At 65.5% G+C, this 109,397-nt stretch carries 119 protein-coding genes (2 of these 119 only partly in view); 61 read left to right on the top strand and 58 right to left on the bottom strand.

From position 1 onward, the window contains the following. Positions 1–1,164, bottom strand: the 5' portion of a protein-coding gene (locus AB0T83_RS04590) for an arylsulfotransferase family protein (protein ID WP_366191868.1). It extends 93 nt beyond the left edge of the window; only the first 1,164 of its 1,257 coding nucleotides appear in the window; it begins with the start codon at positions 1,162–1,164; its stop codon lies off the left edge, out of view. Between the two features lie 201 nt (positions 1,165–1,365). Here AB0T83_RS04590 and AB0T83_RS04585 point away from each other — a divergent pair, with 201 nt between their 5' ends. The 5 genes from AB0T83_RS04585 to AB0T83_RS04565 all read left to right on the top strand — a co-directional run bounded on the left by AB0T83_RS04585 (position 1,366) and on the right by AB0T83_RS04565 (position 6,408). Continuing rightward, positions 1,366–2,535, top strand: coding sequence for an iron-containing alcohol dehydrogenase (locus AB0T83_RS04585; protein ID WP_366191867.1), 1,170 nt, complete (start codon positions 1,366–1,368; stop codon positions 2,533–2,535). Positions 2,536–2,633: 98 nt separating this feature from the next. Beyond that, on the top strand, positions 2,634–4,109 hold the full coding sequence (locus tag AB0T83_RS04580) for an NAD-dependent succinate-semialdehyde dehydrogenase (RefSeq protein ID WP_366191866.1): 1,476 nt from the start codon (positions 2,634–2,636) through the stop codon (positions 4,107–4,109). A gap of 106 nt (positions 4,110–4,215) precedes the next feature. Then, positions 4,216–5,217, top strand: a complete 1,002-nt coding sequence (locus AB0T83_RS04575; RefSeq protein ID WP_366191865.1) for a zinc-dependent alcohol dehydrogenase — start codon at positions 4,216–4,218, stop codon at positions 5,215–5,217. A 1-nt stretch (position 5,218) separates the two neighbouring features. Beyond that, entirely contained in the window at positions 5,219–5,623 is a 405-nt protein-coding gene (locus AB0T83_RS04570; protein ID WP_366191864.1) for a 6-pyruvoyl trahydropterin synthase family protein, read from the top strand. After that, positions 5,620–6,408 carry a class I SAM-dependent methyltransferase gene (locus AB0T83_RS04565; protein ID WP_366191863.1) on the top strand — a complete coding sequence of 263 codons (789 nt, stop codon included), beginning with the start codon at positions 5,620–5,622 and terminating at the stop codon, positions 6,406–6,408. The genes AB0T83_RS04570 and AB0T83_RS04565 overlap by 4 nt, the downstream gene beginning before the upstream one ends. On the opposite strand, the gene AB0T83_RS04560 is transcribed toward AB0T83_RS04565, so the two are convergent. Together AB0T83_RS04560 and AB0T83_RS04555 are read right to left on the bottom strand one after the other, a co-directional pair. Continuing rightward, complete coding sequence (locus AB0T83_RS04560) at positions 6,384–7,145, bottom strand: RibD family protein (RefSeq protein WP_366191862.1); 762 nt, start codon at positions 7,143–7,145, stop codon at positions 6,384–6,386. The two genes, AB0T83_RS04565 and AB0T83_RS04560, sit on opposite strands and share 25 nt — an antisense overlap. Positions 7,146–7,225: 80 nt before the next feature. Further along, positions 7,226–8,341: a THUMP domain-containing class I SAM-dependent RNA methyltransferase gene (locus AB0T83_RS04555; RefSeq protein WP_366191861.1), complete on the bottom strand. Its 1,116-nt coding sequence runs from the start codon at positions 8,339–8,341 to the stop codon at positions 7,226–7,228. A gap of 88 nt (positions 8,342–8,429) precedes the next feature. Between AB0T83_RS04555 and AB0T83_RS04550 the strand changes: the two genes are divergently transcribed. Continuing rightward, positions 8,430–9,254, top strand: coding sequence for a fructosamine kinase family protein (locus AB0T83_RS04550; protein ID WP_366191860.1), 825 nt, complete (start codon positions 8,430–8,432; stop codon positions 9,252–9,254). A gap of 2 nt (positions 9,255–9,256) precedes the next feature. Here the strand turns inward: AB0T83_RS04550 and AB0T83_RS04545 are convergent, their stop codons facing one another. From AB0T83_RS04545 to AB0T83_RS04510, 8 genes are all read right to left on the bottom strand, one after another. After that, positions 9,257–9,886, bottom strand: coding sequence for a helix-turn-helix domain-containing protein (locus AB0T83_RS04545; protein WP_366191859.1), 630 nt, complete (start codon positions 9,884–9,886; stop codon positions 9,257–9,259). Positions 9,887–10,301: 415 nt separating this feature from the next. Further along, entirely contained in the window at positions 10,302–11,072 is a 771-nt protein-coding gene (locus AB0T83_RS04540; protein ID WP_366191858.1) for a methyltransferase domain-containing protein, read from the bottom strand. Next, entirely contained in the window at positions 11,069–11,689 is a 621-nt protein-coding gene (locus AB0T83_RS04535) for a pimeloyl-ACP methyl esterase BioG family protein (protein ID WP_366191857.1), read from the bottom strand. Before AB0T83_RS04535 ends, AB0T83_RS04540 begins: the two co-directional genes overlap by 4 nt. Before the next feature lie 6 nt (positions 11,690–11,695). Next, positions 11,696–12,979: an adenosylmethionine--8-amino-7-oxononanoate transaminase gene (gene bioA / locus AB0T83_RS04530; RefSeq protein WP_366191856.1), complete on the bottom strand. Its 1,284-nt coding sequence runs from the start codon at positions 12,977–12,979 to the stop codon at positions 11,696–11,698. Next, positions 12,976–13,602 (bottom strand): dethiobiotin synthase, encoded by a 627-nt coding sequence (gene bioD / locus AB0T83_RS04525; protein ID WP_366191855.1) that lies wholly within the window; start codon positions 13,600–13,602, stop codon positions 12,976–12,978. The genes bioA and bioD overlap by 4 nt, the downstream gene beginning before the upstream one ends. Further along, positions 13,599–14,738 (bottom strand): 8-amino-7-oxononanoate synthase, encoded by a 1,140-nt coding sequence (locus AB0T83_RS04520; RefSeq protein ID WP_366191854.1) that lies wholly within the window; start codon positions 14,736–14,738, stop codon positions 13,599–13,601. The genes bioD and AB0T83_RS04520 overlap by 4 nt, the downstream gene beginning before the upstream one ends. Then, entirely contained in the window at positions 14,735–15,712 is a 978-nt protein-coding gene (gene bioB / locus AB0T83_RS04515) for a biotin synthase BioB (protein ID WP_366191853.1), read from the bottom strand. Before bioB ends, AB0T83_RS04520 begins: the two co-directional genes overlap by 4 nt. Positions 15,713–15,848: 136 nt before the next feature. Continuing rightward, on the bottom strand, positions 15,849–16,166 hold the full coding sequence (locus tag AB0T83_RS04510) for an antibiotic biosynthesis monooxygenase family protein (protein WP_366191852.1): 318 nt from the start codon (positions 16,164–16,166) through the stop codon (positions 15,849–15,851). Positions 16,167–16,296: 130 nt separating this feature from the next. Between AB0T83_RS04510 and AB0T83_RS04505 the strand changes: the two genes are divergently transcribed. After that, on the top strand, positions 16,297–17,106 hold the full coding sequence (locus tag AB0T83_RS04505) for a hypothetical protein (protein WP_366191851.1): 810 nt from the start codon (positions 16,297–16,299) through the stop codon (positions 17,104–17,106). 101 nt (positions 17,107–17,207) lie between these two features. Then, positions 17,208–17,696 (top strand): HugZ family pyridoxamine 5'-phosphate oxidase, encoded by a 489-nt coding sequence (locus AB0T83_RS04500; RefSeq protein ID WP_366191850.1) that lies wholly within the window; start codon positions 17,208–17,210, stop codon positions 17,694–17,696. On the opposite strand, the gene AB0T83_RS04495 is transcribed toward AB0T83_RS04500, so the two are convergent. Beyond that, positions 17,693–18,085 carry a DUF4864 domain-containing protein gene (locus tag AB0T83_RS04495; protein WP_366191849.1) on the bottom strand — a complete coding sequence of 131 codons (393 nt, stop codon included), beginning with the start codon at positions 18,083–18,085 and terminating at the stop codon, positions 17,693–17,695. The genes AB0T83_RS04500 and AB0T83_RS04495 overlap by 4 nt on opposite strands. Before the next feature lie 50 nt (positions 18,086–18,135). Next, positions 18,136–19,719: a lysine--tRNA ligase gene (locus AB0T83_RS04490; protein WP_366191848.1), complete on the bottom strand. Its 1,584-nt coding sequence runs from the start codon at positions 19,717–19,719 to the stop codon at positions 18,136–18,138. A gap of 173 nt (positions 19,720–19,892) precedes the next feature. Here AB0T83_RS04490 and AB0T83_RS04485 point away from each other — a divergent pair, with 173 nt between their 5' ends. Continuing rightward, complete coding sequence (locus tag AB0T83_RS04485) at positions 19,893–20,315, top strand: tellurite resistance TerB family protein (RefSeq protein ID WP_366191847.1); 423 nt, start codon at positions 19,893–19,895, stop codon at positions 20,313–20,315. A 24-nt stretch (positions 20,316–20,339) separates the two neighbouring features. Here AB0T83_RS04485 and dacB read toward each other — a convergent pair whose 3' ends face one another. Then, on the bottom strand, positions 20,340–21,836 hold the full coding sequence (dacB, locus tag AB0T83_RS04480; protein WP_366191846.1) for a D-alanyl-D-alanine carboxypeptidase/D-alanyl-D-alanine endopeptidase: 1,497 nt from the start codon (positions 21,834–21,836) through the stop codon (positions 20,340–20,342). Continuing rightward, the gene (locus tag AB0T83_RS04475; RefSeq protein ID WP_366191845.1) at positions 21,833–22,435 is read right to left on the bottom strand and encodes a nicotinate-nucleotide adenylyltransferase; all 603 of its coding nucleotides are present in this window, start codon (positions 22,433–22,435) and stop codon (positions 21,833–21,835) included. Before AB0T83_RS04475 ends, dacB begins: the two co-directional genes overlap by 4 nt. A 184-nt stretch (positions 22,436–22,619) precedes the next feature. Between AB0T83_RS04475 and ggt the strand changes: the two genes are divergently transcribed. Together ggt and AB0T83_RS04465 are read left to right on the top strand one after the other, a co-directional pair. Continuing rightward, entirely contained in the window at positions 22,620–24,434 is a 1,815-nt protein-coding gene (gene ggt, locus AB0T83_RS04470; protein WP_366191917.1) for a gamma-glutamyltransferase, read from the top strand. A 182-nt stretch (positions 24,435–24,616) separates the two neighbouring features. Beyond that, complete coding sequence (locus AB0T83_RS04465; protein ID WP_366191844.1) at positions 24,617–24,910, top strand: hypothetical protein; 294 nt, start codon at positions 24,617–24,619, stop codon at positions 24,908–24,910. Between the two features lie 239 nt (positions 24,911–25,149). Here the strand turns inward: AB0T83_RS04465 and mgrA are convergent, their stop codons facing one another. Together mgrA and AB0T83_RS04455 are read right to left on the bottom strand one after the other, a co-directional pair. Continuing rightward, positions 25,150–26,178, bottom strand: coding sequence for an L-glyceraldehyde 3-phosphate reductase (gene mgrA, locus AB0T83_RS04460; protein WP_366191843.1), 1,029 nt, complete (start codon positions 26,176–26,178; stop codon positions 25,150–25,152). A gap of 60 nt (positions 26,179–26,238) precedes the next feature. Beyond that, complete coding sequence (locus AB0T83_RS04455) at positions 26,239–26,880, bottom strand: Crp/Fnr family transcriptional regulator (protein ID WP_366191842.1); 642 nt, start codon at positions 26,878–26,880, stop codon at positions 26,239–26,241. A gap of 363 nt (positions 26,881–27,243) precedes the next feature. Between AB0T83_RS04455 and ettA the strand changes: the two genes are divergently transcribed. The 3 genes from ettA (at position 27,244) to AB0T83_RS04440 (ending at position 29,794) form a co-directional block, all read left to right on the top strand. Beyond that, the gene (gene ettA / locus AB0T83_RS04450) at positions 27,244–28,899 is read left to right on the top strand and encodes an energy-dependent translational throttle protein EttA (RefSeq protein ID WP_366191841.1); all 1,656 of its coding nucleotides are present in this window, start codon (positions 27,244–27,246) and stop codon (positions 28,897–28,899) included. A 108-nt stretch (positions 28,900–29,007) separates the two neighbouring features. Continuing rightward, positions 29,008–29,268, top strand: a complete 261-nt coding sequence (locus AB0T83_RS04445; protein ID WP_366191840.1) for a hypothetical protein — start codon at positions 29,008–29,010, stop codon at positions 29,266–29,268. A 319-nt stretch (positions 29,269–29,587) separates the two neighbouring features. Then, on the top strand, positions 29,588–29,794 hold the full coding sequence (locus AB0T83_RS04440; RefSeq protein ID WP_193140301.1) for a cold-shock protein: 207 nt from the start codon (positions 29,588–29,590) through the stop codon (positions 29,792–29,794). A 470-nt stretch (positions 29,795–30,264) separates the two neighbouring features. Here the strand turns inward: AB0T83_RS04440 and AB0T83_RS04435 are convergent, their stop codons facing one another. Next, on the bottom strand, positions 30,265–30,657 hold the full coding sequence (locus AB0T83_RS04435) for an acyl-CoA thioesterase (protein ID WP_366191839.1): 393 nt from the start codon (positions 30,655–30,657) through the stop codon (positions 30,265–30,267). 114 nt (positions 30,658–30,771) lie between these two features. Here AB0T83_RS04435 and AB0T83_RS04430 point away from each other — a divergent pair, with 114 nt between their 5' ends. After that, positions 30,772–31,896 carry a class I SAM-dependent methyltransferase gene (locus AB0T83_RS04430; protein WP_366191838.1) on the top strand — a complete coding sequence of 375 codons (1,125 nt, stop codon included), beginning with the start codon at positions 30,772–30,774 and terminating at the stop codon, positions 31,894–31,896. A 40-nt stretch (positions 31,897–31,936) separates the two neighbouring features. Here AB0T83_RS04430 and dgcA read toward each other — a convergent pair whose 3' ends face one another. After that, complete coding sequence (gene dgcA / locus AB0T83_RS04425; RefSeq protein ID WP_366191837.1) at positions 31,937–32,902, bottom strand: N-acetyl-D-Glu racemase DgcA; 966 nt, start codon at positions 32,900–32,902, stop codon at positions 31,937–31,939. Beyond that, on the bottom strand, positions 32,902–33,903 hold the full coding sequence (gene dgcN / locus AB0T83_RS04420) for an N-acetyltransferase DgcN (RefSeq protein WP_366191836.1): 1,002 nt from the start codon (positions 33,901–33,903) through the stop codon (positions 32,902–32,904). Before dgcN ends, dgcA begins: the two co-directional genes overlap by 1 nt. Positions 33,904–34,188: 285 nt before the next feature. Here dgcN and AB0T83_RS04415 point away from each other — a divergent pair, with 285 nt between their 5' ends. Further along, positions 34,189–35,148 carry an L-malyl-CoA/beta-methylmalyl-CoA lyase gene (locus AB0T83_RS04415; protein ID WP_366191835.1) on the top strand — a complete coding sequence of 320 codons (960 nt, stop codon included), beginning with the start codon at positions 34,189–34,191 and terminating at the stop codon, positions 35,146–35,148. Positions 35,149–35,185: 37 nt separating this feature from the next. On the opposite strand, the gene AB0T83_RS04410 is transcribed toward AB0T83_RS04415, so the two are convergent. Together AB0T83_RS04410 and AB0T83_RS04405 are read right to left on the bottom strand one after the other, a co-directional pair. After that, entirely contained in the window at positions 35,186–36,148 is a 963-nt protein-coding gene (locus AB0T83_RS04410) for an alpha/beta hydrolase (protein ID WP_366191834.1), read from the bottom strand. A 66-nt stretch (positions 36,149–36,214) separates the two neighbouring features. Further along, on the bottom strand, positions 36,215–37,234 hold the full coding sequence (locus tag AB0T83_RS04405; RefSeq protein WP_366191833.1) for a ribose-phosphate pyrophosphokinase: 1,020 nt from the start codon (positions 37,232–37,234) through the stop codon (positions 36,215–36,217). Between the two features lie 227 nt (positions 37,235–37,461). On the opposite strand from AB0T83_RS04405, the gene AB0T83_RS04400 reads away from it, so the two are divergent. The 12 genes from AB0T83_RS04400 to AB0T83_RS04345 all read left to right on the top strand — a co-directional run bounded on the left by AB0T83_RS04400 (position 37,462) and on the right by AB0T83_RS04345 (position 47,602). Beyond that, complete coding sequence (locus AB0T83_RS04400; RefSeq protein WP_366191832.1) at positions 37,462–38,382, top strand: manganese-dependent inorganic pyrophosphatase; 921 nt, start codon at positions 37,462–37,464, stop codon at positions 38,380–38,382. 145 nt (positions 38,383–38,527) lie between these two features. Continuing rightward, positions 38,528–39,397, top strand: a complete 870-nt coding sequence (locus AB0T83_RS04395; RefSeq protein WP_366191831.1) for a TIGR01459 family HAD-type hydrolase — start codon at positions 38,528–38,530, stop codon at positions 39,395–39,397. 66 nt (positions 39,398–39,463) lie between these two features. Beyond that, the gene (locus tag AB0T83_RS04390; RefSeq protein WP_366191830.1) at positions 39,464–39,898 is read left to right on the top strand and encodes a MaoC family dehydratase; all 435 of its coding nucleotides are present in this window, start codon (positions 39,464–39,466) and stop codon (positions 39,896–39,898) included. 15 nt (positions 39,899–39,913) lie between these two features. Beyond that, positions 39,914–40,861: a bifunctional riboflavin kinase/FAD synthetase gene (locus tag AB0T83_RS04385; protein WP_366191829.1), complete on the top strand. Its 948-nt coding sequence runs from the start codon at positions 39,914–39,916 to the stop codon at positions 40,859–40,861. A 38-nt stretch (positions 40,862–40,899) separates the two neighbouring features. Then, positions 40,900–41,370, top strand: a complete 471-nt coding sequence (locus tag AB0T83_RS04380) for a YcgN family cysteine cluster protein (protein ID WP_366191828.1) — start codon at positions 40,900–40,902, stop codon at positions 41,368–41,370. Continuing rightward, on the top strand, positions 41,370–42,419 hold the full coding sequence (locus AB0T83_RS04375; protein WP_366191827.1) for a threonine aldolase family protein: 1,050 nt from the start codon (positions 41,370–41,372) through the stop codon (positions 42,417–42,419). The genes AB0T83_RS04380 and AB0T83_RS04375 overlap by 1 nt, the downstream gene beginning before the upstream one ends. Before the next feature lie 129 nt (positions 42,420–42,548). Further along, positions 42,549–42,836 carry a co-chaperone GroES gene (locus AB0T83_RS04370; RefSeq protein WP_366191826.1) on the top strand — a complete coding sequence of 96 codons (288 nt, stop codon included), beginning with the start codon at positions 42,549–42,551 and terminating at the stop codon, positions 42,834–42,836. A gap of 63 nt (positions 42,837–42,899) precedes the next feature. Further along, positions 42,900–44,540 carry a chaperonin GroEL gene (gene groL / locus AB0T83_RS04365; protein ID WP_366191825.1) on the top strand — a complete coding sequence of 547 codons (1,641 nt, stop codon included), beginning with the start codon at positions 42,900–42,902 and terminating at the stop codon, positions 44,538–44,540. 118 nt (positions 44,541–44,658) lie between these two features. Beyond that, the gene (locus AB0T83_RS04360; protein WP_366191824.1) at positions 44,659–44,994 is read left to right on the top strand and encodes a hypothetical protein; all 336 of its coding nucleotides are present in this window, start codon (positions 44,659–44,661) and stop codon (positions 44,992–44,994) included. Between the two features lie 49 nt (positions 44,995–45,043). Next, positions 45,044–46,186 carry a DUF8173 domain-containing protein gene (locus tag AB0T83_RS04355; protein WP_366191823.1) on the top strand — a complete coding sequence of 381 codons (1,143 nt, stop codon included), beginning with the start codon at positions 45,044–45,046 and terminating at the stop codon, positions 46,184–46,186. Between the two features lie 79 nt (positions 46,187–46,265). After that, positions 46,266–46,751 (top strand): GNAT family N-acetyltransferase, encoded by a 486-nt coding sequence (locus AB0T83_RS04350; protein WP_366191822.1) that lies wholly within the window; start codon positions 46,266–46,268, stop codon positions 46,749–46,751. Then, entirely contained in the window at positions 46,751–47,602 is an 852-nt protein-coding gene (locus AB0T83_RS04345) for a DMT family transporter (protein ID WP_366191821.1), read from the top strand. Before AB0T83_RS04350 ends, AB0T83_RS04345 begins: the two co-directional genes overlap by 1 nt. Here the strand turns inward: AB0T83_RS04345 and AB0T83_RS04340 are convergent. After that, the gene (locus AB0T83_RS04340) at positions 47,568–48,017 is read right to left on the bottom strand and encodes an NUDIX domain-containing protein (RefSeq protein ID WP_366191820.1); all 450 of its coding nucleotides are present in this window, start codon (positions 48,015–48,017) and stop codon (positions 47,568–47,570) included. The two genes, AB0T83_RS04345 and AB0T83_RS04340, sit on opposite strands and share 35 nt — an antisense overlap. A gap of 74 nt (positions 48,018–48,091) precedes the next feature. On the opposite strand from AB0T83_RS04340, the gene AB0T83_RS04335 reads away from it, so the two are divergent. Further along, entirely contained in the window at positions 48,092–49,243 is a 1,152-nt protein-coding gene (locus AB0T83_RS04335; RefSeq protein ID WP_366191819.1) for an alpha-D-ribose 1-methylphosphonate 5-triphosphate diphosphatase, read from the top strand. Here AB0T83_RS04335 and AB0T83_RS04330 read toward each other — a convergent pair. The 5 genes from AB0T83_RS04330 to AB0T83_RS04310 form a co-directional block, all read right to left on the bottom strand. After that, positions 49,240–50,247, bottom strand: a complete 1,008-nt coding sequence (locus tag AB0T83_RS04330; protein ID WP_366191818.1) for a LuxR C-terminal-related transcriptional regulator — start codon at positions 50,245–50,247, stop codon at positions 49,240–49,242. The two genes, AB0T83_RS04335 and AB0T83_RS04330, sit on opposite strands and share 4 nt — an antisense overlap. A 1-nt stretch (position 50,248) precedes the next feature. Next, entirely contained in the window at positions 50,249–50,452 is a 204-nt protein-coding gene (locus tag AB0T83_RS04325; protein WP_366191817.1) for a hypothetical protein, read from the bottom strand. Between the two features lie 154 nt (positions 50,453–50,606). Next, complete coding sequence (locus AB0T83_RS04320) at positions 50,607–51,677, bottom strand: 5-(carboxyamino)imidazole ribonucleotide synthase (RefSeq protein ID WP_366191816.1); 1,071 nt, start codon at positions 51,675–51,677, stop codon at positions 50,607–50,609. Continuing rightward, a complete protein-coding gene (gene purE, locus AB0T83_RS04315) occupies positions 51,670–52,158 on the bottom strand; it encodes a 5-(carboxyamino)imidazole ribonucleotide mutase (protein ID WP_366191815.1) in 489 nt (162 codons plus the stop codon). The genes AB0T83_RS04320 and purE overlap by 8 nt, the downstream gene beginning before the upstream one ends. Positions 52,159–52,274: 116 nt before the next feature. Beyond that, positions 52,275–52,493 (bottom strand): YdcH family protein, encoded by a 219-nt coding sequence (locus AB0T83_RS04310; protein WP_366191814.1) that lies wholly within the window; start codon positions 52,491–52,493, stop codon positions 52,275–52,277. Between the two features lie 169 nt (positions 52,494–52,662). Here AB0T83_RS04310 and AB0T83_RS04305 point away from each other — a divergent pair, with 169 nt between their 5' ends. Together AB0T83_RS04305 and AB0T83_RS04300 are read left to right on the top strand one after the other, a co-directional pair. Then, complete coding sequence (locus AB0T83_RS04305) at positions 52,663–53,085, top strand: Hsp20 family protein (protein ID WP_366191813.1); 423 nt, start codon at positions 52,663–52,665, stop codon at positions 53,083–53,085. Further along, complete coding sequence (locus tag AB0T83_RS04300; RefSeq protein ID WP_366191812.1) at positions 53,082–53,306, top strand: DUF1150 family protein; 225 nt, start codon at positions 53,082–53,084, stop codon at positions 53,304–53,306. Before AB0T83_RS04305 ends, AB0T83_RS04300 begins: the two co-directional genes overlap by 4 nt. Before the next feature lie 24 nt (positions 53,307–53,330). Here the strand turns inward: AB0T83_RS04300 and AB0T83_RS04295 are convergent, their stop codons facing one another. Continuing rightward, positions 53,331–53,624 carry a hypothetical protein gene (locus tag AB0T83_RS04295; RefSeq protein ID WP_366191811.1) on the bottom strand — a complete coding sequence of 98 codons (294 nt, stop codon included), beginning with the start codon at positions 53,622–53,624 and terminating at the stop codon, positions 53,331–53,333. Between the two features lie 122 nt (positions 53,625–53,746). Beyond that, positions 53,747–54,691, bottom strand: a complete 945-nt coding sequence (gene trxB, locus AB0T83_RS04290) for a thioredoxin-disulfide reductase (RefSeq protein WP_366191810.1) — start codon at positions 54,689–54,691, stop codon at positions 53,747–53,749. A gap of 185 nt (positions 54,692–54,876) precedes the next feature. Between trxB and AB0T83_RS04285 the strand changes: the two genes are divergently transcribed. Further along, entirely contained in the window at positions 54,877–55,377 is a 501-nt protein-coding gene (locus AB0T83_RS04285) for an Lrp/AsnC family transcriptional regulator (RefSeq protein ID WP_366191809.1), read from the top strand. Positions 55,378–55,658: 281 nt separating this feature from the next. Here the strand turns inward: AB0T83_RS04285 and pgeF are convergent, their stop codons facing one another. The 3 genes from pgeF to lgt are packed head-to-tail and all read right to left on the bottom strand — an operon-like array spanning position 55,659 to position 58,380. Then, on the bottom strand, positions 55,659–56,417 hold the full coding sequence (pgeF, locus tag AB0T83_RS04280; protein ID WP_366191808.1) for a peptidoglycan editing factor PgeF: 759 nt from the start codon (positions 56,415–56,417) through the stop codon (positions 55,659–55,661). After that, positions 56,414–57,487 carry a class I SAM-dependent methyltransferase gene (locus tag AB0T83_RS04275; RefSeq protein ID WP_366191807.1) on the bottom strand — a complete coding sequence of 358 codons (1,074 nt, stop codon included), beginning with the start codon at positions 57,485–57,487 and terminating at the stop codon, positions 56,414–56,416. The genes pgeF and AB0T83_RS04275 overlap by 4 nt, the downstream gene beginning before the upstream one ends. Further along, positions 57,484–58,380, bottom strand: a complete 897-nt coding sequence (gene lgt, locus AB0T83_RS04270; RefSeq protein WP_366191806.1) for a prolipoprotein diacylglyceryl transferase — start codon at positions 58,378–58,380, stop codon at positions 57,484–57,486. The genes AB0T83_RS04275 and lgt overlap by 4 nt, the downstream gene beginning before the upstream one ends. Positions 58,381–58,473: 93 nt before the next feature. Between lgt and AB0T83_RS04265 the strand changes: the two genes are divergently transcribed. Further along, positions 58,474–58,719, top strand: coding sequence for an accessory factor UbiK family protein (locus AB0T83_RS04265; RefSeq protein ID WP_366191805.1), 246 nt, complete (start codon positions 58,474–58,476; stop codon positions 58,717–58,719). 62 nt (positions 58,720–58,781) lie between these two features. On the opposite strand, the gene rlmJ is transcribed toward AB0T83_RS04265, so the two are convergent. Next, positions 58,782–59,558, bottom strand: a complete 777-nt coding sequence (rlmJ, locus tag AB0T83_RS04260; RefSeq protein ID WP_366191804.1) for a 23S rRNA (adenine(2030)-N(6))-methyltransferase RlmJ — start codon at positions 59,556–59,558, stop codon at positions 58,782–58,784. Positions 59,559–59,634: 76 nt separating this feature from the next. Between rlmJ and rnhB the strand changes: the two genes are divergently transcribed. Both rnhB and AB0T83_RS04250 read left to right on the top strand, forming a co-directional pair. Then, entirely contained in the window at positions 59,635–60,273 is a 639-nt protein-coding gene (gene rnhB, locus AB0T83_RS04255; RefSeq protein WP_366191803.1) for a ribonuclease HII, read from the top strand. A 107-nt stretch (positions 60,274–60,380) separates the two neighbouring features. Continuing rightward, complete coding sequence (locus AB0T83_RS04250) at positions 60,381–61,484, top strand: site-specific DNA-methyltransferase (protein WP_366191802.1); 1,104 nt, start codon at positions 60,381–60,383, stop codon at positions 61,482–61,484. 24 nt (positions 61,485–61,508) lie between these two features. On the opposite strand, the gene AB0T83_RS04245 is transcribed toward AB0T83_RS04250, so the two are convergent. Then, positions 61,509–61,973 (bottom strand): Lrp/AsnC family transcriptional regulator, encoded by a 465-nt coding sequence (locus tag AB0T83_RS04245; RefSeq protein WP_366191801.1) that lies wholly within the window; start codon positions 61,971–61,973, stop codon positions 61,509–61,511. Positions 61,974–62,107: 134 nt separating this feature from the next. Between AB0T83_RS04245 and ald the strand changes: the two genes are divergently transcribed. Beyond that, positions 62,108–63,226, top strand: a complete 1,119-nt coding sequence (gene ald / locus AB0T83_RS04240) for an alanine dehydrogenase (RefSeq protein ID WP_366191800.1) — start codon at positions 62,108–62,110, stop codon at positions 63,224–63,226. A gap of 61 nt (positions 63,227–63,287) precedes the next feature. On the opposite strand, the gene cueR is transcribed toward ald, so the two are convergent. Beyond that, a complete protein-coding gene (cueR, locus tag AB0T83_RS04235; protein ID WP_366191799.1) occupies positions 63,288–63,686 on the bottom strand; it encodes a Cu(I)-responsive transcriptional regulator in 399 nt (132 codons plus the stop codon). Then, positions 63,683–66,145, bottom strand: a complete 2,463-nt coding sequence (locus AB0T83_RS04230; RefSeq protein WP_366191798.1) for a heavy metal translocating P-type ATPase — start codon at positions 66,143–66,145, stop codon at positions 63,683–63,685. The genes cueR and AB0T83_RS04230 overlap by 4 nt, the downstream gene beginning before the upstream one ends. Positions 66,146–66,294: 149 nt before the next feature. On the opposite strand from AB0T83_RS04230, the gene AB0T83_RS04225 reads away from it, so the two are divergent. The 3 genes from AB0T83_RS04225 (at position 66,295) to AB0T83_RS04215 (ending at position 71,293) form a co-directional block, all read left to right on the top strand. Beyond that, positions 66,295–66,924 (top strand): glutathione S-transferase family protein, encoded by a 630-nt coding sequence (locus AB0T83_RS04225; protein WP_366191797.1) that lies wholly within the window; start codon positions 66,295–66,297, stop codon positions 66,922–66,924. Positions 66,925–67,014: 90 nt separating this feature from the next. Further along, positions 67,015–68,808: an ABC transporter ATP-binding protein gene (locus AB0T83_RS04220; protein WP_366191796.1), complete on the top strand. Its 1,794-nt coding sequence runs from the start codon at positions 67,015–67,017 to the stop codon at positions 68,806–68,808. 262 nt (positions 68,809–69,070) lie between these two features. After that, positions 69,071–71,293, top strand: coding sequence for an NADP-dependent isocitrate dehydrogenase (locus AB0T83_RS04215; RefSeq protein ID WP_366191795.1), 2,223 nt, complete (start codon positions 69,071–69,073; stop codon positions 71,291–71,293). Positions 71,294–71,397: 104 nt separating this feature from the next. Here AB0T83_RS04215 and gyrB read toward each other — a convergent pair whose 3' ends face one another. The 8 genes from gyrB to mutM all read right to left on the bottom strand — a co-directional run bounded on the left by gyrB (position 71,398) and on the right by mutM (position 81,017). After that, a complete protein-coding gene (gene gyrB, locus AB0T83_RS04210; protein ID WP_366191794.1) occupies positions 71,398–73,815 on the bottom strand; it encodes a DNA topoisomerase (ATP-hydrolyzing) subunit B in 2,418 nt (805 codons plus the stop codon). A 79-nt stretch (positions 73,816–73,894) separates the two neighbouring features. Then, positions 73,895–74,515 (bottom strand): LysE family translocator, encoded by a 621-nt coding sequence (locus AB0T83_RS04205; protein ID WP_366191793.1) that lies wholly within the window; start codon positions 74,513–74,515, stop codon positions 73,895–73,897. Positions 74,516–74,561: 46 nt separating this feature from the next. Next, positions 74,562–75,674, bottom strand: coding sequence for a DNA replication/repair protein RecF (recF, locus tag AB0T83_RS04200; protein WP_366191792.1), 1,113 nt, complete (start codon positions 75,672–75,674; stop codon positions 74,562–74,564). A 43-nt stretch (positions 75,675–75,717) separates the two neighbouring features. Next, the gene (gene dnaN / locus AB0T83_RS04195) at positions 75,718–76,836 is read right to left on the bottom strand and encodes a DNA polymerase III subunit beta (protein ID WP_366191791.1); all 1,119 of its coding nucleotides are present in this window, start codon (positions 76,834–76,836) and stop codon (positions 75,718–75,720) included. A 103-nt stretch (positions 76,837–76,939) separates the two neighbouring features. Further along, the gene (dnaA, locus tag AB0T83_RS04190; protein ID WP_366191790.1) at positions 76,940–78,355 is read right to left on the bottom strand and encodes a chromosomal replication initiator protein DnaA; all 1,416 of its coding nucleotides are present in this window, start codon (positions 78,353–78,355) and stop codon (positions 76,940–76,942) included. 597 nt (positions 78,356–78,952) lie between these two features. Then, positions 78,953–79,216 (bottom strand): 30S ribosomal protein S20, encoded by a 264-nt coding sequence (rpsT, locus tag AB0T83_RS04185; protein ID WP_193140358.1) that lies wholly within the window; start codon positions 79,214–79,216, stop codon positions 78,953–78,955. 93 nt (positions 79,217–79,309) lie between these two features. Next, positions 79,310–80,086 (bottom strand): enoyl-CoA hydratase-related protein, encoded by a 777-nt coding sequence (locus tag AB0T83_RS04180; RefSeq protein WP_366191789.1) that lies wholly within the window; start codon positions 80,084–80,086, stop codon positions 79,310–79,312. Positions 80,087–80,150: 64 nt separating this feature from the next. Beyond that, complete coding sequence (gene mutM / locus AB0T83_RS04175; protein ID WP_366191788.1) at positions 80,151–81,017, bottom strand: bifunctional DNA-formamidopyrimidine glycosylase/DNA-(apurinic or apyrimidinic site) lyase; 867 nt, start codon at positions 81,015–81,017, stop codon at positions 80,151–80,153. Positions 81,018–81,111: 94 nt separating this feature from the next. Between mutM and ubiE the strand changes: the two genes are divergently transcribed. Both ubiE and ubiB read left to right on the top strand, forming a co-directional pair. After that, positions 81,112–81,864 carry a bifunctional demethylmenaquinone methyltransferase/2-methoxy-6-polyprenyl-1,4-benzoquinol methylase UbiE gene (gene ubiE, locus AB0T83_RS04170; protein WP_193140361.1) on the top strand — a complete coding sequence of 251 codons (753 nt, stop codon included), beginning with the start codon at positions 81,112–81,114 and terminating at the stop codon, positions 81,862–81,864. Then, entirely contained in the window at positions 81,865–83,397 is a 1,533-nt protein-coding gene (gene ubiB / locus AB0T83_RS04165) for a 2-polyprenylphenol 6-hydroxylase (RefSeq protein ID WP_366191787.1), read from the top strand. Positions 83,398–83,529: 132 nt separating this feature from the next. On the opposite strand, the gene AB0T83_RS04160 is transcribed toward ubiB, so the two are convergent. From AB0T83_RS04160 to AB0T83_RS04150, 3 genes are all read right to left on the bottom strand, one after another. Then, positions 83,530–84,204: a phosphotransferase gene (locus AB0T83_RS04160; protein ID WP_366191786.1), complete on the bottom strand. Its 675-nt coding sequence runs from the start codon at positions 84,202–84,204 to the stop codon at positions 83,530–83,532. Positions 84,205–84,513: 309 nt separating this feature from the next. Then, the gene (locus AB0T83_RS04155; RefSeq protein WP_366191785.1) at positions 84,514–85,170 is read right to left on the bottom strand and encodes a flagellar hook capping FlgD N-terminal domain-containing protein; all 657 of its coding nucleotides are present in this window, start codon (positions 85,168–85,170) and stop codon (positions 84,514–84,516) included. A 7-nt stretch (positions 85,171–85,177) separates the two neighbouring features. Next, positions 85,178–86,389, bottom strand: a complete 1,212-nt coding sequence (locus tag AB0T83_RS04150) for a flagellar hook-length control protein FliK (protein ID WP_366191784.1) — start codon at positions 86,387–86,389, stop codon at positions 85,178–85,180. Positions 86,390–86,490: 101 nt separating this feature from the next. Here AB0T83_RS04150 and AB0T83_RS04145 point away from each other — a divergent pair, with 101 nt between their 5' ends. From AB0T83_RS04145 to AB0T83_RS04120, 6 genes are all read left to right on the top strand, one after another. Then, positions 86,491–86,775, top strand: coding sequence for a rod-binding protein (locus AB0T83_RS04145; protein WP_366191783.1), 285 nt, complete (start codon positions 86,491–86,493; stop codon positions 86,773–86,775). Beyond that, entirely contained in the window at positions 86,772–87,107 is a 336-nt protein-coding gene (locus AB0T83_RS04140; protein ID WP_366191782.1) for a hypothetical protein, read from the top strand. Before AB0T83_RS04145 ends, AB0T83_RS04140 begins: the two co-directional genes overlap by 4 nt. A 208-nt stretch (positions 87,108–87,315) precedes the next feature. Next, on the top strand, positions 87,316–88,527 hold the full coding sequence (locus tag AB0T83_RS04135) for a flagellin N-terminal helical domain-containing protein (RefSeq protein ID WP_366191781.1): 1,212 nt from the start codon (positions 87,316–87,318) through the stop codon (positions 88,525–88,527). Between the two features lie 76 nt (positions 88,528–88,603). Further along, a complete protein-coding gene (flaF, locus tag AB0T83_RS04130; RefSeq protein WP_366191780.1) occupies positions 88,604–89,002 on the top strand; it encodes a flagellar biosynthesis regulator FlaF in 399 nt (132 codons plus the stop codon). After that, positions 88,999–89,406, top strand: a complete 408-nt coding sequence (gene flbT / locus AB0T83_RS04125) for a flagellar biosynthesis repressor FlbT (RefSeq protein ID WP_366191779.1) — start codon at positions 88,999–89,001, stop codon at positions 89,404–89,406. Before flaF ends, flbT begins: the two co-directional genes overlap by 4 nt. Then, entirely contained in the window at positions 89,403–90,236 is an 834-nt protein-coding gene (locus AB0T83_RS04120; RefSeq protein WP_366191778.1) for a DUF1217 domain-containing protein, read from the top strand. The genes flbT and AB0T83_RS04120 overlap by 4 nt, the downstream gene beginning before the upstream one ends. Positions 90,237–90,245: 9 nt before the next feature. Here the strand turns inward: AB0T83_RS04120 and AB0T83_RS04115 are convergent, their stop codons facing one another. After that, positions 90,246–91,565: a FliI/YscN family ATPase gene (locus tag AB0T83_RS04115; protein WP_366191777.1), complete on the bottom strand. Its 1,320-nt coding sequence runs from the start codon at positions 91,563–91,565 to the stop codon at positions 90,246–90,248. Positions 91,566–91,621: 56 nt separating this feature from the next. Here AB0T83_RS04115 and AB0T83_RS04110 point away from each other — a divergent pair, with 56 nt between their 5' ends. Genes AB0T83_RS04110 through AB0T83_RS04070 form a run of 9 tightly spaced genes read left to right on the top strand, consistent with a single transcriptional unit; the run spans position 91,622 to position 96,201 of the window. Continuing rightward, positions 91,622–92,044, top strand: coding sequence for a flagellar basal body protein (locus tag AB0T83_RS04110; protein WP_366191776.1), 423 nt, complete (start codon positions 91,622–91,624; stop codon positions 92,042–92,044). A 6-nt stretch (positions 92,045–92,050) separates the two neighbouring features. Then, the gene (gene flgC / locus AB0T83_RS04105) at positions 92,051–92,437 is read left to right on the top strand and encodes a flagellar basal body rod protein FlgC (RefSeq protein WP_366191775.1); all 387 of its coding nucleotides are present in this window, start codon (positions 92,051–92,053) and stop codon (positions 92,435–92,437) included. Between the two features lie 11 nt (positions 92,438–92,448). Continuing rightward, positions 92,449–92,739 (top strand): flagellar hook-basal body complex protein FliE, encoded by a 291-nt coding sequence (gene fliE, locus AB0T83_RS04100; protein WP_366191774.1) that lies wholly within the window; start codon positions 92,449–92,451, stop codon positions 92,737–92,739. Between the two features lies 1 nt (position 92,740). Then, on the top strand, positions 92,741–93,007 hold the full coding sequence (locus tag AB0T83_RS04095; protein WP_366191773.1) for a flagellar biosynthetic protein FliQ: 267 nt from the start codon (positions 92,741–92,743) through the stop codon (positions 93,005–93,007). A 1-nt stretch (position 93,008) separates the two neighbouring features. After that, entirely contained in the window at positions 93,009–93,725 is a 717-nt protein-coding gene (locus tag AB0T83_RS04090; protein WP_366191772.1) for a flagellar hook-basal body complex protein, read from the top strand. 13 nt (positions 93,726–93,738) lie between these two features. After that, positions 93,739–94,524 carry a flagellar basal-body rod protein FlgG gene (flgG, locus tag AB0T83_RS04085; protein WP_366191771.1) on the top strand — a complete coding sequence of 262 codons (786 nt, stop codon included), beginning with the start codon at positions 93,739–93,741 and terminating at the stop codon, positions 94,522–94,524. 5 nt (positions 94,525–94,529) lie between these two features. Continuing rightward, positions 94,530–94,955, top strand: a complete 426-nt coding sequence (flgA, locus tag AB0T83_RS04080; RefSeq protein ID WP_366191770.1) for a flagellar basal body P-ring formation chaperone FlgA — start codon at positions 94,530–94,532, stop codon at positions 94,953–94,955. A gap of 14 nt (positions 94,956–94,969) precedes the next feature. Beyond that, on the top strand, positions 94,970–95,695 hold the full coding sequence (gene flgH, locus AB0T83_RS04075; RefSeq protein WP_366191769.1) for a flagellar basal body L-ring protein FlgH: 726 nt from the start codon (positions 94,970–94,972) through the stop codon (positions 95,693–95,695). Positions 95,696–95,703: 8 nt separating this feature from the next. Further along, positions 95,704–96,201: a flagellar basal body-associated FliL family protein gene (locus AB0T83_RS04070; protein WP_366191768.1), complete on the top strand. Its 498-nt coding sequence runs from the start codon at positions 95,704–95,706 to the stop codon at positions 96,199–96,201. A gap of 2 nt (positions 96,202–96,203) precedes the next feature. Here AB0T83_RS04070 and AB0T83_RS04065 read toward each other — a convergent pair whose 3' ends face one another. Genes AB0T83_RS04065 through AB0T83_RS04045 form a run of 5 tightly spaced genes read right to left on the bottom strand, consistent with a single transcriptional unit; the run spans position 96,204 to position 101,206 of the window. Next, positions 96,204–96,536, bottom strand: coding sequence for a hypothetical protein (locus AB0T83_RS04065; RefSeq protein ID WP_366191767.1), 333 nt, complete (start codon positions 96,534–96,536; stop codon positions 96,204–96,206). After that, on the bottom strand, positions 96,533–97,618 hold the full coding sequence (gene flhB / locus AB0T83_RS04060) for a flagellar type III secretion system protein FlhB (protein WP_366191766.1): 1,086 nt from the start codon (positions 97,616–97,618) through the stop codon (positions 96,533–96,535). Before flhB ends, AB0T83_RS04065 begins: the two co-directional genes overlap by 4 nt. Next, a complete protein-coding gene (locus tag AB0T83_RS04055; RefSeq protein ID WP_366191765.1) occupies positions 97,615–98,394 on the bottom strand; it encodes a flagellar biosynthetic protein FliR in 780 nt (259 codons plus the stop codon). The genes flhB and AB0T83_RS04055 overlap by 4 nt, the downstream gene beginning before the upstream one ends. Next, the gene (flhA, locus tag AB0T83_RS04050; protein WP_366191764.1) at positions 98,391–100,484 is read right to left on the bottom strand and encodes a flagellar biosynthesis protein FlhA; all 2,094 of its coding nucleotides are present in this window, start codon (positions 100,482–100,484) and stop codon (positions 98,391–98,393) included. The genes AB0T83_RS04055 and flhA overlap by 4 nt, the downstream gene beginning before the upstream one ends. Continuing rightward, positions 100,484–101,206, bottom strand: a complete 723-nt coding sequence (locus AB0T83_RS04045; RefSeq protein ID WP_366191763.1) for a lysozyme family protein — start codon at positions 101,204–101,206, stop codon at positions 100,484–100,486. The genes flhA and AB0T83_RS04045 overlap by 1 nt, the downstream gene beginning before the upstream one ends. Positions 101,207–101,418: 212 nt before the next feature. Here AB0T83_RS04045 and AB0T83_RS04040 point away from each other — a divergent pair, with 212 nt between their 5' ends. From AB0T83_RS04040 to AB0T83_RS04020, 5 genes are read left to right on the top strand one after another with little or no spacing between them, the layout of a single operon-like run. Continuing rightward, positions 101,419–102,087: a hypothetical protein gene (locus AB0T83_RS04040; protein ID WP_366191762.1), complete on the top strand. Its 669-nt coding sequence runs from the start codon at positions 101,419–101,421 to the stop codon at positions 102,085–102,087. A gap of 11 nt (positions 102,088–102,098) precedes the next feature. Next, a complete protein-coding gene (locus AB0T83_RS04035; protein ID WP_366191761.1) occupies positions 102,099–103,142 on the top strand; it encodes a hypothetical protein in 1,044 nt (347 codons plus the stop codon). Between the two features lie 10 nt (positions 103,143–103,152). Then, a complete protein-coding gene (locus AB0T83_RS04030; RefSeq protein ID WP_366191760.1) occupies positions 103,153–104,802 on the top strand; it encodes a Dyp-type peroxidase in 1,650 nt (549 codons plus the stop codon). Between the two features lie 10 nt (positions 104,803–104,812). Beyond that, positions 104,813–106,177 carry a cytochrome P450 gene (locus AB0T83_RS04025; protein WP_366191759.1) on the top strand — a complete coding sequence of 455 codons (1,365 nt, stop codon included), beginning with the start codon at positions 104,813–104,815 and terminating at the stop codon, positions 106,175–106,177. A 10-nt stretch (positions 106,178–106,187) separates the two neighbouring features. Then, positions 106,188–106,961 carry a glutathione S-transferase C-terminal domain-containing protein gene (locus tag AB0T83_RS04020; protein ID WP_366191758.1) on the top strand — a complete coding sequence of 258 codons (774 nt, stop codon included), beginning with the start codon at positions 106,188–106,190 and terminating at the stop codon, positions 106,959–106,961. Here AB0T83_RS04020 and mnhG read toward each other — a convergent pair. The 4 genes in view from mnhG to AB0T83_RS04000 are tightly spaced (each overlapping or abutting the next) and all read right to left on the bottom strand, a layout consistent with a single transcriptional unit that may run on beyond the window. Next, positions 106,937–107,260 (bottom strand): monovalent cation/H(+) antiporter subunit G, encoded by a 324-nt coding sequence (gene mnhG / locus AB0T83_RS04015; protein WP_366191757.1) that lies wholly within the window; start codon positions 107,258–107,260, stop codon positions 106,937–106,939. The genes AB0T83_RS04020 and mnhG overlap by 25 nt on opposite strands. Next, positions 107,257–107,637: an MrpF/PhaF family protein gene (locus AB0T83_RS04010; RefSeq protein WP_366191756.1), complete on the bottom strand. Its 381-nt coding sequence runs from the start codon at positions 107,635–107,637 to the stop codon at positions 107,257–107,259. Before AB0T83_RS04010 ends, mnhG begins: the two co-directional genes overlap by 4 nt. Further along, a complete protein-coding gene (locus AB0T83_RS04005; protein ID WP_366191755.1) occupies positions 107,634–108,113 on the bottom strand; it encodes a Na+/H+ antiporter subunit E in 480 nt (159 codons plus the stop codon). The genes AB0T83_RS04010 and AB0T83_RS04005 overlap by 4 nt, the downstream gene beginning before the upstream one ends. Next, positions 108,110–109,397, bottom strand: partial view of a Na+/H+ antiporter subunit D gene (locus AB0T83_RS04000; protein WP_366191754.1) — the 3' portion only. The gene runs 212 nt beyond the window's last position; 1,288 of the gene's 1,500 nt are visible here — the last part of the coding sequence; its start codon lies beyond the right edge, outside the window; it ends in the stop codon at positions 108,110–108,112. The genes AB0T83_RS04005 and AB0T83_RS04000 overlap by 4 nt, the downstream gene beginning before the upstream one ends.

The following is a 109,397-nucleotide window of genomic DNA, read 5'->3' as shown; positions in this document are numbered from 1 at the left end:
GGAAATCTCGCGCACCAATTCGCCCTCGGCGGTCAGTTCGATCACCCGGCCCTCCATCGGAGCCGAAACCAGCCAGTTGCCGTTGGGCAGCCGTTCCTGCTGGCCCATGATGTAGCTGTCGAACTCAAACCCCGAACCGGCGAACTTGTCGCGCACCTTGCCGGTGGTCATGTCCATCTCGAGGATGGTCGAGCGCATGCGATGGGTGTTGTTCGAATAGACGGTGATGGTGCCGTCAGGGTGGAAATCCGCGTCGTGCTGATGCTCCCAAGGGCCGGCCTGGTGCCATTTCAGCTTGCCGGTCTGGCGATCAACGACGCCGACAAGGTCGATGGCGCGATGCGACATGATCAGATCGCCGGCCTCGAACTGTGGAAAGGCATCGGCCCAGGCGGCGGGCAGAACCTCCACATCGTTGGGGTGGATGATGTCGGGGATCTCGTCGGTCTTGGCCTCCATGTTCCAGCGGAAATGTTCGGGGATGCGGAAGGCCATCAGGGCGTCGGGATCCGGCAGCAGCACGTCCTGCACCAGGTCGATGGATTCCAGCGTCTCGCCGGTGTCGGCATCCACCCGCACCATCTGCTGGTCATGGCCGCCGTCCCAGTATTTCGACGTCCAGGTCCAGAAGCCGCCCAGATCGGGGTCTTCCGTCAGCGAATGGTGGTACACGACGTCGGTCCGCCGCCAGATCGGCGCGCCGCAGGCATCGAATCGCGCCATCCCGAAGGCATCGTCGAAATTCGCCACGACAGAGCCGTCGGGCAGGGGCCGCACCGCATGCACGAATTCCATCTCGCTGCCGTCGTCGATCACCTTGGAGTGGTCGATCTTCCACGAATGCAGCACCGTGCCGTTCTCGTCGATCAGGTCGGTGACATAGCCCGGCTCGGGGCTGGCGATGCGGTTGATCAGCAGATAGCCCGGCGCGATCTTGTCGGCCTGATGGACCACGTAACGGTCATCGGGCATCCGTGGCGGGCGGCGCAGATAGGTGCCATCAGGCACCACGTATCCGGTTGCGCGCCAGGATTTCACCGCCTGCTTGGTGTCGTTGAGCATTTTCCAGGGGGCCCAGTCCTTGTGGGTCGTCCACATGCCCCCGAGGAAGGCCAGCACGCCAACGAGAAACAGGGCAGAGAGAAGAGAAACAATTCGGGACATGAGACCAGCCGCACCATGGAAATTTCCCGCAGCGTGAAGGATTGGGGCGCGAAGTCAACCACGTGCGACAGGCCTCCCTGACGCAGGGTGCGGTCACCTTCCGGGAATCATCGGACAGAAGGCGGGCCGGTCCGGCGCGCCCGCCCTTGATCTGACACCGGATTTGCTCCCATCCTTGGCCCGCAACGAGGGGAGCGCGGCGTGGATTTTACATTCTGTACCACAGGCACCATCCGCCAGCAGCGGGGCGGGGCGGCACAACTGGGCCGCCTTCTGGCCGACACCCCGGCCACCGCCGGGGTGCGCCGCCTTCTGGTCGTTACCGATCCCGGCATCATGCGGCTGGATCTTGCCGGTCCGGCGCTGGCCGATCTTGCCGCGTGTGGCATTGCCGTCACCCTGTTCGACAGTGTCGAGCCAGATCCCAAGGCGCAGACGGTGCAGGCGGCGGCGGATCTGGCCCGCGACTGCGGCGCGCAGGGGGTGATCGGCTTTGGCGGCGGCTCGTCGATGGATGTGGCCAAGGTCGTGGCGCTGTTGGCCCGGTCGGATCAGCCGCTTGACGACATTTACGGCGTCGGCATGGCGCGCGGCCAGCGTTTGCCGCTGGTGCTGGTGCCGACCACCGCCGGCACCGGTTCTGAGGTCACGCCGATCTCGATCCTGACCACCGGCACGCAGGAAAAAAAGGGCGTGGTCTCGCCACTGCTGCTGCCCGATCTGGCGCTGCTGGATGCCACGCTGACCCTTGGCCTGCCGCCGGCAATCACCGCCGCCACCGGGGTTGATGCCATGGTGCACGCGATCGAGGCCTACACCTCGGCCAGCCCCAACAACAACCCGATCTCGCGCCAGTTGGCGGTGCAGGCGCTGACGCTGCTGGGGGCGAACATCCGCACGGCTGTGGCGCAGGGCGGGGACATCGACGCGCGGGAAAACATGGCGCTGGGGTCCCTGCTGGCCGGGCAGGCCTTTGCCAATGCGCCCGTGGCGGCGGTGCACGCGCTGGCCTATCCGGTGGGCAGCCTGTTCCATGTGCCGCACGGGCTGTCCAATGCGCTGGTGCTGCCGCATGTGATGCGTTTCAATGCGCCCGCCTGCGGTCCCGCCTATGCCGAATTGGCGCCGCACCTGTTTCCCGATATCGACATGGCCCGCGACAGCCAGGCCATTGCCGCCGATCTGATCGCGCGTCTGGCGGATCTGAACGCCGACCTGGGCCTGCAACCGGGCCTGCGCAGCGTCGGTATCGGCGCGGATGATATCGACCGGCTGGCCAGTGACGCCATGAACCAGACCCGCCTGCTGGTGAACAATCCGCGCCCGCTGACGTTGGAGGATGCGCGGGCAATTTATCGCGCCGCCCTGTAAACACGGGATTGCCGACCCCGGCAGTTTCGCTCAGACATGCACTGACGTTCGGGCCAAGACGGCAGATTGCCTGGCCCACAGACCTGAAGGACACCACGATGACTCGATCCGCTCTCTCTGACCGCCTGTCCAACCCCGCCCTTCTGATCGAAGCCGGTTTCATCGCTGGCGAATGGGTCGCCGAAAGCCTGCAGGACGATCGCTTCGATGTGAAAAACCCCTCGACCGGGGAAGTTCTGGCCTCGCTGCCCGATTTCGGTGTGACCGAAACCCGCGCCGCCATCGATGCGGCCTACACGGCACAAAAGGAATGGGCCGCGCGTACCGGCAAGGAACGCGCCGCCATACTGCGCAAATGGCACGATCTGATGGTGGCCAATGCCGACGATCTGGGCGCGATCCTGACCGCCGAGATGGGCAAGCCGCTGGCCGAGGCCAAGGGCGAGATTCTCTATGGTGCCAGCTTCATGGAATGGTTCGGCGAAGAGGCCAAGCGCATCTACGGCGACCTGATCCCCGGCCACCAGCGCGACAAGCGCATCATGGTGATGAAGCAGCCGGTCGGCGTGGTGGCCTCGATCACGCCGTGGAACTTTCCCAACGCCATGATCGCCCGCAAGGTGGCCCCGGCGCTGGCGGTGGGCTGTGCCATGGTGTCGAAGCCCGCAGGCGAAACCCCGCTGTCGGCGCTGGCCATGGCCAAGCTGGCCGAAGAGGCGGGCGTGCCGGCGGGCATTTTCAGCGTTGTGACCTCGAAAAGCTCCTCGGCCATCGGCAAGGAATTTTGCAGCAATCCCAAGGTGCGCAAGCTGACCTTCACCGGCTCGACCGAGGTGGGCCGGATCCTGATGGGCCAGTCGGCGGAACAGATCCAGAAAACCTCGATGGAACTGGGCGGCAATGCGCCCTTCATCGTCTTCGACGACGCCGATCTGGATGCGGCGGTGGAAGGGGCGATGATCTCGAAATACCGCAACAACGGCCAGACCTGCGTCTGCGCCAACCGGATCTACGTGCAATCGGGGGTCTATGACGCCTTTGCCGAGAAACTGGTGGCCGCGGTCCAGAAGATGAAAATCGGCGACGGATTCGAGGACGGCGTGACCACCGGCCCGCTGATCGACAAGGGCGCGGTCGAGAAGGTCGAAGACCATATCGCCGACGCGGTGGGCAAGGGCGCCAAGGTGGTCACCGGCGGCAAGCCGCACGCACTGGGCGGCACCTTCTTTCAGCCGACGGTTCTGACCGGCGTCACCGATCAGATGAAGGTCGCCAGCGAGGAAACCTTCGGCCCCGTCGCACCGCTGTTCCGCTTCGACACGGTGGATGACGTGATCGAAAAGGCCAATGACACGATCTTCGGCTTGGCCGCCTATTTCTACGCCCGCGATCTGGGCCGGGTCTACAAGGTGGTCGAGGCGCTGGAATATGGGATCGTCGGGGTGAACACCGGCATCATCTCGACCGAGGTGGCGCCTTTCGGCGGCGTCAAGCAGTCGGGGCAGGGGCGCGAAGGCTCGAAATACGGCTGCGAGGACTATCTGGAGATGAAATACGTCTGCCTCAGCCTCTGAGCTGCGCCTCGCGCAGATGTGACCCGGCGGGCGGCGAAAACCGCCCGCATCCGCCCGTGTCCCGTGTTCCCCTGCCCCAAGCACTGGCGTAGGCAGGCGGGACCCCGTGACGGAGATCGCCTTGGACACAGCCCGCAGCCTTTGGACGACCGCGCCCGGCCAGATGGCCCTGCGCACCGAGGATCTGCCGGTGCTCGCCGACGGGCAGTTGCGGCTGCGCGCCCTGTGCTCGGGGGTCAGCCGGGGGACCGAGGCGCTGGTGCTGGCCGGTGATGTGCCCGACAGCCTGCACGCCACCATGCGCTGCCCCGGTCAGGACGGGGAATTTCCCTTCCCGGTGAAATACGGCTACGCGCTGGTGGGCGAGGTCGTGGACGGCCCCTTCGACCGTCTGGGCCAGACAGTGTTCACCCTGCATCCGCATCAGGATCACGCGGTAGTACCGGCAACCATGGCCGTGCCGCTGCCCGAGGGGCTGCCGCCCCTGCGCGCGGTGCTGACGGCCAATATGGAAACCGCGCTGAACCTGTGCTGGGACAGCGGCGCCGCGCCCGGCGATCGGGTGCTGGTGGTGGGCGCCGGGGTGGTCGGCCTGCTGGTGGCGGGCCTGATCCGCGACATTCCAGGCACAAGGGTTGTGCTGTGCGACATCAACCCCGCCCGCCGCGCGGTGGCCGAGGCGCTGGGTCTGTCCTTTGTGTTGCCCGAGGGTGTTCCAAGGGACGTCGATATTGCCATCAACCTGTCGGCCAGCGGGGCCGGGCTGCAATGCGCGCTTGACGCCGCCGGTCAGGAAGCCACGGTGGTCGAGGGCAGCTGGTACGGCTGCCGCGCCACAAACCTGAACCTGGGCGGCGGCTTTCATCCCCGGCGCCTGACCCTGAAATCCAGCCAGGTCGGCCATCTGCCGCCCGGCCGCGCCCCGCGCTGGTCCTTCACCCGCCGTCTGCAAACCGCCATGGCGCTGCTGCGCGACCGTCCCGCGCTGGACCTTCTGGTGCGCCAGACCCTGCCGTTTGCGAAGGCGCCCGAGCGGCTGCCGCCCCTGCTGGCACCGGGCGCTGACGCCCTGTGCCCCGTCCTGATCTACCCCGAAACTGGAGCCTGACATGTTCGCGCTGGAAGTCCGAGACCACATCATGATCGCCCATTCCCTGCCCGGAGAGGCCTTTGGCCCGGCGCAGGGCGTGCATGGTGCCACCTTCGTCGTCGACGTGACCTTCTTCCGGGCGGAACTGACCGAGAATGACATCGTGGTCGATATCGGTCTGGCCGCCGAGGCGCTGAAACGCGTCCTCGCGCCGCTGAACTACAAGAACCTCGACGAGCTGGATGTCTTCAACGGCCGCCGCTCCACCACCGAGGTTCTGGCCCATCACATCTTCTCCGTCCTGAAAGGTGAAATCGCCGCTGGCGGGTTGGGCGAGGATGCCCGCGACATCACCCGGATGCGGGTCACGCTGAACGAAAGCCATGTCGCGCGCGCCTGGTACGAGGCGGATCTCGACCTGTGAGCGGTTTCGATCCGGTCTGGCTGGCATTGCGCGAACCCGCCGACCGGGCGGCGCGCGATGCCGGGTTGATCGAACGGGCGGCGGCGGGGCTGCGCGGTCATATGGCGGCGCAGATCTGCGATATCGGCGCGGGCGCCGGCGCGGCCTTGCGCGCCTTTTCCCCGGTGTTCCCGAAGAGCTGCCGCTGGACCTTCGTGGACAATGATGCCGAGGTGCTGGCCGCTGCCCGGCAAGCCTGTGGGCCGGAGGTTGCATTGCGGCAGGTGGACCTGAGCCTTGAGCCCGCCCCATGGCCCGAGGATTGCGCCCTCGTCACCGCCACGGCGTTCTTCGATCTGGCCGGGGCGGGTTGGGTGGACCGCTTTGCCGCCGCACTGGCGCGCGACCGGCTGCCACTGCTGGCCTGCCTGACCTACGATGGCGTGATGCGGTTTGCCCCGGCGCATCCGCTGGATGCGGCGATCACATCCGCCTTCAACCGCCACCAGCAGACCGACAAGGGGCTGGGTGGTGCAGCGCTGGGACCGAAGGCGACGCCCTATCTGGTAGCGGCGTTGCAAGGGCGCGGCTATCGCTGCCGGACCGCGCTGACCCCCTGGCGGCTGACCCCTGCGCATCATGGCAGGCTGATCGAGACGCTGGTGACGGGCATTGCCGGGGCCGCCGCCGAGATCGGCGATATCACTGCCGCGCAGGCCGAGGCCTGGGCGGAAGATCGCAACGCCCGGCTGTCAGAACTGCAGGTGGGCCATCTGGACCTTTACGCGGTGCCGCCCGCGTCCTGATCCGGCGGTGCCAGATCACAGGCGACAAGAATGTCGCCATCGGGAAAGACATGGGTCTTGCAGTCTGGCCGCAGGGCTTCGGACAGTTTGGCGATCGGCGGCAAGACCACGCCGGGCTGGCCCGAGCCGAGGATCAACTGCCCGTAAAGCAGATGCAGGCTGGTGATCTGACCATCGGCCAGAAAGCGGCCCAGCGTGTCGGCGCCGCCCTCGACCAGCAACCGGATCAACCCGCGCTGCGCCAGTTCCGCCACCAGATGCTGGGGTGGAATATCCCCACCGGGCACCGCGATCCGCTCTACATGCGCGGGCAGGTCTTGGGCGCCGCCAAAGACCAGCGACCGGGTGCCGTCGTCGGCCCAGACCCGCGCGCGGGGCGACACCCGCCCGTTGGGGTCGATCACCACCCGCGCGGGGTGGCGTCCGTGGCACAGGCGCACCGTCAGTTGCGGATCATCTGCAAGTGCCGTGCCCGAGCCCACGATTACCGCATCCACCAGCGCCCGCAGACGATGCAGATGCGCCAGCGCATCGCGCCCGTTGATGTATTTCGAATCGCCCGTCTGTGTGGCGATCCGCCCATCCAGCGACAGCCCAAGCTGCGCGACCACACAGGCGCGGTCCTGCCGCCGCGCCTCGATCAGGGTCGCGAAAGCGTTCCAGAATGCGGGGGTGTCCGCGCGAAGATCGGGGTATTCGGTGCCCTCGATCAGGTCATGCCAAGTCTTGTCTAACATGCGCCGACCCTAACAAGTGCGGGCAGGGAAGGTCATGAAAATCATTCGTGAACAGACTGTAAGAAACCCAGGCTGGCGCCTCAGGGCAGGGGGCCGGTCTTGTGCAGCGTCACCTTCAGGCCGCCGAAGGCCACAGAAGGGCCCGAGGGTAAAAACGGTAGTTCCGTGGCCCGCGCCAGCCCGCCGTCCGAGGTCACCAGCCCCACCCGCCAGCCGGAGAACCGTGTCGCCAGCGTCTTTCCAAGGCTGCCGTACAGGCCGAACAGCAACTTGCGGTTGCCGATGCGCGCGCCGTAGGGCGGGTTGACGATGACCAGACCGGGCGGACCGTCTGGCGGGGCGATGTTGCTGACCGGTTTCATGTCGAACTGCACCATATCCTCGACCCCGGCACGGGCGGCATTGGCGATGCTGAAGCGGATGGCGCCCGCGTCGCGGTCACTGCCGTAGAAGCGGGCGTCGGTGGCTTGCGGCATCTGGGCGTCGCGCAGCGCCTGCCAGCGCCCGGCGTCGAAACTGGCCAGATGCTCGAACGCGAAGCTGCGGCTGCGCCCCGGTGCCAGCCCGCAAGCGATTTCCGCCGCCTCGATCACGAAGGTGCCCGAGCCGCACATCGGGTCCACAACCGTTTCTTTCCCGTCATAGCCGCAATCGCGCAGGAACAGGGCCGCCATGGTTTCGCGCATGGGGGCCTTGCCCACGGCCTCCTTGTGGCCGCGTTTGTGCAGCGCCTCGCCCGAGGTGTCGACGCTGAGGGTGACCAGATCATCCTCGATCCGCGCCTTCACGGTGATCGCGGCCTCGGCAGAGATTTGGGCGCCCAGTTCCTCGGCGATGGCGCGTTCGATCCGCTGGGTGGCGGCCTTGGCGTGATAGATGCGCGAGCGTTTGCAGGTGGCCTCGACCCGCACGGGCAGATCGGGGCGCAGCACCTCGGCCCAGGGAAACTTGCGGGCGCGCTTGTCCAGTTGCGCCAGATGGAGGGCGCGGAAACTGCCGATCCGGGCCAGCACCCGGCCCGCACCGCGCAATTGCAGGTTGGCACGCCAGACCTCGGGCCAGCCGCCCTGTATGGTCACGCCACCGGGCACCGCATTGGGCTGGTCGAAGCCCTGTTCGCGGGCCTCGGCGCACAGCAATGCCTCAAGGCCCGGGGGTGCCATCAGGAAGATCTCGAAGTTGGGCTCTTGCGTCATGTGCTTCGCATACCCCGGAACACGGGCGGCTGCGAGGGGCTTGTCAGGCCAGGTCGAAACGCGCACCACGTAGACAGGAGGGCACCGCATGACACAGATGACGGCCCGCGACATCGCACATGCGGCGGGCATCGCGCTGAACACCCCGGTCACCGAGGCAGAGCGCCTGTCAGGGGGTGATCTGTGTGTGGTCCTGCGTCTGCATCTTGGGACCGGAGGTAGCGTGGTTGCCAAATCCGGCCCGGCACCTCGGGTCGAAGCAAAGATGCTGACGGCGATCCGGGCGACGGGGGTTCCGGCGCCGAAGGTTCTGGCGGTGTCGGACCGCGTGCTGGTGCTGGAAGACCTGCCCGATGATGGTGTGCTGAACGGCTCTGGCTGGCGCGCGCTGGGTGCGGCGCTGCGCAGACTGCATGGGACCACCGGCACGACTTACGGCTGGCCCGAGGACTATGCCTTTGGCGCCCTGCGAATCCCGAACGCGCCCGTCGCGGACTGGCCCGGCTTCTGGGCCGAACGGCGTCTGCTGCCCAAGGCCGCCGCCCTGCCGCCGCCGTTTGCACGGCGGTTGGAGGCGCTGGCGCGGGAACTGCCGAACCGCCTGCCGCGCACCCCCGCACCGGCCTTGCTGCATGGCGATCTGTGGTCCGGCAACCTGCTGGCGCAGCGCGGGACCTTCACCGGGTTGGTCGATCCGGCCAGCTATCACGGGCATGGCGAGGTCGACCTGGCGATGCTGCATCTGTTCGGCACCCCCGGCCCCGAATTTGCCGAGGCCTACGGCGCGACCGAACCGGGCTGCGCGACGCGCCGGCCGATCTATCAGCTGTGGCCCGCGATCGTGCATGTGCGCCTGTTCGGCGCGGGGTATCACGGGATGCTGGACGGGCTGTTGACGCGCTGCGGGGTCTGACCTCAGGACGCTTTCGGGGTCGAGATCACCGAGAGCACGCGCACCGGTACGCGGATCAACTCTTCCGGGCCATGCGGCGCATCGGCGTCGAAGAAGAAACTGTCGCCCGGTTGCAGATCATAGGTGTCGTCGCCGTGGCGATAGCGGATCTCGCCCTCCAGCACATAGATCAGCTCGACCCCGTCATGCTGAAACCCGGTGTGAATGTCGGCATTGTCGGTCAGGGTGATCAGGTAAGGCTCGACCGAGACACCGGTGTGGCTGGGGCCAAGATCGCCCAGCAGGTTGTAGCGATAGCTGTCGGGGGCACCGGTTCGGGTGATCTCGGCGGCATCGCTTGGCCGGACGTGCACCGCCTTGCGGCGCCGCTCATAGCGCTTGAAAAAGGTGGTGATCGGCACGTTCAGGGCCGTGGCCAGCGATTGCAGGGTCGTCAGCGACGGAGAAATATTACCGTTCTCGATCTTGGACAGCATCCCCATGGACAGGCCGGTCTTGCGCGACAGGTCGGCGACGGTCATGTCCTGCTGGTGGCGATGCGCGCGAACTTCGCGACCGATGGCCGATTCCAGATCCTTTTCGGGACGCGTGCGCGGGTCTTTCTTGTCCGGCTTGGAAACGGCTTGGGGCATTGGCTCTCCTGCAACTGGTCAACACACGGCTTTCACCACAGTGAAACCTAGCCGCGCCGGAAGCAGGGTACCAGAAGGTGGATACTCGCCCTATGGTAGAAGTGGCATAAACGGCACCCTCTGGGCGGATTTTCGCGCATTGGCCGGATCGTGGTGCGGATTTTCCGAAGATCCGAGGGGTTCAGTTGCGGCCTTCCCAAGGTGACGCGTGGGTAAGGCGCATCGCGCGGTGGCGGGACAAGCGGCGACTCGGCGCTTGCCTGCATCCTTACGTTCCGTGGCGCGGGTCTGCGCCGCCGACCGTGGCGGTTTCGGGGTGATAAATCCGACCCGGTCCGCCAGGAAGGGCCGGTTTCCTGCGGGGAATGAATGGCCGCAGGGAAGGGCGCCAGCATGGTGCAGGGGCCAGCCTGTCCTATGCCGTGCGGCGCGCCAGCACGAACACCGGGTGATAGGTCACCGGAAGCGCGCCCAAGCGGGCAAAGCGGTCGCGATAGCTGGTCTCGAACCGGGACAGGCGGCCCTTGCTCCAGATCTGGCCGGCCCCGGCGTTGACGCCGGTGCTGCGCAGGTGCCGCAGAACGGCCGGTGCATCGGGGAAGGCCAGCCGCATGTGCCGGTCTTCCACATGCAGAAGGGTCATTTCCTTCGGCAGAATCCCCGCCCATTCACCCGGCGCCACATAGCCCGGTGCGGCGGCGGTCGAGCCAAGCGCCTGCAATTCGTGAAACTGGTCGGGGCCGAACCCGCTGAGCGCCAACAGACCGCCGGGGGCCAGTTGCCGGCACAGCCGTGCCACTTCCCGCGCCGGATCGTCGAACCATTGCACGGTCGAGGCCGAGGCGATCAGGTCCAGCCGCGCGGGCAGGTCGATGGACTGGATCGGGCCGGGCAGAAAAAATGCCGCGCCGGGATGGGCGCGCAGGCGCGGGGCAAGAAGATCGGCGGTTTCCGGCAGCAGGTCGTTGACCCAGAACTGGCCGGGGTGCAGGTCGTCCAGCAGGTGCCGGGTCAGAAAGCCGGTGCCGCAGCCGAATTCCAGCACGCGGGCCGGGCGCGGTACGGCGTGGGCGCGGATCAGCGCGGCCAGATACGCCGCGATGCGGGCCTGGGCGCGGGCATCTCGGCCATAGGTCGGCAGGCCCCGGCGAAAGGCGCGGGCGACGCGGGTGATCTCGGCGCTCATGGCACGTCGTCCCAGCTTTGCCACTGGCCAAAGGGGGCATGCGGGGCGTCGATCTGTTGGAGGCGGTCGGCCTGCCCGGTCCAGACGCGCGCCATGTTGGCCGGGGGAAAGATGCGGTCGCGGGTGGGCAGCACTATGGCGTCGAATTGTGTGTCCGGCGCCGCACCGCGACTGGCAACGGCGGCAAGCTCCTCCTGCCGCGCCGCGATGTCGAGCGGTACGGGGGCCACCCGGTTTCCGAAGCAGCGCCGCTGGAAATTGGCGAAACTGGCCTCGGTCAGCGCCGCGCGGGTCTGGTCGACCACCGCGGGCGGGATGCCAAACCGGTCATCCACCGGCGACAATGTCCCGGCGATGGCGGTCTTGCGGGTGAATGGATCTGCGCGCCCGGCCTGCCAGTGGCCGTAAGCCGCCACGCCAAAGGACCAGGCCAGCAGCCGCCGCCGGGCATAGGCAGACAGGTCGGGCAGATCGAGGGTCAGGTCGCGGTAGTCGTCCACGAACAGCACATCCTGCGGCCCGGCCAGATGCGACAGGCAGTCGGCGCCGACGGCCCAGCCGCCGAAGACCACGATCACCTCGGAACCGCCGTCCCGTTTCAGCCAGCGCGCCTGCATGGGGCCTCACAGCACCTTGGCCAGATGCAGCATGGCGGCGGTGATCTGGCGCAGCTCATCGGGCGAGGTCACGAAGGGTGGCATGGTGTAGATCTTCTTGCCGAAGGGGCGCAGGAAGACGCCCATCTCCTTGCAATGCCCGTGCGCGATGTCGGCGCTGACCACATGGTCCATCTCGATCACGCCGATGGCGCCCAGCACCCGCACATCTGCCACGCCGGGCAAGGCGCGGGCGGGGGCAAGTTCGGCCCGCAACTGCGCCTCGATGGCCGCGACCTGCCCCTGCCAGTCGCCGCGCTGCAACAGCGACAGGCTGGCCCCGGCGGCGGCGCAGGCCAGCGGGTTGGCCATGAAGGTCGGCCCGTGCATGAACAGACCCGGATCGCCGCCGCCAATGCCTTCGGCGATCTTTTCGTTGGTCATGGTGGTGGCAAAGGACATGGTGCCGCCGGTGATTGCCTTGCCCAGACACAGGATATCGGGCTGGACGCTTGTGTGATCGGTGGCGAACATCTGGCCGGTGCGGCCAAAGCCGGTGGCGATTTCGTCGAAGATCAGCACGATGTCATGGGCATCGCACAGGGCGCGGGCGCGGTTCAGGTATTCGGGGTGATAGAAATACATCCCCCCCGTGCCCTGCACCACGGGTTCGAGGATAAGTGCGGCGATGCGGTCCTGATTTTCGGTCAGCAGCGCCTCAAGCGCGCCCAGACCATTGCGTGCCGGATCGTCGGACCAGTCGGCGTCAATGGCGATGGGCGGACGATCGACGAAATGCTGGATCGACAGGGCGCCGGTGAACAGGTGGTGCATCCCGGTGACCGGGTCGCAGACGCTCATCGCCTTCCAGGTGTCGCCGTGATAGCCCTGCCGGATCGTGGCGAATTCGCAGCGCGCGGGGCGACCCAGCGAGACTTGGTATTGCACCGCCATCTTCAGCGCCACTTCGACCGAGACCGAGCCGCTGTCGCAATAGAAGATCCGCTGCATCGTATCCGGGGCAAGGTCCAGCAGGCGCCGCCCCAGCTCGATCGCCGGATCATGGGTGAGCCCGCCGAACATCACATGTGGCAGCCGGTCCAACTGGTCGTGGACGTCCTTGGTGATGGTGGGGTGGCGGTGGCCGTGAATGGTGCTCCACCAGCTTGACATGGCGTCGATGATGCGGGTGCCATCGTCCAGGGTCAGCCAGACGCCCTCGGCCTCCTTCACCACAAACGTGGGGCCGGGCTTGGTGACATTGGTATAGGGGTGCCACAGGTGATGCTGGTCGAACTCTAGCGGAGTCATGCGGCCATGCTCTTGCGGATGCGGTCGATGTCGATGGCGATGAATTCTTCGCGCAGGGTTGTGGGCGTGAGCGAGTCCAGCAAGCCCAGCCGCCCCAGATGCGCCACCTGCCCGAAATCGCAGATCGTCTGTTCCACCTCGGGCTCTGCTGCGCCGATGAAGGCGATGCCGATCACCGGAACATCGCGCGCGCGCAGGGAGGCCAGCGACAGCAACGAATGGTTGATGGTGCCAAGGGCGGTGCGGGCGCACAGGATGACCGGCGCGCGCCAGCGGGCGATGACATCCAGATAGGTCGTGCGGCGGTTCAGCGGCACCAGCAGCCCGCCTGCGCCTTCGACCACCAGCGGGCCAGAGGTGTCGGGTAGGGTCAGGGCGATGTCGTCGATCTCGACCCCTTCGGCCTCGGCCGAGAGGTGCGGCGAGGCTGGAAGTTGCAGCCGCCACGCTTCGGGTAAGGTCGGGCGGCCGGACAGGCGGGCAACGATCTGGCTATCGGTGTCGTCCTCCAGCCCCGATTGCACGGGCTTCCAGTAGGTCGCGCCAAGGGCGGCGGTCAGCCCGGCCGAAAAGACGGTCTTGCCGATGCCGGTGTCGGTTCCCGTCACCACGACAGCGGTCATGCGGGCACCGTGTCGAGCACATGGGCAAGGTCGCGAAACAGGGCGTCCAGCACCCCGGCATCAACGTTCAGGGTGATCGAGATCCGCAGCCGGGCGGTGCCGCGCGGCACGGTGGGCGGGCGGATCGCGCGGATGTCATGGCCGCGCGCCTGCAACGCCTGTGCGGCGGCCAGCGCCCGTTTGTCGTCGCCCAGGATCACTGGCAGGATCTGGCTGTGCAGCCCGGTCAGCCCGCAATGGTCTTCGGCCAGCCGATGCGCCATGGCCACTTGTGCGCGCGCCCGGTCCGGCAGATCGGGGTTTCGGTCCAGTTCGGCCAGCGCCGCGCGCACCAGCGCGGCGTTCAGCGGCGAGGGTGCGGTGGCATAGATGAAGCTGCGCGCCTTGTTTACCAGCGTGTCGATCAGCACACCGTCGCCGCAGATCAGCGCGCCGGACACGCCCAGCCCCTTGCCACAGGTATGCAGGCTCAGCAGGTTGGAGCGGTTTGCAAAGTCGTGCGACAGCCCGCGCCCGCCGGGGCCCCAAAGGCCGGTGGCATGGGCCTCGTCCACCACCAGCACCGCGCCCTGCCGGTCGGCCAGCGCCATCAGCTCGGCCACCGGGGCAAAATCGCCATCCATCGAATAGACGCTTTCGACCGCGATCCAGACCTGCCCGTCGCCGCCCGCCGCGCGCCAGTCGGCAATCGCGGCCTCGGCGGCGGGGACATCATTGTGCGGGAAACTGCGGGTCTCGGCGCGGCCCAGACGCATCCCGTCATGGGCCGAGGCGTGGATCAACGCGTCATGCAGCACCAGATCGCCCTTCAGGGGCAGGGTCGAAAAGATCGCCGTGTTGGCCTGAAACCCGCCCCCCATGAAGAGCGCGCGTTCGGTCCCGAAAAAGGCCGCGGCCTCGGCTTCCAGCGCCTCATGCTCGGGCGTATTGCCACGCAGCAGGCGCGAGCCGCCCGCGCCCACCGGCACGCCCCGGTTCAGCGCCGCATGGGCCGCCGCCCGCATCAAGTCGGACTCGGCCAGCCCGAGATAGTCGTTGGAGGCAAAGTCATGCCCCGCACGCGGCGCCAGAACCCGGCGGCGTCCACGGGAGGTCAGGGACGCCAGCGCCTGCGCGTGGCGCGGAAATCCGGTCATCGCGATCCGTCGCAGCCCGGTGCCATGGCGTCGATCCCCAGACGGTCGAACAATTGCCCGTCCTTGTCCTCTTCCGGGTTGTCGGCGGTCAGCAGGGTGTCGCCCACGAAGATCGAATTGGCCCCGGCAAAGAAGCACATGGCCTGCATCTCGTCGCTCATCTCGGTGCGGCCTGCGGACAGGCGCACATGAGACTTCGGCATCAGGATGCGGGCCAGCGCGATGGTACGCACGAACTCGATGGGGTCGATCTTGGTCACATCGGCCAGCGGCGTGTCGGCGATCGGGATCAGCTGGTTGATCGGCACGCTGTCGGGATGTTCTTGCAGATTGGCCAGCGCCAGCAGCATGTCGACGCGGTCCATCTGCTGCTCGCCCATGCCGACGATGCCGCCGGCACAGACCTTGATGCCGGCTTCGCGCACGCGGTTCAGCGTGTCGATGCGGTCGGCGAAGGTGCGGGTGGTGATGATCTCGGAGTAATAGCGTTCCGAGGTGTCGATGTTGTGGTTGTAGTAGTCCAGCCCGGCATCCTTCAGGCGCAGCACCTGGTCGTCTTCCAGCATGCCCAGGGTCATGCAGGTTTCCATGCCCATCGCCTTGACGCCTTCGACCATGGCGGCCAGCGCCTCCATGTCGCGATCCTTGGGCGAGCGCCAGGCCGCGCCCATGCAATACCGTGTCGCGCCGCCGTCCTTGGCCTTCCTGGCCTCGGCCAGCACGCGCTCGACCTCGATCAGCTTGCTGGCGGACAGTTGCGCGCCGTTGCGCGCCGACTGGCTGCAATAGGCGCAATCCTCGGCGCAACCGCCGGTCTTGATGCTGAGCAGCTTGGAGCGCTGGACCTGATTGGGGTCGAAATTTGCGCGATGCACGCTGGCGGCCTGAAACAGCAGGTCGTTGAAAGGCTGATTGTACAGGGCCTCGGCTTCTTCCCGGGTCCAGTCGTGGCGCAGCGTCGTCGAATCCAGCATCGTGATTTCCCCTTAGAGCGACCGCAACCTAGTGGCTTTTGCCAGAAGTGCAACGGTTATGGCACCGCGCGGGGGGTCGCGGCGTTTGGCGGCTGTCTAGCAATGACCGATGCGCTGCGGGATTGGGCCGATTGTCTCAGCCTAGGGTGTGCGCGACCTCGTACATCACCGGCTCGAAGCTGCGGCACAGGGTGTTGATCTGGCGGTTGCGCTCGCGCATCTCGGGGGTGCGCAGCATGGCCTGGAAATCCTCGCGCCGTTGCCATTGGGAATAATTGGCGATCCGGGTCTGGGCGTCGTTCACATGCAGACCGGCGGCAACGAAGCCCGGCTGCTTCGAGATGAAATGGTCATAGGCGTCGCGCAGCGCGTCTATCAGGTCCTGGCAGGTGCCAGGGGTGACGTCAAAGGTTGTGATGACGGTCTGATGGCTGGCCGTTGTGGTGATCTGCATGTTGGCTCCTCCTCTTGGTCTCAGCCTAGCGCAGGGCGGCGCGGCGCGGACAGGGAAAATTGCTCCGGCCGGGAATTAAGTCCCTGTTAACCCTGTGCGCTTCAGCCTGAGCCCTCGGGAGAGGCTTGTCATGCGTATCATTACCCTTGCGGTCCTGCTGTGCGGGTTGCCCTGCGCCGCCGCGCTGGCCGGGGCCTGGCCGCGCGAGCCGGGAACGGGGTTTGTGTCGCTGGGCTACGAGATCACCACGCTGCAAGACGAACTCTCCGGCGCGGTGGCACCGCAATTCGACGGCTACGGCACGCTTTTTGCCGAATACGGGCTGACGCCGCGGATGACCATCGGGCTGGATCTGGGCGGCGATGAAACCGTTCTGACGCCCCAATTGCAGCGCCAGTACCTCCAGCAGACAGGCAGCGGACAGTTGTCGCCGCCCGAGCGGTCAGCGATCCCGCAGGTGCGTACATGGTCCGGCGTCGCCTTCCTGCGCTATGCGCTGTCGCCGCTGGACGCCACCCATCGCTTCGCCGCGCAACTGGGCGTCGGGCAGCGCCGCTATGCCACGCTGGGCCGCTATCTGGGCCAGATCGAGACCCGGACGGAAGCAATTCTGCGTCCTGCAATCGCCTATGGCCGGGGCTTCAGCTTTGGGGAGTATTCCGGCTGGCTGGCAGTCGATGCCTCGGTCGAGTTTCGGGAACAATCCTCGGGCACGGCGCAAAAGCTGGATGCCACCGTTGGCGTCAAGGGCGCGGGCAAGCTGACCTATATGCTGCAGCTTCAGGGCGGCGATTTTCCACAGGCCGAGCCCTATCTGAAGGTTCTGCCGGCGGTGGTTGTGGACCTGCCCGCCGGTCTGGCGCTGGAAACTGCGCTGATCTGGGGCGTGCGCGGCGACGACAGCGCGGGGGTGCGGATGGCCCTGTGGTGGAGCTTCTGACTGCCTGATTGGTGGCGCAAGGCGGGGTTGCGGCAAGGCACGGGGCCGCCCGCTGCCGAACGCTTCTTGCCAAACACACCCTACCGGCCATGATCGGTGGCATGCCCAAATCCTCTCCGATCCGACCCACCGACGATCAGGCCCGCACGCTGGCCCGGCGTCTGCTGGCCGAGATGCGCTTCGCCGCGCTGGCGGTGCTGCATCCCGGCACCGGCCTGCCCGAGGTCACGCGGGTGGCGCTGATCGCCGGGCCGGAGGGCGCGCCGCTGTCGCTGGTGTCCGACTTGTCGGCACATACCCGCGCCCTGCGGGTCAACCCGGCGGCCTCGCTGCTGGTGGGCGAACCGGGGGATCGCGGCGATCCGTTGACCCATCCGCGCATGACCCTGGCCTGCACGGCACACTTCATCGGTCATGGCGATCCAGAGCACGCCGATCTGCGCGCGCATTATCTGCGCGTTCTGCCCAAGGCAAAGCTGTATGTGGATTTCGCGGATTTCTCGTTCCTGCGGTTCAGCGTCACTGGCGCGGCCCTGAACGGCGGTTTCGGCAAGGCGTTTCACCTTGGCCCGCAGGATCTGGGTCTTTAAAGTCCCACGCCCTCGGTCAGGATCTGCACGCCGTTGATCCGCCATGCGCCCTGAAGCCGGATCATGCGATAGGCCAGAAAGTGCAATTGTCCGCCGCCGTCGCGGATCATCACGCGCTGGATGGCCTCGGGGCCGATCTCGGTCCGGTCCAGAAAGGTCACATCCGCCGGACGCCAGACCATCGGATAACCATCGCGCACCATCTGGCCAAAGCTTTCGGGGTTGCCGAACATGCGCTTGATCGCCGGGGCGGCATGGGTGAAGGCGCGGGCCATATCCTCGGCCTGAAAGGCGGCGATCTGGTCGCCGATCACGGTTTCGATGTCCTGCGCCGGCTGCGCCATCACCGGTGTCGCCGTCAGAAGTGCCAAAAGACTTGCCGTGCGCATGTTGGAACCCTCCGCGCCTTTTCCCAATGGTAAGGCGCGGAGGGGATCGGTCAATCGGTGGCGAGTTCCCCGGCCAGCGCGCGGTCAATCAGGGCCACGGTTTCCGGCACCCCGTATAGCGCGATGAAGCCGCCAAAGCGCGGGCCCTGGCTGGCGCCCAGAAGCACTTCGTAGATGGCCGAGAACCAGGCGCGCAGGGGATCGAACCCATGCGCCTTGCCGACGGCGAAGACCTCGGATTGCAGGGCTTCGGCCTCCACCTCGCCGTCCCAGCCGCGCAGGCGATCGGCCAGATCCTGCAGCGCCGCGCGTTCCTGATCGGTGGGCGCGCGATAGGTTTTTTCCGGCTGCACGAAGTTCTCGTAATAGCGCACGGCAAAGCCTGCGGCCGCATCCAGCCCCGGATGGGTCTCGGGCGAGGCATCGGGCGCGTATTTGCCGATGAAGCCCCACAGGGTGGCCTTGTCGTGGGCCGAGGCCGCCGAGGCAAGGTTCAGCAGCATCGAGAAGGTCACCACCATGTCCGACGCCGGCACGTCATGGCCATGGATGTGGAACACCGGGTTGTTCAGCTGTGCCTTCGGATCCTGCCCCGGATAGGCGCGCAACTGCTGGTGGTATTCGTCCACGGCCTTGGGAATCACGTCGAAGTACAACCGCTTGGCGGTCTTCGGCTTGAGGTACATGAAATACTGCAGGCTTTCGGGCGCGGCGTAGCTCAGCCAGTCTTCCATCGACAGGCCGTTGCCCTTTGACTTCGAGATCTTCTGCCCGTTCTCGTCGTTGAACAGCTCGTAAGACAGCGCCACCGGCGGGGCCTTGCCAAGCGCCCGGCAGATTTTCGTCGACTGGGTCACGGAATCGATCAGATCCTTGCCCGACATCTCGTAGTCGACGCCAAGCGCGGCCCACCGCAGCGCCCAATCGGGCTTCCACTGCATTTTCACATGGCCGCCGGTGACCGGGATCTCGACCTTCTCGCCGTCGGGTTCCTGATAGACGATAGTGCCCTTGGCAACATTGCGTTCCAGCGTCGGCACCTGCAGGACGTGGCCGGTCTTGGGGCTGATCGGCAGGAAGCAGGAATAGGTCGCGCGGCGGTCGGGGCCGAGGGTCGGCAACATGATCTCCTGGATCTTCTCGAAGCGGTCCAGCGCCACCAGCAGCATCTCGTCGAAGCGGCCCGAGGTGTAATACTCGGTCGCCGAGGCGAATTCATAGTCGAAGCCGAAGCTGTCGAGGAAGTCGCACAGGCGGGCGTTGTTGTGCTGGGCAAAACCCTCATGCGTGCCGAACGGGTCGCGCACGCGGGTCAGCGGCAGGTTCAGATCCTCGGCCAGCATGTCCTTGTTCGGGACGTTGCCGGGCACCTTGCGCAACCCGTCCATGTCGTCCGAGAAGCAGATCAGCCGGGTCGGGATATCGCTGATTTCCTGAAACGCCCGGCGCACCATGGTTGTGCGCGCCACCTCGCCGAAAGTGCCGATATGTGGCAGGCCCGAGGGGCCATAGCCGGTCTGGAACAGCACATAGCCCTTCTCGGGCGGCGCCTTCTCATAGCGCTTGAGAACACGGCGGGCTTCTTCGAACGGCCAGGCCTTCGAGGCCAGGGCTTCGTCTCGGACGGAGGTCATGTGCGGATATCCTGACAGATTTTGCGCCGGGCTTAGTGACAAGACCGCGTCAGGTCAACCGATCCCGCCCCGGTCGCGATGCGGTCTTGCCGGGGGCCGGTGTCGAAATACATGGCGTCACGGCGCCCGCCACGGTAACACAAGCGCCAGAACCACCTACAAGGACATTTGCCGTGTCGCAATCCGAACCGTCTCTCACACCGCAAGACAGCCTCGTCGCGCTGATGATCGCCGTATCTCTGTCGGATGCCAATATCCGCACCTCGGAACTGGTGAAGATTCAGTCGATGATCAATCACCTGCCTGTGTTCTCGGATTTCGGCGACGAACGCCTGCAAAGCCTCAGCCAGCTGGTGTTCGAACTGTTCGAGGCCGAAGAGGGGCTGGACGCGCTGTTCGGCCTGATCCGCGAAGCCCTGCCCGAACGTCTGAACGAAACCGCTTATGCGCTGGCCTGCGACGTGGCCGCCGCCGACGGGCATCTGAACGAGTCCGAGCTGCGGCTTCTGGAAGAAATCCGCTACGAGTTGAACATCGACCGCCTGCACGCCGCCGCCATCGAACGCGGTGCCCGCGCCCGCCACATGGTGGTCTGAGGCCCGGCGCGCCAAGCCCATCCGCTAGACCAGCGGCACCCCGGACCACAGGCGCACCAGATTGTACTGCATCCGGCGGGAGCGCCGGGTCCAGCTTCGGCTGCCGGCGGGATTTTCGCGATCCTCCGGTGCAATGGCCGAACGCCGCGCCATGTCGGCGGTCAGGATGGCAAAGACCATCCTCGGCCCGGTGCGGGGTGCGATATGGCCCGCAAGAGCGCTGACGAAATTCAGGGTGCCGGTCTTGGCCGACAGGGTGAGCGGCGTGTTGGTGCCATTGTCCTGCCGCAGGGCGATGTCCTTCAGGCTGGTTTTCAGCGCGCCTTCGCGGCCCTGCGCCAACAGGGCCGTACACAGATCGTTGGCCGTGGCGCGGGACTCGTCGCCCAACCCGGAATGATCCACGAACCGGCTTTGGGTCATCCCCAGGTGGGTCGCGGCCCAATGGGTCATGGCGGCGCCCGAACTGGGCAGATCGGGCAGTGGCGCGCCGTTCAGATGGGCGCTGGCTTCCAGACCCAGAACCTCGGCGGTCAGGTTGGTGGAATATTTCAACATGCCGCGCGCGATGTCGTACAGCGGCGCGCTGATCCGGCTGGCCAGCGTCTGGCCCATTGGCAGGATCGTGATGCGCTCGGCGGCGGGCAGGTCCAGACCTTCGGACCGCAGCAGGGTGCGAAACACATCCCCGGCATAAAGGCCGCTGTCACGGACAGGTAGCCAGCGTGCGCCGCCGGTGCCAAGAGCCGGGCGTGCCACCGACCAGTGCTCGTGCCCACTGTCGGCATCGGTGCGATGGGTGTAGACCGGCAGGCTGCGCGCGGCCAGATGCACGCGGGCATGACCGGTGCGCGGGCGCAGCGTGCCGACGCGGGCATCCATCGTCACCTCGTAATCCGCGCCTTGCTGGCGCCATTCGAAATGCACGCGGTTGTAGTTCAGGTTCAGCCCCGACACCGAGGGGTTGTAGCCCAGGTGATCGGGCTGATCCGGCGCGATCTCGGGGATCTGCGGCAGGGCAGCGGACCAGATCAGCAGGCGGCCCTTGACCTCGTGCAGCCCGATGGCCTTGAGATCGGCGGCCAGTTGCGCCAGCCCGACTGTGTCCAGTCCGGGATCGCCGCCGCCGGCCAGCACCAGATCGCCGTGCAGCACCCCGTCGCGCATCGGGCCGGTGCCCAGCACGCGGGTGGCAAAGCGATACCCCGGCCCCAGCGTGTCATAGGCATAGGCGGCGGTCACCGCCTTGGTGACGCTGGCCGGCGGCAGCAGCAGGTCGGGCTGGATCACAACCAGCGGCTGGCCTGTCTGGGCGTCGGCCATCACGCAGGCCACCTCGCCGCTCAACCCCACATCGGCGATCAGGGCGCGGGTCAGGGCCGCAAGGTCGCGCGGCGGTGGTGCAGCGGGGCGCGGTGTCGGGATCGGTGAGACCGGCACATTGGCCAGCGCCGGTTGCGCGGCCAGCCCGGCAAGGCCTGTCAGCACCGCGCGGCGGTTCAGAAGGATGTTGCGGCTCATCTTACCCAGTCTCCCCGCGCGCGAATGTCGGTTGAGGACAAGTTTACCTGCGGGCCGCGCAGATAGCACCATGCGGGGGGAATCGCCCCGCCCAGAAGCTGCGCCTCGGCCCGGCGCAGCCGGTCGTTCCGCATCAGCCGGGCCGCCCGCGCGGTGCGCGCCCACAGCGGATCCCCGGGCCGTGCGATCACGCCCACCGGCACCTGCGCGAAGATCGACGGCCAGCGTTCCCAGCGATGGATCTGGGCCAGGTTGTCCGCACCCATCAGCCATGTGAACCGTACGCCGGGATAAAGCCGGATCAGCGCCTCCAGCGTGGCGGCGGTGTGGCGTGTGCCCAGTCGCGCCTCGGCGTCGGTGACGGTGACGCGCGGGTGCTGCATCACCTCCCGCGCGGCCCTCAGGCGGCGGGCCAGCGGCGCGGGGCCTTCGGATTTCAACGGGTTGCCGGGCGAGACCAGCCACCAGACCCGGTCCAGCCCGAAGCTGCGCAGTGCGGCCCGGGTCAAATGCACGTGACCGTCGTGCGCCGGGTCGAAGGATCCGCCCAGAAGCCCGATCTTCTGTCCGGCCCGTGCCGCTGGAAAGCCTGCCTTCATGCCTGCGTCATGTTGCTGTCACCATATGGGGCCGCCCCGGCGAGCAGGGCCATGCCAAAGCTACATCATGAGCGCGGGCGAACTGCAAGCCGGGGCGGGCCGGTCCGGGGGCGGAGATTCCATTGGACAGCCGCGATGCGCAGCCGCCATGCTGACGGAATACGACCAACTGGGAGGATTGGACATGCGATACCTGAAATCCATTTCGGTACTGGCGCTGACGGTGGGACTGGCCACGCCGCTGGCGGCGCAACAGGCCGCCGACGCGATCACCACCGAAGGCACCAGCGAAGCCAAGGTCGCGGGCTGGGAAGCGGCGGGCCTGTCCCCGGCTGCCATGGACGCCCTGCACACCAAGGCCGAGGGCAAGCCGACGCAGGCCGCCGACTGGATGGTGGCCGCCGCCAACCCGCTGGCCGTGCAGGCCGGTGCTGCGGTGCTGGAAGAAGGCGGCACCGCCGCCGACGCCATGGTCGCGGTCCAGTCGGTTCTGGGGCTGGTCGAGCCGCAAAGCTCGGGTCTTGGCGGCGGCGCTTTCCTGGTCTGGTATGATGCCGACAGCGGCGAGGTAACCACGCTGGACGGCCGCGAAACCGCGCCGCTGGCCGCCACGCCGACCCTGTTCCAGACCATGGACGGCGAAACCATGGGGTTTTGGGATGCGGTCGTGGGCGGTCTGTCCGTCGGCACGCCGGGCACCCCCGCGCTGATGGCCGAGGCGCATCGCAAATGGGGCAGCGCCAACTGGGGCCGGCTGTTCGACGACGCCATCGCGCTGGCCGAAGGTGGCTTCCCGGTATCGCCGCGGCTGGCCACACTGATCGAAGGCGACGCCGAGAAACTGGGCCGGTTCCCGGCCACCTCCGCCTATTTCATGCCCGGCGGCACACCGCTGGCCGAAGGCACCATCCTGAAGAACCCGGCCTATGCCGAAACCCTGAGGGCCATCGCCGACAAGGGGGTCGGTGCCTTCTACACCGGCGAGATTGCCGAGGGTATCACTGCCGCCGTGCGCGGTGCCGAGGGCAATCCGGGGCTGTTGAGCATGGTCGACCTGGCGCTGTACCAGGTCAAGGAACGCCCGGCGGTCTGTGTCGACTATCGCGGCGCGGATGTCTGCGGCATGGGGCCGCCGTCGTCGGGGGCGCTGACCGTGGGCCAGATCCTGGGGATTCTGGCCAACTACGATCTGGCCAGCCTCGGCTTCGAGGATCCGCAGACCTGGCGGCTGATCGGCGATGCCTCGCGGCTCGCCTTCGCGGACCGGGGCCGCTACATGGCCGACAGCGACTATGTGCCGGTGCCGGTCGAGGGGCTGGTCGATCCGGCCTACCTGTCGCAGCGTGCCGCCCTTCTGGGCCGCAACACCGCGCTGGAAAGCGTCGAACCGGGCACGCCCGAGTTCGATCACGCGCTGATCTGGGCCGACAATCAGGACATCTCGCTGCCCTCGACCTCGCATATCTCGATCGTTGACAGCCATGGCAACGCCCTGTCCATGACCACCACCATCGAGAACGGCTTCGGGTCACGGGTGATGACGCCGGGCGGCTTCCTGCTGAACAACGAGTTGACGGATTTCAGCTTCTCCAGCCAGTCGGACGGGGTGGCCATCGCCAATGCCATCGCCCCGGGCAAGCGGCCGCGCAGCTCGATGGCGCCGACCATCGTCTTGCAGGACGGGGAACCGATCCTTGTGGTCGGATCGCCGGGCGGTTCGCGGATCATCGGCTATGTGGCGCAGACCATCATCGCCATGGCCGACTGGGGGCTGGACCCGCAGCAGGCGGTGACCATGCCGCATCTGGTCAACCGGTTCGGCACCTATGACCTTGAGGAAGGCACCGAGGTCGCCAACAGCGCCGAGGCGCTGCAGGAGCTCGGCTATGAGACCAATGTGCGCGACCTGACCTCGGGGCTGCACGCCATCGCGATCCGCGACGACGGGATCTGGGGCGGCGCCGACCCGCGCCGCGAAGGCATCGCTTTGGGCGAATAGCCCGCCGGTTCTCGGCAGCATCAGGCCCTCGCCGCAGTTGCGGCGGGGGCTTTCTTGCGAGGTCAGGATAACCGGAGGTCGAACCGGGGCGCGGTCGGGAATCGCCGACTGCTGCCGGCCTTCGCCCTGCGCCACAACATCTTCACTGAAGAAAACAACAGCTTTCCGACGGGAGATTTCACATGATCAGAACACCTGAAGCCGCCTTTGCCACCTTTGTTGCCGCCTGCTTCCTGACTGCCGGCCTGGCAATTTCCGGCACCGAACCGCGCGCCGCCGATGCGGCGATTGTCAGTGGTGAGGATCGGCGCGGGGCGCGGGTGACCCCAGTGGTAGATCTCGCGATGACAGTGCAACCGGCTACACAAGCCATGCGCCGGGGCGCGCGCGTGCTGGTAGCCTATGCATCGACCACCGCGCCACAGGCAGCGGATGCCCTGACCGGCACCCCTGTGCGCCACCGCCGGGGCGGCTGAACGGCGGGCGCTAACCATGGCGCCCGGCATTTCTTTGGCTGGCCCAAGGGGGCCGCTACGCTGGCGTTATGACCAGACGGAAAAAGCTGAAGGGGGCCAGGATGATCTCAGGAACGAGGCGATTTGCGGTGGCCATGTATTTCGGTGTCCTGTGCACGGCGGGCATGACCATCGCGGCGGTGCTGGCCCTTTAGCCAGACAGCGGGCGGTCTGCGCCAGCCGTCACTTTTCAAGCCCCTTCAGCTTTCCGACGACCGCGCCCAAAGGTTGATGTCTTCCTCGGACGACAGGCGGTCGATGGCCTCCAGCTCCTCCTTCGAGAATTCCAGGTTGCCGACGGCGCCGACGCAATCCACCACCTGTTCGGGGCGCGATGCGCCGATCAGTGCGGTGGTGATGCCGCCGTCGCGCAGCACCCAGGCCAGCGCCATTTGCGCCAGCGTCTGACCGCGCGCTTCCGCCAATTCGTTCAGCGCGCGGACCGAGGCCAGCGCGCTGTCGGTCAGCATCGTCGGCGCCAGCGACTTGCCCTGCGCCGCCCGGCTGCTTTCGGGCACCCCGTCGAGGTATTTCGACGTCAGGATGCCCTGCGCCAGCGGCGTGAAGGCGATGGAGCCGACCCCCAGGTCCGCCAGCGTGTCCTTCAGCCCGTCGCGTTCGACCCAGCGGTTCAGCATGTTGTAGGACGGCTGGTGGATCAGGCAGGGGGTGCCGAGGTCGTTCAGGATCGCCACGGCCTCGCGGGTGCGCTGCGCGTTGTAGGACGAGATCCCGACATAAAGCGCCCGGCCCGACCGCACGATGTGATCCAGCGCGCCCATGGTTTCCTCCAGCGGCGTGTCCGGGTCGAAGCGATGCGAGTAGAAGATGTCCACATAGTCCAGCCCGAGCCGTTTCAGCGACTGGTCGCAGGAGGAAATCAGGGTCTTGCGGCTGCCAAACTGACCGTAGGGACCGGGCCACATCGGATAGCCCGCCTTGGAACTGACGATCACCTCATCCCGGAACCCGGCGAAATCGGTGCGCAGGATCTCGCCAAAGGCTTCCTCGGCGCTGCCCGGCGGGGGGCCATAGTTGTTGGCCAGATCGAAATGGGTGATGCCGTGGTCAAAGGCGGTCCGGCAGATGTCGCGCTTTAACTGGTGCGGCCGGTCGTGGCCAAAGTTGTGCCACAGCCCCAGCGAAATCGCGGGCAGTTGCAGCCCGGAGCGGCCGCAATGGCGGTAGACCATGGTGTCGTAGCGATTGGCGGCGGGAATATATGTCATCGGGTCACCTTCTGTTGCCACGAACAAAAGCCGCCCCGACCGGCGAAGTCAAACCGGTTGCTAGAGGCCGGTCTCCAGCAGATGCACGTCAAGCACCTCGATCCGCTGGCGCCCGGTGGTCAGAACCCCGGCCCTGGCCAGCCGGGACAGCGCGCGGCTGATCGCTTCGCGGTTGGCGCCGATGCAATTGGCGATGGTCAGGTGACTGGGCGCGGGATCCAGCACCGCCCCGTTGTGCAGGCTTCCCTGCTGGATCAGACAGCGCACAAGAAAATGCCGTACCCGCGTTTCCACGTCGTGAAAGGCAAATTCGAACAGTCGGTCCGACATGTCGCGCATCCGCCCGGCCAGCGCGATCGTCACCTCGCGCATCGCCACCGGATGGGCGCGCAGCCAGCGGTCGAATTCTTCGGTCGGGATGCGGCCGAGGTCGCAATTGGTCTCACACCGCACCGACCGCACGCGCGAACCACCATCAAGCACCGAAAGCTCGCCGAACACGTCGCCGGGTTCCAGACGATCCAGAATGATCTCGCGGCCCTGCCGGGACGCGACAAAGGCCGTGAGTTTCCCCTTGAACACGAAGTACAGGTAATCTGGCCGCTCGCCCCGGTTTGTCATCACGGTGCCGGCCCTGGTGGACATCCGGGCCAGACGTGCGACGAAGGCACGTGCGTCCTGGGGCGCCAGATTCTTCAGCAATGAAAATTCGACAAACACTCTAAGGTCCTGAAACAATTAAGGGTTGTGACCTATGTCACATTGGTGAAATGGCCCCGTTGCATATCGCCTAGGGCAATCCGACCGGCCAAGCTACTCCCTATAAATAGTGAGGTGCCGCAGGGGCGACGCGCCGTACACCGGGCGCCGGGGATCTGTCATGTCAGGAAACCCTTGTGAAAAAGGGCATCCGGATATGTGCCGTTGCGGCAGGAGTCGCGGGTTTGTTGTTCCCGTCAGGAAAGGTGCAACGGGCAGGGACGGGCGATTTTTTCGGTTGGCCGTTGCATTGCCCAAGCGCTCGCCTCTAAAACGGCGCGATCTTCAGCAAGTCAGGGCAGGGCAATGGCAGCTTATCAGTACGTGTACCACATGGACGGCGTTTCCAAGACCTATCCGGGTGGCAAGAAGTGTTTCGAGAACATCCGCCTGAGCTTCCTGCCCGGCGTCAAGATCGGCGTGGTCGGGGTCAACGGCTCGGGCAAGTCGACGTTGATGCGGATCATGGCCGGGCTCGACAAGGATTTCTCGGGCGAGGCCTGGGCCGCCGAGGGCGCCAAGGTCGGCTACCTGCCGCAGGAGCCGGAACTGGATCCGGCCCTGAACGTGCGCGAAAACGTCATGCTGGGCGTCGCCGACAAGAAGGCGATCCTGGATCGCTACAACGACCTGGCGATGAACTACAGCGACGAAACCGCCGACGAAATGGCCAGGCTGCAGGATGAGATCGACGCCCAGAACCTGTGGGATCTGGACGCGCAGATCGACATCTCGATGGAAGCCTTGCGCTGCCCCCCGGACGAGGCCGATGTAACCACCCTGTCGGGCGGCGAAAACCGCCGGGTTGCCCTGTGCAAGCTGCTGCTGGAAGCCCCCGACATGCTGCTGCTGGACGAACCGACCAACCACCTGGATGCGGAAACCATCGCCTGGCTGCAACAACATCTGATCGACTACAAGGGCACCATCCTGATCGTCACCCACGACCGCTATTTCCTGGATGACATCACCGGCTGGATCCTGGAGCTGGATCGCGGCCGCGGCATTCCCTACGAGGGCAATTATTCCGCCTGGCTGGAACAGAAAGCCAAGCGCCTGAGCCAGGAAGCGCGCGAGGACAAGTCGCGCCAGAAGACGCTGGAGCGCGAGCTGGAATGGATGCGGCAGGGGACCAAGGCCCGGCAGGCCAAGCAGAAGGCGCGGATCAACGCCTACAACGATCTGGCCAACCAGTCCGAGCGCGAGAAGATCTCACGCGCCCAGATCGTCATTCCCAACGGCCCGCGTCTGGGCGGCAAGGTGATCGAAGTCGAGAATCTGACCAAGGCCTATGGCGACAAGTTGCTGATCGAGGATCTGTCCTTCGCACTGCCGCCGGGCGGCATCGTCGGCGTCATCGGTCCCAACGGCGCCGGCAAATCGACCCTGTTCAAGATGCTGACCGGGCAGGAACAGCCCGATGGCGGCACGATCAGCTTTGGCGACACGGTGGACCTGTCCTACGTCGACCAGTCGCGCGACGATCTGGACGACAAGGCGACGGTCTGGCACGCGATTTCCGACGGGCTGGACGTGGTCAAGCTGGGCGATGCCGAGATGAACTCCCGCGCCTATTGCTCGGCCTTCAACTTCAAGGGCGGTGACCAGCAAAAGACCCTGAACCTGCTGTCGGGCGGCGAGCGTAACCGCGTCCACATGGCCCGGCTGCTGAAAGCGGGTGGCAACGTGCTGCTGCTCGATGAGCCGACCAACGATCTGGACGTGGAAACCCTGCGGGCGCTGGAAGACGCGCTGGTGGATTTCGCCGGCTGCGCCGTGGTGATCTCGCACGACCGCTTCTTCCTTGACCGCATCTGCACCCACATCCTGGCCTTCGAGGGCGAGGCGCATGTGGAGTGGTTCGAGGGAAACTTCGAGGATTACGAGGAAGACAAGAAGCGCCGCCTGGGACCGGACGCGCTGGAGCCGAAGCGGGTGAAATACAAGAAGTTCACGCGGTAGAGGCGGGCGCGCCCGCAATGCGGGTAGTCAGTTCTTTACGTAGAGGAAGGTGTGGTAAACTTCCCGTGAGTCGCGAATGTTTCGCGGCTGTTTTGGAGGAGTAAACTGATGAAAAAACGTCTTGCCACCGCGGCATTGATTGCATTTGCCATGCCAGCCTTCGCCCAGGATTCGAGTATCGACACGCCGGGCATCGACAGCGGCACGACCCTTGGGGAGGTCACAAAAGATAGCATCCAGTCCAGTGGCGGCCGTGCCCATGGCGCCCATGCTGCCAACCCGCCGGACATCAACGGCGACGATCCCGGGCGGGAAGGTCTTGCCAATATCGGCGATGACCTTTCCGATACGATCAACGCCATTAAATAACATGCACGCGCCGTACCCCCTGTGCGGCGCGTCGCCGACCGGACGCTCGGACCCCGGTGACGACGCGGATTCAACGCGTAGCGGCCAGACCCTGTCGCGGCTGCCGGTGAGCACGCCCCCCGCAGGTTCGGTGCCGCGAGATGGACGTGGCTGACCCCGAATCCCTTGATTTTTGTGCGGCAAGCTGTCATACGGTTTGCGCTACGCTATCCAATCTCGACCCCTGTCTTCCTACACGGCTGATCAGTTCTTCGATTCGGACAGACCACGCCAAGCCATCGCCTACTGCGGATGGCATCTAAGTTAGGAGACCACGGAAATGGCCAATGGCACCGTGAAATGGTTCAACACCACCAAAGGTTACGGCTTCATCGCACCCGAGAGCGGCGGACGCGACGTGTTCGTTCACATCTCTGCTGTCGAGCGTTCGGGTCTGACCGGCCTCGCCGACAACCAGAAAGTGACCTTCGACCTGGAATCGGGTCGTGATGGCCGCGAAAGCGCCGTCAATCTCGCACTGGCCTGAGGCCTGCGCGGCCGGGGATTTCCCTGCCACCAGTTGAACAGACAAGGGGTCGGCGACGGAAACGTTGCCGATCTTTTTTTGGCCGCGACGAGGGCTTCGGACCTGCGGAATCGCCGCTGACACCGCCAGAAAATCCGTCCGATTGCCGTGCCAGCGATACACTGTGACGCCCCCGCAGCGATCACGTTTGGGTAACAGACTGTTAAAACACGTGAATCCGATTGTTAGGGAGTCTGTGTCAAGGTTATCCACAGGCACCGGCGCTTTCCGACCCGATGTGCAAACTGCCCCGGCACATGGTGTGCCTTTCTGACGGGTTCGGCCGGTGCTCTGTGAAAGGAGCAACCGATGACCAGTGCGACCCCCGATCCCAAGCCTCAGCCCGCCCCCGCGCATCCTCCGTCCGAGCGGCCTGAAAGTCCGGTGACCTTCAAGGACTGGGCTGACATCTGACGCGCGCGCCGTCCGGTTCAGTCTTCGGGCGGCACCTCGCGCGGGCGTTTCTCGTCGTTGATCGCGACGAAGGTAAAGGTGGCTTCCGTGACCTTCTCGCGCGCGCCGTGTCGGCCGCGCAGCACCCAGGCCTCCAGCCCGATGGCGAGCGAGGTCCGGCCAACCCGCGTGACCTCGGCGTAGATGCACAGCACGTCGCCGACGCCGACCGGGCGGATGAACTTCATCGCGTCGATGGCCACCGTGGCGACCCGCCCCTTGGCGCGTTGACCGGCAACGATGCCGGCCGCGATATCCATCTGGCTGAGAACCCAGCCACCGAAGATGTCACCATTCACGTTCACATCCGCCGGCATCGCCAGCGTCCGCAGGGTCAGGGCGCCGCTGGGGCCATCCTGTTCGGTGTTCATGTCATCTCCTCCGTTTCGGATCGCGCCCACGGTATGGGTTGCCAAGTGCCAGGCAATTTGCCGAGTATGACGCAGGTGTCATCGACACTGTGAAGCAGTTTCGAGGCAAGTTGAATGCGCAAACCACCTGCCGGACCGCAAGACAGCAAGACCCCCGTGCCGCATGCCACGACCACCGGCATGACCGGGCAGGGGTTTTACGATGCAAACTCGGCGCCGCAGTGGCGTGCGATCGAAGCGGTCCTGCCGTGGATCGATGAGGCCGTGGCCGACATGCCGGTGCCGTCCGGTGTGGCCTCGCTTGCCGATTTCGGCTGTTCCGAAGGGCGCAACTCCATCGCCGTGATGCAACGGGCGGTGTCGGCCTGTCGCGCCAGAACAGGCGGGCCGATTCAGACCCTGCATTGCGACCTGCCCACGAATGACTTCTCGAAGCTTTTCTTGGGATTGCGGCCCGAAGGCCGCTCGGTCTTCGGCGACGATGCGGTGTTTTCCGCCGCTGTCGGTGGGTCGATGTTCGATCAGCTTTTGCCGCCACGGTCCGTCAGTCTGGCGACCACCTTCAATGCCATCGGATTTCTGTCAACCAAACCTGTCCCGGCCCTGCCGGGATACCTGCTGCCCAACGGGCCGAGTCGGCGCGGGGGCAACGGACATGTCTCGGATGCGGATCGGGCGGTTTTCGCCCGGCAAGCAAAGGACGATGTCGCGGCGTTTCTGAAGGCCCGCGCGGCAGAGCTTGTGTCGGGCGGCAAGCTCTTGGTGCAGGTCTTTGGCTGTACCGACGAGGCCCGGACCTGCGACGGCATCTACGATGTCCTGAACGATGCGGTGCTGGACCATGTGGCCAGTGGCGAGATCACGCAGCAGACCTATGAGGCCTACTATCAGCCGGTCTATTTCCGGCAGTTGCAGGAATTGGTCGCGCCGGTGCAGGACAGCGCCTTTGGGGTTTCGGACCTGTACAGGCTGGACCGCGCGGAAGCCTATGAAGTTTCAGTACCGTTCAACGATGCCTTCGCGCAGACCGGTGACCTTGAGGTCTATGCACGCGACTATGTCAATTTCTTCCGGGCCTTTACCGAGGCGGTTCTGGTGCAGGCCCTGCCAATGACCGACGGGCGCGCCGCCCTGGTTGACCGGATCTACGACAGGGCGCGGGACCGGCTGATTGCCAACAAGGATCAATATCCCTTCCGCTATGCCGCGATGGCGATGCTTTTGACCCGGACAGCGTGACGGCGGTGGCTCTGAAGTGACGTCGTCCCAGGCCATGCCCCTAGCCCCAAAGCGCCGGATCGGAGGGGTGCACGCCGCGTTCGTCATAGGCCAGCGGATACATCCGGTCCTCGCCCAGCAGCAGCGGCCCGTCCAGATCGGTGATCAGTGCGCCTTGTGCCACCAGCGTCGCGGGCGCCATCGCGAGCGAGGAGCCGACCATGCAGCCGACCATGACGCGATAGCCCTCGGTCCGTGCTGCATCGCGCAGGGCCAGCGCCTCGGTCAGCCCGCCGGTCTTGTCCAGCTTGATGTTCACCACGTCGTATTTGCCCTTCAGGCCGGGCAATGAGGCCCGGTCGTGGCAACTTTCGTCGGCGCAGACCGGCACCGGGCGGTCCATCCCCAGAAGCGCGTCATCCGCCCCGGCGGGCAGGGGCTGTTCTACCAGATCGACCCCCAGCCGCAGCAGATGCGGGGCCAGATCGGCGTAGACCTCGGCGGACCAGCCTTCGTTGGCATCGACGATGATCCGCGACTTGGGCGCGCCCGAGCGCACCGCTTCCAGCCGGGGCATGTCGTCGGGCGTGCCCAGCTTGATCTTCAGCAGCGGGCGATGCTTGTGCCGCGCGGCCGAGGCTTTCATCTCGGCCGGGGTGTCCAGCGACAGGGTGAAGGCGGTGATCTCGGGGCCGGGTTCGGGCAGGCCGGCCAATTGCCAGACCCGCTGACCGCTGCGCTTGGCTTCCAGATCCCACAGGGCGCAATCCACGGCGTTGCGCGCCGCACCCGCGGGCAGCAGGGATTGCAGCTCGGCGCGGGTGAACGTCGCCGGCAACCCCTTGATCTGCGCCTTCACCGACCCCCGGCTTTCGCCGTAGCGGGCATAGGGCACGCATTCCCCGTGCCCCGCGTGGTCGCCGTCGCGCAGGGTGACGGTGATGACCTCGGCCTCGGTGCGCGAGCCGCGCGAGATGGTGAAGACCTCGGCCAGCTGAAACGTGTCGTAGTGAACCGAGATGTCCATCAGATCCCTTCCAAAGCGTCGACCAACCGTGCCGCACCTTGCCGGAACGGGTCCACCGTGGGCAAGCCCATGCGCGCCTCGACCTCGGCCATATGTGCCAGTGCGTTGGCTTCGGACAGATGCTGCGTGTTGATCGAGATGCCGACCACCTTGCAGGCCGGATTCGCCACGCGTGCCAGCCCCAGCGCGGTGTCGCGCAGGGTCTCCAGCGACGGCGCGGTATAGTCGGGCAGGCCGCGCATGTGGGGCCGGGTGGGTTCGTCGCACAGGATCAGCGCGTCGGGCTGGCCGCCGTGGATCAGCGCCATCGTCACCCCGGAATACGAGACATGGAACAGGCTGCCCTGCCCCTCGATCAGATCCCAGTGGTCGGGGTCGTTGTCGGGCGTCAGATGCTCGATGGAGCCTGCCATGAAATCGGCCACCACCGCATCCAGCGGCACACCGTCGCCGGTGATCAGGATGCCGGTCTGGCCGGTGGCGCGGAAACTGGCGTTCAGGTTGCGCTGGCGCATCTCGGCTTCCATCGCCAGCGCGGTGTACATCTTGCCGACCGAGCAATCGGTACCGACCGCCAGACAGCGCTTGCCGCTGCGCTTGACGCCATTGGCGATGGGATAGTCGATCCCGGGCACCCGCACGTCATGCAGGGCGGTGCCGTGGGTCTGGGCCGCGCGCACCAGATCGGGATAGGCGTTCAGCCGGGTGTGCAGGCCGCTGGCCAGATCGAAGCCCGCCGCGATGGCCTCCAGCAGCGCGGCCCGCCAGCTTTCGCCAATGATGCCGCCCCGGTTGGCGACGCCGATGACCACGGTTTCGACCCCCTTGGCGCGGGCGTCTTCAAGGGTCAGGTCCGGCAGGCCCAGATCGGCCTTGCAGCCGGGCAGGCGGTACTGGCCGATGGCGAATTCGGAACGCCAGTCCTTGATGCCCTGTGCAACCTTCGCGGCCAGCCCGTCGGGCGCGTCGCCCAGAAACAGCAGGTATGGCGTCTTGATCATTGTGGTGCTCCCGTTCAGCAATTCGGTTCTGCCTAGCCGATGCGGTCGCGGTGTTTTTCCGAAATTTGCAGGGGCAGCACAGATAGATTTCGGAAAATTTCCTGAAATACAGGAAAATTCCGACAATCCTCCTGATGATTACAAATTGAGCGGTTTGTGATCCGACAATGCGGGGATGGAGATTCGTAAAATGCTGCGCCCGCAAATCAAGGATTGAAGAAGGGCGCGCAATATCCTAACAAGCAGGCAGCATCACCCGCAATTTCCTTGCCAAGAGGTCCGCTCATGAGTTTCCGTCTTCAGCCCCAGCCCGTCGCGCGCCCCAACCGGTGCCAGTTGTTCGGCCCGGCGTCGAACCCCAAGTTGTTCGCCAAGATGGCGGCCAGTGCGGCGGATGTGATCAACGTCGATCTTGAGGATTCGGTGGCGCCCTCCGACAAGGACATGGCCCGCGCGCAGGCGATCGAGGCGATCGGGGCCGTGGACTGGAACACCAAGACCCTGAGCGTGCGGATCAACGGGCTGGACACCCCGTACTGGTACCGCGACGTGGTCGATCTTCTGGAACAGGCCGACGAACGGCTGGACCAGATCATGATCCCCAAGGTCGGCTGTGCCGAGGATATCTATGCCGTGGACGCGCTGGTCACCGCCATCGAAGCCGCCAAGGGCCGCAAGAAGAAGATCAACTTCGAGGTGATCATCGAAAGTGCCGCCGGCATCGCGCATGTGGAAGCCATCGCCGCCGCCTCGCCCCGCCTTGTGGCGATGAGCCTGGGGGCCGCCGATTTCGCGGCCTCGATGGGGATGCAGACCACCGGTATCGGCGGCACGCAGGAAAACTATTACATGCTGCGCGAGGGCGTGAAACATTGGTCCGACCCGTGGCACTGGGCCCAGACCGCCATCGTCGCCGCCTGCCGCACCCATGGCCTGTTGCCGGTCGATGGCCCGTTCGGTGATTTCTCGGATGACGAGGGCTATCGCGCGCAGGCGTTGCGCTCGGCGACGCTGGGCATGGTCGGCAAATGGGCCATCCATCCCAAGCAGATCGCGCTGGCGAATGAGGTTTTCACTCCCTCCGAGGCCGCCGTCACCGAAGCGCGCGAGATCCTCGCCGCGATGGAACAGGCCAAGGCCAACGGCGAAGGCGCCACGGTCTACAAGGGGCGTCTGGTGGACATCGCCTCGATCAAGCAGGCCGAGGTCATCGTCCGCCAGTCGGAAATGATCGCCGCGGCCTGACCCCGGCCCTTGCGGGTGGCGCGCTGGCGCCGCCCGGTCAGCTCAGCCGCCCGGTGCGGAACCCCAGCGCGTCGGCCAGAACCTCGTCCATCAGCAGCGTGTTGATCATGTGCTTGGCCACCTTGCCGGGGGTGGTCTTGCCCGAATGCGAGTTCAGGAAATAGACGTGCCCGCGCTTCTTGTCGTATTTTCGCGCCACGGCCGAGCAATCGAGGCTGAACACCCAGTCGGCCACCCGTGACATGGCGCGCGGTCCGGCGGTGCCCAGCCGACGGGGCAGGGCGTTGGGCTGGTGGTTGACCAGCGCGCTGGCTTTCAGGGCCAGATCGCTGTCGGCGTAATACACCACCACGTTGCGCGAAGCCTGGGCGATGATTTCGCCCTCCTGCCCGAACTCCAGATCCTGGCAGGGGATGTCGGCGGCGGTCAGGAAGGTGTGCTGGAAGACTTCCGGCACGGCGCCCACCAGAAACGCCTCTTTCCAGAACAGCAGGGTTTCGCGCAAAACCCGGTTGCCCATGGAATGGGCGCAGACACTGAATTTCTTCTCGAACTCGGCGGGATCACCGGACATGGCGATCAGCTTGGCCAGAACCCGCGCGAAGGCGCCGCCGCTGAGCTGCGCCGAATGGCGGTCATCGACATAGTCGTTCAGGATCAGCAGGGCGCTGTCGTCATCGGTGGGCCAGAGGAACGGCAGCACCAGCACCTTGTCCTTTTCCTTGCGGTCGCAGAACTCCTGCAACTGCGCGGCCCGGTTCAGCGCCGCCTTTGGGCTGGTGTTGAAGCCGTGGATGAAGAACAGGATATGGTCGGCCTTGGCATCCTTCAGGGCCTGGAACAGGGCGGCCGAGCCGATTTCGACGGTGGCGCCGCTGGCCTCGCGCCGGCAGAAGAAGGTGGCGTTGCAGACGGCATTGTTGGCCGGGCTGAACGTGCAGTTTCGCCCCAGCGTGGTTTTCAAACCCTCGTCCGGCACCCGGTTTGTCACGAACAGCATTGCGGCCTCCCCCGTTACTCTCGGGGAAGGCTAACCTTTGGTCAACCATCTGGCTACCAAGGAAATCTAGTCCTGCGGGTAGAGGCCTTCGTAGATCGGGCCAAGCGTGCCGGTCTCGAACAGCGACGACACCGAGGTGCCGCTCCAGATATTCAGGATCGCCTGTGCGAAGATCGGCGCGGTGGGCACGATGCGGATATTCGGCGCGGCCTTGACCTCGGCCGTGGGTTCGATGGTGTCGGTGATGACAAGGCTTTTCATGACCGACTTGGTGATCCGTTCGACCGCCGGGCCGGACAGCACGCCGTGGGTGATATAGGAATGCACCTCGGTGGCACCCGCATCCATCAGCACGCCCGCGGCCTTGCACAGGGTGCCGGCGGTGTCGCACAGGTCATCCACGATGATGCATTTCTTGCCGCTGACATCGCCGATCACCGTCATCTCGGCCACTTCGCCGGGCTTTTCGCGGCGCTTGTCCACGATCGACAGGGGGCAGCCGATCCGCTGCGCCAACTCGCGGGCGCGGGCCACGCCGCCGACGTCGGGCGACACGATCATCACGTCGTCCAGCCCGCCTTCGAACTGGTGCTTGATGTCCAGCGCGAAGACCGGCGAGGCATACAGGTTGTCCACCGGCACATCGAAGAAGCCCTGGATCTGCGCGGCGTGCAGGTCCATCGTCAGAACCCGCTCGATGCCCGCCTCTTCCAGAAGGTTGGCCACCAGCTTGGCCGAGATTGGCGTGCGCGCCTTGGTGCGCCGGTCCTGCCGGGCGTATCCGAAATAGGGGATCACCGCCGTGATCCGCCCCGCCGACGACCGCTTCAGCGCGTCGGCCATGATCATCAGTTCCATCAGGTTGTCATTCGCCGGGTTCGAGGTCGGCTGGATGATGAACATATCCTCGCCGCGGACGTTCTCGTAGACCTCGACGAAGATCTCGGCATCGTTGAACCGCTCGACGCGGGTGTTGATCAGGTTGATGTTCATCCCCCGGTGCATGGAGATCCGCCGGGCGATGGCCGTGGCGAGCGATTTGTTGGCATTGCCCGAGATGAGCTTCGGCTCCACGAGAGAGGGCATGGCAGCGTCCTTGAGCGGGGAGGGTTACGGGTTCGCCGGTCGCTTAGCACCAGTACGGCCCGAAACCAACACTTCTGTGATCTTTTCATGAACCGGGTGCCGAATTTGCGCTGCAATGCAGCAACATCTGGCGCTCTGCGGCGAAACACCCCGTCCCGAGTCAGTGACAGGGCGCCGCATAGGCGCCTATAAGCCGCGCAAAACCCCGCAAAGATGGATTTGATGACATGACGATCAAGGTCTTCGGCCATATGGCCCCCGATACCGACTCCACCGGCGCCCCGCTGATCTGGGCCTGGTACCTGTCCGAAATCAAGGGCACCCCCGCCGAAGCCAAGCTGCTGGGCGAGCCCAACACCGAAGCCGCCTTCGTGCTGGAACGCTGGAGCCTCGACAAGCCCGAGATCATCGCCGATGTGGCCGCAGGCGACAAGGTTGTGATCGTCGACACCAACAACCCCGCCGAACTGCCCGCCGGGATCGGCGGCGCCGACATTCTGGAAATCATCGACCATCACAAGCTGGTCGGCGGTCTGGAAACCAGTGGCCCGATCAACATCACCGTGCGCCCCGTAGCCTGCACCGTGACCATCATGCATGACCTGATGGGCGACGCCGCCGCCAAGATGCCGGAAAACATCAAGGGCGCGATGCTGTCGTGCATCCTGTCCGACACGCTGGAATTCCGCTCGCCCACGACCACCGATACCGACAAGGCGCTGGCGCAATCGCTGGCCACCGATCTGGGCGTCGACATCTCGGCCTATTCGGCGGAAATGTTCGCCGCCAAGTCCGACGTCTCGGCCTTCTCGGATGCCGAGCTGATCCGCATGGACAGCAAGAAGTACGAGGTCGGCGGCACCAACTTCCGGGTTTCGGTTCTGGAAACTACCGCACCCGAGATCCCGCTGGGCCGCAAGGCCAGCCTGATCGCCTCGATGCCCGAGGTGGCCAAGGAAGACGGCGTGGACGAGGTCCTGCTGTTTGTCGTGGACATCATCAAGGAAGAAGCCACCCTGCTGGTGCCCAATGACACCGTGAAGGCCGTGGCCGAGAAAAGCTTCGGCGCCACCGTGTCGGGGGACAGCGTGGTTCTGCCCGGCATCATGAGCCGCAAGAAGCAGATCATTCCGAACCTGGCCCTGTAAGCCCGCATCGGAACACCGGATGGGGCGCCTGCGGGCGCCCTTTTTCATCCGCCGGGCCGCAGGGCAGCCCGCACTGGTCAGACCCGCCCGGACATGACACAAGACCGGCGTGCCGTTTCGTTGCCCGCGTCTGTCAGGAGACCCCATGACTGAAATCATCCGCACGCTTGCCGAGGTCCAGGACCGTTACGATGCCGTCCTCTGCGATCTTTGGGGCTGTCTGCACAATGGGGTCGAGGTGTTTCCCGAAGCGGTGGCCGCGTTGCAGGGCTTTCGGGCCAAGGGCGGCAAGGTCCTCCTGCTGACCAACGCGCCGCGCCCCAAGCCGCTGGTCGAGGCGCAACTGGATGGGCTGGGCGCGCCGCGCGACTGCTGGGACGACGTGGTGACCTCGGGCGACAGCGCCCAGGCGGCGATGATGCGCGGGATCATCGGCAAGAAGGTCTATCACATGGGGCCCGAGCGCGACCTGACCTTCTTTACCGAACTGCCCGAGGATCTGGAGTCCACCGTGGACCTGGTGCCGCTGGACGAGGCCGAGGGCATCGCCTGCACCGGGCTGGTGGATGATGCCGCTGAAACCCCCGAGGATTACCGCGCGCAACTTCTGCTGGCCAAGACCAAGGGGCTGAAGCTGCTGTGTGCCAACCCGGACGTGGTGGTCGACAAGGGCCATACCCGCCTTTACTGCGCCGGGGCGCTGGCCGAGCTTTACACCGAGATGGGCGGCCAGAGCCTGTATTTCGGCAAGCCGCATCCGCCGATCTACGATCTGGCGCGGCGGCGGCTGGCGCAGCTGGATCGCGTCCCCGACGACCGCGTTCTGGTCATCGGCGATGGACCGAACACCGATGTGGCCGGGGGCATGGCCGAGGATTTCGACGTGCTTTTCGTCACCGGCGGTCTGGCCGCCGAGCAGACCGGCACCAACGGCCAGCCTGACCCGGAGCGTCTTTCCGCGTATCTGGACGAGATCCGGACCTCGCCCGCCTATGCCATCGGGATGCTGCGGTGACGCGACGCGTTGCTGGCATCGGGCAGGGGTCTAAGCCAGACTGACGATCGAAAAGGAGGATCTCGCATGCGCGACGACGAAATTGGTACAATCCATATCGAAGATCTGGAAGTGGGCATGTCCCGCAGCCTGACCAAGGTCATCGGCGACGCCGAGGTCCGGTCATTCGCCGAGGTCAGCGAAGACCGCAACCCGATCCACCTGGACGAGGACGCGGGGCAGGCCTCCATGTTCGGCGGTCGCATCGCGCACGGGATGCTGGTCGGTAGCCTGTTCTCGGCCCTGCTGGGAGAGCGCATTCCCGGCCATGGCACCATTTACATGGGCCAAAGCCTGAAGTTCCGCGCCCCGGTCATGCTCGGCGCCGAGGTGACCGCCACCGTCACCGTGCGCGAGATCAACCGCGAGAAACGGCGCGTGACCTTCGATTGTGTCGCCGAAGCCGGCGGCAAGACCGTGATCCAGGGCGAGGCGCTGGTTCTGGCGCCGTCGCGCGGCTGATCCACGGACACCCGGATGCGCCTTCACCGCTCTTACTCTGGACTGGGCGATGCCGACCGCGGGGCCAGTGCCGCGATCGGCAATTTCGATGGCGTGCATCTGGGCCACAGGGCGGTGATGGAACTTGCGCGGCAGGCCGGTGATGCCATCGGCGCGCCGCTGGGCGTGCTGACGTTTGAGCCCCACCCGCGCGAGTTCTTCGCCCCCGACGCCCCGCCCTTCCGCCTGATGACCGCCGCCGCCAGGGCGCACCGGTTGCAGAAGATCGGCGTCCGGCACCTGTATCAGATCGGCTTCGATGCGAAGCTGGCGTCGCTTTCGGCGCGGGATTTCGCGCATCGTGTGGTGGCGGACGGGCTGGGTCTGCGGCATGTGGTGGTGGGGGCGGATTTCCGCTTCGGCCAGGGCCGGTCCGGGACGGCCAAAGATCTGGTGGCGCTGGGGCGTGAGTTCGGGTTCGGCGTTACCGTCGCCGAACTGATGCAGTTCGAGGCCGCCGGGGTGCCGGTGTCCTCGACCGCGATCCGCGCCGCCCTGTCCGAAGGCCGCCCGCGCGATGCCAAGGCGATGCTGGGCCATTGGCACCGCATCGACGGCCCGGTGCTGCACGGCGAAAAGCGCGGCCGCAACCTGGGCTATCCGACCGCGAACATGTCCATCGACGGGCTGCACCCGCCGAAATACGGCGTCTACGCGGTGCAGGTGGAGGTTCTGGAGGGTCCCCATGCGGGCCGCTACGGCGGCGTTGCCTCGATGGGGGTGCGACCGATGTTCGGCGAAAACCGCGCCAATCTGGAAACCCATCTGTTCGATTTCGCGGGCGATCTCTATGGCGCCGAACTGTCGGTGGCGCTGGTGGACTATCTGCGCCCCGAGCGGAGGTTCGACGGGCTTGAGGCTCTGGTCGCGCAGATGGGCGCCGACAGCGCCCGCGCCCGCAGCATCCTGGCCACCTGGGGATGATGGCTTTCCTTTCCCGGCTGGGGGGCTAGGGTCGCGCGATGTCTGACGATCCGATTCGCCGCACCGGCCTGCGCCCCCGTTTCTGGGAGCGGTTCAAACTGTCCCAGCTGACCCCGCACGAGTGGGAAGCCCTGTGCGACGGCTGCGGCAAGTGCTGCCTGAACAAGCTGGAAGACCCCGACACCGGCGAGGTGGCCTTCACCCGTGTCGCCTGCCGGTTGCTGGACGATCAGACCTGCCGCTGCGCGCAATACGACATCCGCCGGCAATTCGTGCCGGAATGCGTGTTCCTGACCCCGCAGACGCTGGCCAAGAACGCCTACTGGATGCCTTCAACCTGCGCTTACCGGCTGCTGCAGCAGGGCGACCCCTTGCCCGACTGGCATCCGCTGGTGTCGGGGCGCGCGGACTCGGTGCATGAGGCCGGCCAATCGGTGCGCGGCTGGACGGTGCCGGAATTCGAAGTCGATGAAGACGATTGGGAAGACCATATTATCGAGGATCTCTGATGTATTTTGCATCCGACAACGCCGGCCCCGCCCATCCCGCGGTGCTGGAGGCCCTGGGCCGCGCCAATGAGGGCTACGTTTCCGGCTATGGCGCCGACCCGCTGACCGCGCAGGTGGTGGAAACAATCCGCCAGGTGTTCGAGGCCCCCGACGCCGCCGTCTATCTTGTGGGCACCGGCACTGCCGCGAACGCCCTGGCGCTGTCGGTGCTGGGCCAGCCCTGGCAGACCGTGTTCTGCGCCGAAGCCGCCCATGTGGATGAAGACGAATGCGGCGCGCCCGAGTTTTTCACCGGCGGCGCCAAGCTGACACTGGTCGACGCGCCGCGGGGCAAGATCCGGTCCGAAGCACTGGCGGCGGCGCTGGAGAAGGCGGGCAAGCGGGGGGTGCACGGGGTGCAGCCCGGACCGCTGACCCTGACGCAGGCCACCGAATCCGGCACCGTCTACACGCTGGCCGAACTGGCTGAGCTGACCGCGATGGCCCGTGCCCGCGGCCTGCCGGTGCATCTGGACGGCGCGCGCTTTGCCAATGCGCTGGAACATCTGGGCTGCACCCCGGCCGAGATGACCTGGAAGGCAGGCATCCACGCGGTCAGCTTCGGCGGCACCAAGAACGGCTTGCTGGGGGTCGAGGCGGTGATCTTCTTCGATCCCGCCCATGCCTGGGAATTCGAATTGCGGCGCAAGCGCGGCGCGCATCTGTTTTCCAAGCATCGCTATCTGGCTGCACAGATGCAGGCTTATCTTGAGGATGACCTGTGGCGCGACCTGGCGCGGCGGGCCAATGCCTCGGCCCGCGATCTGGCCGACCGGTTGCACCAAGTGCCGGGGGTCGAGATCTGTTTTCCGGTGCAGACCAACACCGTATTCGCTCGCTGGCCCCGCGCCTGGCACCGCCACCTTTTAAACGCCGGGGCGCATTACTATCTGTGGGACGGCACGCTGGACGGCGGTCCCGAGGACGCGCCCCTGATGGCGCGGCTGGTGTGCGACTGGTCGCTGCCACCCGAGGCCGTGGCCACCTTTGTTTCGCAGTTTCCGGCCTGACCGGACGTTCGCGCGAAACTTTCTTCCGATTGTCTTGACTCGGGTCGGCGCGCTCTCTATCTCCGTCTCGTTATCACTCACCACGACCGAGTGATAATACGGAAACTAACTGAGCAAGGAGCCTCAGAGATGGCATTCAAACCGCTTCATGACCGCGTTCTGGTGCGTCGCGTCGAATCCGATGAAAAGACCGCAGGCGGCCTGATCATTCCCGATAGCGCCAAAGAAAAGCCGGCCGAAGCCGTTGTTGTCGCTTGTGGCGAAGGCGCCCGCAAGGACAGCGGTGAGCTGATCCCGATGGCTGTCAGCGAAGGCGACAAGGTTCTGTTCGGCAAATGGTCGGGCACCGAAGTCACCGTCGACGGCGAAGAGCTGTTGATCATGAAGGAAAGCGACATCCTGGGCATCATCGCCTAAGCGGATCGCTTCCGGGCCGCCCGGCCCGACCTTCCCAACCTATTCCATTAAGGAGCAAGACACATGGCTGCAAAAGACGTTAAGTTTAGCGCTGACGCCCGTTCCCGCATGCTGAAGGGCGTCAACGTCCTGGCCGACGCCGTGAAAGTGACCCTGGGCCCGAAAGGCCGCAACGTGGTTCTGGACAAGTCGTTCGGATCGCCGCGCATCACCAAGGACGGTGTTTCGGTCGCCAAGGAAATCGAACTGGAAGACAAGTTCGAGAACATGGGCGCCCAGATGGTTCGCGAAGTTGCCTCGCGCACGAATGACGAAGCCGGCGATGGCACCACCACCGCCACCGTTCTGGCGCAAGCCATCGTCAAGGAAGGCCTCAAGCAGGTTGCTGCCGGTCTGAACCCGATGGACCTGAAGCGCGGTATCGACCTGGCGACCTCGAAGGTCGTCGAGCAGATCAAGGCCGCGTCGCGCGTCGTCAAGGACAGCGATGAAGTTGCCCAGGTCGGCACCATCTCGGCCAACGGCGAGCCCGAAATCGGCCGCCAGATCGCTGACGCGATGCAGAAGGTCGGCAACGAGGGTGTCATCACCGTCGAAGAGAACAAGGGCCTGGAAACCGAAACTGATGTCGTCGAAGGCATGCAGTTCGACCGTGGCTACCTGTCGCCCTACTTCGTCACCAACCCGGACAAGATGATCGCCGAGCTGGAAGACTGCATGATCCTGCTGCACGAGAAGAAACTCTCGTCGCTGCAGCCGATGGTGCCGCTGCTGGAATCCGTGATCCAGTCGCAGAAGCCGCTGCTGATCATTGCCGAGGACGTGGAAGGCGAAGCGCTGGCCACCCTCGTGGTCAACAAGCTGCGCGGCGGTCTGAAGATCGCAGCCGTCAAGGCGCCTGGTTTCGGCGATCGCCGCAAGGCCATGCTGCAGGACATCGCGATCCTGACCGGCGGCCAGGTGATCTCGGAAGATCTGGGCATGAAGCTCGAGAATGTCACCATGGACATGCTGGGCACCGCCAAGAAGATCCAGATCACCAAGGACGAGACCACCATCGTCGACGGCCATGGCGAGAAAGCCGAGATCGAAGCACGGGTCAGCCAGATCCGTCAGCAGATCGAGGAAACCACCAGCGACTACGACCGCGAGAAACTGCAAGAGCGCGTGGCCAAACTGGCTGGTGGCGTTGCCGTGATCCGCGTCGGTGGCATGACCGAAGTGGAAGTGAAAGAGCGCAAGGATCGCGTCGATGACGCCCTGAACGCAACCCGCGCTGCTGTGCAGGAAGGTGTTGTCGTGGGCGGCGGTGTCGCGCTGGTTCAGGCGGGCAAGGCTCTGGCCGACCTCAAGGGCGCCAACAGCGACCAGGACGCCGGTATCTCGATCGTTCGCAAGGCCATCGAAGCGCCGCTGCGCCAGATCGCCGAGAACGCCGGTGTTGACGGTGCCGTGGTTGCCGGGAAAGTCCGCGAAAGCGACGACCCGACCTTCGGCTTCAACGCGCAGACCGAAGAATATGGCGACATGTTCACCTTCGGCGTGATCGATCCGGCCAAAGTGGTGCGGACCGCTCTGGAAGACGCCGCGTCGATTGCTGGTCTGCTGATCACCACCGAGGCCATGGTTGCCGACATCCCCGCCAAAGAAGGCGCGGGCGGTGGCGGCATGCCCGACATGGGCGGCATGGGCGGCATGATGTAAGCTCTGCCCATCGCAGTGATTGAGAAGGGGGTCGCCATGTGCGGCCCCCTTTTTCGTGCCGGGCGGTCTGTCCTGCCCGAGGGGAGCCAACGAATGACATCTTCGACACCGGGCCGTCATGTCCCGTAAGGATCCCCGCCGCGCCATCGCGCTGAGCTTGCCGCCGGATGTATGGCACGCGGTGCGCGCCCATCGCCGCCCCGGATCGCCCCGGCGGCTGATGGATACGGTGCGGGTGCTGGTCGAGGCGGGCCTGCGCCAGCCGCCCGTTGCGCCCAAGCCCCCGGCATTGCCGCAGGTGCCCTGCCGCGCCCTGCAACTGCCGCGCTCCGCCTGCGTGCGGGTCGCCACGCTGGCCCGCGACTGGGACCTGTCCCCGGCGCATGTGGTCTGCATCCTGATCCAGCAGGCTTTGACGGCGGAAAACCGAACACAACCCTTGTCACGGGGCTGACATCGGCCTCATGTGATAGACTGCAAGTCAATTGTTGCGGAGGCATTCGATGCTCAAACCCCTTGTCATTTCTTCCCTTGCCCTTCTGATCGCCGGGTCGGCCTTTGCGCAGGACAGCCAGAGCTTCAGTCTGGGCGGCGACACCTATACCGCCGGGCGCGTGGTCAACCAGACCACCCCGGTCACCGCTGACCTGTTCGCGGCAGGCGAGCGGATTTCGGTCACCGCGCCGGTGGGCGGCAGTCTGCATTCCGCCGGGCGCAGCCTGCGTCTGGACGCCCCGGTCGAGGGCGCGGCCTATGCGGCGGGCTATGTCATCGACCTGGCTGGCCCGGTGGCCGGATCGGCCAGCCTGACCGCGGCCGAGATCACCGTGTCGGGCAGTATTGGCGGTAACCTGCGGGCCATGGCCTCGGAGATAGTGCTGAGCGGGGATATCGGCGGGGCTGCCCTGATCGCGGCGGCGGATCTGCAACTGGACGGCGCCATTGCGGGTGACGCGGTGATAACCGTCGATTCGGTGTCCTTCGGCAGCGGCGCGCGCGTCGGGGGCTCCCTGACACTCTATGCCGACGACCCGGACGAGATCACGGTGCCCACCTCGGTCGCCAGCGAAGACCGGGTCAGCATCCGCGATATCGAGGATCACCCCGACATCCAGGCCCCCGTGGACATGCGCGAGATGGCCGGTGAAGGCTTTGGTGCCATGCTGCGCAGCTTCCTCGTTGGCGTGGTGATAGTGGCGCTGGCTGCAGCGCTGGCGGTGGCGGTGGCACCTGACCGCGTGGCGGCGGTGCGGATGCGGGCGCTGGCCGCACCGGGGCGGTCGATCCTGGCCGGGTTCGTCGCCATGTCGGCCCTGATCGGCGCGGTTCTGGTGCTGGCCATGACCCTGGTCGGGCTGCTTCTGGTGCCCGTGGCCATTGCCCTGACCGCGCTGCTGATCGCGGCCGGATACGTGGCGGGCAGCTATGTTCTGGGTGTAGGCCTGTGGCAACTGGCGGGCCGCGAGATCCCCGGCGGGGTCGCCGAAAAGGCCGGGCTGGCCGCCCTGGGCGCGTTGATTGCCGGGCTGGTGGCGCTGATCCCGGTGCTGGGTTGGCTCAGCTGGTTCGCGCTGGTCTTCCTTGGTCTGGGCGCAATGATGGCCCCGCTTTTTGCCCGGCTCAGCCGCCTCGGGGCCGCCCGCTGATGAGCTGGACCCTGCGGGTGTTGTCAAAGCCGCGCCCGTGGGGTTCTATCTCGATCACAGAAGATTGGACTGTCCCCCGATGATCAAGATCCGCCCGGCCACCGAGGCCGACCACACCAACATTTCGGTGCTTGTCGTAAGCGTGTTCCGGCAACGCAACGAGGCGCAGCTGATCCAGGGCTTGCGCGACGGCGGCCATGTGGCGCTGGAACTGGTGGCCGAGGATGAGGGCGGGCTGGTGGCCCATATCTGCCTGTCGCGCCTGTCGTCGCCCGAGGGCTGGCTGGCACTGGCCCCGCTCAGCGTGCGTGCCGAGGCGCAGGGCGGCGGCATCGGGTCGGAACTGGTCCGCTATGCCGCCGATGCCGCCCGGCAGGCCCGCTTCAAGGCCATTGTGGTGGTCGGCGATCCGGACTTCTATGCCAAATTCGGCTTCGTGTTCGAAGGACCGGCAGAGCTTACGACGCCCTATCCCGCACAATACACCGGCCTGTATCCCATTGCCCCGCAAACCGCAGGGGCCGAGGCGGTGCTGGTCTATCCCGACCCGTTCGCGCAAGTCTGATGGGCCGTCTTGCCGCCCTTGTGGCCCTGACCATGCTGGCCTTCGCGGCCAATTCGGTGCTGAACCGCATGGCCCTGAGCGACGCCGGGATGGGGCCGGCCAGTTTCGCCGCCATCCGCACCGGGGCCGGGGCCGTCACGCTGGGCCTGCTGGTGATGGTCAATGGCGGCTGGTCGCGGCTGCGCCCGCGCTTCAGCGCCGCAAATGCGCTGGCTCTGACCGCCTATATGCTGGGATTCTCTTTTGCCTATGTCACCTTGGATACCGGGTTCGGGGCGCTGATCCTGTTCGGCGGCGTACAGATTACCATGTTCGCGGGCAGCGTTCTTGGCGGCGACCGCATTGCCGCGCAACGTTGGCTGGGGGCCGGCACCGCCTTTGCCGGGCTGGTCTGGCTGCTCTGGCCCGGCGGGGCCGCGGCCCCCTCGCTGATGGGGGCTGCCCTGATGGCCGTGGCGGCGGTGGGCTGGGGCATCTATTCGCTGCGCGGACGCGGGGCGGGGGATCCGCTGGCCAGCACCGCGGCAAGCTTTCTTCTGGCCGCCCTGCCCGCCGGGCTGGTGGTGCTGGCGCTGCCCGACGCGGTGACCGCACCCGGCGTGGTGCTGGCCGTGGTGTCTGGGGCCGTGACCTCGGGGCTGGGCTATGCCCTGTGGTACGCCGTTCTGCCTCGGCTGACCGCTTCGGCGGCGGGGGTGGTGCAACTGACCGTGCCGGTGATCGCCATGGCCGGGGGAGCGCTGTTGCTGGCCGAACCGGTGACGCTGCGGCTGCTGGCGGCCTCGGTGCTGGTGCTGGGCGGTGTCGGGCTGGCGATCACCGCGCCATCGGTTCCAGCGCGCCGGGGCTGATCTCGGGCCGGGGCGGGCCAAAGGCCAGGTCAGGCAGGATGTCGGGCTTGAAGCGCAGGCGCGACAGGTCATCGGGCGTCGCCAGGCACCGTTGCGTCACCACGCCCGCTGGATCGGTCCAGGGCGCCAACGGGTCGCCCGACAGGATGCGGGCGCGGAAGAACAATTCCACCTGGTGAAACCCCGTCGCGGCGTTGTGAAATTCCGAGACGTGGCAGATGCCGCCGGGATCGACGACCAACCCGGTTTCCTCCTGCACCTCGCGCCGCAGGGTCTCGGTCAGGGAATGTCCGGTCTCGACCCCGCCGCCGGGCAGGCACCACAGGTCGCTTTGCCCATCGGGGAAGGCGTTGACCAGCAGGACGGCGCCGCGATGCAGGAGGATCGCGCGGGCGGCAAGGCGGGGTGGTGACATGTCCTCTGCCTAGCGGGTCGGACCGGCTTGGGAAAGGGCTTGATCCGCCGCCGCCGCCGGGGCAGGGGAGGGCCATGACGGGGATCGCGATGAATTTCACCGGGGCCGAGGTGCTGTGGAACGGGAAGATGCAGGCCCGTGATTTCGGCATTGGATCCGGAAGCATCATGGACTCGGCACAGGATGCCCGGGGCGTCGACCTGCGCGGCTGGCGCGTTCTGCCGGGGATCGTGGACCTTCACGGCGACGGGTTCGAACGCCATGTAGCCGCCCGTCGGGGTGGGGTGCCGGACATGGGCGACGGGATTGTGGCCTTCGAGGCCGAACTGGCCGCCAATGGAATCACCACCGCCGTGATGGCGCAGTTCTACAGCTGGGAAGGCGGGTTGCGGTCGCCGCAGGCGGCGGAACGGCTGGTGGCGACCTGGCAGGCCGAGGCGCCGGCGCTGGCCACCGATCTGCGCCTGCAACTGCGGCTGGAGACGCATTTCCTTGAGGCCTTCGCGGACGCAGAAGAGCTGATTGACCGGGCCGGGATCACCTATGTGGGGCTGAACGATCACTTGCCACATGACCGTCTGGCAGCGGGACGCACACCGCCACGGCTGACCGGCACCGCGTTGAAAAGCGGGCGGTCGCCGCAGGCGCATCTGGCGCTGATGCAGCAGTTGCACGGGCAGGCCGATGCCGTGCCCGCCGCGCTGGACGGTCTGTGCAAACGCCTGTCGGGCAAGGGAATTATGCTGGCCAGCCATGACGACGCCACGGCGCAGGCGCGCCACGCCTACCGGGCGCGCGGCGTGCGGATTGCCGAGTTTCCCGAAACCCTCGCGGCCGCGACCGAGGCCCGCGTCGGGGGCGATGGCATCGTGCTGGGCGCCCCTAACGTGGTGCGCGGGGCCAGCCATGCGGGCAAGGCCAGCGCGCGGGAATTGATTGCGCAGGGACTGTGCGATGCGCTGGCCTCGGACTATCACTATCCGGCGCTGCGCAAGGCGGTCTGGGCGCTGGTGGACTATGGCATCCTGCCCTTCGATGCGGCCTGGGCGCTGGTGTCAGAAGGGCCGGCGCGGCTTCTGGGGCTGGAGGATCGCGGCGTGATCGCGCCCGGAAAGCGGGCTGATCTGGTGATCGTCGATCCGGCCAGCGGGCGGGTGGGTGCGACCATTGCCGCAGGGCGGCTGACCTATCTGACCGGGCCGCTGGCGGCGCGGTTTCTGGCCTAGCCGACGCTGAGAAGCAGCCGCACCAAGGCGGTTTGCGCGTTCACCCCGGTTTTCTCGTACAGCCGCGACAGATGCGTGCGGGCGGTGTTGATGCTGATCCCGAGGGCGGTGGCGACCTCCGGCAGACTGTCGCCGTCGGCGATGTGCCTTGCCACCCGAAGCTGGCCATCCGACAGGCCGAAGACCGCCTGCGCCACCGTAAGACGGCGGTCCAGATCCGCGTCGCCATCGAGTTGAAGATATGTAGTGGAGTCGCGGACCGAGAGCCGCGCCACCGCCACCCCGCCCTCGTCGGTCTGGCCCAGAACCGCGGGGAAACACACTGGCCCGCCGTTTTCCTCGGCGAAGCGGTAGACCTCGAAGAACCCGTGGTAGGCGGCGGCGCGGGTGAAGGCCTGTTGCAGGGTCCGGTCCCAATCCAGCCGGTGGGCGCGGACCTTGCCGGAGGACACCGTGAAATACGGGTGGGTTTTCAGCACCTTCAGTGCCCGGTCGCAGGCCCAGACGATCTGGCCCGTGCCGTCAACCGCCACCGAAAGCGCGCTGCGGGCACCGTTGTCGCGGCGCAGGTAGACCGAGGAATAGACGATCTTCCAGCCCTCGGGCTGCCGTTCCAGGATGCGCGTCTCGAAGGTTTCCTCGGTCTCGCCATTGCGCGTCAGCGCCCATCCGTCGAACACGGCCCAGGCGATGTTGCCTTCCACGGAAATCCGGTGGCCGTCTTGCCGGAAGTCGGTTTTCTGACAGGCCAACCCGTCCTCGAACACCCTTTTCATGTTGGCGCAGATGTCGGACCAGCCCGACAGGACATTCAGCCCCGCGAAGGGAGAGCCATAGATGTCGCGTGTACGGGGGCTGTGCACCCAACATCTGGCCCAGCGGTCGTGGTCCTGCGCGAGAAACGCCAGCGTTTCCTCGCGGATCGCGGCGATGATGGCCGCGTCCTCGGCAGTGTGCCCGGTCTGCGGGTGCGATGCGCGGGAAGCCAGGGTCATGACGGCCATGTTAGACGGCGCTGCGCGGGTGCGCCATGCCCCTGCGCGGGGCCGGTGTTCTGGCCCGGCGCAGATGCGCCAGCAGAGACCGGGCCATGCAGGTCAGGCGCAGCAGACCTTCATGGCCGTGACGGTCGTAGAAGGCGTCGATGTCGCGTTGTGACGGTGCGCTGTCGGGACGGGCGGGGGCGGCAAGATATAGGACGGGGTCCATGACGGGGTCCTCCTGTGGAGTTTGGGTCTCCACCACAGGATGGCGCAAAAGCTGCGCGGGGCTTGTCATGCGATGTGACCACAGGGCCCGAAAACCGGGGCTGGAACGTGTCTGGAAAAGGTATGGCTGGCGTATGGCTGTGGGACCAGCCGTCTCAGCCCGTCACCACCCGGTTCACATGGCCCATCTTGCGGCCCGGCCGCGCTTCGGCCTTGCCATAGAGATGCAGGGCGGCGGTGGGGTCGGTGGCGATCTCGGGCCAGCGGTCGGCTTCGGCGCCGATCAGGTTTTCCATCACCACGTCGGAATGGCGCGACCCGTCGCCCAGCGGCCAGCCCGCCACGGCGCGGATGTGCTGTTCGAACTGATCGACCACGCAGCCGTTCTGGGTCCAGTGGCCGGAGTTGTGGACGCGCGGCGCGATCTCGTTGACCACCAGCCCGCCGGGGGTCACGAAAAGCTCCACCCCCATGACGCCAACGTAATCTAGGGCGTTCAGGATGCGGCCCGCCAGAAGCACCGCATCGGTGCGCTGGGCGGTGGACAGGCGCGCGGGCACGGTGGTGGTGCGCAGGATGCCGCCTTCGTGCAGGTTTTCGCCCGGATCGAAACAGGCGACGGCCCCGTCCAGCGCGCGGGCGCCGATGACCGAGACCTCATGGGTGAAGTCGACGAAGCCTTCCAGGATCGCCGGGGCGCCGGCCATGGCGTCCAGCGCAGCGGCGGCCTCACCGGCCTCCATGATCCGCGCCTGTCCCTTGCCGTCATAGCCGAAGCGGCGGGTCTTCAGGATCGACGGCGCACCGATGGTCCCCAGCGCGGCCTCAAGATCGGCGGCGCTGTCCACGGCTGCGAAGGGGGCGACGGTCAGGCCGAGATCCTGAAGAAAGGTCTTTTCGGTCATCCGGTCCTGCGACACCGCCAGCGCCTTGCGGGTGGGGCGGATCGGGCGATGCGCCTCCAGCAGGTCCAGCGCCGAGGTCGGGATGTTCTCGAACTCATAGGTGACCACATCCACCGATGCCGCGAAGGCGTCCAATGCTGCCGCGTCGTCATAGGCGGCCACCGTTGTGCGGTCGGCCACCTGTTCGGCGGGGCCGCCGGGGGCGGGATCGTAGATGTGGGTCTTCAGACCCAGACGGGCCGCGGCAAGGGCCAGCATCCGGCCCAGCTGACCGCCGCCGAGAATGCCGATGGTGGCGCCGGGGCGCAGCGCTTCAGTCATCGACCGGCTCCTCGGGGATCGAGGCTGAGAGCGCGTCACGCCACGCCTCCAACCGACCGGCCAGGTCGGAATCGCTGACCGCAAGAATCGCGGCGGCCATCAGGCCCGCATTGGCAGCCCCGGCGGCACCGATGGCCATGGTGGCCACGGGAAAGCCCTTGGGCATCTGGACGATGGAATAGAGCGAATCGACGCCGTTGAGGGCGCGGGTCTGCACCGGCACGCCAATCACCGGCACGCGGGTTTTCGAGGCCACCATGCCCGGCAGATGGGCGGCACCACCAGCCCCGGCGATGATCGCGCTGAGCCCCCGGTCGGCGGCAGATTTGCCATAGGTCCATAGCCGGTCCGGGGTGCGGTGCGCCGAAACGATCTTGGTTTCGAAGGGCACGCCCAGTTCGGTCAGGATCTTCGCCGCTTCCTTCATGGTGGGCCAATCCGACTGGCTGCCCATGATGATGCCGACCTTGGGTTGTGTCATGTGGTGTCCCCGCGCGTTCTGACCCCGGTTGCAGGGCCGCGACTATACTGACTGCGGTGCGGGGTGCAATCGCCCTTGCAAGGCACGCACGGGATGCCAAACGGGGGCGGGCGGCGTCAGGCGATGATGTCGGGCAGCAACTCGTCCTCGATCTTCTGGATCCGGTCTTTCAGTTGCAGTTTCTGCTTCTTCAGGCGGCGCAGGGTCAGGTGATCGCCGCGCGACGAGGTTTCCAGCGCATGAATGGCCTCGTCAAGGTCGCGGTGTTCGCGCCTGAGCACTTCAAGCTTTACCCGCAAGACCTCGTTATGCGTCATCTCGCCGAAAGCGTTCATCTGTTGCCTGTCCTGCGAAATTTCCGAGACCTGAGACATACCCAAGAAACGCGGTTGTGAAAAGACGCTGCCCGCCGGTGACTTGCAACAGGCCGGGGCTGCGCCCATATTTGCATCACGCCGCCGCTTGCGGGGCAATCGCACAGTCGCTTATTGCAAGGACGTGTCCATGACAAAACTGACTTTGGGAACGCATCCGTTCCTTCTGGGATTCGAACAGCTGGAACGTCTGGTGGAACACACCGCCAAGACCGGCAACGACGGATACCCGCCCTACAACATCGAACAAACCTCGGAAACATCCTATCGGATCACCCTGGCTGTGGCCGGGTTCCGCGAGGAGGATCTGGCCATCACCGTGGAAAACCGCCAGCTGGTGGTGCGCGGCCGACAGGCCGAGGATTGCAACGACCGCACCTATCTGCACCGCGGCATCGCCGCACGCCAGTTCCAGCGCAGTTTCGTGCTGGCCGACGGGGTCGAGGTCGACGGCGCGGGTATGGAAAATGGCCTGCTGCACATCGACCTGAAACGCTCGGCCCCCGAAACCGTGTTGCAACGCATCAAGATCAGCACCGGAGATCCGTCATGAACACGCCGCATCCCCTTGCCCTGTCCGACGAGGGCATCGTCTATATCCGCCCGGTGGCGGTAAAGGATCTGCCCGACGAGCTGCGCGCCCAGGTGGGCAGCGAGACCGAAATGTTCGCGGTGCATGCGGCCAATGGCGACCGGCTGGCACTGGTCAGCAATCGCCACATGGCCTTTGCACTGGCGCGGCAGAACCACATGCAGCCGGTGAACGTCCACTAGGGCGCGACCGCCCCTCCCTGTAAATCAGTTCTGCAGGCGTGGCCCGGTGTTTCGCGGGCTGCGCCATTCGCTGTCGCTGTCCACCTTCGGACCGTCGCCCTCGATCTCGCCGATATAGTCTTGAAACGGGGCGATCAGCCTGAGCGGGTTGTCGTCGATGGTCAGGGGGATCTCGCCGCCGCGATCCAGCTCCTCGATCGGGGGCAGGTCGCAGCCGTGCAGGCAGAAGGATTCGGACGGCACGATGGAGGCGGCGCGCGCCGGTCCGGCAAGGCCCAGCGTCAGGCACAGCGCCGACAGCAGCGCCCTGCCACGCACGCGTGCCGGGGGACGAGCCTTATGAGCGTTGATAGACCGCATGTCGGTTCGGGCTAGCCTCGTTGGTGGCGGGCGGGTCCAACCGACTCCGGCCGCGTGTCCGCGTCAAGCACTCGCCCGGTTCAGCCGTCGGCCTCGGCAAGGAAACGCTCGGCCTCCAGCGCGGCCATGCAGCCCATGCCGGCGCTGGTAACCGCCTGGCGATAGATGTGATCGGTCAGATCGCCCGCCGCAAACACGCCGGGGATCGACGTGGCGGTGCTGTCGGGCTGGGTGACCACATAGCCTCCCATATGGGTATCCAACTGATCCTTGACCAGTTCTGACGCCGGGGCGTGACCGATTGCCACGAAGAAGCCCTTGCAGGGCACCTCGGTGATCTCGCCGGTCTTGACGTGTTTGGCGCGCACCGCTTCGACGCCCAGCGGATCCTTGGTGCCGACGACTTCCTCGATGCCGTGATCCCAGAGGATCTCGACCTTGTCGTTCTTGAACAGCCGGTCCTGCAGGATCTTCTCGGCGCGCAGGCTGTCGCGGCGGTGGATCAGCGTGACCTTCGAGGCGAAATTGGTCAGGAACAGCGCCTCTTCCACGGCGGTGTTGCCGCCGCCGACGACGACGACCTCCTGCCCGCGATAGAAGAAGCCGTCACAGGTGGCGCAGGCCGAGACGCCGAAGCCCTGGAATTTCTGCTCGGACGGCAGGCCCAGCCATTTGGCCTGCGCCCCGGTGGCAAGGATCAGCGCGTCGGCAGTATAGGTGGTGCCGCTGTCGCCCTGCGCGGTGAAGGGGCGTTTGGACAGATCGACCGAAGTGATGATGTCCGCCACGATCTCGGTCCCGGTGTCGCGGGCGTGGGCTTCCATCTTCACCATCAGGTCGGGGCCCTGGATCGTGGAATCGCCCGGCCAGTTTTCCACGTCGGTGGTGATGGTCAGCTGACCGCCGGGCTGGATGCCCTGGACCAGCACCGGTTCCAGCATCGCGCGCGACGCATAAACCGCCGCCGTATAGCCCGCAGGCCCGGACCCGATGATGAGAACCCTGCTGTGTTTGGTGTCGGCCATGCCCTGTCTCCGCTTTGCTGCCCGGCAGCATATAGTTGGGGCGGCGGGCCGAAGGAACCCCCAACAAGCCGCGGCTTTGGCTGCCGGAATTTTTAAAGTTTCCTGAAATCTGGCCGAAGTTTGGCGAAATATTATTGCGCCCGTATTCCCAAGGCTCTAAGTTCCGGGCAACCAGGGAGTATCTGATGTCCGCTTCGAAACTTGACCCGATCGATCGCAAGATCCTTGCCGAACTGCAAGCGGACGGACGCATGACCAATGTCGAATTGGCCAAGCGCGTCGGCATTTCGGCCCCGCCCTGCCTGCGCCGGATGCGCACGCTGGAAGAAGCCGGGTTCATCCGGGGCTATCACGCCCAGGTGGATGGCCGCGAATTGGGCTTCGAAGTGCAGGTCTTTGCCATGGTCGGTTTGAAATCGCAGGCCGAATCCGACCTGTCGGCCTTCGAGCAGAAATGCCGGTCCTGGCCGCTGGTGCGCGAGTGCCACATGCTGAACGGTGAGGTCGATTTCATCCTGAAATGCGTGGCGCCTGACCTGAGCACCTTCCAGTCGTTCCTGACCGGCGAACTGACCGCCGCCGACAATGTGGCCAGCGTCAAGACATCGCTGGTGATCCGGGCCGCCAAGGAAGAACCCGGCGTGCCCTTCGAAGTGCTGGAACACCGGTTGAGCCAATCCGCCTGACCGGGCTGGCGCCTTGGTCGGCGCACCCTGTCGGCAAGCCCTGCGTCTGAAAGAACGGGGCCCGCCCAACCGGGGTTGGACGGGCCGTGCCAAAACACTGGCGAGACACACTTGAAATACCTACGGGTCGAACTGACCGAACTGGAACGCGGGACACACATACTCGTCACGGAACCGGTGTAAAAAGACACTCGCTAACACACTATGCTTTCGTATAGCGGCGATGTAACAGTTTCCAGACGGTTTCTGCAATGCGGCAAGAAACTTGGGTGGGGAATACCCTAAAGCCTGATCGTTGAGATCAATCTGCCGTAGTCTGCCTGCTTTTCGTGCACACTTCGTCTGTACGAGAAGAAGCGGCGCGGGTCGGAATAGGTGCAGTGCCTGATCCATTCGGCCTGGGCCACCCCGGCGCGGCGCAGGCGATGCAATTCATAGGCGGGCAGGTCGAACATATAGCGGTCGCCCTCGCCATTGGCGAAAAACCGCGTGTTTTCCGTGTCTTCGTCGATGAAATCGTCCAGGAATTCCGGGCCGACCTCATAGGCGCGCTGGCTGATCGTGGGGCCGATCACGGCGATGGTGTTGGTGGGTTGGGCGCCAAGGGTCGCCATCGCGTCCAGCGTTGCTTCAAGAATGCCTGCCAAAGCGCCACGCCAGCCCGCATGGGCCGCGCCGATCACGCCGGCATCGGGATCCCAGAACAGCACCGGCGCGCAATCGGCGGTGAGAATCGACAGCACCTGCCCCGGTTCGCGGGTGACGATGGCATCGGCGGCCTCGGCGCGGGCGGGGGGATCGCCTTCGGCGACCACCACATTGGCGGAATGGATCTGGTGCACGCGCCACATGGCGCCGGGCTGGGCGTCCATGGCGCGGGCGACGCGGGCACGGTTGATGTCCACCGCGTCGGCCTGATCCGACGAGCCCAGGCCGCAGTTCAGCCCGTTGAACACGCCGCTGGAGGCGCCGCCCCGGCGGGTGAAAAAACCGTGTCTGACGGGGGTGAGCGCATCCGAGGTGAGTATTTCAAGTGTCATGTCGTCAGTCCCGGAAACGTCGCCGCGTGGGACGGCATCATGGCGAGGCATTTGAACAGTGATCCCATTTCCTCGGGGTGGGTCAAGCGCCGATGTGCGGCGATGTGCTGGTCCAGCGGTGCACCGCGCAGCTTGGCGGCCAGCGATTGCGCGCGGTGCGTGATGCCGAGGCGTTCCAGAAACACGCCCTGCGCGACCATCGGGCTGTGGGTCACACCGGGCACGGATTGCGCGGCGCGGGCGAGGGCTTCGAAATCCACATGCGCGGTCAGATCGGCTTGCCCCGGATCGGCCAGCGGATCCACCGGCTGGTGCGCGCGCAGGGCTTGCAGCGTGTCCCCGCGCGAGCGCCAGTCGCCATAATCGATCATCAGCGCGGCGCCGCCGTGGGCGGCGATGCGCTGGCCAAGGGCGGTGACGATGCCGGGGGCAGCGGGGCAGATCTCGACCAGATCGCCGGGGCCGGTGTCGGCCAGACGGTGCGCCAATGCCGGCAGCGGCGTGGCCGGGGCCAGCCCGAAGGTCAGCGCACCGTCGCGCAGGCCGATGCGCCGTTCCTGCCAGCCGTCCGCCGTGCGCTGGAATTGCCGGATCGGCAGGGCGTCGAAGAATTCATTGGCCACGGCGAAACAGGGCAGATCGGGCAGATCCTCGGCCCGGTCCAGCCAGACCGGGTGATGCGGCTGCAGGGTTTTGCCCTGGATGCCGCGCAGGGTGGCCGAGGTTTCGACCAGATGCAGGCGGGCGGCATCGTGGAACCCCGGCACGGTGCGGGTGGCGCGCAGCAGATCGGCCATCAGCGTGCCGCGCCCCGGCCCCAGTTCGACCAGCGCGAAGGGGGCGGGTGCGCCCTGATCCAGCCAGCATTGCGCGAGGGCAAGGCCGACCAATTCGCCGAACATCTGGCTGATCTCGGGCGCGGTGATGAAATCGCCTGCGGTACCGAAGGGGTCGCGGGTGGCGTAATAGCCGTGCGCCGGGTTCATCAGCGCCTCGGCCATGAAATCGGCCACCGAGAGCGGGCCGTCGGCGGCAATCCGGGCGGTGATCTGGGCCAGAAGCGGGCTCACGCGCGGGCCTGCGCGTGGTTCGCCATCAGCAGGACACCCAGCCCCAGCGCGATCATCGGCAGCGACAGAAGCTGGCCCATGGTCAGCCCGGCCTCTCCCAGCCGCAGCACATGGCCCAGCGGGTTGCCCGGCGTGATGAATTGAGCGTCGGGCTGGCGGAAGAACTCGACGGTGAAGCGCGCCAGCCCGTAGCCCAGGAAGAATACGCCGGTGACACGGCCCGGGATTTTCAGCGCCCCGCGCGAAAACGCCAGCACCAGCAGCAGCGCGCCCAGCAGCAGCCCTTCCAGCCCCGCCTCGTACAGTTGCGAGGGATGGCGGGCGCAGGGGCCTGTCCAGTCCGGCGGGCAGGTCTGCGCCGCCGGGCCGGGGAAGAGCACCCCCCAGGGCGCGGTGGTCGGACGACCCCAAAGCTCGGCGTTGATGAAATTGGCCAGACGCCCCAGCAGCAACCCCGGCGGGGTGGCCAGCGCCATGGCATCGGCCACGCTGGCCGGGGTCAGCCGCTGCCGCCAGCAGAACAGTGCCGCCGCCACCACCACGCCCAAAAGCCCGCCGTGAAAGGCCATGCCGCCCTGCCAGATCTTCACGATGTCGCCGGGATGGGCCAGGAAATGCGCCGGCTGGTAGAACAGCGCAAAGCCCAGCCGCCCGCCAACCACCACGCCGATGATGACCCAGGTCAGCAGCGCCTCGGCCTGCGCGGCGGTCATCGGCGGGGTGTTGTCTTTCCACAGCGCGGGCCGGGCCAGCGCGCGGCGGATCAGCCACAACCCGGCCAGAAGCCCCACGATATAGGCCAGCGCATACCAGCGCAGGGCGAATTGGAAGCCGCCCAGCGAGATCGAGAACACCTCGGGCGACAGCGGCGGAAAAGGCAGGGCAAATGTCATGGCGGCAATTGGCAAGCCGCGCCGGGGGAAGTCAACCTTGCGCTGACGGCAGCCGCGGCCCATATGTGAGAGGACACAGGAACGGAGCCTCAGATGCAGAGCCAGAACCGCATTCTCGACGACATGTCGCAACTTTTCACCAACGCTCTCGGCGTCGCGCAGGGTGCCAAGGATGAGGCGGAAACCGCGCTGAAGGGCTTGATGGACCGCTGGCTGGCCGACCGCGATTTCGTCACCCGTGAGGAATTCGACGCCGTCCGCGCCATGGCCCAGAAGGCCCGCGAGGAAAACGAGGCGCTGAAGGCCCGGCTGGAGGCGCTGGAGGCCGACAAGGGCTGAGCGCCCGGTCCAGGCCGTGACGTTTCAACCCCGCCCCCGTGGCGGGGTTTTTCGTGGGGGGGTCAGGCCAGGGTGGCAAAGCGCTTGGCCAGATCCTGCGCCGCTTCGGCAAATCCCCAGGGCGCATTGGCGACCCACAGCCCGCTGCCGATCATGCCGTGACCGGGGCGCGCGGGCGGGAAGCGCACCTCGTTGAGCACCGATTTGTCGTCGGACAGGGGTTTCAGCCGGGCCACCAGCGGTCGCTCGGCCCCCGAGGCCAGGATCGGATACCACAGCATCAGCACCCCCACCGGCCATTTGCGGCGGATGCGGGACAGCAGGGTCGGGATGGTCTCGAACTCGGTCTTCACCTCGTAGGAGGGATCGACCAGCAGCAGCCCCCGGCGCGGGGTCGGCGGCGTCAGCGACAGGGCCAGCTCTGGCCCGTCCTTCTGCAGCACCTCGGCGGCGGGCAGGGCATAGCGCAGGGCCGACACCTCGCGCGGGTGCAACTCGGCCAGAACCAGACGATCCTCGGGGCGCAGCAGGGTCGATGCGATCAGCGGCGAGCCGGGATAGGCCGCCGCCCCGGCGCGTTCGCGTGCAGCGGCAAGGCAGCGGGCATAGGGATGATCGGCGGCGAACCAGCGTTCCATCCGCCCGATGCCTGCCGTAGCCTCGCCGGTTTTCTCCGCCTCGGGGGCCGACAGGTCATAGAGCGCCCGGCCCGCATGGGTTTCCAGATAGGTCAGCGGCTTGGGCTTGCGGGTCAGATAGTCCAGCGCCAGCGCCAGCAGCGCGTGCTTGTGAACGTCCGCCGCATTGCCGGCGTGATAGATGTGCTGATACGAAAGCATGCCGCCCCATAACACCGCCGCCACGCCTGCGCCACATGGCTTGCCGGGGGGGCGGTTTCAGGGCTAGATCGACGCCATGGCGCGCCGACAGATAGACCTGCCCCCGAAACCCGATTTCCGGTTCGAAACCGCAGCCCGGATGCTGGGCGCCACCCGCATCGCCGGGGTGGACGAGGTCGGGCGCGGGCCGCTGGCCGGTCCGGTGCTGGCCGCCGCCGTGGTGCTGGACCCGGGCAACATTCCCGACGGGCTGAACGATTCCAAGAAGCTGAGCGTGAAGCGGCGGCTGGCGCTGGAAGAGCTGATCAAGGCCAGTGCCGACTGGTCGGTGGGCGAGGCCACGGTGGAGGAGATCGAGGACATCAACATCCTGCACGCAGCACATCTGGCCATGCGCCGCGCCGTGGCCGGGTTGCGCACGGCGCCCGATCACCTGCTGATCGACGGGGTGCACATGCCGCGCGGGCTGAACCAGCGGCATCAGGCGGTGGTCAAGGGTGATGCGCGCAGCCTGTCCATCGCGGCGGCGTCGATCATCGCCAAGGTGGCGCGCGACCGGATCATGGGAGAGCTGGCGCAGCAGTTTCCCGGTTACGGATGGGAAACCAACGCCGGTTACCCGACCCCGGCCCACAAACGCGCCCTGCTAGATTTGGGGGTGACCCCGCACCATAGACGTTCCTTCGCTCCCGTCCACAAGATGTTGTGTGGGTAAATATGCTAACCCTCTGATTCAAAAAAAGAAATTGACCTCGAATCGGGTTTGACTCATTTTGTCTGCAAAACGCGGCGTAAAAAACAGGCCGCCACGAGAGGCAGACCATGAGAAAGACTTCGACACAGGCAGCCAAGCTGCCGCTGAACACGATCCTTCAGGGCGACTGCATTGCGCAGATGAACGCGCTGCCCGAGGGCTCGGTGGACCTGATATTCGCGGATCCCCCGTACAACCTGCAGCTCAAGGGCGACCTGCACCGGCCCGACAATTCCAAGGTCGATGCGGTGGATGATGCCTGGGACCAGTTTTCCAGTTTTGCGGTCTACGACAAGTTCACCCGCGAATGGCTGAAGGCGGCGCGGCGGGTGCTGAAGCCCGACGGCGCGATCTGGGTGATCGGTTCGTATCACAACATCTTCCGGGTCGGGGCGGCGTTGCAGGACGCGGGATACTGGATTCTTAACGACGTGATCTGGCGCAAGTCGAACCCGATGCCGAATTTCCGCGGCAAGCGGCTGACCAACGCGCATGAGACGATGATCTGGGCGTCGAAAAGCGAGAAGGCGAAATACACCTTCAACTACGAGGCGCTGAAGGCGCTGAACGAGGATGTGCAGATGCGCTCGGACTGGGTGCTGCCGATCTGCACCGGGCACGAGCGTCTGAAGGATGCCAAGGGCGCCAAGGCGCATCCGACGCAAAAGCCCGAGTCTCTGCTGCACCGGGTGCTGATCGGCACAACCAAGCCCGGCGACGTGGTGCTGGACCCGTTCTTTGGCACCGGCACCACCGGCGCGGTGGCCAAGATGCTGGGCCGGAACTTCATCGGGATCGAGCGCGAGGATGCCTATATCGAGGTCGCCAGGGCGCGGCTGGCACGGGTGCGCAAGCTGGACGAGGCCGACCTGCAGGTGACGCAGCCCAAGCGGTCGCAACCCCGCGTGCCCTTCGGGCAATTGGTCGAACGCGGCATGCTGCGACCGGGGGAGAAGCTGTATTCCCCGCGCGGCGATGTGGCCAAGGTGCGCGCCGATGGCACGCTGGCGGCGTCGAACGCGCGCGGCGATCATCACGGGTCGATCCATCAGGTCGGCGCGGCGCTGGAAGGGGCGCCCAGTTGCAACGGCTGGACCTATTGGACCTTCAGGCGCGAGGGCAAGCCGGTGCCCATCGACTATCTGCGCCAGCAGATCCGGTCGGAACTGTAGTCCGAAACACTCGGGGCGTGGCGCTCAGTCCGCGTCCCGGATCGGATAGCCGCGCCACTGCTGCACCGGGCGCAGCGTAAAGATCGTCTGCATCGAGGCCACGTTCGGCAGCCGCGACAGGCATTCGCGATGAATGTCGGCATAGTCGTTCATGTCCCGCGCCACCACGCGCAGGATGTAATCCGCATGGCCAGAGGTCAGGTGACATTCCAGGATGTCGTCGAAACGGGTGACGGCGGTCTCGAAGGCCTCCAGCACCTCGCGGGCCTGGGAACTGAGCGTGATCTCGACGAAGACCTGCAGCTTCAGCCCCAGCGCGGTGCGGTCGATCTGGGCGGCATAGCCACGGATCAGGCCGTTTTCCTCCAGCAGCTTGATCCGCCGGTGGCAGGCCGAGGTCGACAGCCCGATGTCGCGCGCCAGTTCGGCGATGGGACGTTGGGAATCCTTCTGCAGGGCGCGCAGGATTCGGCGATCAAAGATGTCCATGAAATTTTTCCTGTCCAAAGTCTGTTTTGCTGCATTTCATCCATAACATTGGTCAAAGCACATGAAATATTCGGAACAAATACTTCCAATTTCGGTCCATATCCTCCCCCATGCAGATCACGGGAGGACATGCGATGATCGTCGGCACACCCAAAGAAATCAAGAATCATGAATATCGTGTCGGGATGACGCCCGAAAGTGCAGCCGAGATGGTGTCGCACGGGCACAGCGTTCTGGTGGAAACCGGCGCGGGATTGGGCATCGGTGCGGAAGATGATGCCTATGCCGCCGCCGGCGCGCAGGTGGTGGACAGCGCCGAAGAGGTTTTCGCTCGTGCCGAGATGATCGTGAAGGTCAAGGAACCGCAAGCGGCCGAACGCGCCATGCTGCGCGAGAACCAGATCCTTTACACCTATCTGCATCTGGCCCCGGACCCCGAACAGACCCGCGATCTGGTGAATTCGGGCGCCGTCTGCATCGCCTATGAAACCGTGACGGATGCGCGCGGCGGGCTGCCGCTGCTGAAACCCATGAGCCAGGTGGCCGGACGGATGTCGATCCAGGCCGGGGCCTCGACCCTGGAAAAGGCGCAGGGCGGGCGCGGCGTACTGCTGGGCGGCGTGCCGGGCGTGGCGCCGGGCAAGGTCTGCGTCATCGGCGGCGGCGTGGTCGGTTTCAACGCGGCGCAGATGGCCGTGGGGCTGGGCGCCGATGTGACCATCTTGGACCGCAGCCCCGAGGCGCTGGAACGGCTGGGCATGTTCTTTGAAGCACGCGCCAAGACCCGGTTTTCCAACAAGGCCAACCTTGAGGAATGCGTGGCCGAGGCCGATCTGGTCATCGGCGCGGTTCTGGTGCCGGGTGCTGCGGCGCCGAAACTGGTGCGGCGCGCGCATCTGGCGACCATGAAGAAGGGCGCCGTTGTCGTGGATGTGGCCATCGACCAGGGCGGCTGTTTCGAAACGTCACGGGCCACCACCCATGCCGATCCGACCTACGTGGTGGACGATGTGGTGCATTACTGCGTGGCCAACATGCCCGGCGGCGTGGCGCGGACCTCGACCTATGCGCTCAACAACGTGACGCTGCCCCATGCGCTGCGCATTGCCGACAAGGGCTGGCGCGCGGCGCTGGCGGCCGATCCGCATCTGGCCAACGGGCTGAACGTCTGGAACGGGCAGATCACCTACAAGGCGGTGGCCGACGATCTGGGCTATGAGGCCGTGCCGCTGGCCACCGCGCTGGCGGCCTGAGCCACCTCGCATTCATTTTGGGGGCCGTCCGGGCGATCGGGCGGCCCTTTTCTGTCGGAGGTCAGCCGGCGGGGTCGCCACGGGCAAGGCTGTCGAGGATCGGGCAATCGGGCCGGTCATCGCCGGCGCAGCAGTGCACGAGGTGGGCCAGCGTGGCGCGCATGTCGCGCAGGTCGGCGATCTTGCGGTCGATCTCCTCCAGGTGGGTCTGGGCGATCCGGCGCACATCGGCGCTGGACCGGTCGGTGTCCTGCCACAGCGCCAGCAGGGCGCGGCATTCCTCGATGGTGAACCCCAGCGCGCGCGCGCGGGCCAGAAAGGTCAGGATGTTGATCTCGCGCGGGCCAAAGTCGCGGTAGCCGTTGGCGGTGCGCGGCGGTACCAGCAGGCCGATGTCCTCGTAATAGCGGATGGTCTTGCTGGGCAGGCCCGAGGCCTTGGCCGCGTCGCCGATGTTCATGCGGTGTGCTCCTTCGGGGCGGTTCCGGCCCGACGCAGGCGCAGGGCATTGGTGACCACAAAGACGCTGGAGGCCGCCATGGCCCCCGCCGCCAGCGCCGGCGACAGCAGCGTGCCGTTGACCGGGTACAGCAGCCCCGCCGCCACCGGGATCAGCAGCACGTTGTAGCCAAAGGCCCAGGCCAGGTTCTGCCGGATGTTGCGCAGGGTGCGGTGGCTGAGGTCCAGCGCCGTGGCGACGGTGCCGGGGCGGCCTGCGGTCAGCACCACATCGGCGGTTTCAACGGCGATGTCGGTGCCGGTGCCGATGGCCAGACCCACATCCGCCGCCGCCAGCGCCGGGGCGTCGTTGATGCCGTCGCCGACGAAGGCGACCGGACCGCGCGCCCGCAGGCGGTCGATGGCGGCGGTCTTGTCCTCGGGCAGAAGCTCGGCCAGCACCTCGTCCACGCCGATCTCGGTGCCGATGGCCTGTGCGGCGGCGCGGCTGTCGCCGGTCAGCATGGCCACATGCAGCCCTTGGGCCTGCAGGCGTTGCACCGCCCCGGCGGCATCCGCCTTGACCGGGTCCGACACCGCCATGACCGTGGCGGCCTGCCCGTCGACGGCAAGATACAGCACGCTGCGTCCTTCATCAGCCCATGCGGTGGCGGTGGCGGTCAGCGGGGCAAGATCCACGCCGTCGCGCGCCATCATCCGGGCATTGCCAAGCGCCACGCGCTGGCCGTCGCAGGTGGCCGCGATGCCATGGCCGGGGATCACCTCGGCCTCGGTGACAGGGGCCGGGGTCAGGCCCTTGGCCTCGGCGGCGGTCAGGATGGCATGGGCCAGCGGGTGTTCGGACAGGGCCTCGACACTGGCGGCCAGACGCAGCGCCGCGTCGGCGTCCATACCATTGGCCTCCAGCCCGGTCAGTTGCGGGCGGCCCTCGGTCAGCGTGCCGGTCTTGTCGAAAGCCACCACACGCACCGATTGCAGTTTTTGCAGGGCGTCGCCCTTGCGGAACAGGATGCCCAGCTCCGCCGCGCGGCCTGTGCCCACCATGATCGAGGTCGGCGTTGCCAGCCCCATGGCGCAGGGGCAGGCGATGACCAGCACCGAGATCCCGGCGATCAACGCATAGGAAATGGCGGGGGAGGGTCCGAAGATGAGCCAGCTGAGCGTGGTCAGGGTCGCCAGCCCGATCACCACCGGCACGAACCACAGGGTGACGCGGTTCACCAGGCTCTGGATCGGCAGGCGGGTGCCCTGCGCGTCCTCGACCATGCGGATGATGCGGGCCAGCGTGGTGTCGGCGCCGACGCCGGTGGCCGCCATGCGCAAGGGGCCGCTGCCGTTGACGGTGCCGCCGGTCAACGCAGCACCGGGGGTCTTTTCCACCGGCACCGGTTCGCCGGTGATCATGCTTTCGTCCACATGCGAGGCGCCGGTCAGCACGGTGCCGTCGGCGGGGATACGCGCGCCCGGCGCGATGCGCAGTACATCGCCGACGCGCAGGGCCAACAGGGGCCGTTCGACCACCGTGTCCCCGTCTTCCACCTGCGCCGTGTCGGGAGCAAGGCCCACCAGCTTGCGCACCGCATCGCCGGTGCGGCCCTTGGCGCGGGCTTCCAGCCAGCGGCCCAGCAGGATCAGGGTGACGATGACGCCGGCGGATTCGAAATAGACATGGCGCGCTTCGGGCGGCAGCAGGCCGGGGGCGAAGGTGGCGACGGTGGAATAGCCCCAGGCCGCGAGCGTGCCCAGGGCCACCAGCGCGTTCATATCCGGCACGCCCCTGGTCAGCGCGGGCAGGCCACGGGTAAAAAAGCTGCGCCCCGGTCCCGCCAGCACCAGCGAGATCAGCAGGAACTGCGCGATCCACAGCGGCTGGGTGCCGAGGGTACCAACCAGCCAGTGATGCAACGCCGGGATCGCGTGGCCGCCCATTTCCACCAGCAGCACCGGCAGGGTCAGCGCGCCCGCGATCAGCGTATCGCGCAGCAGGGCGGCGGCCTCGGCCTGTTCGGCGGCGGCCTGGGCGGCGCGGTTGCGGTCCGCACCGGGCAGATGGGCGTCGAATCCGGCCTCGGCCACCGCCGCGATCAGGGCCGCATCACCCTGCTCTCCGGACAGGGTCACCACATCGGCGCTGCCGCTGGCCAGGTTCACCCGCGCTTCAGTCACGCCGGGGACGGCCAGCAGGATGTTCTCGACCCGGCCGACGCAGGAGCCGCAGTGCATGCCTGACACCTCCAGCCGCAACTGGCGCGGCCGTGCGGGGTATCCGGCGGTGTCCAGTGCCGCCAGAAGGTCCGTGGCTGCATCCGCGCGCCCGGTGTCCACTTGCGCGGTGCGGGTGGCGAAGTTGATCTCGGCCCGTGAGACCCCGTCTATCGCCGCCATGGCGGTTTCGGCCCGGCGCACGCAGCCGGCGCAGGTCAGGCCGGTGACGGGGAAAGTAAATGTGGTGGTGGGCATCGGGCACTCCGGTCTGATCTTCCCGCCCCAGATAGTCCTTCCAGTCACTGGAAGGTCAAGCCCCGCCTGTCGGGCAGCGTGACGCATCCGGTTGCCGGGCCGGGCGCGCGACCCTAGGTTGCTGCGAACCGACCACACAGGACTGCGAAATGATCGATCTGTATACTTGGAGCACCCCGAACGGACGCAAGGTCTCCATCCTTCTGGAAGAACTGGGCGTGCCCTACGAGGTGCACTCCGTCAACATCGAAACCGGGGAACAGCATGACCCGGCGTTCCTAAAGGTCAGCCCCAACAACAAGATCCCCGCGATCTACGACCGCGACACCGGCCTGTCGCTGATGGAATCGGGGGCCATCATGGTCTATCTCGCCGAAAAACACGGCCGGTTCCTGCCCAAGGACCCGCTGGCGCGGGCGCAGGTGATGCAATGGCTGATGTGGCAGATGGGCGGCTTTGGCCCGATGCTGGGGCAATCGCATCATTTCCTCTACCCAAAGCGCGGCAAGTCCGAATATGCCGAGGAGCGCTATGCCAGGGAGGCCAAGCGTCTGTACGCCGTGCTGGACCGGCAGTTGGCGCTGGGCGACTGGGTTTCGGGCGACTATTCCATCGCCGACATGGCCATCTTTCCCTGGGCCGCGCGCCATCCCCGGCAAGAGATCGACCTGGCCAGCTATCCCAATGTCGCGCGCTGGTACCGGGTGATGCAGGATCGCCCGCCGGTGCAGCGGGGCTATATCGTTCCCGATGACGGCGATGCGCTGCCCCGGATCTGACCCCCGCACCTGATGCACCGCGACCACGACCGGGCCGGCGGGGATGCGCCGACACTCGACAAGACGCGCCGGTGGTGAAAGAGAAGGCACATGAAGCTGCGCATCTTTGGCAAATCCAGCGAGTCGGACGGCAAGCCGTTCTTCACCGCGCAGGATCGCGAGAACATCGCGTGGTTCTGGAACGCGTATCTGAAGAAGCGGACGGTCTGGCTGCTCCTCGTGCTGGGGCTGATCCTGGTGCAGGGGCTGGTCTATCAGCAGTTCCTGCGCCTGACGGAAAGCGGCCTGCGGGTCATCTTTGACCAGGGCGCGGTGCGCGACCTGTACAAGGTCTGCGGGCTGGTCTTCGCGCTGTTCTTCGTGCGGGGGATCACGTCTTACGTGGTGCCGCGCACCTCGACCTGGCTGGCCTCGGGTGCGGTGATGGAATTGCGCCGCGACCTGATCGAAAAGCTGCTGGTGCTGGACCTGTCGTATTTCGAACGCTCAAGCCCTGCCGACATCATCCTGCGGGTGGTGACGCAGGCGCAGCAACTGTCGCGATTCGTGGGGCAAGTGACGATCAACGCGGTGCGCGATGCGGTGATGGTGATCATCGTGTCGGGCTACCTGATCTACAAGGCGCCGCTGCTGTTCCTGACCGCGCTGATCATCGCGCCGGTGATCCTGTTCACGCTGCAATTCGTGTCGCGCCGGATCAAGCATGTGCAGCGCACGGCGGAAGCCGCGCTTGGCGCCTATATGAACACCCTGGAAGAGACCGTGAACGGGATGCGCACGGTCAAGATCTCGAACCAGGAAGAGTTCGAGGAAGCCCGGCTTCAGGCCACCAACGAGAAGATTCGCAGCCTGCAGGTGCGGGTGCAGGCGGCGCAGGCGATCGTGCTGCCGGCCATCGATTTCGCCTCGGCCTTCGCCTATGCCATGGTCATCGGCTTTGGCGGCTACATGGCCATCAGCCCGCATCACGACATCGACGGCGCCGCCATCATCACCTTCATGCTGGGGCTGGTCATGGTCTTCGACCCGCTGCGGGCGCTGGCCAAGTTCTTTACCCAGTTGCAACAGCAGCTGGTGCAGCTGGATTCGGTCCATTCGATCATGCGGCAGGAGCCCAGCATCGTGGACGTTCCCGATGCCACCGACGATTTCGACGCCGCCGCGGACATCCGGCTTGAGAAGGTGACCTTCGGCTATTCCGCCGACCAGCCGCTGTTCAAGGATCTGGACCTGACCTTCGACGGCGGCAAGCGGACGGCCATTGTCGGCGCCACCGGATCGGGAAAGACCACGGTGCTGAGCCTGCTGGGACGGCTTTACGACATCCAGGGCGGCGCGGTGATGATCGGCGATCACAATGTGCGCGACATCCGCATCGCCACCCTGCGCAAGTCGTTCTCGGTGGTGGCGCAGGACATCGTGATCTTCAACGCCTCGATCTGGGAAAACATCAAATACGTGCGGCCGCAGTCCACTGACGAAGAAATCTGGGCCGCCGCCGAAGCCGCCGAGATTGCCGGGCTGATCCGCGACCGGGGCAACACGCCGCTGGGCCCCAAGGGGGCGCAGCTGTCGGGCGGCCAGAAACAGCGGATCGCCATTGCCCGCGCCTTCCTGCGCTCGGCCCCGATCCTGCTGCTGGACGAGGCCACCTCGGCGCTGGACCAGCGCACCGAGGAGCGGATCAAGGGCGCGCTGAACCGCCTGTCCGAGGGCAAGACCACGATCATCGTCGCGCATCGGCTGTCGTCGGTCATCGATGCCGACAAGATCTATGTGCTGGATCAGGGACGGGTGGTCGAAACCGGAACCCATGCCGAGCTTCTGGCGCTGGGGGGGCTGTACGCCGGCATGTACACCACCCAGAAGGAAGGCTACCGCTAACAGCCTGAAACGGGGCGCAATCGCCGCGTTTGCGCCACCATCGTGCAGCTTTCGCCAACATATTCCGCAAAGCGTGGCAACATGTCGTCACCCCTGCGGCATCTGACGAATTGATTTGCCGGGCCGCGTGATTTAATCGGCTGGTAGCCATTCATGGGCCACCGCTCGGTTCCGCTGCCGGAATCGTCCGCAAGGCCAAAGCTGCGGCCGGTTGCGGCCCCGGCGGATCATCATCGCACCAGAACGAAAAAGGGCAATTCTCATGGCGGACACCACGACCCCGGACATTGTGTATACCATTGTAGACGAAGCGCCGGAACTGGCGAGCGCCTCGTTCCTTCCGATCATCCGGTCGTTCACCAGCGCCGCCGGCGTGTCGGTGGGCACCAAGGATATTTCGGTCGCGGGCCGCATTCTGGCGACCTTCCCCGAGCGTCTGACCGACGCGCAGCGCGTGTCCGACGATCTGGCCGAACTGGGCCAGCTGGTGAAGACCCCGGACGCCAATGTCATCAAGCTGCCCAACATCTCGGCCTCGATGCCGCAGCTGAACGCCGCCATCGCCGAGCTTCAGGCCAAGGGCTACGACATCCCGTCCTACCCGAACGATCCCGCGACTGACGAAGAGCAAGACATCAAGGCGCGTTACGACGCCATCAAGGGCTCGGCCGTGAACCCGGTGCTGCGCGAAGGCAACTCGGACCGCCGCGCCGCCAGGGCGGTGAAGAACTTTGCCCAGAACAATCCGCATTCGATGGGGAAATGGTCGCCAGACAGCAAGACCAAGGTCTCGTCGATGCCGGGCAACGACTTCTACGCCAACGAGAAATCGGCCACCATCACCGCCCAACAGGCGGGCGACGCCCGGATCGAATTCGTCGGCACCGATGGCGCGGTTACGGTTCTGAAGGATGGCTGGACGCTGGACGAAGGTACCGTCGCCGATGCGACCTTCCTGTCGGTCAAGGCGCTGGCAGATTTCCTTGGCGCCGCGATCGAGGACACCAAGGCCGACGGCACCATGTTCTCGCTGCACATGAAGGCGACGATGATGAAGGTCTCGGACCCGATCATCTTCGGCCATGCAGTCAAGGCGTGGCTGGCGCCGATCTTCGCCAAATACGGCAGCGCGCTCGAGGCCGCAGGGGTCAACCCGAACTCGGGCATGGGCGACGTTCTGGCCCGTATCGCCACCCTGCCGAACGCCGCCGAGATCCAGGCCGAGATCGACGCCCTGACCGCCGAACGCCCCGCCATGTACATGGTGGACAGCGACAAGGGCATCACCAACCTGCATGTGCCGTCCGATGTGATCATCGACGCCTCGATGCCAGCGGTGATCCGGGCTGGTGGCAAGGGCTGGGATGCGGCGGGCAACAAGGGCGACACCAATTGCGTCATCCCCGACCGCTGCTATTCCACGGTCTATGACGAAAGCATCAAGTTCTTCAAAGAGAACGGCGCGCTGGACGTCACCAAGGCCGGGTCCGTGGCCAACGTTGGCCTGATGGCCCAGAAGGCCGAGGAATACGGCAGCCATCCGACCACCTTCGAGGCGCCCGCCGATGGCACCATCCGCATCGTTCTGGCCAATGGCGAGACGCTGCACAGCCACGACGTGGAGGCTGGTGACATCTGGCGGTCCTGCACCGTCAAACAGGCCCCGATCGAGAACTGGATCCAGCTGGCGCTGGACCGTCAGCGCCTGACCGGCTCGGAAGCGATCTTCTGGCTGGACGCGAATCGCGCCCATGACGCCGAGCTGATCAAATACGTGACCCCGGCGCTGGACGCCGCCGGCGTGGCGGACAAGTTCCTGATCATGGCGCCGCGCGAAGCGACCCGGCAATCGCTGGAAACCATCACCGCGGGCAAGGACAGCATCGCCATCACCGGCAACGTGCTGCGGGACTATCTGACCGACCTGTTCCCGATCCTCGAACTGGGCACCTCGGCCAAGATGCTGTCCATCGTCAAGCTGATGAACGGCGGCGGGCTGTTCGAAACCGGCGCGGGCGGTTCGGCCCCCAAGCACGTGCAGCAGCTGATGGAAGAAAACCACCTGCGGTGGGATTCCATGGGCGAATTCTGCGCGCTTGGCGAAAGCCTGAACTTCCTGGCCGACAGCAAGGGCAACGCCAAGGCCGGTGTTCTGGGCAAGGCGGCCGAAGCGGCGACGCAGGGGATCCTTGACGACAACCGCTCGCCCTCGCGCAAGGTCGGAGAGCCCGATAACCGCGACAGCCACTACTGGTTTGCCCGCTACTGGGCCGAAGCCCTGGCCGCGCAGACCGAGGATGCCGAACTGGCGGCGCATTTCGCGCCCATCGCCAAGGACCTGGCCGAGAAGGAAGCGGCCATCCTGGCCGAACTGGCGGCAGCGCAGGGGGCGCCGGCGGATCTGGGCGGCTACTACAAGACCGACCCGGCCAAGACCGCAGCCGTGATGCGCCCCAGCGCCACGCTGAACGCCATCTTCGGCTAAGCGCCTGCAGGTGAAAAAGAACCGGGCCGCTGCAAGAGATTGCAGCGGCCCTTTTTCGTGTTCGGTGCCAGGGTGCGTCGGGGGGTGTCCCCGCAGTCTGCGGCTCAGAAATCCAGGTTGGCGACGCTCAGCGCGTTGGCCTGGATGAACTCGCGGCGCGGTTCGACCACATCGCCCATCAGCTTGGTGAAGATATCGTCGGCTTCGGCCACATCTTCGATCTTGACCTGCAACAGGGTGCGGTATTCCGGGTCCAGCGTGGTTTCCCACAGCTGACTTGGGTTCATCTCGCCCAATCCCTTGTAGCGTTGCAGGGTCAGCCCCTTCTCGCCTTCGACCAGGATTGCTTTCAGCAGGTCCAGCGGGCCGTAGATTTCGGTCGCCTTGTCGCGGCGGTACAGGGTGGCAGGCTGGCCATAGACCTCTTGCAGGGCCTCGGTGAGGCCGCCCAGACGGCGCGCCTCGCCCGAGCGCAGGACATGGCCGTCCAGCGTGCGCACCTCGTCGACGCCGCGTACGGCACGCACCAGGCGCAAGCCGCGATCCTGCGTCGGCCGTCCGACCCAGCCGCGTTCGTATTCCAGCGAGATCAGATCCAGCCGCTGCGCCACCGTATTGGCGGTGCCCTGAATGTCGGCATCCACCGCACCTGGCAGGAAGGCCCCGGCTATGGCCGCTTGCTCAAGGATGTGTTGCGGATAGAGCGTCGGGAAGGCGCCCAGTACCCGGCGGGTCTTGCGGGCCTCTTCCACCACGCGCAGCAGATCCTGCCCGACGATTTCCTCGCCCGAGCCAAGCCGCAGCATGGCCCCGTCGATGCCCATCTCGATCAGGTAATTGTCCAGTTCGGCCTGATCCTTCAGGTAGCGTTCGGACTTCCCGCGCGACACCTTGAACAGCGGCGGCTGCGCAATGTAGAGGTATCCGCCCTCGATGATCTGGGGCATCTGCCGGAAAAAGAAGGTCAGCAGCAGGGTGCGGATGTGGGCGCCGTCCACGTCCGCGTCGGTCATGATGATGATCTTGTGATAGCGCAGCTTGTCGATGTCGAATTCATCGCGCCCGATGCCGGTGCCAAGGGCGGTGATCAGCGTGCCGATCTCCTGGCTGGACAGCATCCGGTCAAAGCGCGCGCGTTCCACGTTCAGGATCTTGCCGCGCAGGGGCAGCACCGCCTGATTGGCCCGCGCCCGACCCTGTTTGGCCGATCCGCCGGCAGAGTCACCCTCGACCAGGAACAATTCGCGGGCGTGGGGTTCGCGCGCCTGACAATCGGCCAGCTTGCCGGGCAGCGAGGCGATGTCCAGCGACGATTTCTTCCGCGTCAGTTCCCGCGCCCGGCGGGCGGCTTCGCGGGCCAGCGCGGCTTCGATGATCTTGGTGGCGACGGTTCTGGCCACCACCGGGTTTTCGTCAAACCATTCGCCCAGTTTCTCGTTCACCAGGCTTTCCACCGCCGGGCGCACTTCCGAGCTGACCAGCTTGTCCTTGGTCTGGCTTGAGAATTTCGGATCGGGCACTTTCACCGACAGTACGCAGGTCAGCCCCTCGCGGGCATCGTCGCCGGTGAAGTTGATCTTCTCTCGCTTGGCGATGCCGCTGGAGTTGGCATAGAGGTTCAGGGTCCGCGTCAGCGCCCCCCGGAAGCCCGCCAGATGGGTGCCGCCGTCGCGCTGGGGGATGTTGTTGGTGAACGGCAGCACCATCTCGTTGTAGCTGTCGTTCCACCACATGGCGACTTCGATGCTGATGCCGTCCTTCTCGCCGGTAATGAAGATCGGTTCTTCCATCAGCGGGGTCTTGGAGCGGTCCAGGTAGCGGACGAATTCCATGACGCCGCCGTCATAGTGCATTTCCGCCACCAGCGGCTCGGCGGGTCGTTCGTCGCGCAACTCGATGCGCACGCCCGAGTTCAGGAAGGCCAGTTCGCGCAGGCGGTTTTCCAGCGTCTTGAAGCTGTACTCCAGGTTCGAGAACGTGTTGGTCGAGGCCATGAAGCGGACCTCGGTGCCGGTGCGGTCGCCGGCCTCGCCCACGACCTTCAGATGCTCGACCGTTTCGCCGTGTTCGAAGCGGGCAACATGTTCCTTGCCCTCGCGCCAGACGCGCAGTTCCAGCCAGTCGGACAGGGCGTTCACCACCGACACGCCGACGCCGTGCAACCCGCCCGACACCTTGTAGGAATTCTGGTCGAATTTCCCGCCTGCGTGCAACTGGGTCATGATGACCTCGGCCGCCGAGACGCCCTCTTCCTCGTGGATGCCGACGGGGATGCCGCGGCCGTTGTCGCTGACCGAGACGCTGTTGTCGGCGTGGATCGTGACGGTCACGCGGTCGGCATGTTTGGCCAGCGCCTCGTCAATGCCGTTGTCCACGACCTCATAGACCATGTGGTGCAGGCCCGAGCCATCGTCGGTGTCGCCGATGTACATCCCCGGACGTTTGCGGACAGCTTCCAGGCCCTTGAGAACCTTGATGGAATCCGCGCCGTATTCTTCAGGGGATTGTTTGGTTTCGACCATGCGTGCTGCCCTTCATATCGTTGTCATCTTATAGGCGGACGGGCCGGGATTGTCACGGGCAAGGCCGCAAATTTACGCGCTATGTAAAGGGGATGAGGCAGCCGACGGCGATCATCAGCCCGCCGGCCACAAGGTTGGTCCGGCGCAGTGCCTTGGGCGAGGTCAGCACCCGCCGGATCCGGTCGATGAAGGCGGCGAGGACCAGGTTGCCGATCAGCGGAACCGCCATCGACAGGCCCACGATGGCGGCGATGTCGGCGCCGCTCAGCCGGGTCAGATCGAAGAAGCCCGGCAGGATGCCCATGTAGAACAGGATCGCCTTGGGGTTGCCGAGGATGACCGCCAGCCCGGCCAGAAACCCGGCCAACAGGCCGGGGCGGGTCAGGCGGCTGTCGGCGGACAGGTTGCGGTCGGCATGACGGATCAGGTTGACCCCCATGATCCAGAAGACCGCCACCCCGACAAAGCGCAGCACCGTCATGAAGCCCGCGAATTCCTGGGCGATCCAGCTGACCCCCAGAATGGCCAGAAACGGCCACAGCGCGTCACCCACGACAACCCCCAGGGCCAATGGCCAGGCGGCCGGAAACCCGCCGGACAGGGCGCGTGCGGACAGCGCCAGCCAGACCGGGCCGGGGGTCAGGAACAGGGCCAGAAGGGCGGCGGCATAAAGCGCCAGATCGGAAAGGGACGCGGTCATCGGGACGGGATAGTCGGGCCGGTCCCGTCGTACAATGGGGGCGATGTCATTGCGGCTGGACCGGATCGACCCGGCTGGTACCCGCGTCCTCGGACACCGCCAGATGCTGGCCCCGCGGCCCCAGCGCGTCGAACAGATGGGCGTCGGTGGCGGTCATCCAGGCCTGCGCGCCCAGGGCGCAGATCTCGTCATACAGGGCGGCGCGGCGGGTTTCGTCCAGATGCGCCGCGATCTCGTCCAGCAGCAGCACCGGGGCGGCGCCGTCGCGGTCGCGCAGCGCGCGGGCGTTGGCCAGCACCAGCGAGATCAGCAGCGCCTTCTGCTCTCCGGTGGAGCATTGCGCGGCCTCGACCCCCTTGGCGCGAAAGGTGGCGTGCAGGTCGGCGCGATGCGGGCCGGTCAGGCTGCGCCCGGCGCGCAGGTCGGCGGCGCGGCTGCGGGCCATGGCGGCGGCCAATGCATCCTCGGTGTCGCCGGGATCGGCCTCCTCGGGCCAGTGCAGCGCCAGATCTGAGGTTGGAAAGGCGGTTTCTGCGCCCTCCTGCGCCGCCGCGATCCGCCCCAGGGCCGCTTGCCGGTTCTGGATCATGCGGGCCCCGGCCTCGGCCATCTGCGCCTCAAGCGCGTCGTACCAGCGTGCGTCGCGGGCCTGATCCTTCAACAGGCGGTTGCGGTCGCGCATGGCCTTGTCATAGGCCAGCGCGGCGCGGGCATGATCGGGAAAGAAGCTGAGCGTCATGCGATCCAGGAACCGCCGCCGCCCCTCGGCGCCGTCCAGCCACAGCCGGTCCATGCTGGGCACCAGCCAGAGCATCGGGACGAGCCGCCCCAATTCGGTCTGGGCGGCGGGTTTGCCGTCGGTACGGGTGCTGCGCGGTTGCCCGGCCTCGGCGCGAATGTCGATCTCGTGCTTCTGCGCGCCCAGGTCGATCAGCGCGCCGACGCGCCAGCCCAGCTGTTCGGGGCGGCGCACCAGTTCGGCCGCCGTGGCCCGGCGCAGCCCGCGCCCCGGCGACAGCAGGGAAATGGCTTCCAGAAGGTTGGTCTTGCCCGCGCCATTGGGGCCGAACAGGGCCACAGGCCGCGCGTCCACATGAACCGAAGCGCGCAGGTGCGACCGGAAATGCGACAGGGTCAGGTGGGTGACGGCACGGGTCATGCGGGCGGCGCCGCGGGCCCGGTGTCAGGCCGCGGCCAGCGGGTCAGACCCGCATCGGCATCACGACATAGACCGCCGAGTCGTCGCTGCCTTCGCGCATCAGGGTCGGATCGCCCGCCGAGTTGAACAGGAACACGGCGTTTTCGCGATCCACCTGGCTGGCAATCTCCAGCAGGTACTTGGCGTTGAAGCCGATCTCCAGCGGCTCGTCGCCATAGGATACCGCCAGTTCTTCTTCGGCGGCGCCGCTGTCGGGGGCATTGACCGACAGGGTCAGCCGATCTTCCTCCAGCGCCAGTTTCACGGCGCGCGAACGTTCCGAGGACACGGTCGCCACGCGATCCACGGCGCGCGCGAAATCCGAGGCGTCCACTTCCAGCTTGCGGGTATTGCCCACCGGAATGACGCGGGTGTAATCGGGGAAGGTGCCGTCGATGACTTTCGAGGTCAGGGTGATGTCGGGGGTGGCAAAGCGCACTTTGGTTTCCGACACCGACACCGCGATCTCGGCGTCGTCATCCTCCAGCAGCTTGCGCAACTCGCCCACGGTCTTGCGCGGTACGATCACGCCCGGCATGTCGTCGGCTTTCGGCGGCAGCGGCGCGTCGATCCGGGCCAGGCGGTGGCCGTCGGTCGCCACGCAGCGCAAGGCCGGCTGGCCGCCCGCATCGGCCACATGCATATAGACGCCGTTCAGATAATACCGGGTTTCCTCGGTCGAGATGGCGAATTTCGACTTGTCGAACAGGCGCTTCAGGGTGCCGGCGGTGGCGGTGAAATTGGCCGCGTATTCGGCGGTGGCCATCACCGGGAAATCTTCCTTCGGTAGCGTGGCCAGGGTGAACTGGGCGCGCCCGGCTTCGACTTTCAGGGTGTTGCTGGTGCTGTCGGCGGTCAGTTCGACCAGCGCGCCATCGGGCAGCTTGCGCACGATCTCGTGGAAGGTGACGGCGGACACCGTGGTGGCGCCGGCCTGATGGACCTGCGCCGGGGCGGTGTCCAGAACCTCGATGTCCAGATCGGTGGCGCGGAACCGCACGGCCGCGCCTTCGGCTTCGATCAGGACGTTCGAGAGGATCGGGATGGTGTTGCGCCGCTCGACGACGGATTGCGCCTGGGACACCGCTTTCAGCAACGTGCCGCGTTCGATACTCAGTTTCATGCCACGGTCCTCAGCTCACAAGGGAGTGTGACGCTAGCGGATTTCTGACATGGTACAAGCCGTTTTCTGCGATTTTTTACGGGTTTTCCACGCTCTGGCGGACTCAGGCTTCCAATGCCCGGCGCAGCAGCTCCAGATCATCTGCCACCTGACTATCTTTTTGGCGCAATTCCTCGATCCGCTTGACGCCGTGCATGATCGTGGTGTGATCGCGGCCGCCGAACTTGCGCCCGATCTCGGGCAGCGAGCGCGAGGTCAGGGTCTTGGACAGATACATGGCGATCTGGCGCGGGCGGGCGATGGTGCGCACGCGGGTCGGGCCGATCAACTCGCTCAGGCGGATGTTGTAGTGTTCCGACACGCGGCGCTGGATCTCCTCGACGGTGACCTTGCGTTCCGAGACGCGCAGCACGTCCGACAGGCAGTCCTGCGTCATTTCCATGGTGACCTCGCGGCCGCAAAGATTGGCCAGCGCGCAAAGCCGGATCAGCGCGCCTTCCAGAACCCGCACATTGGTCGAGATGCGATGCGCGAGGAATTCCAGCACGCCCGAGCCGATCACCAGACCGGGATACTGCTGGGCGTAGACCTCGACCTTCTGCTGCAGGATGCCGAGGCGCAGCTCGTAATCGGTGGGGTGCAGGTCCACCACCAGACCGCATTGCAGGCGCGACTTGATGCGCTCCTCCATCTCGGTCATCTCGCCCGGCGCGCGGTCGCCCGAGATGATGATCTGCTTGCGCTGATCCACCAAGGCGTTGAACGTATGGAAAAATTCGTCCTGGGTACTGTCCTTGCCGGCGATAAACTGCACGTCGTCCACCATCAGCACATCGACCGAGCGGAACAGTTGCTTGAAGTTCATCATCTCGCGTTCGCGCAGCGCTTGCACGAAGCGGTACATGAACTGCTCGGCGGAGAGATAGACGATCTGAAGCTCGGGCTTGTTCTTCTGCAATTCCCAGGCAATCGCGTGCATCAGGTGAGTCTTGCCCAGCCCGACGCCGCCATAAAGGAACAGCGGGTTGAAATTCACCGGGCCACCTTCGGCCACGCGGCGGGCGGCGGCATGGGCCAGCTCGTTCGGCGGGCCGACCACGAAACGGTCGAAGGTATAGCGGGCATCCAGCTTGCCGCCGGGTTCTTCGACGCGCGGCGCGGGGCCGGGGGCCTGAACCTCGGGCGCTGCCAGGGCAGGGGCTGCGGCCACGGCGGCAACTTCGGCGGTGGCCATTAGGGGCGCATCGACGTTGGCGGCTGCGGCGATCGGACTGCCGGCCAGACGAACATCGAATTCGATGCGGCGCACATTGGCCCCGGCCGAATGCAGATGGGCCAGGATCTTGTCGGCGTAGTTCCGGTTGACCCAGGTGCCGATGAAGTTGGTTGGAACGTGAAAATGGGCGACGCCATCTTCGAAGGTATTGAACTCAATCGGGCTGATCCATGTCTTGTAGTTGTGATCGCCCACCGACTGCCGAAGTGCGAGTTGAACCTCACCCCAGATTTCGTTTGTCATTCTTTTCAGCCCATTCGTTCTTGTCCGCGTGCCTGGCGCGGGTGCCCCTGTCCTGCTTTCACACATCCAGACAAACCTCTCCCGCCCGGTCGAAACCGGTATGTCGCCACGCGACACGGCCCGCTTGCCCCGAGCCCGGGATTCGCACTGCACCAGCACCCCGGAAAACCGGGAGTCACCGCGCAGGGCGGTCTGCCAAATAATGGACACGCTTCGATTGAACGGATGCCCTTACCCGTCCAAAGCTGGCCCCTCCTCCGGTGAAAACACCGAACACAGCCAGAGCTTACGTCACCTCAAACCGGTCAGAACCGGCCAATCATCCGTTACCCCCGCAAGGATCAACTTCCATTTCGTGGTGCGTATCTCATGTCCCCCAAAGACGATGTGAATCGCAGGATGACACTAGCAATCGGGCCTCGTCTGGCGCAACAGAACTTACACATTGACATGTCGATTGCCGAAATCGAATCCAGATTTTGGAAAAATCAAAATAAAAACAATGGGGTGGATGCGTGCGATTCTGGACACACGGCAGACAAGAAAAAAGGAGGCCCAAGCGGACCTCCCTCGACACGGTTTCCCGTTAAGGTTGTGTTAACCGATTGCCTTGACGCGGGCCGACAGGCGCGACATTTTGCGCGATACGGTGTTCTTGTGGAACACACCTTTGGTCACGCCGCGCATCAGCTCGGGCTGAGCTTCGCGCAGAGCGGTGGACGCTGCATCCTTGTCCCCCGATGCAATGGCTTCTTCGACATTGCGCAGGAAGGTGCGGATACGCGACCGGCGCGCCTTGTTGACGGCGTAGCGACGCTCGTTCTGGCGGGCGCGCTTTTTGGATTGGGGCGTATTAGCCATAGTCGTTCTTCCCAGTTTTGGGGTGAAATCCGATGAAGCCAGCCGTCTAGACGCGACTCGCCGGCAAGTCAACCGCCTTGCGCCGTTTTCCCGCTACTTGTCGCGGAACTGCGGGTCGCGTTTCTGGGCGAATGCCTCCATGCCCTCGGTCTGGTCGGCGCTGGCGAACATCATGTGGAAGGTCCGGCGTTCGAACAGCAGCCCGTCGGCCAGCGACATTTCCTGGCTCTGGTTCACGGTTTCCTTCACCGCCATGACGGTGATCCGCGACTTCTCGGCGATCTTCTGTGCCGCTGTGCGCGCCTCGTCCAGCAGGGACTTGCCCGGCACCACGCGGCTGACCAGACCCGAGCGCTCGGCCTCTTCGGCCTTCATGAAGCGGCCGGTCAGATGCATGTCCATGGATTTCGCCTTGCCCACGGCGCGGGTCAGCCGCTGGGTCCCGCCCAGAGCGGCGTTCACGCCGAGGTTGATCTCTGGCTGGCCGAATTTCGCCGATTCCGCCGCGATGATGAAATCGCACATCATCGCCAGTTCGCAGCCGCCGCCCAGAGCATAGCCCGACACCGCCGCGATGATCGGCTTGCGGCAGTCCTGAAACTGCCGTGTCAGCGGGCCGAAATGGTCGGTGGTATAGACATCGACGAAGGATTTCTCGGCCAGTTCGGTGATGTCCGCCCCGGCTGCGAAGGCCTTTTCGTTGCCGGTGATGATCGTGCAGCGAACCTTGTCGTTCCCTTCGATCATGCTCAACGCATCGCACAGCTCGCCCATGAGTTGGATGTTCAGGGCGTTCATTGCCTCGGGGCGGTTGAGCGTGATCAGCGCGACGTGGTCTTCAATCTCGAGGATCAGCGTCTCGTAGGCCATGGGTACCTGCCATAACAGTTTCAGCAGCCCCACGCCTTAGCAGGCGATTTGCGGCGGTTTCAAGCTATCTTTGACAGGCCGGGCAATAGAAACTGGAGCGTCCCGATTGCACGATCCGCCGGATGGTGCCGCCGCAGCCGGGTTGCAGGCAGGGGCCGCCTTCACGGCCATAGGCTTGAAAACTGTGCTGAAAATAGCCCAACTCGCCGTCCGGTTGCCGGTGGTCCTTCAGGGTCGAGCCGCCAGCGGCGATGGCCTCTTGCAGAACTGCCCGAATGATGGGCACCAGCGCGGCCACGCGCGCAGCGGAAATCTTGCCAGCCTTGCGGGTCGGCGCGATTCCGGCGCGATGCAGCGCTTCGCAGACATAGATGTTGCCCAGCCCTGCCACGACCCGCTGATCCAGCAGCGCCGATTTGACCGGCGCGGCGCGGCCCTTGAAGGCGGCCACCAGATGCGCCTCGTGAAAGAGGTTGCCCAGCGGTTCGGGGCCCAGCCCGGCCAGCAGGCGATGCTGCTCGACCGTTTCGGTCGGTGCCAGATCCATCGCGCCGAATCGCCGGGGGTCGTTGAAGACCACCTGCGCGCCCTGATCGAAGGACAGCACCACGTGATCGTGTTTCTGCGGGGCCGGGTGGACGTGATGAAAGCCGCCCGGTTGCGACGCGGCGGCATCGGGGGCCGAGATCAGCACCCGCCCTGACATTCCCAGATGCCAGATCAGGGTCTCGCCGCCCGAAAGATCGCACAGGATGTATTTTGACCGCCGCCGCAGGGCCATGACCCGCTGTCCGGTCAGTCGCGCCGCCATGTCGGGCGGAAACGGCCAGCGCAGGTTGGGGCGGCGCACCTGCGCCGTGGTGATGACCCGCCCGGTCATGACGGGTTCCAGGCCGAGGCGCACGGTCTCGACCTCGGGCAATTCGGGCATCACGGACTCCTGCGGCTGAATGCATAGGGCGGACGCGTTGTATCGGCGCGCCAGCGCCCTATAAGAAGGCTTGGACCCGACAACGGCAAGAGCGATGACCCAGGACAAGAGCAGCACGACGCATTTCGGAAACCGTGAAGTTCCCGAAGAAGATAAGGCCGGGCTGGTGCAGGGGGTCTTTACCTCGGTGGCCTCGCGCTATGATGTCATGAACGACGTGATGTCGGTGGGCGTGCATCGCCTGTGGAAAGACGCGATGATGGACTGGCTGGCCCCGCGCGACGGCCAGCGCCTGCTGGATGTGGCCGGCGGCACCGGCGACATCGCCTTCCGGTTCCTGAAACGCGCCCCCGAGGCGCAGGTGACGGTGCTGGACCTGACCGCCTCGATGCTGGAGGCCGGGCGTCAGCGCGCCGAGGCCGAGGCCCTGTCGGATCGGCTGGACTGGATCGTCGGCGACGCCATGGCCCTGCCCTTCGCCGACAACACCTTCGACCGCTACACGATCAGTTTCGGCATCCGCAACGTCACCCGCGTGCAGGACGCCCTGAACGAAGCCTTCCGCGTGCTGCGTCCCGGCGGCCGCCTGATGGTGCTGGAGTTCAGCCAATTGCCGAACCCGGCGATGCAATGGGCCTATGACCGTTATTCCTACAACGTCATCCCGCAGATGGGGCAGGTCATCGCGCAGGACCGTGACAGCTATCAGTACCTCGTGGAATCGATCCGCAAGTTCCCCGATCAGGAAACCTTTGCGGGCATGATCCGCACCGCCGGGTTCGATCAGGTGAAATTCCGCAATCTGTCGATGGGCATCGCGGCCCTCCATTCGGGTTGGAAACTGTAAGTGCGCGGGCCTCACAACTTCTGGCGGCTGATCCGCACCGGCGCCACTTTCGAACGCACCGGCGCCATGAGCGTGGTTCTGGATGCCTTCCGGGCCCCGGCCAGCCTGCGCATGGCGGCGCGGGTGCTGGGCTGGCCCTTCGCGCCGCTGGGGCTGAAGGGCGACATGTCGATGCCCCCGGCGACGCGGGCGCTGACCGCGCTGGGACCGGCCTACATCAAGTTCGGGCAAGTGCTGTCGACGCGCCCCGATGTGGTGGGCGACGATCTGGCGCGGCAATTGTCGGTACTGCAGGACAAACTGCCACCGTTCTCGGTGGAGGAAGCCAAGGCCGAGGTCGCGCGCGAGCTTGAGATCGATGTCGATGAGGTGTTTTCCGAGTTCAGCGCCCCGGTGGCCGCGGCCTCAATCGCGCAGGTCCATATGGCACGACTGGCCTCGACCGGCGAGAAAGTGGCCATCAAGGTGCTGCGTCCGGGTATCGAGAAAGCGTTCCGCAAGGACATCGACGCCTTCTACCTGACCGCCAGCCTGATCGAGACGCTGTCCCCGGCCTCGCGCCGTCTGCGGCCCAACGATGTCATTACCCATTTCGAAGGCGTGGTGATGGGCGAGCTGGACTTGCGGCTGGAGGCCTCGGCAGCGGCGGAGTTTGCCGCGACCACTGCCAATGACGAAGGCTTCGTGGTGCCCCGGGTGCATTGGGGTCTGTCCGGGCGCCGGGTGATGACGATGGATTGGGCCGAAGGGGTTGCCGCCAGCGATCTGGCCGCCATCGACGCCGCGGGCCACGACAAGTCGGATCTTGCGGCGCGGATCTTGCAGGGGTTTCTGAAACAGGCCCTGCGCGACGGCTATTTCCATGCCGACATGCATCAGGGCAACCTGAAGATCTCTGCCGAGGGCGAGATCATCGCGCTAGATTTCGGGATCATGGGGCGGATCGACGAATACACGCGCCGGGTCTATGCCGAGATCCTCTACGGGTTCATCCGCAAGGATTATCACCGCGTCGCCGAGGTGCATTTCGAAGCCGGCTACGTGCCCGCCGACCGCGACATCGACGAATTCGCGCGCGCCCTGCGTGCCGTGGGGGAGCCGATCTTCGGCATGGATGCCACGCGCATTTCCATGGCACGGCTGCTGAACTACCTGTTCGAAGTGACCGAGAAATTCGGCATGGAAACCCGGACCGAACTGATCCTGCTGCAGCGCACCATGGTTGTGGTCGAAGGCGTGGCCCGGTCGCTGGACCCGCATATCAACATCTGGGACGTGGCCCACCCGGTCGTCGAGGATTACATCAAGAAAAGCATCGGCCCGCGCGCGGCGGTGCGCGATCTGGTGCGGACCGGGCAGGTGCTGGCGCGGTTCGGTCCCCGGTTGCCGGGGCTGGTCGAGAAGATTCTGGTGGAACAGATGCACCCGCCCCAGGTGCCGGTGCCGGTGCCGCTGCGGACGAAACTCAACTGGGCGGCGCTTGGCGCTGGCGGCATGGCGCTGGTGGCGGTCGTTGTGGCTTCGCTGGGGTGAAGTGGGCTGCCCGGCTGTGCAGCGTGCGCGGATATTCGCATGCCCCGGACACGTCAGGGCCGGAACAGACTTTCCCAGTGCAGGATTTCGGCCTGTGCCGATCCCGCCCCGCCCGGCGTCAGGACTGACCGGCTAGACCAGTTGTGCAAGCTGCGCCTGCTCGACCGCCAGGGCCTCCATGTAGTCGGTGTCACCTCGCTGGGCGCGCCACAGGCAATGGCCGATCATCTGCACATGCAGGGCAGGGGCCAGATCGCGATAGCGTTGCGCCGTTTCGGCTGATCCATAGGCCGACAGCACCCGGCCCGGCGCCAAGGGGGCTTTCCCGGCGCCATAGATCCGATGCATGGCCGGGGACAGCGTAATGGACAGGTCAAGACAGGGGTCGCCGCGCCCGATGCATTGCCAGTCGATCAACCGGGGACCGGACCGGGTGGACAGGATATTGGCGCGCACCGGATCGCCGTGAAGCAGCACATCCCCGCGCGCGGGAACGCGCAGCGAGGCTTTGATCCGCGCCAATCGCGTGTTGGACCACCCCGCATCCAGAAGATGGCCAAGGCCGATCCGCACCAGGGCGGCCACGAACAACGGACGCCGGTTCCGCACGACATTCGGACGAAGGCGGGTGTGATGCAGCGCGCGCAGAAGTCGGCCCACGTCTTCGGGCCGCAGATCGGTCCCGGTCTCGGGAAGGAAGGGGTAGAGCAGGCAGCTTTCCCGGCCCCAGGGGATCAGCGCTTGAAAGGCCGCCGAAAAGCGAGCCCCCAAAGCCGTCATCGCCAGCGCTTCCAGGCGCGGGTCCACGGGAAACAGCGGACTGGAGCAGCCGGGGTCGGTCAGTTTGCAGACAATTCCATGCGGTGCGCCCCTGCGAACGGTTCCCGGTGCCGAGACCAGGAACACTCGGCTGACGCGCCCGCCGTGTAAAACCCGCCACCGGGCGTTGTGCGGCACATGTCCCATGCGACCCAGGGACTGGCGCAGGGCCAACGGTATGCGCCCGATGATCGAGTTTGCCTGCAACACCCGCCGTGGCCTCACCCCATGGCGCCCTGTCGGGCGCGTGTTCGGCGATGCCTTACGGGGTTCGCGCCACGGAAACAACAGACGGTCCTATTTCTGGCGGAGTGCCGCGACGCTGCCCACGCTCACCGCGCCCCCGTGCTGCAATACGATCTCGGGCCCGTTGCGCCCGTTGCGCACTTCCTGAACGGTTGAAAAGCTGGTCACCGGCAAGGATTGCGCGGCCCCGTCGGCGGTCGTGGCCTCGACATGCAGCCGGTAGGTGCCGGTCAGCAGCGGGTTGCCGCCCGGCGAGACCCCATCCCAGGAATACGGCGGCGTCTGGTTCAGAACTGAGCGTCGATGAAGCTCCTGGCCCGAGGCCGAGGACACCACAAGTTCGGCCGACTTCAGGCCGGGTGGCGGATCGAAGTGCAACGCGACAGGCGTGCCGTCGAAATGCACGGGCGCATCGGTGCGGGCGCTCATCCCGACCCATCCGGCATAATTCTCCATCCCCGACAGGCCACCGCCCGACAGGCCGCGCAGCAGTTCGTTGGTCTGGACCTGCTGTTCGACCCCGGAGAAGGTGGCCAGTTGCACCGCGTAATCCGTCGAGTCCATGGGGTTGAGCGGATCCTGGTTCTGGATCTGTGCCGTAAGCATCGTCAGGAAGGTGTCGAAGTCCGAGCTGATGGCCGCGGATTGACCGCCGCTTCCGGCAGCGGCCGGAACCGGCGCGGTCGTCGAGGGAATGGATGAGATCATTGGAGCCTCACAGTCTCATGTTCAGGCGCAGTTCGGTGAAATTGGCCTCTGAAAGTTGCACGATCGTGGCCGGGTCCACGGCCTCTGACGCGATGTTGGCCATCCCGGCGCCGGTATCTTCGGCCGGGACATCGGACGGGGGTTGCCGGGATGATTGTCCGAAGGAAAAGTTCACGTCCGCGAACCCGGCGGCGTTCAGATCTTCTTGTAGTTGTTCGATGTTCCGGCGCAACAGGTCGAGCGTTTCCGAGCGCTCCGACTGGATATTGACCTGCAATCCGGTGTCGCTGGCCTGCAGGACAAGGCGAACACGCCCAAGTTCCTCGGGCGAAAGCGCAATGTCGATGCTGCCGTCCGCCGTCATGCGGATCGCATCGGTGATCTGCGCCAGGACCGGCGCGGCAGGCGCGCGCGCTGGGCCCTGCGTCAAAGCCAGACCCGCCGCCGTTTGAGTGGACCGCGCTTCCGGAATACCGGATCCAACCCCCTCTGGCAGGGCGACCGCTTCGACCAACTCGGCCTCAGCGCCAGTCTGCGGCGCAAAATCAGGCATCTGGATCACGGGCGCAGTCGGCAGGCCGTGTGCGACCAGTGCCGCCGTTGCGCGTGGCCCCATGGGCGGGTTTGGAACCTGATCGAAAGCTTGCGGAGACCACGCCGCAACCTCGGCCCGTGAGGGAGAATCTTTTCCCACTCCCAGTCGCGCGGGTTCTAGGTGTGCGGCCATCCAGGCGTTTTCGGGCAAGCCGACCGCGGGCCCGAACGGAGGAAAAACACTCTCAGGGCGCGCCTGAACTGAAGGATCCACCGGAAGATCTGCCGGGTCGGACCCCGAAGGCCCGGTGCCGACTGGAGCCTGTATTGTTGTGGACATCGTCTTATCGGCTGTCGTGACCCGCAACTGGGGGTCCGTTTCCGCGGGCCGACCTGCGGCTGATGGCGTCGACAGGCGTTCCGGGAATGTATTCGCAACCGGCGTGTCCTGCGATCCCACTTCAGGCGTTGTGGTGTTGTCCCCTGTGTCTTCCGTCAACAGTTCGATCTGCGCCTGCGGCAAGGGTGTGTCCGGGGTCGCCGGCGCATCGTCCCCAGAGATCATGAAGTCCGCGAAATCACGGCTGTTGCGCGCCTGCCCTCCAGGCGAGTCCGGTGTGGCACCGTGAGACTCGGGCAGTTTTCGAGAAACAGCAGCAGGGCTGGAATCCGCGATCATGGGCATTTGTGCACTCCGTTTCCCGCAGATTGCGACGGCAGGGCTTACCACTTCTTTACCGCGATCGGGAAAGTCTGGCCGCAATCCCTACAATTGGAGATTTCAGGATGACCACACCGCCAGCCATGACGCATGGCACTCCCCCCGACATCACGACGCGGCAGCACGCTGCGCTGCACAAGGCGGCGCAACAGCTTGAGGCGCAATTCCTTGCGGAGATGTTGAAATCTACCAGTGCTGGCACGGATGAGAGTGCATTTGGCGGCGGCTCGGGCGAAGAACAATTCCAGTCCTTCCTGCACCAGGCCCAGGCTGACCGTATGGTTGCCGGTGGCGGAATCGGACTGGCCGAATCGATCTTCACCGCGCTGACGCGGGGGGTCGGAGGATGAGCCAGACACCCGCCACTGACATTCACGCCCTCCTCGACGCCGAATTCGAGGCGGTCAGACAGGGAAACTTCGGACAACTTGATGCAATTTTGTCCGAGAAATCCAGGTTGCTGGAAGACGCTGCCGCCAGCCCGGTGTCTGCGCAGGATCTGGGCCGCTTGCAGGAAAAGGCGGCGCGCAACCAGGCCGCCTTGAAGGCATCGGGAGAGGGGATTCGAAGTGTTCTACAGCGTCTTGCGGATATTCGAGGATTGCAGGGCGGCGCCGATTTCTATGCCTCGGACGGCCGCCGCAAGACGGTGCCGCCGCATATCCGTGGGACGCGCGCCTGAAGCGTAGAGCAGTCAATTCAAGTTTTAGGCTTTCAGGTCAGCCGTTTAGGGAAGTCTTAGGCCCTGTCGACCTAGGGTCCTCTTGCGCTCCGGACGGGGCGGCGCGGGGGCAGATACATCCGCATCAGTCAGAACGACGGCCATGGCCGCACAGAGGTGCGGTTGGGACAAACGGGCGCAAAAGCGCCGTAGTAGAGGATTGAAAACCATGTCCAGCATTCTGACCAACACCAGCGCCATGATCGCGCTGCAAACCCTCAAGGGCGTCAACTCGAGCCTTGAGAAGACTCAAGGAGAGATCTCCACCGGCAAGACCGTGGCAACCGCCAAGGACAATTCCGCAATCTGGGCAATCTCGAAAGTGATGGAATCGGATGTGACCGGCTTCAAGGCAATCTCCGACAGTCTGGCATTGGGCGAGTCCACCGTCGCGGTGGCCCAGCAGGCGGCCGAAACCATCACCGATCTGCTTGGCAAGATGAAGGAAAAGATCGTTGCCGCCACCGGTGACAACGTCGACCGGACCAAGCTGAACGCCGATGTGACCGCGCTGAAGGAACAGATCGCCTCGGTGGTCGGTGCCGCTCAGTTCAACGGGCTCAACCTTGTCGATGGGTCTACCGCCAGCACCAATGTCCTGTCCTCGCTGGACCGTGACGCATCGGGCAACGTAACGCCCTCCTATATCGCGGTGGCAGCGCAGGATCTGTCGACCACCGGCTATGTTGCGGCCAACGTCTTCACCGTGGCCAACGGCTATGCCTCGACCGCCGGCGATGCGGCGTCCATGTCGCTGGATGTCGGCGGCGGCAGCGACAACGATCAGCTGACCATCTCGGCCGCAGGACTTGCTGCCGGCGACACCCTGTCGGTGCGCGTGGGCACCGAAACCGCTTCCTACACGGTGACGGCCGCCGATCTGGCCGCGACCTCGTCGGCGGATGTTATCGCCACCGCGATGAAGACTGAAATCGAAGCCCTGGGCAATGCCAACCTGACGGTGGACTACGACACCTCCAACCCCGGGGAACTGGACTTCACCAACACCGGCACCGGGACCATCTCGATCTCGGCCAGCTATACCAACGCCGGCTCGGGATCGCTGGCGGCCTTGCAGTCGCTGGACGTGACCAGTCTGGCCAACGCCCAGACCGCGCTTGGCACGATCGAGACGCTGACCGACACGGCGATCGACGCAGCGGCGGCCTTTGGCTCCGACGCGGCGCAGATCGAGATTCAGGCTGACTTCGTGTCCAAGCTGACCGACTCCCTGAAGGCCGGGATCGGGTCGATGGTTGATGCCGATATGGAAGAGGCGTCGGCACGACTGCAGGCGCTTCAGGTTCAGCAGCAACTGGGGATTCAGGCCCTGTCGATCGCCAATCAGGCGCCGCAGAACGTCCTGTCGCTCTTCCGCTGATCCAAAGAACCGGTTCGGTGGCGCTGACGGGGCGCCACCGATATCCACACCCGGCTGAATGCCGGCCCGAGATTCCATGTCATCGGAAGGATTTGACGTGAACGCATTGAATATGGCCCGAACGGCCTACAACCCGGTCACTACCCCTCTTCGCACACCCCGCACCACCGAATACGAAGCCTTCGCGCGTGTCACACGCCAACTTCGCAAGGCCCGAGATGGCAAAGACAATAACCTGTCCTTGCTGGCCAGCGCCCTCCATGAAAACCGCACAATGTGGAACTTTTTTGCCGCCAGCGTTGCCGATGCGGCAAACGAACTGCCAAGCCAGTTGCGGGCCCAAATTTTCTATCTTGCCGAATTCACGACCGTGCACTCCCGCCGCGCGCTCAAGGGACAGGCCGACATCGATGCCCTGATCGACATCAACACCGCCATGATGAAAGGCCTGCGCCAGGAGGAGACCCCGACATGACCGGACTTGTCCTGAAGCTGGGACCGCGGGAACGGATCCTGATCAACGGCGCCGTCATCGAGAATGGTGATCGGCGCAGTCGGCTCAACATCATCACGCCGCATGCCAACATTCTCAGGCTCAAGGACGCCATTCATCCCCATGAGGTCAACACGCCGGTGCGACGGGTGTGCTATGTGGCGCAACTGGTTCTGTCCGGGGATGCGGAAGAGGCCGAAGCAACCCGCCAATTGCAAACCGGGATTACCCAGTTGCTTGCCGTGCTGCAGGATCGCGACAGTCAAGAAAATCTTCAGCTGGCGTTGGCTTCGGTCAAAGATGGGAATTTCTACCGGGTCCTGAAGCTGCTGCGTGGGGTGCTTCCCCGTGAAGCGCAACTGCTGCAACTGCAAGCCGCGCCGTGACCTTCCAACCCATCCTCCCTCATGGCGGCCTGGGCGGCTGGCGGTTTCTGCAACGGACCATGGATCGCCAACAAGCCCTGCAACAGGCCGACCCGGCACTGCAACGCGCCGAGGCGCGCTTTCGTCACAAGATCTCTGAGGTGCAGACTGCTGCCGATCTGGTCCAGGATCGCGCGCTTCGCTCGGTTGCCCTGCAAGCCTTCGGACTTGGCGACGACGTGGACAACGTCTTTTTCATTCAGAAAGTTCTGGAGGGCGGCACGCTGGCACGCGACAGCCTCGCCAACCGCTTGAGTGATCCGCGCTACGCCGCGCTGGCCGACGCCTTTGGATTTGGCAATCTGGGCCGCCCAAGGACCCAAATTCCGGGGTTTGCCGACGAAATCCTGGATGCTTTCCGTCAGCAGGGCTTTGAAACTGCCATTGGCGAAAAAAACGCGGATCTCAGGCTGGCGCTCGGACTGGAGAGGGAATTGGGGTCTGTCCTTGATCGCGCAAAGGGAAATGATGCCCGGTGGTTTTCGCTGATGGGATCGCCGCCGCTGCGGCGTGTGTTTGAAACGGCGCTGAACTTGCCTTCCAGTCTCGGTCGGATGGACGTCGATCGGCAATTGGATCTGTTCAAGTCTCGTGCGGAACAGGTATTTGGCTCCTCGGTACTGGGAGACTTCTCCGATGCCAACCGGCTGGACGACCTGCGAACACGGTTTCTGCTGGTTGGAGAGGCCAATGGCACAGCGATAGCCTCATCCCCGGCCCTGACCCTTCTCTCCAACGCCAGCGGGCGCGCTTCTGCCGCACAGATCCTGCAGGTATTGGGGTCAGGATGAGCTTTGGCCTCACGCCGTTGCCAGGATTCTCTCCAGCATCCTGAAGTCGTCGGCGGTCGTCATGCCGGTCCCCTGGCCCACGAAGTCGTCCAGCAAAGGCCATAGCCGTATCGCCCGGTCGATCTCCTTGTCGTGACCGCTTTCGTAGAGCCCCGAGCGGATCATCAACTCGGAATCGCTGTATTGGCTCAAGGCCCTTCGCGCCTCGGCCATGACAGCATTTTCTGAGTCTGACGCGCAATCCGGCAAGGATCGGGACACTGACCGCAGGACATTCACGGCCGGAAAGCGACCACGTTCGGCAATGCCGCGATCCAGCACGACGTGACCGTCCAGAACCCCGCGCAATGTATCCGCGATCAGCCCGTCCATGTTTGAGCCGGCCACGAGGACGCTCATGATGGCGGTGATATCGCCGGCATCGCCTGCCCCCGGGCCTGCACGTTCGGCCAATTGCGAGATTTCCTGAACCACAGAGGGGGGAAAGCCATCCAGACCGGGCGTCGCCCCGCGCGACAGCGCGATATCACGATGCGCCTCGGCGAGGCGCGTCACCGAGTCCACCAACAGAAGGACATGACGGCCCTGGTCCCGGAAGAACTCGGCGGTGGTCATGGCCGCATGCGCGCAACGCTGGCGCGCCGACGCCGGTTGATCCGCCGTTGCCGCAAAGACAACCGCCCGCTTCAGCCCATCGTTCCCCAGCGCATGGTCCACGAAGTGGTTGAGCTCGCGACCGCGCTCCCCAATCAGCGCGACGACGACAAGATCGGCTTCGACTTGCCGCGCCAGATCCGCCAGAAGCGTCGATTTTCCGACCCCGGATCCGGCAAACAGGCCGATACGCTGACCCTTGGCCAGCGGCAGAAACGTGTTGAAGACCGCGTGGCCGGTTTCCAGCCTTGGCCCGAAGCCACGACGGCTGGTGGCGGCCGGAGGGGTGGCCCGAATGGCGCGCTCCTGAGCGCCCTGCCGGACGGGCCGTTGGTCCAGGGCTTGGCCAAAGGGGTCCAGAACGCGCCCGATCCAGCTGTCATCGGGTGCAAAGACATCCCGGCCCAGGTGTAGCACCCGGTCACCTTCGCAGATCCCCTTGGTCAGGCCGCGTGGAACGACATCGAGAAACCCGCCGGCCATTGCCTCGACATCGCCGAGCAGACGCAGCCCGCCCCCGCCCGAAACCTCGACGACATCGCCTTGGGCCGCGACCCGACGCAGCCCCGAAACCCGCAGCCGCGCAGGCGAAACCTCGCGGACGATGCCGATGTCATAGGTGGTCTTCAGCCGATCGATCGAGTCGTTCAGGGCGGTCATCATGGCAACGCGCATTTCAGTTCTCTTTTTGTTCCACAACCCTTTCTAAACGAATCGCAGTTAATCCAAGGTTGAAGCTGATCGAGGAAGAAGTCCCGATGTTCAATGGTTTAGACTTGTTTAACCTTGCGTCCAACAAGGCCTCGCATGCGGGAATGCAGCAGGCCATGATCGCCCGGAACGTGGCGAATGCAGACACCCCCGGCTACAAGGCCGCGGCGCTGGAGCCGTTCTCGATCCAGGGACGCTCCACCCCTGCCCGGCTGGCCATGGCGCAAAGCCGTCCCGGACATCAGGCCGCTCCGGCCGATTTCAATCGGACCGCGTTCCGCACCGAAGCGCGGGATGGCGACGCGGCCCCGAACGGCAACACGGTATCCCTGGAAACCGAGATGCTGGAAGCCGCGCGCGTGAAGCAGGATCACGATCTGGCGCTGGCGGCCTATCGCGGCGGGATGACGCTGCTGCGCACTGTGCTCGGACGGGCGGGGTAGGCGGCCATGGGTGATTTTCTGGACAGTTTCTCGATTGCGGCCAGTGGCATGCGGGCGCAGGCCAAACGGTTGCGCCATGTGGCCGAAAACATCGCCAACGCGGACACGCCGGGCTATCGCCGCAAATCCATCCCGTTTCATGCAGCAGCAGCCGACTCCCGCGGCGAAGTCAGAACCGGCCGGGTGCAGCTTGATCCCGCCGAGCTCTCCCTGATCCACGATCCGACCCATCCGATGGCCGATGGCACTGGCCACTACCAGGGCTCCAACGTGAACTCGATTCTCGAAATTGCGGATTCGCGCGAAGCGCAGCGCAGCTACGAGGCCAACCTCAAGATGTTTGACCAGACGCGGAAAATGTCGGGCGCCCTGCTCGATCTTCTGCGGAGATAAGGAGATCCAGAATGGTTCCCATTTCAACAATTGCCACAGAGGCATATGCCAAGGCGCGCCCGGCCACACGACCCGATGCGCTTCAGGGCTCGGGCGAAGCGCTGGCCGCGCAGGCCATCGGGAGTTTTGCCGATCAGATGGCCCAGGCGGAAACCGCCGCACAGCAGACCCTGACCGGCAGCGCCGATGCCCAGAACCTCGTGGAAGCGCTGGCCCAGACCCAGCTTGCCGTCGAAACCGCCGTGGCGGTGCGCGACAAGGTGGTGGCGGCCTACCAGGAAATCCTGCGGATGCCGATCTGACATGACCGAAGGTCTTTTCTACGACACGTTGCGACAGGGGCTGCTGGTGGCCGTCACGATCTCGCTGCCCATCCTCACGGTGGCGCTGCTGGCTGGCGTTGCGGTGGGGCTGTTCCAGGCGCTGACCTCGATCCAGGAAATGACCCTGACCTTTGTGCCCAAGCTGCTCGCCATCCTGCTCGTGTTCTGGGTGAGCATGAGTTTCATGACCGAGACGCTTCAGGATTTCTTTCGCAACGCCCTGATCCCTCTCATCGCCGGAGCCTGACATGGACAACGCCGCCTATGCCACACTGACCCGCCAGACCGGGTTGCGCAGCGAATTGCACACGCTCGCCCACAATGTGGCCAATGTCTCGACCGTGGGATTCCAACGCGAAGCCCTGATCTTCTCCGAATACGTGGAGCGGGTCGGAGACACCGGCGAAGGCCTGTCAATGGCCGCCGCCCGCGCCCGGCTCACCGACCGCAGCCAGGGCCAGCTGGTCCAGACCGGCGGGCAGTTCGATCTGGCGATCGAAGGCGAAGGTTACTTCCTTGTCGACACGCCCGACGGAGAGCAGTTGACCCGGAGCGGAAGCTTCGCACCAAACGCTGCTGGGGAATTGGTCGCCCCGGACGGTGCCCGGCTTCTGGATTCCGGGCGCGCGGCCGTGTTCATCCCCGATGGGGTGAAGACCGTGCACATCGCGCCCGATGGCAGCCTCAGTGTCGACGGTGCCCCGCTGGGCGAGATCGGGCTGTTTGTGCCCGATGATCCGGTGAAGATGAACCGCGCGGCCGGCTCCCGGTTCTCGGTCGATGGCGACATTGTCGAACAGCCCGAGCCGCGAATGGCCCAGGGCTATCTTGAGCAGTCCAATGTCGATCCGGTGCTTGAAATCTCGCGCCTGATCGAAGTGCAGCGGGCCTATGAAACCGGCCGGAACTTTCTGAATGCCGAAGATGACCGCATCCGCAATGTCATCCGCACCTTGTCGAGTTAAGGAGTACCCCCCCATGCGCGCCCTGAAAATCGCCGCCACCGGCATGACCGCCCAGCAGATGCGGGTCGAGGTGATCTCGAACAACCTCGCCAACATGAGCACCACGGCCTACAACACGCGCCGGGCCGAGTTCTCGGATCTGCATTACCAGCAGATGCAACGCCCCGGCGCGATCAGCTCGTCGGACGGTACGGTCCTGCCCACCGGCATCCAGCTGGGCCTTGGCGTGACGCCGACGGCGGTCTCGGTACATCTGGAGCAAGGTGCGCTGACCCAGACCAACGGAGATCTGGACATTGCCATCGAGGGCAGCGGCTATCTGGAAATCACCCTGCCGGACGGCGGTGCGGCCTACACCCGTGACGGCGGGTTGCGACGGTCAGCTGAAGGGCAGATCGTGACCGCCGATGGCTATCCGGTGGTGCCGGACATCACGATCCCCGATGACGCCCGTTCGATCTCGATCAACGCCGATGGCGAGGTCTACGCCTATTTCACCGATCAGGTGGACGCGCAGGTCCTGGGACAGTTCACGCTGGCGGGCTTCACAAATCCGCGCGGGCTGGAGGCCTTGGGCGGCAACCTGTTCCAGGAAACCGAGGCTTCTGGACCCGCCACCGTGAGCGATCCCGGCACCGACGGGCTGGGCACCCTGCGCCAGGGCTACCTTGAGAATTCCACGGTCGACGCCGTGCGCGAGGTGACAGAGCTGATCGAGGCACAGCGCGCCTACGAGTTGAACGCGAAAGTCATCACCGCGTCGGATCAGATGATGTCCACAACCTCGCAGATCCGGTGATCGGGATGCGTGCGCTTCTGCCGATTACCTTGCTGGCCGTGGCCAGTCCCACTCTCGCCGACACGCTGGTCGCCGCCCGGACCTTGCGCGGCCAGACCGTGATCAGCGAGATGGATCTGATGTACGGACCGGATCAGCCTGGCGCCCTGCGCGAAGCCTCTCAGGCCATCGGTATGGAAACGCGGGTCAATATCTACGAAGGGCGGCCGATCCGGGCGTCGGACCTGCAACCGGCGGCGGTGGTGGCGCGCAACCAGATCGTGCCCCTGAACTACATCTATTCCGGCCTTGTCATCGCCACCGAGGCGCGCGCGCTGGAGCGCGGCGGGATTGGGGCCCGCATCCGCGTCATGAACCTTGAATCCCGCAACACCGTGACCGGCACCGTCATGCCCGACGGCAGCGTCACCGTGGCCCCGCGCGGCAACTAGCGAAGGAGATCCCCATGCGCAGCATCGCACTCTTGATGATCCTCGGCAGTCTGGGCGCCTGCGCGCGCCTGGATCACGTGGGCAAGCGACCCGATTTCAGTCCGACCGACACCGGGCGCGAGCATCTGGCCATGTCGGTCCAGGGCCTGCCCCGGACCCTGGAAAAACAGCGGGCCGTGGACCAGGCGTCGCTGTGGAGCGGGGCGCGGAACTCGCTTCTGGGCGATCTGCGGGCCAGCGAGCAGGGCGATATCCTGACCGTGGTGATCGAGTTCGACGAGAAAGCCGAGATCTCCAATTCGACCTCCCGGTCCCGGTCGGCGGGGGAGTCCATGAAGGTGCCGCAGTTCCTCGGCCTGCCGCAGCGGATCGACAAGAACCTGCCCGAAGGCGCCAGCATGGCCGACGCGGTGTCGGTGAAATCCGGCAGCGAATCGGATGGCGACGGATCGGTGCGCCGCAAGGAGAAGCTTGAATTGAAGGTGGCCGCCACGATCACGGATGTCCTGCCCAACGGTGTGTTGCGCATCCAGGGCTCCCAGGAAGTCCGGGTAAACTACGAGCTGCGTGAACTTCTGGTGACCGGCTATGTGCGCCCCGAGGATATTTCCCGCAGCAACCAGATCACCTACGACAAGATCGCCTCGGCGCGGATTTCCTACGGCGGCCGCGGCCAGATCATGGATGTGCAGCAGCCACGCTACGGTCAGCAGATCGCCGACATCATCCTGCCGTTCTAGGGGGCGTCATGCGTAAACTCATCCCCGTGATCCTGGCCCTGACCGCGCTTGGGGGCGGTCTGGCCACCGGCTATTTCGCCAGGGCTGCCCTGTCGCCATCCGAATCCAATGCGGCTGATGCCTGCCCGGAGGAGACGTCGGATTGCGACGACCCAAAGGGGCACGACGAGGTCGCCGCGCTGCCCACGGAATATGTCAAATTCGCCAACCAGTTCATCGTCCCGCTCATCGAGGGTGACGGGATCTCGGCGATGGTAGTCCTGTCGCTGAGCGTCGAGGTCTCGGAAGGATCCAAGGAGACCATCTATAACCGGGAGCCGAAGTTGCGCGATGCCTTCCTGCGCGTGCTGTTCGACCATGCCAATGCCGGCGGCTTCGAAGGCAACTTCCTGAGCAGTGCCGGGCTGGACGGGTTGCGCATGGCGCTGCGCGAGATCGGCCAGAAAACCGCGGGCCCCATCGTGCAGGACGTTCTGATCATCGATCTGGTCAAGCAGAAGGTCTGAGATCAGGGCGTCCGCTTTTTCAACTCCCGGGCAATTTCGAACCTTGCGGTGGCGCGGTTGGACGCGGGCATTTGCTCCGCGATTTCGGCGCGCAGGCTGGCGAGATCGGAGTTTCGCGCCAGAAGCTGGGCATCGCGCCACAACCGCGCCCGCTCCCATCCGCCGGAGAACACGAACTCATCCAGCTTCAGGGGCTCCGGACAGGAGGTTCGCAGGCCAGCGATTTCCGCCTCGATCTGGCTGCGCCGGGCCGTGAGCCGAGCCATCTTCGTATCCTCGTGCAGTTTGCGCAGCCGTGCGAGCGTCACCAATTGATCCAGCTTGGGGTCGGTCATGTCGTCTTGCGCCGCAATTTGCGCATCCGGTCGGCAAAACGGATGGCCGCCGCGACGGCTTTGTAGTGATCCGGTGCGATTTCCTGTCCGATTTCGGTTGTGGCATGCAGGGCGCGCGCGGTCGGGGGATCGCGGTGCAAGGGCACGCCGGCGCCGCGCGCGGTTTCGCGGATACGGGCGGCGACCTCGTCCACACCCTTGGCCACACAGACCGGCGCGCCGCGGTTGGTCCGATCCCATTGCAGCGCCACGGCATAGTGCTGCGGGTTGACGATCACCACATCCGCCTTGGGCACCTCAGCCATCATCCGGTTGGTGGCGATGTCATAGCCCTTCTGGCGCCGCTGCTGCTTCATCTGCGGATCGCCTTCGGTCTGCTTGGCCTCGTCGGTCATTTCCTTGTGCGACATCCGGTGCTTGCGCAGGTGTTCGGCCCGCTGCCACAGGTAGTCCAGCCCGCCGATCGTTACCGTGACGGCCAGAACCACGGCCAGGAATTCCAGCGCCATGCGCGCCATTTCAACAGTGACGGGCCGGGGGCCGAGGTACAGCGTGGTAATCATCGTCTCCAGCCGAGAGGACAGGTAGAGGCCAAGCAGGGCCGAGATCACCAGCAGTTTCACGAAGCTCTTGGTGAATTCGAACAGCCCGCTGCGGCCGAACTTGTTCTTCATCGACGCCAGCGGCGAGATCCGGTTCAGTTTTGGCGTCAGTTTCGACGGTGTGACCAGAAAGCTGCGCAGGGCAAACGTGGTGGTCAACACCAGCGCTGCGGGCAGCAGGAACAGTGGTGCCACCGCCAGCCCGAAGCGCGCCATCAGGCCACCGGCAAGGGCCTGGCCGCCGTCTGACAACAACTGCGCCGACAGGCTGTCGGCGCGATCCAGCAGGACCATCAGCACGGTGCCGCCATTGGTGGCGATCCACGGCCCGAGGAGGGTCAGCGCCAGCAGGGATCCTGCGTAGGACGCCGCCGTCAGCAGATCGGCAGAGCGCGGGATTTCTCCCTTCTTGCGGGCATCGTCCAGCTTCTTCGGGGATGGGTCATATGGCTTGTCGCCGGGGGAGTCCTGATCGCTCACGGCAGCACCTCGAAGGGGGCAGCGAGGCGCAGGTTGAGCAGGCGGAGCCAGACGTCCAGCAGCCGGGGCGCTGTCAGCAGGAGCAGGCCCAGACCCCCCGCCGTAATGGCCGGGGCGCCGACGAAGGCGACCATCAGTTGCGGCATGGCACGGTTGATGACCCCCAAAGCGAGGTTGTAGATCAGCGAGGCGATCAGGAAGGGCGCGGCAAAGGAAAACGCCGTGCCAAAAAGCTCGGCCACCCGCGCCACCGCGAATCGCGACAGGTCCGCCGCCAGGGGCACCGTTCCGGCGGGCAGGGTGTCATAGGAGCGGACCAGCGCTTCGGTGATCCGCAGGTGCAGGCCTGCCGTGGCGGCCAGGGCCAGTCCGCCAAGGGTCAGCAGCCGCGCCATGGCCGGTTGCGGGTCTATCCCTCCGCCCCCCAGCAGTTGCGACAGCGAAGTGGCCTGCGCGGCCATGGTTCCGGCCACATGCAGCGCCCAGACCAGAGCGCGGATCGAGAACCCCAGGGTGAGGCCGGACAGGGTTTCGGTCAGCGTCAGGTGCAGAAGGCCGGGCAGTCCGACGGCGGGCAAGGACAGGTCGGGACTGACGATCGGGACGATGATGACCGTGAACGCGCCTGCTGTCGCCAGCCGCAGGCGCACCGGAACCGTCTGCTCTCCGAAGGCCGGCAGGAACATCATGGCGGAGCCTACGCGCAGGAAAACCGCCCAGCCGCTCCACAGCCATGGGCCGCCGAGGCCGGCCATGGCCTGAAGGATGTCGTTCACGCGGGCACCACGCCCAGGATGGCGGGGCGCGCGTCGACCCCCAGTTCCTCGAACGACAGCACGGGCAGGCGCAAGCCACGGGCCGCAACCACGGTTTTCAGGAACCGCCGGCGCCGGGTCGAGGTGACCAGGGCGGGCAGCGTCGCATCCCCGCTGCTGCGGGCATAGCGGTCGGCGATGGCCATTGACAGCCGGTTGAATTCTTCGGCCGGTAGCGCCACTTCGGGCAGCGGGCGGTCGGTTTCGATCTGGTAGCGCTGGAAGGCGTCTTCCCATTCCGGCGCCAGCTGCAGGACCGGCAGCGTGCCATCTTCGCGGCGGTACTCGGCCACCAACTGGAACCCCAGTCGCTGGCGCACATGTTCGCAGACCGCTTCGGGCATGCCGTGCAGGGGGCGGGCTTCGGTGATGGCATCAAGGATCAGCGGCAGGTTGCGGATCGAGACGCGTTCCTCTAGCAGCAGCCGCAGCACCGCCAGCAGCAATTCCTGCGGAACCTTGTCGGGGATCAACTCGTCCAGCAGGCGACGGTTCGCCTCGGCCCGTTCCGGATCGCTGAGCCGGGTCATCTCGTCGAGCAGGCGGCGCAGCGCCTTCTGGGTCATCAACTGCGCGAGGTTGGCCTTGATGACCTCCAGCAGGTGGGTGGCCAGAACCTCGGGCGCCGAGACCACTGTCGCACCTTCGATCGCCATGCGATCGCGGTCGGCGGGGTCGATCCAGCGGGCCGGGGCGCCATAGACAGGTTCTTTCACGTCACGACCGGGGATGTCGGGTGGGTCTCCGTCGGGCAACAAGGCGAGAACCCGGTCGCTGGCCAGGCGGTCGCGCACCCGTTCCACCCCCTGGATGCGGATGGCATAGGAGCCTTCGGGCAGGGCGCCGCTGTCGGTCAGGCGGATCTCGGGCAACAACAGGCCAAAGGTCTCGGCGACATGCATCCGCATCGAGGTGATCCGCGCCTCCAGACCGGTGGCAGGGTCAAGAATCATCGGCACCAGATCCGGAGCGAATTCCACGTGGATGTCATCGAGGTCCAGCAGGTCGCCGATGGAGGTCTTGGGCGCGGTTTCCGCCGCCGAGGCCAGCTCCTGCGCGGTGGCGCGCTGGGCGGCGCGCTGATCCTCTTTCCAAGCGTAATAGGCTGCGGCGCCAAGGCCGAGCGCGCCCAGCAAGAACGGGACCAGGGGAAGGCCCGGCACCAGCGCGAACAGGGCCATCAGCAGCCCCACGGTTCCCAGCGCCGCCGGATAGCGGCCCAATTGAGTAAAAATGGCCAGATCGGTGGTGCCGGTGGTGCCGCCGCGGGCCAGCAGCAAGGCCGAGGCGATGGAGATGATGACGGCCGGGATCTGCGTCACAAGGCCATCGCCGACGGTCAGGATGGCATAGGTCTTGGCGGCCTCGCTGAATGCCATGCCATGGATCACCGTCCCCATGACCAGCCCCATCACCATGTTCAGAAGGGTGATGAGCAGCCCGGCGACAGCATCGCCCTTGACGAATTTCGATGCCCCGTCGAGCGAGCCGAAGAAGGTCGTTTCCGCCTGTTCGCGGGCGCGGCGTTCCTTGGCTTCCTCGTGCGAGATGGAACCCGCGGCGATATCGCTGTCGATGGCCAGTTGCTTGCCCGGCATCCCGTCCAGCGCGAAGCGGGCGCCGACCTCGGCCATGCGGGCGGCACCCTTGGTGATGACCATGAAATTGACGATCAGCAGCACGCAGAAGACCACGACACCCAGGAACACGCTGCCGCCCATGATGAAACTGGCAAAGCCGTTTATGACCCCGCCGGCGGCATGGGTGCCGGAATGGCCCTGACCGATGATGAGCTTGGTCGAAGACACGTTCAGCGACAGCCGCAGCATCAGCGAGGCCAGCAGGATCGTCGGAAAGGCCGAGAAATCCAGCGGTTTCTCGATGAACAGGGTGACGGTAAAAATCAGGATCGCCAGTGAGAACGAGCCCGCCAGCCCGATGTCCAGCACCCAGGCCGGCATCGGCAGGATCATCATCACGATGATCGCCATCAGGGCCAGCGCCATCAGGATCGTGGGCTGAAACAGGGTATGGGCGTCGATCTTCGGCATCAGCGGCTCCACAACGCGCGGGCGGTGCGATCGGCGAACAACCCGCCGCGCACCACCGCCACGTCGGGCACCAGCGATCCCATGGTCGCGGCGGGCGCCCCCGCTTGCAGCAGGGGAAAGCGGTTGACGCGCGCGATCATCTCGTCACTGGCAGGCAAGGGGGTCTGTGGATCCATTGGACCAAGACGCGCCAGATGACGGGTGAAGATCTTGCGATAGCGGTCGGCGTGCATCTTGGTGCGGGAATGATAATGCCCCGCTGCCACCGTCCAGTCGCCGCTTTCGGCATAGAGCGTGGCCAGAAACTGCGCGGCGTAGAGAGCATTACGATCCGGCTCCAGCATCTCAGACAGTGAGGCGAAGGCATCGCCGTGCCAGCGATAGTTCACCTGGAAACAGCCGACATCGAAACTGGGCTGTCCGTTGTGCAGGCTGCGTTCGGCCCGGGCCAGGGCGGCCTCGGGGGCATCGAAGAAAAACCCCTCGCCCGCGATGTTCAATGTCCAGGGCCAGGGACCGAAATTGCCGGCCTGCTTGCGCCCGGTTTCGGTCAGCGAGATCGCCAGCAGCACCTGGACCGGCACCCCGGTGGCGCGCGCGGCCTTGTGCGCAGCGCGTTCGCACAGGTCCGGCGGAGGCGCATCGGCCCGGCGCGCTGCTGCCGCATGGGCCGAACCGATGCACATCACCAAAAGAATCAAACTGGTTAACTTGCGTTTCACGCCACACTCCGCCGCAGTTCATGCCGACCCGACAAGCATGTGACAGCCGAGGCTTGAGAATTCGTTATCTCGCCCGCCTGACGCCCGGATTCGGTGTGGAATTCACGACTCAGCGAAAATGCGACGGGGAAAAGGCTTCGTGGGATCCACCTGCGGGCGTATAGTTTCCCCATAGTCATGCGAAGGCCGACGAACAGGCCGAAGGGGGGACGATGTCGAACATTGCTGGCAAGGCCTATGCAATGAACGTGGTGACGCCGAGCAAACCGCGGGTCACCTGGCTCAACCGGTTGATCTTCATGGTGGCACGCGGGGTGCCGAAGGTGCTGAGCGGGCTTCTGGGCCTGTCGCTGATCCATTTCGCGCGCTGGATCATCATCAAGCGCGATCAGTGGCCGGATCTGGGGCAGGGCAAGCAGGATCTCCAGAACGATTATGTTCTGTTCTGTTCGAACTTCAACGGCACATGGGACCAGTACATCGACGCGTTCTCTGACGGGATTCCCAACGGTCTGAACCTGTTCTGGTATTCGGCCACCAAGTATCCGCAGTCGATCCCGGTGACTTCGTTCAAGAATTACATCACCTATAATCAGGTCTTCAACGACTACTATTACAACGCCACGCCCGGATCGGCGCAGCGCGACGTGAAATGCGCCATGCGGGTCTATCAGGCGATCGAGGATCTGGCCGACGCCCATGCCCGCCAGACGCCCGAGGAATTCGCCAAGACCTACAAGGCGCAGCTTCTGAAGGTGCAGGGATGCCTGGGCGATCCCGGTCTTGGCCCCGTCGCCTCGATTGATACCGAACGTGCGGACACCAACCGCGCGCCCTTTGTTCACAAGCTGTCGACCCTGTTCGACAGCCAGCGCACGTAAGGAGGGGTCCGATGCCGACATTCGACACTGGCCACCTGTTCCTGACATTCCTGTCGCCAATCAAGCAGGGCTCCACCAGCGATCCCACGGGCGCCATCGTTTCCCACGAACAGCTTGTCCGGGCGACGCTGGGGCTGTTGCCCACGGCGCTGCAATCGCCGGCCACGCAGAAGATCGGGGAAAACAGCCCCTTCGCGCGCAACCGCATGACCCATCTGTGCCGGATGTTCGTGCTGGAGGACGCGGTCTATAACGGCCGCAACCCGGTAGACGCGATTTGCGAGTCTCTGCAGGGCAGGGATCCGATCAACCCGCAACGCGTGGATCGCCTGAACTGCGCCTACCTGGTGTTCTGCGCCGATGTCGACGCGGTGATGGACGAAGGCGAATCCCTGCCCGAAACGCTGGACGCGGCCCAGCAGGCGCGGGCGCGCGACGCCTATCTGCGCAAGCTCTGGACCACGATGGAGCCGGAACTGCGCCTGATCTACGGCAACTGCACTGGCTTTGACGGGGTGGATTCCGCGGCCAGCTTTGCGGCCTATATGGCCAAATGCCAGATCGACACCACCATGCCCTTCAACGACTACTGGATCTCGCAGCCCGCGTTGAGCAACCTGCCCACCAAGCCGATGCTGGTTGCGGCGGCGGTCCCCGCGGTGGTCGCTTTGCTGGGGCTGATCGGCGGCATCTTCGGCATGGAGAAGATGTTCCTGCTGGGCTGGCTGACCGGGTGGGGCGCCTGGGGCAGCTTCTTCTGGGGCGCGGTTGTGACCGCCGGTGTGGTCTACGGGCTGTACCGCTACGTGCTGGCCAACGGGCAGAAACCGATGCCGCCGGCCAAATACGGCGATCTGCCATCGGTGCTGAAATCGCTGTACCTGCAACAGCATTTCGCGAATTTCGTCATCGACCAGCAGGGCCGGGATGCCGACACGCTGCACGCCGATTTCGATGACTTCCTGAAACAGCATCGCCCCGGCAACAAGATGGCGCCCAGCCAGGCGCCCGGCGTGATTTCCATCAACGCCGCCGGCGGCGTGATAGAGGGATAAGGGGGCCAAGATGACTCGCATTCTTAATCTGGACGACATCCAGGGCAACGTCACCCGTGCCTACGGGCGCTTTTCCTTCCCCTTTGCGCGCTACTTCTTCCTGCACATCGAAACCCCCGAGGCAGGCCGGAAGTTCGTCGATGCCGCGCGCCGGCGGGTCACCACCGCGACGCGCTGGACCGAGGGCACGAAGCCGCCGGTCACCTTCAACATCGGGTTCACCTTCACCGGGCTCTATCTGATGGGGCTGCCGACGCGCACCCTGCAGGGCATGCCCGAGGCGTTCATCGACGGCATGAAGGCGCGGGCCTTCATTCTGGGCGACCGCGACGTGACCAAGACCGAGGAAGACGCCGGCAACTGGTGCGCCAAATGGGATCCGATCTGGCGCGACAACCGGATGCGGGGCGTCGGCGGCAAGAACGACGTACACATCTGGATCTCGATGAACGCGCAACTGGCCGAACCGGGGACCGATACACCGGTGCCCGAACTGGAAGAACAGACCGACTGGCTGCGTGGGCTGTGCGATGACCTGGACCAGAAGGTCTGGATCATGAAAACCAACGGTCAGAACGGCGGTGAGGAATACCAGGCGGCCTCGGCCGTGTTCGACACGCTGGGCGACAAGAAGATCCCCACCCCGAAAGAGCATTTCGGGATCACCGACGGCATCGGCGATCCGGTGTTCGAAGGCCAGTATCCGGAGGACAAGGAAAAGGTCGCCGTCATCGGACGCGGCAAGTGGATGAATGAAAAGGACGGCTGGCAACCGCTGGCCACCGGCGAATTCATCCTCGGCCATCCCGACGAAAGCCAGGAACTGCCGCCCACGGCACAGCCACCGAACTTCATGCACAACGGCACCTTCATGGTGTACCGCAAGCTGCACGAGAACGTCTCGACCTTCGCCGAAGTGGTGGGCGAAGAGGCCAAGACCTATGCCGCGACCATGGGCGTGGGTGAAGACGAGGCGCGCGAGACCCTGATCGCCAAGATGGTCGGGCGCTGGTCCGACGGCGTGCCGCTGGCGCGCGTGCCGACCTATGACGCCTGGCGGGCTTTCCGAAAGGAAAAGGGGTTCGAGGATCCCGATCCGCTGAAGGCGCTTGGCGCCATGCGGGCCTATCTATCGTCCACGGAAGTGTCGAACTTCCGCTACGCCGACGACCTGGAAGGGTTCAAATGTCCCAACGGGGCGCACCTGCGGCGGGTGAACACACGCGACTACCTTGATCCGCTGAACACGCCGGGCAGCAAGAACCCCAAGGCCACCACCCAGCTCAACAAGCGCCGGCGCATCCTGCGGCGGGGTCTGCCCTATGGCCCGGACCATCCCGGCGGGATGACCGACGAGACCGAGCAGGGCGTCGCCTTCATGGCGATTGGCGCGTCGATCTTCCGGCAGTTCGAATTCGTGCAACAGCAGTGGATTCAATACGGGCTGGACTTCAACCAGGGCAACAACACCTGCCCGCTGCTGGGCAGCCACGACATTCACAAGCGGCACAGCATCCCGTCCGATCCCGCCAGCGGCAAGCCGCCCTATTATATGAGCAAGCTCAAGACCTTCGTGGAAACGCGCGGCGGCGACTATTTCTTCATCCCGTCGCTGACGGCGCTGCACATGATGGCGCTTGGCATCGTCGATCCGACCTGAGGACCGCTTCATGCTGACACGGATTGCAAACCTCGTGACCGCGCCTCTGCGCGTGGTTACCGAATGGGGGCAGGGGCTGGCAGCGCTGGCCGGGCTGGCCGGGGCCGGGGTGACCGCGGCGCGCGCGCCGGGCGGCTTCAAGGTCAATGCCGGGGCGGTGTTTGCCGCGCCCGCCATGCAGCGCAAGGTCTTCGATGCGCTGCGCGCCTTCCTGCCCAACATCGGGCTCAGCCGGGTGCTGGTGAAATCCTATGACAACAGCGGCACGGTGGTGGTGACCCGGCGCGCCGATGTTCTGGACGTGCTTTACCGCGATGCGGATTTCGAGGTGGTCTACGGCCCCCGGATGCGCAAGCTGACCGATGGCGACAACTTCTTTCTGGGGATGCAGCCGGGTTGGGAGTACACCCGCGACACCTCGGCCATGCGGCTGGCCGCGCGCCGCACCGATGTGGCCGGGATCGTGCTGCCGCGGGCTGCGGAACTGGCCGCCCAGATCGTGGCCGACAGTGGCGGCACGCTGGATCTGCCCCCCACGCTGACGCTGCAGGTGCCCTGGGACATGACTGACCGCTACTTCGGCACGGGCGGGCCGGACAGTGCCACCATGCAAGGCTGGACCACGACGCTGTTCTGGTACCTGTTCGGCGATCTGGGCGCCGATCCCGAACTGGACGCGAAATCCATGGCGGCGGCGGGCGAGATGCGTGCCTGGCTGGACGGGGCAATCGCGGCCCGCAAGGCCAGCCCGACCGAGGGTGAGGACATCCTCAACCGCTGCCTGGCGCTGCAATCGGCGGATACGCCGGGGATGAGCGATCTGGGCATTCGCAACAACCTTCTGGGCCTGCTGATCGGCGCGATTCCGACCATTTCCAAGGCCAGTTGCCTGGCACTGGACGAGCTTCTGAACCGCCCCGAGGCCCTGGCCGAGGCGCAGGCCGCCGCCCGCGCCGGCGATGACGCCAAGCTGGCCGCCTGCATTTGGGAGGCACTGCGCTTCAACCCGCACAACCCGGTGATTTATCGCCGCGCGACGCGGGATTGCGAGATCGCCTCGGGCACCTTCCGGCGGCTGAAGGTGAAGAAAGGGCAGATGGTCTTTGCCGCCAGCCTGTCGGCCATGTTCGACCGCGCGGCCATTGATCAGCCCGGCGTCTTCCGCACCGACCGGCGGTTCGAGGAGTACATCATCTGGGGCACCGGGATGCACATCTGTTTCGGGGCCGCCATCAACGAAGCGGTGATCCCGGCCATCCTGAAGCCCGTGCTGGCGCAGAAGAACCTGCGCCGGGCCGAGGGCGAGGCCGGGCAGATCGACACCGGGGATACCCCTTTCCCGCAGCATTTCACCGTCGCCTTCGACCCGGCATGAGGGCTCTTCAATGACCAAGCCGCCGTTCATGGTCACCCTTCTGCCCAGCGTCGACGTGGATCTGGGGCGCTGGCTGATGCAGCACTGGGGGGTGGCCTATACCGAGCGGCCCCACGCCCCGGTGTTCCACATCCTGGCGCTCAAGTACTGGGGGTTCGGCAAGGACGACTACCCGCTGCTGATCGACGGCGAGACCCGGACACCCACCATTGAAAAACTGGTGGCGGCCTTCGATGACAAGGCGCCCTCAGGCAAACGTCTGGTGCCCGATCCACAGGCCGAGCCCAAACTGCACGCCGAGGTCATGGATCTGCAACACCGCATGCGCTACGACATGGGCGAGGGCACGGTGCATTGGGCCTATTTCCACTTCCTGCAACACAAGAAACTGGTCTGGCCCAGCCTGACCACCGGCGTGCCGTGGTATGAAACGGCCTTCATGTCGATGGGCGGCTACGGCGTCATCAAGTCCCTGATGTTCAAGGGGCTGGGCTTGAGTCCGGAAGATGCCGAAAAGGCCCTGACCCGCATCAAGGCCGCCTGGGACGAAATCGACGCACGGCTGGCGGATGGGCGCAAGTACCTGTGCGGCGACCGCCTGACGCTGGCCGATCTGGCCTTCGCCACCTCGGGCGCGCCGATGATCGTGGCGCGCGGATACGGGGGCCACCTGCCCCAGATGGCGGCGCTGCCCCCCGAGATGCGCGCGGTGATGGAACCGCTGCGCGACCGGCCCGCGGGCCGGTTCATCCAGCGGATCTACGACGAGGCGCGTTTGGCCTGAGCCGCGGCACGGGCCGCCTTGACGCGGCGGATCTCGACCGTGGCGCGGCCGATCATATGCGCGGCGATGGGGGCGGTCAGCAGCAGGAACAGGATGGTGGCCACGGCCTTGGTGGTGACGCTGGCATTTTCGAAATGCAGCGCCGCCGCCGCCAGGGTCAGGGCGCTGCCCAGCGTGCCCGCCTTGGTCGAGGCGTGCATCCGGTTCAGCACATCGGGCAGTTTCAGCACCCCAAGCCCCGCGATGAAGGCGAAGGCGCCTCCGGCCAGAACGAGGATGCCGGCGATGATCTCGATCATGACAGGTTCCTCGGGGCGGGGTCTTTTTCCGTGTGCTGGGGTTTGACGGCTTCGGCCTCGATCTGCTCAGCGGGCGGCGGCACCGGCTGCGACGATTGCCGCAGCATCGACCGTTCGGCAAAGCGCGCCAGCGCCACAGTGGCCAGGAAGCCGATCAGCGCCAGCACCAGCGCCACGTCCAGAAACGCCGACGCCTCGGACCGGATCGCGAAAAGCGCGCAGAAGGCCACGATCGACACCGTCATCATGTCGAGCGCCACCACCCGATCCGAAAACGATGGCCCCTTGAACAGCCGGATGAAGCCCAGCACCAGCGAGACCATCACCAGCGTGAACCCGGCCTCGGTGCACCAGTAGAAGAAGTTTTCCGGGGTCATTCCTCGAATACCCTCCGTACCATGTGTTCCATGCCCGATTTCAGGTCGGCGATCACCTGCTCGGGATCGTCGCCGAACATGGCATGGACATAAAGCGTCTTGCGATCGGGCGAGACATCCAGGCTGAGCGTGCCCGGTGTCAGCGAGATCAGGTTGGTCACCAGCAGGATCTCAAGATCGGATTTCACGTCCAGCGGCATCTCGATGATCTTGGGGTTCGACAGATCCTGCGGGGTCAGCACATCCCAGGCCACGCGGATGCTGGACACCAGCAGGTCATAGACGAAAAACAGCGCCAGCTGCACGATCCGGATCATCCGCACGAAATACTGCTTGGGCGCATTGTACAGCGGCTGGGTGATCCACAGGGCCGCGAAACCGATCAGATAGCCGGTGATCAGCGCATTGAAGGTGAAGGCCGCCGACAGGGCGCACCAGACAAAGGCCAGCAGCACATTGATCGCGAACAGGTTCATGGCGCGGTCTCCCCCAGGACGGCCGCCAGATAGGCGGACGGATCCAGCAGTTGCGCGGCGGCAGCCTCGGCCAGCGTGATGAAGGGCTGCGGGAAGAAGCCCAGGATCAGGCTGAGCCCGCACAGCGCCACGATCGGTGTCAGCATCCCGACCTTGTCCGGACCCAGGTCATCCACCACCGGCTCGCGCCCATCCGGGTGCGCCTTCCAGAAGGCCTCGGCCCAGATGGTGGTCATCGAATAGATCGTCAGCAACCCGACCGCCAGCGCCACGCCTGCAACCACCCAAGCCTGCACATCCAGCGTCGCCTTGACCAGAAGAACCTTGGCCCAGAAGCCCGACAGCGGCGGAAAGCCGGCCAGCGAAAACGCCGGGATCAGGAACAGCACGGCCAGCAGCGGCGCCGATTTGTACAGCCCGCCGGTGAAGCGCAGGTCAGAGCCGCCCGAAAGACGCTCCATCACGCCGGCGACGAGGAACAGCAGCACTTTCACGATGATGTTGTGCATCAGGTAAAAGATGGCACCGGCCAGCGCCAGCGGCGTGCCGATGGCCAGACCCAGCAGCAAAAAGCCAATAGAACTGATGATCTGATAAGACAGGATGCGCCGCACCTCGGTCTGGGCAAGCGCACCCAGCACCCCGGTGACCATGGTCAGCACCGCCACCCAGATCAGGATGTCTTGGGCGAAGCTGTCCTCGTTATCGAAGATCAGCGTGAACAGCCGCAGCAGTGAATAGACGCCGACCTTGGTCAGCAGCCCGGCGAAGATGGCCGAGACCGCGAAGGTCGGCGTGTGATAGGAGGCCGGCAGCCAGGAAAACAGCGGGAAGGCCGCTGCCTTCATGCAAAAGGCGATCAGGAAGAACACCGAGATGACCGTCAGAACGCCCTGCCGGTCGCTGGCCGCCACCGCGCCGCGCAGGTCGGCCATGTTCAGGGTGCCGGTGACGCCGTAGAGCAGGCCGATGCCAGACAGGAACAGCACCGTCGAAACGAGGTTCAGGGTCACGTATTTCACTGCCCCGTCGATCTGCCGCCGTTCTCCACCCAGTATCAGCAGCCCGAAGGAGGAGATCAGCATGACCTCGAACCAGACATACAGGTTGAACAGGTCGCCGGTCAGGAAGGCACCGGTCACGCCGCCCAGCAGAATCTGAAGGATGGCGTGGAAGCCCAGATTTTCAAGCGTCTGGTCGATCTCGGCGGTGGCGTAAAGGGTGACCGCCAGCCCCGAAATGGCGGTCAGCAACACCATGATCGCCGACAGCCGGTCGGCCACC

It is taken from the genome of Meridianimarinicoccus marinus (genome assembly GCF_040689105.1).
Taxonomy (GTDB): domain Bacteria; phylum Pseudomonadota; class Alphaproteobacteria; order Rhodobacterales; family Rhodobacteraceae; genus Meridianimarinicoccus; species Meridianimarinicoccus marinus.
The sequence above is the reverse complement of the archived record's forward strand: the minus strand, read 5'-3'. Positions and strand labels throughout refer to the sequence as shown.

Bases quoted from the DNA above. Each gene is read 5' to 3' on its own strand.
- AB0T83_RS04340 (WP_366191820.1), bottom strand. From the start codon at position 48,017: ATGTCACCACCCCGCCTTGCCGCCCGCGCGATCCTCCTGCATCGCGGC.
- AB0T83_RS04345 (WP_366191821.1), top strand. From the start codon at position 46,751: ATGGGCCGTCTTGCCGCCCTTGTGGCCCTGACCATGCTGGCCTTCGCG.
- ubiE (WP_193140361.1), top strand. From the start codon at position 81,112: ATGACCCAGGACAAGAGCAGCACGACGCATTTCGGAAACCGTGAAGTT.
- AB0T83_RS04375 (WP_366191827.1), top strand. From the start codon at position 41,370: ATGTATTTTGCATCCGACAACGCCGGCCCCGCCCATCCCGCGGTGCTG.
- AB0T83_RS04465 (WP_366191844.1), top strand. From the start codon at position 24,617: ATGATCAGAACACCTGAAGCCGCCTTTGCCACCTTTGTTGCCGCCTGC.
- bioB (WP_366191853.1), bottom strand. From the start codon at position 15,712: ATGCTGGATTCGACGACGCTGCGCCACGACTGGACCCGGGAAGAAGCC.
- bioA (WP_366191856.1), bottom strand. From the start codon at position 12,979: ATGACTCCGCTAGAGTTCGACCAGCATCACCTGTGGCACCCCTATACC.
- AB0T83_RS04025 (WP_366191759.1), top strand. From the start codon at position 104,813: ATGCTGACACGGATTGCAAACCTCGTGACCGCGCCTCTGCGCGTGGTT.
- ettA (WP_366191841.1), top strand. From the start codon at position 27,244: ATGGCAGCTTATCAGTACGTGTACCACATGGACGGCGTTTCCAAGACC.
- AB0T83_RS04355 (WP_366191823.1), top strand. From the start codon at position 45,044: ATGCTCAAACCCCTTGTCATTTCTTCCCTTGCCCTTCTGATCGCCGGG.
- AB0T83_RS04305 (WP_366191813.1), top strand. From the start codon at position 52,663: ATGACAAAACTGACTTTGGGAACGCATCCGTTCCTTCTGGGATTCGAA.
- mutM (WP_366191788.1), bottom strand. From the start codon at position 81,017: ATGCCCGAATTGCCCGAGGTCGAGACCGTGCGCCTCGGCCTGGAACCC.
- AB0T83_RS04180 (WP_366191789.1), bottom strand. From the start codon at position 80,086: ATGGCCTACGAGACGCTGATCCTCGAGATTGAAGACCACGTCGCGCTG.
- AB0T83_RS04520 (WP_366191854.1), bottom strand. From the start codon at position 14,738: ATGACCGGATTTCCGCGCCACGCGCAGGCGCTGGCGTCCCTGACCTCC.
- AB0T83_RS04005 (WP_366191755.1), bottom strand. From the start codon at position 108,113: ATGAACCTGTTCGCGATCAATGTGCTGCTGGCCTTTGTCTGGTGCGCC.
- groL (WP_366191825.1), top strand. From the start codon at position 42,900: ATGGCTGCAAAAGACGTTAAGTTTAGCGCTGACGCCCGTTCCCGCATG.
- fliE (WP_366191774.1), top strand. From the start codon at position 92,449: ATGGTTCCCATTTCAACAATTGCCACAGAGGCATATGCCAAGGCGCGC.
- AB0T83_RS04505 (WP_366191851.1), top strand. From the start codon at position 16,297: ATGCGTATCATTACCCTTGCGGTCCTGCTGTGCGGGTTGCCCTGCGCC.
- dnaA (WP_366191790.1), bottom strand. From the start codon at position 78,355: ATGACAAACGAAATCTGGGGTGAGGTTCAACTCGCACTTCGGCAGTCG.
- AB0T83_RS04360 (WP_366191824.1), top strand. From the start codon at position 44,659: ATGTCCCGTAAGGATCCCCGCCGCGCCATCGCGCTGAGCTTGCCGCCG.
- AB0T83_RS04350 (WP_366191822.1), top strand. From the start codon at position 46,266: ATGATCAAGATCCGCCCGGCCACCGAGGCCGACCACACCAACATTTCG.
- AB0T83_RS04495 (WP_366191849.1), bottom strand. From the start codon at position 18,085: ATGCGCACGGCAAGTCTTTTGGCACTTCTGACGGCGACACCGGTGATG.
- flgA (WP_366191770.1), top strand. From the start codon at position 94,530: ATGCGTGCGCTTCTGCCGATTACCTTGCTGGCCGTGGCCAGTCCCACT.
- AB0T83_RS04335 (WP_366191819.1), top strand. From the start codon at position 48,092: ATGACGGGGATCGCGATGAATTTCACCGGGGCCGAGGTGCTGTGGAAC.
- AB0T83_RS04380 (WP_366191828.1), top strand. From the start codon at position 40,900: ATGTCTGACGATCCGATTCGCCGCACCGGCCTGCGCCCCCGTTTCTGG.
- flgG (WP_366191771.1), top strand. From the start codon at position 93,739: ATGCGCGCCCTGAAAATCGCCGCCACCGGCATGACCGCCCAGCAGATG.
- AB0T83_RS04225 (WP_366191797.1), top strand. From the start codon at position 66,295: ATGATCGATCTGTATACTTGGAGCACCCCGAACGGACGCAAGGTCTCC.
- mnhG (WP_366191757.1), bottom strand. From the start codon at position 107,260: ATGATCGAGATCATCGCCGGCATCCTCGTTCTGGCCGGAGGCGCCTTC.
- rlmJ (WP_366191804.1), bottom strand. From the start codon at position 59,558: ATGCTTTCGTATCAGCACATCTATCACGCCGGCAATGCGGCGGACGTT.
- ggt (WP_366191917.1), top strand. From the start codon at position 22,620: ATGCGATACCTGAAATCCATTTCGGTACTGGCGCTGACGGTGGGACTG.
- AB0T83_RS04070 (WP_366191768.1), top strand. From the start codon at position 95,704: ATGCGTAAACTCATCCCCGTGATCCTGGCCCTGACCGCGCTTGGGGGC.
- AB0T83_RS04490 (WP_366191848.1), bottom strand. From the start codon at position 19,719: ATGACCTCCGTCCGAGACGAAGCCCTGGCCTCGAAGGCCTGGCCGTTC.
- AB0T83_RS04570 (WP_366191864.1), top strand. From the start codon at position 5,219: ATGTTCGCGCTGGAAGTCCGAGACCACATCATGATCGCCCATTCCCTG.
- AB0T83_RS04325 (WP_366191817.1), bottom strand. From the start codon at position 50,452: ATGGACCCCGTCCTATATCTTGCCGCCCCCGCCCGTCCCGACAGCGCA.
- dnaN (WP_366191791.1), bottom strand. From the start codon at position 76,836: ATGAAACTGAGTATCGAACGCGGCACGTTGCTGAAAGCGGTGTCCCAG.
- flaF (WP_366191780.1), top strand. From the start codon at position 88,604: ATGTCATCGGAAGGATTTGACGTGAACGCATTGAATATGGCCCGAACG.
- AB0T83_RS04030 (WP_366191760.1), top strand. From the start codon at position 103,153: ATGACTCGCATTCTTAATCTGGACGACATCCAGGGCAACGTCACCCGT.
- lgt (WP_366191806.1), bottom strand. From the start codon at position 58,380: ATGACATTTGCCCTGCCTTTTCCGCCGCTGTCGCCCGAGGTGTTCTCG.
- AB0T83_RS04145 (WP_366191783.1), top strand. From the start codon at position 86,491: ATGACCACACCGCCAGCCATGACGCATGGCACTCCCCCCGACATCACG.
- AB0T83_RS04385 (WP_366191829.1), top strand. From the start codon at position 39,914: ATGCGCCTTCACCGCTCTTACTCTGGACTGGGCGATGCCGACCGCGGG.
- trxB (WP_366191810.1), bottom strand. From the start codon at position 54,691: ATGGCCGACACCAAACACAGCAGGGTTCTCATCATCGGGTCCGGGCCT.
- AB0T83_RS04445 (WP_366191840.1), top strand. From the start codon at position 29,008: ATGAAAAAACGTCTTGCCACCGCGGCATTGATTGCATTTGCCATGCCA.
- flgC (WP_366191775.1), top strand. From the start codon at position 92,051: ATGGGTGATTTTCTGGACAGTTTCTCGATTGCGGCCAGTGGCATGCGG.
- AB0T83_RS04395 (WP_366191831.1), top strand. From the start codon at position 38,528: ATGACTGAAATCATCCGCACGCTTGCCGAGGTCCAGGACCGTTACGAT.
- AB0T83_RS04560 (WP_366191862.1), bottom strand. From the start codon at position 7,145: ATGTTAGACAAGACTTGGCATGACCTGATCGAGGGCACCGAATACCCC.
- AB0T83_RS04285 (WP_366191809.1), top strand. From the start codon at position 54,877: ATGTCCGCTTCGAAACTTGACCCGATCGATCGCAAGATCCTTGCCGAA.
- dgcA (WP_366191837.1), bottom strand. From the start codon at position 32,902: ATGGACATCTCGGTTCACTACGACACGTTTCAGCTGGCCGAGGTCTTC.
- flhA (WP_366191764.1), bottom strand. From the start codon at position 100,484: ATGCCGAAGATCGACGCCCATACCCTGTTTCAGCCCACGATCCTGATG.
- AB0T83_RS04330 (WP_366191818.1), bottom strand. From the start codon at position 50,247: ATGGCCGTCATGACCCTGGCTTCCCGCGCATCGCACCCGCAGACCGGG.
- AB0T83_RS04545 (WP_366191859.1), bottom strand. From the start codon at position 9,886: ATGCCCCAAGCCGTTTCCAAGCCGGACAAGAAAGACCCGCGCACGCGT.
- AB0T83_RS04230 (WP_366191798.1), bottom strand. From the start codon at position 66,145: ATGCCCACCACCACATTTACTTTCCCCGTCACCGGCCTGACCTGCGCC.
- AB0T83_RS04435 (WP_366191839.1), bottom strand. From the start codon at position 30,657: ATGAACACCGAACAGGATGGCCCCAGCGGCGCCCTGACCCTGCGGACG.
- AB0T83_RS04150 (WP_366191784.1), bottom strand. From the start codon at position 86,389: ATGCCCATGATCGCGGATTCCAGCCCTGCTGCTGTTTCTCGAAAACTG.
- AB0T83_RS04405 (WP_366191833.1), bottom strand. From the start codon at position 37,234: ATGCCCTCTCTCGTGGAGCCGAAGCTCATCTCGGGCAATGCCAACAAA.
- mgrA (WP_366191843.1), bottom strand. From the start codon at position 26,178: ATGACATATATTCCCGCCGCCAATCGCTACGACACCATGGTCTACCGC.
- pgeF (WP_366191808.1), bottom strand. From the start codon at position 56,417: ATGACACTTGAAATACTCACCTCGGATGCGCTCACCCCCGTCAGACAC.
- AB0T83_RS04320 (WP_366191816.1), bottom strand. From the start codon at position 51,677: ATGACTGAAGCGCTGCGCCCCGGCGCCACCATCGGCATTCTCGGCGGC.
- AB0T83_RS04370 (WP_366191826.1), top strand. From the start codon at position 42,549: ATGGCATTCAAACCGCTTCATGACCGCGTTCTGGTGCGTCGCGTCGAA.
- flgH (WP_366191769.1), top strand. From the start codon at position 94,970: ATGCGCAGCATCGCACTCTTGATGATCCTCGGCAGTCTGGGCGCCTGC.
- rpsT (WP_193140358.1), bottom strand. From the start codon at position 79,216: ATGGCTAATACGCCCCAATCCAAAAAGCGCGCCCGCCAGAACGAGCGT.
- AB0T83_RS04245 (WP_366191801.1), bottom strand. From the start codon at position 61,973: ATGGACATCTTTGATCGCCGAATCCTGCGCGCCCTGCAGAAGGATTCC.
- ald (WP_366191800.1), top strand. From the start codon at position 62,108: ATGATCGTCGGCACACCCAAAGAAATCAAGAATCATGAATATCGTGTC.
- AB0T83_RS04475 (WP_366191845.1), bottom strand. From the start codon at position 22,435: ATGAAGGCAGGCTTTCCAGCGGCACGGGCCGGACAGAAGATCGGGCTT.
- AB0T83_RS04550 (WP_366191860.1), top strand. From the start codon at position 8,430: ATGACACAGATGACGGCCCGCGACATCGCACATGCGGCGGGCATCGCG.
- flbT (WP_366191779.1), top strand. From the start codon at position 88,999: ATGACCGGACTTGTCCTGAAGCTGGGACCGCGGGAACGGATCCTGATC.
- AB0T83_RS04020 (WP_366191758.1), top strand. From the start codon at position 106,188: ATGACCAAGCCGCCGTTCATGGTCACCCTTCTGCCCAGCGTCGACGTG.
- AB0T83_RS04205 (WP_366191793.1), bottom strand. From the start codon at position 74,515: ATGACCGCGTCCCTTTCCGATCTGGCGCTTTATGCCGCCGCCCTTCTG.
- AB0T83_RS04090 (WP_366191772.1), top strand. From the start codon at position 93,009: ATGGACAACGCCGCCTATGCCACACTGACCCGCCAGACCGGGTTGCGC.
- AB0T83_RS04065 (WP_366191767.1), bottom strand. From the start codon at position 96,536: ATGACCGACCCCAAGCTGGATCAATTGGTGACGCTCGCACGGCTGCGC.
- AB0T83_RS04115 (WP_366191777.1), bottom strand. From the start codon at position 91,565: ATGCGCGTTGCCATGATGACCGCCCTGAACGACTCGATCGATCGGCTG.
- dgcN (WP_366191836.1), bottom strand. From the start codon at position 33,903: ATGATCAAGACGCCATACCTGCTGTTTCTGGGCGACGCGCCCGACGGG.
- rnhB (WP_366191803.1), top strand. From the start codon at position 59,635: ATGGCGCGCCGACAGATAGACCTGCCCCCGAAACCCGATTTCCGGTTC.
- AB0T83_RS04535 (WP_366191857.1), bottom strand. From the start codon at position 11,689: ATGCAGGCGCGCTGGCTGAAACGGGACGGCGGTTCCGAGGTGATCGTG.
- AB0T83_RS04400 (WP_366191832.1), top strand. From the start codon at position 37,462: ATGACGATCAAGGTCTTCGGCCATATGGCCCCCGATACCGACTCCACC.
- AB0T83_RS04220 (WP_366191796.1), top strand. From the start codon at position 67,015: ATGAAGCTGCGCATCTTTGGCAAATCCAGCGAGTCGGACGGCAAGCCG.
- AB0T83_RS04310 (WP_366191814.1), bottom strand. From the start codon at position 52,493: ATGAACGCTTTCGGCGAGATGACGCATAACGAGGTCTTGCGGGTAAAG.
- AB0T83_RS04010 (WP_366191756.1), bottom strand. From the start codon at position 107,637: ATGACCCCGGAAAACTTCTTCTACTGGTGCACCGAGGCCGGGTTCACG.
- AB0T83_RS04040 (WP_366191762.1), top strand. From the start codon at position 101,419: ATGTCGAACATTGCTGGCAAGGCCTATGCAATGAACGTGGTGACGCCG.
- AB0T83_RS04580 (WP_366191866.1), top strand. From the start codon at position 2,634: ATGACTCGATCCGCTCTCTCTGACCGCCTGTCCAACCCCGCCCTTCTG.
- AB0T83_RS04135 (WP_366191781.1), top strand. From the start codon at position 87,316: ATGTCCAGCATTCTGACCAACACCAGCGCCATGATCGCGCTGCAAACC.
- AB0T83_RS04410 (WP_366191834.1), bottom strand. From the start codon at position 36,148: ATGCTGTTCGTGACAAACCGGGTGCCGGACGAGGGTTTGAAAACCACG.
- AB0T83_RS04265 (WP_366191805.1), top strand. From the start codon at position 58,474: ATGCAGAGCCAGAACCGCATTCTCGACGACATGTCGCAACTTTTCACC.
- AB0T83_RS04390 (WP_366191830.1), top strand. From the start codon at position 39,464: ATGCGCGACGACGAAATTGGTACAATCCATATCGAAGATCTGGAAGTG.
- purE (WP_366191815.1), bottom strand. From the start codon at position 52,158: ATGACACAACCCAAGGTCGGCATCATCATGGGCAGCCAGTCGGATTGG.
- dacB (WP_366191846.1), bottom strand. From the start codon at position 21,836: ATGAGCCGCAACATCCTTCTGAACCGCCGCGCGGTGCTGACAGGCCTT.
- AB0T83_RS04155 (WP_366191785.1), bottom strand. From the start codon at position 85,170: ATGATCTCATCCATTCCCTCGACGACCGCGCCGGTTCCGGCCGCTGCC.
- gyrB (WP_366191794.1), bottom strand. From the start codon at position 73,815: ATGGTCGAAACCAAACAATCCCCTGAAGAATACGGCGCGGATTCCATC.
- AB0T83_RS04215 (WP_366191795.1), top strand. From the start codon at position 69,071: ATGGCGGACACCACGACCCCGGACATTGTGTATACCATTGTAGACGAA.
- AB0T83_RS04250 (WP_366191802.1), top strand. From the start codon at position 60,381: ATGAGAAAGACTTCGACACAGGCAGCCAAGCTGCCGCTGAACACGATC.
- AB0T83_RS04415 (WP_366191835.1), top strand. From the start codon at position 34,189: ATGAGTTTCCGTCTTCAGCCCCAGCCCGTCGCGCGCCCCAACCGGTGC.
- AB0T83_RS04510 (WP_366191852.1), bottom strand. From the start codon at position 16,166: ATGCAGATCACCACAACGGCCAGCCATCAGACCGTCATCACAACCTTT.
- recF (WP_366191792.1), bottom strand. From the start codon at position 75,674: ATGACCCGTGCCGTCACCCACCTGACCCTGTCGCATTTCCGGTCGCAC.
- AB0T83_RS04500 (WP_366191850.1), top strand. From the start codon at position 17,208: ATGCCCAAATCCTCTCCGATCCGACCCACCGACGATCAGGCCCGCACG.
- bioD (WP_366191855.1), bottom strand. From the start codon at position 13,602: ATGACCGCTGTCGTGGTGACGGGAACCGACACCGGCATCGGCAAGACC.
- AB0T83_RS04430 (WP_366191838.1), top strand. From the start codon at position 30,772: ATGCGCAAACCACCTGCCGGACCGCAAGACAGCAAGACCCCCGTGCCG.
- cueR (WP_366191799.1), bottom strand. From the start codon at position 63,686: ATGAACATCGGCGACGCGGCCAAGGCCTCGGGCCTGCCCAGCAAGACC.
- AB0T83_RS04035 (WP_366191761.1), top strand. From the start codon at position 102,099: ATGCCGACATTCGACACTGGCCACCTGTTCCTGACATTCCTGTCGCCA.
- AB0T83_RS04540 (WP_366191858.1), bottom strand. From the start codon at position 11,072: ATGAGCGCCGAGATCACCCGCGTCGCCCGCGCCTTTCGCCGGGGCCTG.
- AB0T83_RS04300 (WP_366191812.1), top strand. From the start codon at position 53,082: ATGAACACGCCGCATCCCCTTGCCCTGTCCGACGAGGGCATCGTCTAT.
- AB0T83_RS04140 (WP_366191782.1), top strand. From the start codon at position 86,772: ATGAGCCAGACACCCGCCACTGACATTCACGCCCTCCTCGACGCCGAA.
- AB0T83_RS04555 (WP_366191861.1), bottom strand. From the start codon at position 8,341: ATGACGCAAGAGCCCAACTTCGAGATCTTCCTGATGGCACCCCCGGGC.
- AB0T83_RS04095 (WP_366191773.1), top strand. From the start codon at position 92,741: ATGACCGAAGGTCTTTTCTACGACACGTTGCGACAGGGGCTGCTGGTG.
- AB0T83_RS04440 (WP_193140301.1), top strand. From the start codon at position 29,588: ATGGCCAATGGCACCGTGAAATGGTTCAACACCACCAAAGGTTACGGC.